Source organism: Dokdonia genika, from assembly GCF_042652845.1.
GTDB classification, from domain to species: domain Bacteria; phylum Bacteroidota; class Bacteroidia; order Flavobacteriales; family Flavobacteriaceae; genus Dokdonia; species Dokdonia donghaensis.
On sequence record NZ_JBHSHB010000008.1, the window covers coordinates 288,358 to 403,700 of the forward strand.

Genomic DNA, 115,343 nt, shown 5'->3' on the forward strand with positions numbered 1-115,343 from the left:
TAATGAGTGGGATGTGCAGGGAGGTTTAACAAAAAAACCTACATCTATGCTAACCATCACAGAAGCTACAGGTGGGGCTGTGTTTTTAGAAAACACACTGTCTACAGTGGGTGATACACCTAGTAAAGAAGATATAAAAAACCTCATAGACTGGATATACACAACGCAACTAGGTAATACATATACAACTCAAAATCTTGCTAAAGTATATGAGAAAGGTAAGGCTTTCGCCAAAATGGCTTCTGGCGTGTTATGTGTTTTTATTGCAAAAGGACAAAAGGACTGCCTTCTTTGGTTTAAACCAGAACTAAAACAAGTGATTTCTTGGGGTGGAAATCCAGAAAAGGCCGTTGCCGAAAAGAATAAGCGCTTAAGCCCTCGTAAGTCTTTTGAAAAGTGGAACAAGGAGCAAGTACTTACCTCGTTGCCTTGGAAAGATTATGAAATTGCATCTGCTCAAGCCTTAAAAACAAGTATATCTAATATCATTATAAGTAGATATCAAGAAGTAAAATTACTTAATGATAAATTAAAGGAAGCCTATAAAGAGTTAGAGTCTTTTAGTTATAGCGTTTCTCACGATCTGAGATCGCCACTAAGGGGTATAGATGGATTTGCTCAAATTATTAAAGAAGATTATTTTGACACCCTAGACGATTATGGTAAGAACGCTATACAGACTATCATAGACTCAACAAGTAAGATGAACACGCTTATAGATGACATACTTGCTTTTTCTGGAATAGGCAAGGATCAGACAGCTATGGGAGTTTTTGATATGCAAGAACTGGTGAATGAGGTGGTACAATTTTTACAACTTGAAAAAAAATATAGCAATACTACCATAGAGGTAGAAGCAGATTTGCCTAAAGCATATGGAGATAGAGGAATGATTTTTCAACTATTAATTAACCTTATAGGCAATGCCCTAAAGTATAGCCATACAGTACAAAAACCATCTGTACATATAGGTGTTTTAAAAGATAAATCACCAGCAGTTTATTACGTGCGTGATAATGGCATAGGCTTTAATGAGGCTCATAAGGAAAAAATATTCGGTGTTTTTAATAGACTCGTAAAAGACGAATTTGAGGGATCTGGTATAGGGCTTGCGATTGCACAACGTGTTATTGATAAGCATCAAGGAGTCATTTGGGCAGAGAGTAAGGAGCACCAAGGAGCAACATTTTATTTTCAACTCCCAGTTAGATAATGAAAGGATTTATAGTTTCTGTAGAAGATAACCCTAATGATTGTGCATTAATGAAGCGTATTTTTGAACGTGAGATGCCTTTAGTAAAGACACATATTATAGAAGACTCTCTTACTGCGCTAGCCTGGTTTCAGGGCTTTAAGGATATTAAAAATACTCCAGATTTAATTCTGTTAGATATAAAAATGCCTAAATTAGATAGGCTAAGCTTACTAAAAGAAATTAGAAAAATAGAGCTTTTTACAAATTCACCTATTGTTATAATGAGCTCTTCAGACCAGCTAAGTGATAGAGATAAGGCCTACGCATACGGTGCAAATAGTTATCTAGAGAAACCTAAAAGCTATACAGAATTCAAAGAACGATTACCCATAATCTCGAGCTACTGGCTTACGTTAAATAAATAGTTATGACAACAGAAGTACATATATTGCTAGTAGAAGACACGGAGTCTGATGCTGCTCTTATCACTAGACAAATACACAAATTAGATAAAAATTATAAAGTTCAAGTAGTAGATAATCTTTCAGATCTAGAGGTTGCGATAAAAACATTTAATCCTCAACTCATAATTTCGGATTATAACCTGCCTACTTGTACGGGTATGGAGGTTCTAGAGGTATCTAGAGATAAATCGCCTACAGCTATTTTTCTGTTTGTTACAGGCACCTTACAAGATGAGGAGCTGGCGGCAGAGACTATTTTAAATGGAGCAGATGGCTTCATACTCAAAAAGCATATAAACGTACTGGCCTCAAAACTATCACCATATATTGATAAAATTAAGAATAGACCAGTTATAGTTCAGAATACGAGAAATAGAATAAAACAAAGTACAGATCTCGTTAGTGATATCAAGAATTATATGGATGATATAAATAAAGAAAATATCACTCATCAAGAGCGCATTGCCAAAATAAGAGAACACCTAGAAAAAATTAAAAAATCCCTATGATATTAGAACATCTCAAAGAAAAAACTAAAGCGATACACGATGAGGTAGAAGAAGATAACCTTACGGGCTTTATAATGGATGGCAGTATAAATCAAGCGCAATACGAAGAGCTCTTGAGGCAAAACTTTTCTGTTTATAAGGCGGTCGAAGATTTTATAAACGCACGTTATGATAACTTACCAGACGAGCTTAAGCCCTTTGCTGGTTATCAAAAAACAAATGCACTGGCAAAGGATATAGCTGGTTTTTCTAACTTTCCATTACCACAACCTACAGCTATAACAGGCCCTCGTGACTTAGGTACGCTCGTAGGAGCTTTATATGTAATAGAGGGATCTATGATGGGGGGTATGATGATGAGTAAAAAACTACAATCTTGTGAGAAGTTGTCTCATATAGAAGCGCATTATTTTTATAACACAGACACAAAAGTAGCTGCTACTAGATGGAAATCATTTAAGGAAGCTGTATTGAGTTGCAAGTTTACAAGTGAGGATATAGATAGGGCTGGTGTAAGTGCCATTCATATTTTTGAACACTTTAAAAAGGCTTATAAAAAGCCCACAATGTAGTATCGCCTCATATCATTACTACGATTTACTTTTTTTATAAAGACTTATGAAATCTTACAAACTTAAAATAGAACAGGTAGATGACTTTGTACCTGAGATTGCAGGGGCCTTTGGCGTAAATTTTACAAATAGTTTTGGAGAGTTTGCAGTAAAGATACCATCGCACATAGGTACTGGAGAGATAAAGGGTATTAATTTTCCTAACGGTATAGGTTTACATATCATAAACTGTGATATGCACGATGATACGGAGTTCTATTTTGAGAATAATGGTATAAACTCTCTCAGGTTCATATACTGTATGAAAGGGGAGATTGCTCATAAGTTTTCATCTAGCGAAGAAGAGATTGCCATACGTCGCGCAGAGCATCTTATTGCCGCGCCTACGTATGAGGAAGACCAGATTTATATTATAAAAAAAGATAGCCCTGCCATTATTTGTTATTTGGAGATAAATAAAGTTAAGTTTCAAGAGCAGTTGTCGTATGACCTTAATAAGATAGATGCAGCTTATTATCCACTTTTTGCAGATGTAAATGGGCTAACTCAAATTGCTCATAAAGGTTATTACAGTCTACAAATTTCTGATATCATAGGGAGTATTCTCAGTAACGAAGATCAAGGTCTGGTTCGTACTAATTACCTAGGCGCAAAGGCGCTTGAGTGTACATCACTTATGCTTAAACTGTATAGGGAGGACTCACTAGAAGGTAATAAACGTACCACATTAAGACTATCAGATATGGATACTGTGGTAGCTGCCGTAAACTATATAGAAAATAACATTTCAAAACTTGAGACCATACCAGAAATTGCCGAAGCTGTAGGTATAGAAGCTTATAGGTTACAAGATGGTTTTAAACGCAATTATGGGATGACCGTAAATGATTATATAAAAGAGTATCGATTAAAACGTGCCTTAACAATGCTCACCTCAGAAGATAAGAATGTCTCTGAGGTTGTGTATGCACTTGGACTATCCAGTAGGAGCTACTTCTCAAAAATTTTAAAGAAAAGTATGGTATTCCTCCTTCTTCATTGCGCAATTTGCCAGAGCTCTAATCTTGTTTATCAATAGAGTTTGTACTCCAGGCTTCTGGTTTTCCAGAAAATTTTGGTTTCGTGTTTGCCCATATGCCTTTAAAGAGATCTGAGTTGCGATAACCCTGCAGAGCCTCGTTAGATTCCCAGTGACTGTGCGTAAAGAAGATAGAAGGATCTTCGGCATCTTGAAGTAGTTCTAAGTAGAGACAACCTTTAAAAGCACGTATATCACTTTTTACCTTTTCAAAATTGTTTAAAAAAGAGGGTATCTCGCTTTCGCGAAAGCGTAATTTCACTAGTCTTACAATCATTTATCTGTAAAGTTTATCATTACCGTGTCTCTATAATTGAGGCCAAAGAGGCTAGCAGCACTACCTACCGTACTAGGATTACTTTTGTAAATAGCAAGCTCTATGTAACCACCAGAGTTAAAAACGGCTAGTTTCTTTCCTTCCTCTTCTCGCTTAGATTTTTCTATGTCAAAGTTTATAGCATCGCTATACTGCTTATAGATTTTTGTGATGTCTGCACCACGTGCTTCAAGCTTAAAGCTGCGACCTTTGCCTACTTCGTCAAATAATTTTTTTGTGATGTTACTTACCACATTACCATAGTTATCTATATAAATGACGTTACCAGATATCTGGTTGCGAGCCGTGTTTATAACAGGTGCGATACCTGTAAGTTGTCTTATGTTATCTATGTTTTTTCCTATCACACCTAGCGTACCACCGCGTGCGATATGGCAGGCCGTCTTTACAAATACATCTAGTACAGTAAAGTTAGTAAGTGTACGGTCGTGTATGTTTATCTCTACTTTTTCCTCAGGTACAATATCTTTTGTGAGTAGCGATATGATACCATTATTTGCACATATAAAATAATGACCATCTAGTTTTACGGCTATGTGGTTTGTTTCTGGTGTGAGCTCGCTGTCTACACCTATAACGTGTATGGACCCTTTCGGGAAATTTTGATACGCATTTTGAATAATATAAGCTGCTTCCATAAGATGAAAAGGCGATACAGAGTGCGATATATCTACAATACGCACATCCTCTAGCTCTGAGTAAATCGCTCCTTTTACGGCTCCTGCAAAAGGATCTTTCTCGCCATAGTCTGTTGTAAGAGTGATTAATTTCATATAAAGTACTGTGCTTTGTTTTCTTAAAGAGTTACTTGTTTAAAATAGTTATAAACCATCATTGTTTATTATTTAATCGTTAACAGGGTGTTGAACTCGTGTTTTGGTGATTAAAAAATGCGTATTTTGGTAGTAAACAAAGCTAAAATATTTTACGGACGTAACTCACTAAATCCTTCTGCCTTTTGAACGAATTAATCTTAGAACTCTCAGAAATCAATCCGCGCGAATTTTTTGGACAGCGCAATGCTAATATAGAACTCCTTAAGCAGTATTTTCCTAAACTCAAGATAGTAGCTAGAGGTAATAAAATCAAAGCTTACGGAGATGAAGATCTTCTAGAAGAGTTTGATAGGCGTATGACGATGCTTATGGATCACTTTGGGAAGTATAATAAGATAGATGAAAACTCAATAGAGCGCGTACTTACAAGTGTGAGTAAAGAAGATTATGAAACGCCTGTAGAGAGTGGCGATGTGCTTGTACACGGGGTGAGTGGTAAACTTATAAAACCACAAACGGCAAACCAGCGTAAACTGGTAGAGCTTTCAAAAAAGAATGACCTAACCTTTGCTATAGGTCCTGCCGGTACTGGTAAAACATATGTAGGCGTTGCACTAGCGGTAAAAGCGCTTAAAGAGAAGCGAGTAAAACGCATTATACTCACGAGACCTGCTGTAGAGGCTGGAGAAAATTTAGGTTTTCTACCTGGTGATATGAAGGAGAAGCTGGACCCTTATATGCAACCACTTTATGATGCACTTAGGGATATGATTCCTAGTGAAAAGCTAGAGACCTTTATTGAGAAAGGAGTGATACAAATTGCACCTATGGCTTTTATGCGTGGTCGTACACTTGATAATGCTTTTGTGATACTTGATGAAGCTCAAAACACAACACACGCCCAGATGAAGATGTTCCTTACTCGTATGGGACGAAATGCAAAGTTTATGATTACTGGAGATCCAGGGCAGATAGATTTACCTAGACGTGTCACCAGTGGTCTTAAGGAAGCGTTACTTATCCTCAAAACCGTAAAAGGAGTAGGGATGATTTATCTTGATGATAAAGATGTGGTGCGCCATCCTCTAGTAAAGAAAATGATTGCGGCTTATCGCGAGATAGAAAATAGAAACGACTAACATATTTCTATACTTTTAATTCGTAATATATCATTCAGAATTTTACTTTTGAAGAATAACTAATCGTGTTGTTTTAATACCTCAAAAGGATTAATACAACCGTTCAAACCAACCTATAGTGAACACTATTACAGACACTAATTTTAACTTCCCTGGTCAGAAATCTATCTACAAGGGTAAAGTGAGAGAAGTCTACACACTCGAAGATGATTTATTACTTATGGTTGCAACAGATAGGCTAAGCGCCTTTGACGTTGTAATGCCTAAAGGAATTCCTTTTAAGGGGCAAATCTTAAATCAGATTGCTACTAAAATGATGAAGGATACAGAAGACCTTGTGCCTAACTGGCTCGTGGCTACTCCAGATCCTAATGTGGCAATAGGGAAGCGATGTGAGCCTTTTAAAGTGGAGATGGTAATACGTGGTTATATGTCTGGGCACGCGGCTAGAGAGTATAAAGTGGGTAGGAGAATACTTTGTGGTGTTGCAATGCCAGAAGGAATGAAAGAAAATGATGCCTTTCCAGAGCCTATCATCACACCAGCTACTAAGGCAGAGATGGGTGACCACGATGAGGATATCTCAAGAGAAGATATTATTAAAAAGAACATCGTTTCAGAAGAGGATTACCTCGTGCTAGAAGATTACACACGCAAGCTTTTTCAAAGAGGAAGTGAGATTGCAGCATCTAGAGGACTTATATTGGTAGATACGAAGTATGAATTTGGAAAAACCGCAGATGGTGAGATTGTTCTCATAGATGAGATACATACACCAGACTCTTCTCGTTACTTCTATGCCGAAGGTTATGAGGAACGTCAAGCAGCTGGCGAAGCTCAAAAACAACTATCTAAAGAGTTTGTGAGACAGTGGCTTATCTCAAATGACTTTCAAGGTCTAGAGGGACAAACCGTGCCTGAGATGACAGATGAGTACATAGAGACTGTATCAGAAAGATATATTGAGTTGTATGAGAATATTACAGGTGACGCTTTCGCAAAAGCGGATACTTCAAACATTCAAGACCGTATCGAGAAGAACGTGCTCGCATACCTTGCAAAATAACAGCATAGCAATTTAAAAACTAAAAGCCCTTTCGTTACCAAGGGGCTTTTTTTGTGTTACGCTTTCGCGAAAGCGTACTTATATCACTTACTAAAGTCTAATTCAAACTTTGAAATCATTTGTAGTAATACCTCCTCAGTTTCTGTAAAAAATGGTCTTGCGCCTTGATGAGCATCTACCTTTTTAAACTCAGCGACGATAGATCCAGACTCGTAGGCATCTACTATTTGAGGATGCACGTAATACTTGCGACATACATTGCGTGTATTACCTAGAGCTTCTGCAGCGGCGTCAAAAGCGGTGAGTATGTTTGCTTTATTTTCCTTTTCGTCTTCTGTGTAGCCTAGGTCGAGCACGGTTTCAAAAAAAGTTTTTGTAGCTCCCCAAGTCCTAAAATCTTTTGCCGAAAATAAGTCACCACTCAGCTCGTGTATGTAATCGTTTACCATCGTGCTATCTACGCGGTGCTTTTCGCCATTTGAATCATAAAATTGAAATAACTCCCAGCCAGGTATTTCTTCGCAACGGTTTACAAGTTTTGCGAGTTTCTTATTGCGTAGGGTGATGTTGTGCTTTTTGCCTTTTTTACCCACAAACTCAAAGCGGATTTTTTCCTTGGTAGTTGTCACGTGTCTGGTGCGTAAGGTAGAGAGGCCGTAGGTTTTATTGCGCTTTGCGTAGTAGTCGTTACCTATACGTATGTGGGTTTCTTCCATAAGCCTGAGGACAAGTGCAAGCACCTTGCGTTTTGACATCTCTGGAGCGTCAAGATCCTCATCTATACGCTCGCGTATGCTAGGCAGTGCGTTTCCAAAATTGGCTAGTTTATAAAACTTAGTTTGGTTTCTAATTTTTGACCATAGGTCGTGATAGCGGTACACTTTTCTGTTTTTAGCATCGCGACCTACCACTTGTAAATGTCCGTTAGGAGGATATGCAATGCGCACTTTCTCCCAGTTAGGCGGTATCACAAGATTATTGATGCGCTCTAATTCCTTTTTGTCCTTAAGAGGTTTATCATTAAAGTAATAGTGAAATTTTTTCTTCTTCTTTTTCCTTCTTATGTTGAGGTCTGCATCAGAGACGTAAATGAGATTTGCTGCGGCCGCAGTTTCCTCTGGGTTTCTTAGGATGTTCTCGATTTGGCTGGCGGTGAGTGTCATAACAGTAAATTTAGTGACGAAAACAAATGCCTGTTCAAAAATATATGTGAACGTTTTGGTAAACTGCTCTTAATTTTTGTTACTTCACCATATAAATAGATCTTGTATGCAAGCACAACCATCATTTTACGATCAGGCTAATGAACTTATAGCAGATTTTTCTAGCGCTATGTGGGGAATCCCGCTCGTGTGCTTACTTATAGGTGGCGGTCTGTTTTTGCTCATCTATTCGAGATTTTTGCCATTTAGATACTTAGGTCACGCTGTTGCAGTCTTGCGAGGAAAGTACGATGGAGAAAATGATGAAGGAGAGATTACACACTTTCAGGCGCTCACTACAGCGCTTAGTGCAACCGTAGGTATGGGTAACATCGCCGGTGTAGCGGTGGCAATTGCTATAGGAGGTCCAGGTGCTGTTTTCTGGATGTGGATGAGCGCCATTGTGGGTATGGCAACAAAGTTTTTTACAGGCTCGCTTGCCATAATGTATAGAGGTAAAGATAGTGAGGGCAAAACACAGGGAGGACCTATGTATTTTATCACAGAAGGAATGGGTAAGGCCTGGAAACCGCTTGCCGTAATCTTTAGTATTGCGGGACTCGTGGGAGCATTGCCGGTTTTTAATGTAAACCAACTCACACAGGCGGTAAATGATATATTACTCGTACCTCAGGGTGTTGAGGTGGGTTTTACCTCTAACTTGATTATCGGGCTCATACTTGTTGCTATCACGGCAGTTGTTATACTAGGCGGACTCGATCGTATTTCTAAAACTGCATCAAGACTAGTGCCTGCGATGGTCTTTATTTACTTTGTAGCAGTAATGGCAATACTCTTTGTAAACATAGATGTAGTTCCTAAATATTTGGGTCTCATATTTACAGATGCCTTCTCTGCCGATTTTTATACAGGAGATAAACTGCTGGGCGGTGTGGTAGGTGGATTGATTTTATTAGGTATAAAACGTGGTGCTTTTTCAAACGAAGCTGGTGTAGGTACGGCACCTATGGCGCACGGCGCTGCAAAAACTGCACAACCCATACGTGAAGGACTAGTGGCAATGCTGGGCCCTGCAATAGATACCATTGTGGTGTGTACACTTACGGCGCTTGCAATTTTGGTAACAGACGTGTGGCAAACGACAGATGCAAATGGAGTTACGCTTACGGCTTCCGCTTTCGCGAAAGCGTTATCACCTGCAGGGAAATATATCTTACTATTATGCATCGCCGTGTTTAGTATCTCATCGCTGTTCTCATATAGTTACTACGGGACTAAGTGCTTAAGCTTCCTTTTTGGAGCGCATAATAAGAAGTATTATAACATCGCTTACATCGCGAGTATTTTGATAGGAGCGACCACATCACTTAGTATGATGATTAACTTGATAGACGGATTTTTTGCCATAATGGCAATACCAACGATGATTGCAACCTTGTACCTCGCACCAAGAGTGATGAAGGAAGCGAGGAGGTATTTTAAGGAGTTGGATTAATTATCGCAATACCTTAAAGGTGCGATTTTCTGGTTTTTTAAGACGAACATCTATGGAGTCGTGCTGCCATTTTTCCTCAGCAAGATGTGCATAAATATCAATCTTGCCTGAACCTTTGTTTCCTTTAAGAGGGACAGTAATGCGTATGGTTTTTGCTTTATCATCTATGAGAACATCACCATCTATAATATTGCCTATTTGTAACGGTGATCCAAAGTAGGTCGTTACCTCCTTATTCTCTTCTGCTTCTTCTCTAGCTTTATCAATGAGTTCTGGATCTGCCATTGCAGTTCCCATTGCGTTTATAAAATCACCAGCAGCCATAATGAATAGTGTAAAACAAACAATGATAAGAGCGGTGGGTACAAACCACTTCCAGTTGCGATGTAGCCAAGGCTTTTTTGTGATAAGTTCGTTGTTATAAGACATAAAAAAAGGTTGTTCGTTTATAGAGTAAACGAACAACCTTCATATCTGTTACAGCTATTGTGATTACACTTGAATCACCCCAAGATTAAAGGGCTTCTCGATAGGAGCGTGGTCTGCGGCTTCGATACCCATTGAGATCCACTTACGCGTATCTCGTGGGTCTATAATGCCGTCTGTCCAGATTCTTGATGCTGCGTAGTATGGTGATACTTGATCATCATAACGAGACTTAATACAGTCAAAAAGTTCTTTTTCTACCTCTGGTGTGATTTCTTTTCCTTGCTTTTTGAGCGAGGCAGTTTCTATCTGTAGTAATACTTTTGCAGCACTATTACCAGACATTACCGCAAGCTCTGCACTAGGCCAGGCTACTATGAGTCTTGGGTCGTAAGCTTTACCACACATTGCATAGTTTCCTGCTCCGTAAGAGTTTCCTATAATAATAGTAAACTTAGGCACAACCGAGTTTGAAACAGCGTTTACCATTTTTGCTCCGTCTTTTATAATACCTCCGTGCTCACTTTTACTACCTACCATAAAGCCAGTTACATCTTGTAAGAATACAAGCGGTATTTTTTTCTGGTTACAGTTGGCTATAAAGCGCGTCGCCTTATCTGCACTGTCGGAGTAAATCACTCCGCCAAACTGCATTTCACCTTTTTTAGTTTTTACAAGCTTGCGCTGGTTTGCAACGATACCTACTGCCCATCCATTAATGCGAGCATAACCTGTAAGTATAGATTGCCCGTAACCTTCCTTATATTCGTCAAACTCAGAGTTGTCTACCAGTCTGTCTATAATGTCTCGCATATCATATTGATCTGCACGAGAGGCAGGCAGGATGCCAAAAAGTTCTTCTGGATCTTTTGCAGGCTTTGCAGGTTCAATACGGTTATAACCTGCTTTTGTGTAATCGCCTATTTTTCCCATCAATTTTTTAATGGTATCAAGAGCGTCCTTGTCATCTTTAGATTTATAATCTGTCACACCAGAAATCTCACAGTGTGTAGTGGCTCCTCCTAGTGTTTCATTATCTATAGATTCACCTATTGCTGCTTTTACAAGGTAGCTTCCCGCAAGAAAAATACTTCCCGTTTTATCTACTATAAGCGCTTCATCACTCATAATAGGTAAGTATGCACCACCAGCAACACAACTTCCCATTACTGCAGAAATCTGTGTAATACCCATACTACTCATCACCGCATTGTTACGGAAGATGCGTCCAAAGTGCTCCTTATCTGGAAAAATCTCATCTTGCATAGGGAGATAAACACCCGCACTATCTACTAGGTAGATAATAGGTAGTTTATTTTCCATAGCGATTTCTTGTGCTCTTAGGTTTTTCTTTCCTGTAATAGGGAACCAGGCTCCGGCCTTAACAGTAGCATCATTTGCAACGATGAGACATTGCTTACCAGATACGTATCCTATTTTTACAACCACACCACCAGAAGGGCATCCGCCGTGTTCTTCATACATCCCTTCTCCAGCAAAAGCGGCAATCTCGATACACTTTTTTGGGTTGTCTACTAGGTAATCTATGCGCTCTCGGGCAGTCATTTTACCCTTAGCTTTATGTTTATCTATACGTTTTTGCCCACCACCTAGTTTTACTTCGGCAAGGCGATTTCTCATCTCTGATAAGAGTAGCTTATTATGATCTTCGTTTTTATTGAATTTTAAATCCATAAAATGTGTGTGTGCTTGAATGTTTTTCTGTCTATAAAGGTAAGTATTGTAGCACAAGCTTGAAATGAGAATTGTAAAAATTACCTACTACCCAAATTCCAATAAATAACCGATATTTGTAGCTTGTCTTATTACATAAGATTTTCCCTAAAAATAAAACTATGGGTATGAATAAAAATACCGTTTTGGCGTGGGCCACTTTTATAATGATTTTAGTAGGTTTAGGACTTATAGGTCTTGGCGTTTTTAAATATAACGATGTTGCTGGCTGGGGATTTGCCTCTGTAGGTGTTGGTTTCTTTGCCATTGCTTGGGTATTTAATGCCCTTAAGGGTCGTGTATAATGTGTGAGGATGCTTGAGGATTTTAAGCACCATATCGCACAAGATTTACCATTTCTTCTTGATAGTAAGATACTCGTCACAGTAAGTGGTGGGCTTGATAGTATGCTCTTATTGTTACTGTGTCGTCAGGCAGGCCTTACGATACGTGTAGCACACTGCAATTTTAATTTAAGAGGAGTAGAGAGTGATGGTGATCAAGCTTTTGTGGAAAGCTATTGCAAGCTCCATAACATTCCTATTTACATAAAGAGTTTTGATACTTCCGCTTACGCGAAAATTGAAAAAAAATCAACCCAGATCGCCGCAAGAGAGCTGCGTTATCAGTGGTTTAAAGAACTTTCGGCTACCGAAGGTTTGGATTATATCTTAACTGCCCATCATCTCAATGATGAGTTAGAAACGTTTCTCATAAACTTAGGTCGCGGTACCGGCGTTAAAGGCCTTACTGGCATCCCAGAAATAAACGGACGGGTTGTGAGACCACTGTTGCCTTTTTCGGGAAAGCGTATAAAAGAATATGCATTACAAGAAAAACTAGCGTGGCGTGAGGATAGTAGTAATGCAACAGATAACTACGTGCGCAACCACTTGAGGCATCACGCTATACCGAGTATGGTGGCAGCGCAACCAGCTACTTTGCAGGGTTTACAGACCACTCAGCAACATTTACGTCAAACAGATAAGTTACTAGCAATCTACACAGCGTCTTTAAGGAAAGCGTATGTGACAACACGAGATGGACTACAAGTAATAAACGTACAAGCGCTCAAGAAACACGAGGAGCCACAGGCGGTTTTATACCAGTTATTACAACCTTACAACTTTAAAGCGTGGAGTGATGTTTATGAGCTGCTTGATGCACAATCTGGTAAGCAAATATTTTCTGAAACGCATCGTTTAGTAAAAGATAGAGACGTGCTATTACTTACTGAAAATGCCGTTGCACAACCCACAACTTATACCTGGAAATCTGGTGTGAGTAAGATAGAAGGTGACTTTGGTACATTAAGGCTTGAGACAAGTGATACATTTGAGAGCACCTCAAGAAAGGAGATAGTGGTAGATGCGACAAAGTTGACATTTCCGCTCACGATAAGGAAGTGGGAAAAAGGTGATTTTTTCTATCCTTTTGGGATGAAAGGAAAAAAGAAGTTGAGTAAGTATTTAAAAGATGAAAAGGTATCTTTGATAGCAAAGGAGCACGTATGGCTGCTTTGTAATGATAAAGATATTGTGTGGGTGATAGGTCACAGAGCAGATGACCGTTTTAAGGTAGCTGATGACGCACAAAAAATGATAAAATTTACAACTATATGACGCGTAAAGCATTCATAATATTAAGTTCGCTTATAGTACTTATGGCGACTGCTGTAAGTGCACAAGATTTTAGTTTTGGGATTTCTGAAGTTACTGTAGATCCAGTACAGTGGGCAGGTAGCGTAGAGAAAAAATCTGACACAGAATATATTTTAAACTACGAGGCCACCATAGAAGAGGGATGGTATATTTATGCTCAAAAATCGCCAGCTGGTATTCCGTTTAATTTTGAGTTTTTACAAAAGGATGCAGGAGTTACTCGCGAGAAGTTTGCACAAGAGAGTGAGACAAAGACAGCCTTTGATGAGATTTTTGAAGAAGATGTCATAAAGTATGTAGGGCAGAACCCTGTGCTCTCTATGCCTATTACACTTACAGACAAGAGTATAACCATTGTCAAGTCGGTTATAAACTATCAGGTCTGTAAAGAGGTGTGTATTCCTCAAGACTTTTACATTGCTCACAACTTAAAAACTGGAAAGGCAAAGGTCTTTACAGATTATAACGAGTTTGAAAAATATGGTGCTAGCCCAGCACAAAAGGATAAAGGCGATAGCGATGATGATTATGAAGAGGATGAAAGCACAAGCAACAAAGGGCTCTGGACGGTCTTTTTCTTATCATTTTTAGGAGGTCTGGCAGCATTATTTACACCTTGTGTGTTCCCTATGATCCCTATGACGGTGAGTTACTTTACAAAACAAAGTAAGTCTAGAGCAGCTGGTATACGTAACGCGATTATTTATGGTATCTCTATCATTATTATATATGTGGTGATAGGTCTTACGGTCACGGCAATCTTTGGCGCGACTGCAATTGTTGAGGTGTCTACGAGCGTTACTTTTAATTTAGTATTCTTTGTATTACTTGTAGTGTTTGCTATTTCATTTTTTGGAGCATTTGAGATTATGCTTCCTCAAAAATGGGCAAATAAGATAGATCGTAAAGCAGATAGAGGTGGTTACCTAGGTATCTTTTTTATGGCGCTTGCACTCGCTATTGTTTCTTTTAGCTGTACGGGACCTATAGTAGGTGTCGCTTTAGTACAGTCTATAACAGAGGGTGGTATCACACCTATCATAAGTATGCTAGGTTTCTCTAGTGCGATTGCCTTGCCATTTGCACTATTTGCAATGTTTCCAGGGTGGTTAAATAGTTTACCAAAATCTGGCGGATGGCTCAACACAGTAAAGGTGGTTTTAGGATTTTTAGAACTAGGGCTAGCACTCAAATTCTTATCAAATGCAGATCTTGTAGTAGATGGTAATTACTTGCCTAGAGAAGTATTTTTAGTACTCTTAATTGCGATAATGATAGGCCTTGCCTTGTACTTATTTGGAAAAATTAAACTAGCACACGATACAGAAGTAAAACATATCTCGGTAGGTCGCTTGCTACTAGGTATACTCACAACGGCATTTGTTCTTTATCTCATACCAGGTGTTTGGGGTGCACCACTTAAACTTATAAGCGGCTTCCCGCCACCTATGAATTATAGCGAGTCACCTTATGGTATAGGAGGACAAAACACACTGTCTAACTCTTCTGAGGAGTTTCCAGATAATGCAGAGATAGGCCCTCACGGATTATTATCCTTTACAGATTATGAAGCAGGTATGGCCTATGCACGTCAAGAAAATAAACCTGTTTTACTTGACTTTACAGGTAAGGCGTGTGTAAATTGTCGTCGTATGGAGGAGCTGGTGTGGTCTAAGCCTGAGGTACTTAACTTGCTAAAGAACGATGTTGTACTTATCTCTCTCTATGGAGACTCACAAGAGGAGTTACCAAAAGAGGAGCAAGGCGTGAGTGCTTCTGGTCGTCGTATTAAAACGGTAGGTAATAAGTGGAGCAACTTCCAGATAGAGCGTTATAACATTGTTGCGGCGCCTTATTACGTGATGCTAGATCACGACGAAACACTCCTAAATAAACCTGTTGGGTACACACCTAATGCAAAAAAATATGAAAAGTGGCTAGAAAAAGCCATCATAACTTTTAACAATCAATAAATGAATAACATCTTCAAACTACTATGTGTCGTATGCTTTTTTGCTTTCGCGAAAGCGTCATCTGCACAATCACGAGAAACTATTTTAGACACTACTTATCAGGTTTCTGAGCATTATAATAAACAAGAAGTACGCATCAAAATGAGAGATGGTGTACATCTTCATACTACTATTTACTCGCCAAAGGATACCTCAAAAACGTATCCTATTTTAATGCAGCGCACGCCTTATAGCTCTAAACCTTATGGAGAAGGAAAGATGCGTACGGCGATAGCGCCTAATGCTTATTTAATGCAAGAGGGTAATATTATTGTATATCAAGATGTACGTGGTCGCTGGATGAGTGAGGGTAAGTATGATAATATGCGTGCTTTTATACCTAATAAAACAGGTACTCAGGTAGATGAGGCAAGTGATACTTATGATACTATAGAATGGCTTGTTAATAATGTAGAAAATAATAATGGTAATGTAGGTACTTGGGGAATTTCTTACCCAGGTTTTTATGCAACCTACTCACTCTTGAGTGGACACCCTGCGCTTAAAGCAGCCTCACCACAAGCGTGTATAGGTGATTTCTTTTTTGATGATTTTCACCATAACGGAGCTTACTTGTTAAGTTACTGGAGAGCTACGGCGGTTTTTGGTTATCAAAAAGAGGGGCCTACTACAGAGTCTTGGTATGATTTTCCAAAGCTTGATAGTGATGACCAGTTTGACTTTTTCTTAAAAACAGGTCCTTTATCAAACTTAGATAAATATTATGATGAGACTAATGAGTTCTGGACGCAATTAAAAGAGCACCCTAACTATGATGAGTTCTGGCAATCTAGAGGGCTTATACAGCACCTAGAAAATATAGAGCCAGCCGTAATGGTTGTAGGAGGACTATATGATGCCGAAGATTTATACGGACCTTGGGAGACGTACAAAAACATCGAGAAACGTAGTAATAATTATAATACGGTTGTTTTTGGACCTTGGAGTCACGGAGACTGGGCACGTAACAAAAAGAGACAGGCTGTAGGTAATGTTTATTTTGGCGACAATATTTCAGACTATTTTCAAAGAGATATTGAGACAAAATTCTTTAATCACTTCTTAAAAGGAGGTAATAAAGGTGGAGCAACAGGATTACCAGAAGCACACGTTTTTGACTCAGGAAGTAAAGAATGGAAGTCTTTTGAGCAATGGCCACCTAAAAAAGCGATGAAAGCTTCTTTCTTTTTAGGAAAAGAGAATGCACTTACGGGAAGTCCTTCTACAAAATATGATGCAGAAAAGTTTGTAAGTGATCCAGCAAACCCAGTACCATATGCAGAGGGTAAAAAGATGGTATTTACACCACGTAAATATATGTCTGACGATCAAAGATTTGCTGCGGCTCGTGAGGACGTACTTGTTTATGAAACGCCTGTGCTAGAAGATGATCTTACACTTGTGGGTGATATAATGGCAAAGCTTAATGTAGCTACCACCGGAACATCTGCAGACTGGATTGTAAAAATTATAGATGTATATCCAGATGATGTCCCTAACACAGAAGAAACAGAAGAAGGAGTAGAGATGGCTGGTTACCACCAGATGGTACGTAGCGAGGTAATGCGTGGTCGTTTTAGAAAAAGCTTTGAGCGTCCTCAACCATTTGTAGCCGGAGAAAAAGATGAGGTTTTTATTAAGTTACAAGATGTGCTTCACACTTTTAAAAAGGGACACAAATTACAGGTGCAGATACAGAGTACTTGGTTTCCGCTTATTGATTTGAATCCTCAGACGTATGTAGATAATATCTTTGAAGCAAAGGAAGAAGATTTTACTAAGCAAACACACTCAGTATTCCATAATTCTAAGATTGAGTTTAGTATTTTAGTGGAATAGTATAGACGAGTTATTACATAAAAAAAGGTCTGAGATATAATATATCTCAGACCTTTTTTTATGTATTAATAATTTACTTGTAAAAAAGAAAAACACCCCTGCTAAGCAGGGATGCCTTTCACCCCTAAATTTATGATTGCTAAATAAATAGCTCCCAAACCTTAATGTCTTAAGGTGGGCCAAATATAGCTTTGTTTTTTTTAAAATAAAATGTTAATAAGTTAATTTTTAACTTGTAAAAAAGAAAAACACCCTTGCAAAGCAAGGATGCCTTTCACCCCTAAATTTGTAAGTTTAAATCTTCATTGTGACCTAAGCAATAAGACAAATGAAACGCAAACTCTAAAAAAACTTACTATAACAAATCGTAGTTTTAATTTATAGTAAATGTAATATGCTATACATTCTCAAAGTAGGGGTGTTTGCCCCTATATGTATGACTAGGCCTAAAAATTTGTTATTTTAGGAATTATAAAATAAATTTCAAGTAAAGTAAAAGCTATCCCTGTAGTATTATACTTGTATAATTTGAGTTTTATTAATGTAACGAAGAAATTTCCTTACTCGTATTGCTTCATTAGAAATACTCAGCCTTTAATGTTAAGAAGCTTGTGGATATGGATGAGAAAGACATTTCCGCAAGCAAGCAGTATTTGCTAGTTAATGGTAAGGAATAGCTGTATCCCAGATTAATATTATAATCACGATAAGGAGATAGTGCTTTAAGCTTTCAATCTACTTTCCTATATTTAAGCAAATTATAAAGCTAATGCTCACAAAAGTTTATGGAAGCGCCGTTTTTGGTGTGGATGCTACAACTATTACAATCGAAGTAAATGTAGATAAAGGTGTAGGATACCATCTAGTAGGACTTCCAGATAATGCTATAAAAGAAAGTAGCTATCGTATTGCCGCAGCACTTCAAAATAACGGCTATAAAATACCAGGAAAAAAACTTATTCTTAATATGTCACCGGCAGACCTTCGCAAAGAGGGATCTGCATATGATCTATCACTCGCAATAGGAATTCTCATCGCAACAGAGCAAATAAAAGGTGACGAGGTAGATAAGTATGTGATAATGGGAGAGCTATCTCTAGATGGCGGACTACAACCTATAAAAGGAGCATTACCTATCGCAATAAAAGCCCGTGAAGAGGGCTTTAAAGGATTTATACTTCCAGCGCAGAATGCAAAAGAAGCAGCCATAGTAGATGGTCTTGAGGTTTATGGAGTAGAGAACATAAGCGAGGTGATACAATTTTTTGATAAAGATGTACCCCTTGAAGCAACCGTAATAGATACCCGTGCCGAATTTTATAAAAGTCTAGAGCATCCAGAATTTGACTTTGCAGATGTAAAAGGCCAAGAGTCTATAAAACGTTGTATGGAAATCGCTGCTGCTGGCGGTCATAACATTATTCTTATAGGCCCTCCAGGATCTGGTAAAACAATGTTGAGTAAGCGATTACCCAGTATTTTACCGCCTATGTCATTGCGAGAAGCGCTGGAGACTACAAAAATACATTCGGTAGTAGGTAGGGTAAAAGATAATCAAGGTTTAATGAGCGAGCGACCTTTTAGAAGTCCGCATCATACTATATCTGATGTTGCGTTAGTGGGAGGCGGGGCTTACCCACAGCCTGGTGAGATATCGCTTTCTCATAATGGTGTTTTATTTTTGGATGAATTGCCAGAGTTTAAAAGGTCTGTTCTTGAAGTGATGAGACAGCCGCTAGAAGATCGTGAAGTAACGATATCAAGAGCACGATTTACGGTTACATATCCATCTAGTTTTATGCTTGTGGCAAGTATGAACCCTAGCCCAGGAGGTTATTTTAATGATCCAGACGCACCGGTAACAAGCAGTCCTGCAGAGATGCAACGATATTTGAGTAAAATATCTGGACCATTATTAGACCGTATTGATATTCATATTGAAGTGACACCAGTTCCTTTTGAAAAACTGAGTGATGAGACTAAGGCAGAGTCTAGTGCAGATATACGTAAACGTGTGACAGCTGCGAGAGAGTTGCAGGTAGACCGCTTTCGCGAAAGCGAGAAAACAAACTATAACGCACAGATGAATGTGAAGCAAATACGTAAATATTGTGCACTAGATGACGCATCTAAAGATTTACTTAAAACGGCTATGGAGCGATTAAATCTTTCTGCACGAGCATATGATCGTATTTTAAAAGTTGCAAGAACGATTGCAGATCTTGAAGCTTCAAAAGTCGTAACGGGTACTCATATATCTGAGGCAATACAATACAGAAGTTTAGATAGAGAAGGCTGGTTAGGATAGTTTTAACAAACGTTAAAATCGAAAAATAAGCTTTTTATCGATAAAATATGTAATTTTGTCGATATTTTTTTGATTTGTCTGATTTGTAAATAAATCAGATGTAAAGTCAAAATTTAAAAGTAATTTGACCTAAACTTGCCCCCTATGTTTCAAAAAATAAATAACCAGAATCTTGATAAGACCTCTAATGAGTCTCAGCAAAGTTTAGAAAAATATTTGAATCATTTAAAAGGTTTCTTTTTTGATTTAAATTATAATCACATTACTAAGGAGTTCAATTTTCCTTATGTAAGCCATAATGCTATGGAGCTTTATGACTTAAATGTTCCCGATCTTTTCAAAGATGGTAGATCTGCCTATGTAAGTATACATCCAGAAGATCAAAAATTACTTGTTTCAAAAGGAAGAAAGTCTTTTGAAGAATTAACTCCACTTAAACTTGAGTGTAGATATACTCTCAAATCTGGTAGAAGTGGCTGGGTGAAAATTCTTGCAACACCTGAGCGTTCTTCTGAGTTTAGCACAAACTGGATAGGTCACGTATCTGATATCACAGATGTAAAGGCTACAGAAGAGGAGTATGCTATAATGAAGGAGCGTTATGAGCTTGCAATCAAAGGTTCAGATTTAGGGTTATGGGATTGGGATATTGAAAAAGGGAGTGTATTTTATTCTGACAAGTCATTGAGTCTTTTAGAAAAAACTCGTGAGAGTATAGATCCTCACGAAGATACCTGGAACAATCAAGTTCACCCTGATGACAAGGAGATGTATTATAAAGATATAGAAGATCACTTTAAAGGTGAGGTTCCTTATTATTTTAATGAGCATCGAGTATTTACTACTAGTGGCAGTTATAAATGGATACAAGATAGAGGTAAGGTAGTAAAGTGGGATGATTCTGGTAACCCGATGCGAGTTATAGGAACACATACCGATGTTACAGAGTCAAAGCATAGGGAGCAACTTATTTTAGAAAAAAATAAGCTTATAGAAAGTCATAATAGTAGGCTCAAAAATTTTGCGCTTATTGTCTCTCATAACTTAATTACCCACGCCGGCAACCTTAAGAATATATTGCAGCTTATGGATATGGCAGAGTCACAAGAGGAGAAAATTGAGCTCTCTAACTATCTTAATGATGTTTCTGCTGGCTTGAGCAATACAATAAGCAATCTGAACGAGATTGCAACGTCAAATAGAAATCTTGAAGAGACTCCAAAACTTCTTTTTTTAAATGATTATGTAAACGATGCATTAAATAACCTTAAAACCCAAATTAAGGAGAAGGATGTAGTTGTTGTAAATGATATTCCAGACGATATACAGATTAATTATAATGCAGCTTATCTTGAGAGTATCTTATTTAATTTGATCTCAAATGCTATAAAGTACAGTGATAAAGAAAGACAGTCTAAAGTCTTCATATCTGCAGAGATTACCTCAGCAAGTGATATTACATTATCTGTAATGGATAATGGAGTAGGTATAGATCTAGAGAAATATGGAGACAAACTCTTCGGGATGTACAAGACTTTTCATCAGAATGAGGACGCTCAAGGTCTGGGACTTTTTATGACAAAGAATCAAATAGAAGATATGGGTGACCAGATTTCTGTAGATAGTAAAAAGGACGAGGGTACGATATTTAGAGTGCATTTTATTAATAAACTCCCATAGTTCATTATCTTGACGCAGTATATATATATACTGCAAATAATGAAAATTAAAAGAAAGACAATATCAGGCCCAGGAGTGCTTGTTGCTGCTGCATTTATTGGTCCTGGTACCGTAACCGTTTGTACCATAACTGGAGCAACATATGGATTTACACTTTTATGGGCTATGCTTCTCTCAATTATTGCTACCATCATACTACAGGAGATGGCTGCGCGTATAGGTCTTGTAACTGGTAAAGGACTAGCAGGAGTAATAAGAGAAACAATTTCTAATAAAACATTTAAAGCTTTTGCCATAGGGCTTATGTTATCTGCTATAACACTGGGTAATGCTGCTTATGAAGCAGGAAACCTTAGTGGTGGAGTTTTAGGTATTGAAGCTCTAGGAATTTCAGGAGGGTTTACTGTAGGTAACTTAACCTTTAATGCTTGGAGTATCTCACTTGGTATACTTGCTGCTATTATTTTATTTATAGGTAATTATAAGGTGCTAGAAAAAATACTCGTAACGCTTGTAATTATTATGAGTTTGGCTTTTTTAATCACAGCTGTGATGACTAAGCCAGATGTAATAGCACTTTTAAAAGGAAGTTTTACTCCTTCATTTCCAAAGGGGAGTTTATTAACTATTGTTGCTTTAATAGGTACTACTGTAGTGCCTTATAATTTATTTTTACACGCTTCTCTTGTGTCAGAAAAGTGGAGTGGTAAAGAAGCAATACCTGCTGCTCGTAGAGATACTATTGTGGCAGTAGTTTTAGGAGGGCTGGTGAGTATGGCTATTATAGTTTGTGCAGCTGCTATACAAGCAGGAGAGGTAAGAAATGCTGGTGATCTTGCAAGAAGTTTAGAGCCCCTGTTTGGCGATTATGCAAGATATTTTATAGGTTTGGGATTAGGAGCTGCAGGGTTAACCTCTGCAATTACAGCACCTCTTGCCGCAGCATATGTTGTGCAAGGTTGTATGGGGTGGGAGTCTAATCTTAAGGCTACCAGATTTAGAGTAATATGGATCTCTATATTGGTGCTGGGGGTCTTCTTTTCGTCTGTAGGCTATAGCCCAGTTGAGATTATACAATTTGCCCAAGTGGCAAATGGAGTATTATTACCAGTAATTGCTGCATATTTAATTTGGATAGTAAATAAACGTTCGGTGATGGGGCGTGATACAAATTCTCTTGTACAGAATGTTATTTCTGTCATTATCTGGTGTGTGGTTTTTATGCTAGGAGCTCGCACAATTCTGAAAGTTTTTGGTATACTATGAAAACGATAGACATAAATAGTGATGTAGGAGAGGGAGTAGGTAATGAGGCTCTTTTAATGCCCTTATTAAGCTCTTGTAATATAGCCTGCGGTGGTCACGCTGGTGATGAGGATATAATGAGAGAGGTGCTCGCTTTCGCGAAAGCGTATAATGTAAAAATAGGTGCACATCCCAGTTATCCAGACAAGGAAAATTTTGGTAGATCTATAATGGAAATCTCAGATAAGGTACTTAAAGAATCTATAATTGATCAGATTTCAAAACTCAAACATCTTGCCGAAGAAAATGGCCAGCATTTACATCACGTAAAACCGCACGGGGCATTGTATAATCAAGCAGCAATAGACAAAAGGGTAGCAATGCTCATCATTGAAGCGATACGTAGTGTAGATGAAAATCTCGCAATTTATGTGCCTTATAAATCTGTAATTGCAAAACTTGCAAAACCCTATTTAACCACCATTATTGAAGGCTTTGCAGACAGATCATACCATCAAGATTATACCCTTGTGTCACGCACACACGCAGAGGGGGTCTTAAATAATGCTCAAGATGTGGTTGCTCACGTTTTACCTATGATTATGAAAGATAATTTGATATCACTAGAGGGTCACATATTACCCTTTAAAGTTGATACAATATGTGTACACGGTGATACAGAAAATGCCATAGACATAGTGCGTGCACTTCGCTCGCAACTACACTCAGAAGGGATACAAATCGTATAAGTGATGTATAACTTTACCATATCAAGACTAGGAGAATATGCTATGTTAATACAAGTAGCAGAAAAACCTTCACAAGATTTATTACAATGGCTTGTATGTAAAAAAGAACAACTACAATCCTTACCAGCGGTTGAGGTTGTGTTTACCTATAATGAGATATTGGTAAAGTTTCTTTTACCTTTAGAAGGTCCATATGACACCGTTAGAGCTAGTGTAGAAGAAATATTAGAGTCATCTATAGAGAGTATAGGCGTTAATGGAGTATTACATAAAGTGCCGGTGTGTTACAATACTCAAGTAGCTCCAGATCTTGAAGAATATGCATCACAAGTAAACCTTAGAGTAGACCAAGTTGTAGCCTTACATACATCACCAGTATATCCAGTATATTTTATAGGTTTTTTACCAGGATTCCCATATTTAGATGGGCTTGATAGTAAACTTCATTTAGAAAGAAAGGCTACACCATCACAATTTATACAACCGGGTAGTGTGGCTATAGGTGGTGCACAAACGGGTATTTACCCTCAACGAAGTCCTGGAGGGTGGCACGTAATAGGAAGTACGCCGGTTCAATTATTTGATATTAATAAAAACCCGCAATCACTTTTTAAAGCTGGAGACTCCATAAAGTTTTATGCAATCACACTAGAAGAGTATAAAGTTTATGAACGCTAGAGTAGAGATAATTAATAAAGGTTTCTTTACGACTGTGCAAGATGGTGGTCGTACTGGCTATGCTGCTATGGGGGTGCCAGAAAGTGGAGCTATGGATAGGCACTCTTTTTTTCAGGCAAATGCACTTCTTAACAATACTAAAGATGCAGCGATGCTAGAATGCACGCTAGTAGGGCCTACTATAAAGTATTATCAAGACACATATTTTGTAATTACAGGTGCTCACGTTAAAGCTACGCTCGAAGGGAAGCCTGTAAAAATAGGTGTACCAACTCTCGCACGTGCGTCACAAACTCTCATTACCTCAAAAATAAGCCAGGGAACTAGGTGCTATATAGCCTTTGGCGGTGGTATAGAATCTGCAATCACTCTTAATAGTAAGAGTTGGTATACACCCATAACTCCTAATAATCATATTAGAAATGGGGATACATTCTCGTTGGGTATTAGTACGTATGATATTTCAAAAGGGGCGCATATAAAATATAAATATGCATATGCCAGTGCGGATAGGGTCCACACCATTAAAGCGTATAAGGGGCCAGAGTATACATTACTGGATTACAACCAGCAGCAACTCTTACACCAGCCATTTACCGTTTCAAAACTCTGGAACAGAATGGCCATCCAGCTCCAAGAGCCAGTGTATAATAAACTAGAGGGCATAATGACGAGTCCTGTAATTCCAGGAACAGTGCAACTCACTCCCTCAGGTAAAATAATAGTATTAATGCGTGATTGCCAGACTACAGGAGGGTATCCTCGTATTCTTCAGATTGCACAACCTAGCATTGATACTCTTGCACAGCTACAACAAGACGATACTGTTTTATTGTCCGTTACTTGATTGACGATGTTCCATAACGATATCGCTTAGTATTTGTACAGCATCACCTGTACCTAGCATTTCTTCTAGTTTTAAAGCTTCCTCCTTCAGCGCTTTATGCTTGAGCATTGTGGCCCATAGATTATTAATATAATCTGCATAATCCTGATCTTCGTTCCAGTGCGTGAGTTGTAATCTTCTACTACGTGCATAAAGCTTTTGTAAATTTAATTTGCAAAAGGTCAATGTTGATTGCATAATAAGAGGTCTAGCACTTTTTAAACGTTCTGTTTTTGACGGTCTACCCATAATACTGTGATTATAAGGGGGAAGTTAAACATACGTAAAGATAGCAGGAAGGGGGGCATTTCGCTAGGGGTAAATGCCCCATTTTTATAGCTTTACAGCCAGTTCATAAATTTTTTAAGAAGGCTCAATTTACCCTTATATGGAGCATATCTTATTGGCACATCGAGCCAGGTGCCTCTTTTTACCACAGACTTTGCGTGGCTAAATGTGTAGAAGCTCTTCTCACCGTGATAGCTACCTATACCAGAGTGTCCCACACCACCAAAGGCGAGCTTGTCATTTATAAAATGAATAAGTGTATCATTCATAGCACCGCCTCCATAAGAAAAAGTTGTGTTAAACCAATTCTTAAAAGAACGCTTTCGCGAAAAAACGTACGCACTCAGCGGTTTTTTCATAGCGTTGATAACTAGCGCGATATCTTCCTTTTTATCATAAGTAAGTACTGGAAGTATAGGGCCAAAGATTTCATCTTGCATTACAGTATCTGTTACAGACACATCATTAAGTACAGTAGGAGCAATATATAGGTCGTTTTTATCTGTTTGCCCACCTTTATAAATAGTTGCACTCTCAAGCATCTCAGAGAGTCTTTCAAAATTTTTCTCATTGATTATGCGAGCAAAATCTTTCGAAATCTTTGGGTCTGCTCCATAAGCCTTAGTAATTTCTATATCTATAGCCTTGAGTAAGGCATCTTTAACAGAGGAGTGCACAAGTATATAATCTGGAGCAATACAGGTTTGTCCTGCATTTACAAATTTACCCCATACAATCCGTCTTGCTGTTTGTTGTATACGTGCTGTCTCATCTACTACACAAGGACTTTTACCACCTAGTTCTAGGGTAACTGGTGTAAGATGTTCTGCGGCTGCTTTATAAATTATTTTTCCTACGGGTACACTACCAGTAAAGAATATGTAATCCCAGCGTTGTTTAAGAAGTTCTTGCGCCACTTCTTTATCACCTTGTACAATGTGTACATAAGCCGGATCAAACACTTCGGTGATTATTTTTTCTAAGAGATTTGCGGTGTTAGGGGTAAGTTCGCTAGGTTTTAAGACCACTGTATTTCCTGCAGCAATAGCGCCTATCATAGGCCCTACGGCAAGTTGAAAGGGATAGTTCCAAGGGGCAATGATTAATGCAGTACCATAGGGCTCATAATGTACGGCGGCACTAGAGGGGAAATTAAGTAAAGAAGCCTTTACTTTTTTTGGCATCTGCCATTTCCAGATTTCCTTTATGGCGAGATTTATTTCTTTAATGACAACACTTATCTCGGTAGCAACTGTTTCAAATGCTGGTTTTTTAAAATCGGCTGCCAGTGCATCTATGATATCTTGTTCGTGATTTTTTATGCTTTCGCGAAAGCGTACTAAAGCAGCTTTTCTATAAGCGATATCCTTAGTTTGACCCGTTGCAAAAAAGGCACGCTGATTTTCAAGAATGGATGGAATTTTCAAAATATGTGTGTTTTCTATAAAAATAAGCTGTTTTTACGGCATCTCTTCTTCATTGACAAAGTTTTAGGAATTTTTATGGTACGTGATAAATAAGATTACAGCACATAACTCAGATTATGAAATATTTAAAATCTCATAGTTTATGCTGTGATAATTAGTGTTATGATAAAAATGCTAAGACTAGAATTAGGGTAGGATTCCATTTTAAATTGATTTAAAAAACTGATTTACAGTATTTTAAATGTTTTAAATGCACGTTGGTTGTCGGGTGTAGTTTATACTGAGTCTGTAGGTGCCGTAAGAGAGTAATAATTTTAACCAGTCAAAACCACAAACCATTGAAAGAACTTAATAAATATAGTAAAGCGGTAACTCAAGATCCGACGCAGCCAGCTGCTCAGGCTATGTTGCACGCTATAGGACTTACAGATGAAGATTTTAAAAAACCACTTGTAGGTATTGCCAGTACAGGTTATGAGGGTAATCCTTGTAATATGCACTTAAATAATCTTGCACTAGATATTAAAAAAGGAGTACAAACCTCTGATCTGGTAGGTCTTATTTATAATACTATAGGTGTAAGTGACGGTATCTCAATGGGTACTCCTGGTATGCGGTACTCACTACCTAGTAGAGATATTATTGCAGACTCAATGGAGACTGTAGTACAAGCTATGTCTTATGATGCACTGGTTACAGTGGTAGGTTGTGATAAAAATATGCCGGGTGCCCTTATGGCACAGCTTAGGCTAGATAGACCATCTATACTCGTCTATGGAGGAACTATAGCACCAGGATGTCACGAAGATAAAAAGCTAGATGTAGTGTCTGCTTTTGAAGCTTGGGGAGAAAAAGTAGCTGGTAGTATTACAGAGCAAGAGTTTAAAACGGTGGTAAAAAAAGCCTGTCCAGGTGCTGGTGCGTGTGGTGGTATGTATACTGCAAACACGATGGCAAGCGCGATAGAGGCACTAGGGATGAGCTTACCTTATACAAGCTCTAACCCTGCAGTGTCACCAAATAAAACAGCGGAGTGTGCTAGAGTAGGAGCTGCTTTAAGAAACCTAATAGAAAAAGACATAAAACCCTCAGACATTGTTACTCGCAAATCACTAGAGAATGCGGTGAGACTTGTAACAGTACTAGGAGGATCTACTAATGCTGTGCTGCACTTTCTTGCTATAGCAAAGGCTGCACAAGTTTCATTTACACTAGAAGATTTCCAAAAAATAAGCGACACCACACCTTTTCTAGCAGATCTTAAACCATCAGGAAAATACCTTATGGAAGATTTACATAATGTAGGAGGAGTGCCAGGCGTACTAAAATATATGCTAGAGCAAGGTATGTTGCACGGGGACTGTATGACGGTAACTGGTAAAACTATTTCAGAGAATCTAGCAGTTGTAGACCATCTTCAGGCACATCAAGATGTTATTCATTCGGTTGAGAATCCTATTAAGGAGACGGGACACATCCGTATTCTTTATGGAAATATTGCAAGTGAAGGATCTGTGGCAAAAATTACCGGTAAAGAGGGATTACATTTTCGCGGAAGCGCAAGAGTTTATAACGGTGAGTATGCTGCAAACGCGGGTATAGGTGCAGGAGAGGTAAAAAAAGGTGATGTAGTCGTTATACGCTACGAAGGGCCACAAGGAGGACCAGGTATGCCAGAAATGCTCAAACCTACAGCGGCTATTATGGGTGCTGGGTTAGGTAAAGATGTAGCACTTATAACAGATGGTCGTTTTTCTGGAGGGACACACGGTTTTGTAGTAGGTCACATCACGCCAGAGGCACAAGTAGGAGGCGGTATTGCACTTATAGAAAATGGAGACACCATCGTGATTAACGCTGAGACGAATACCATTAATGTTGAGATAAGTGAGAGCGAACTAGAAGCACGTCAAAAGAACTGGGTAGCTCCAGAGCTTAAAGTAAAACGTGGGTCACTTTATAAATATGCTCGTATGGTCTCATCTGCGAGTGAGGGATGCGTGACAGACGAGTTCTAGCAAAATACAAGCACAATAAACAGACGCCTAGCGAGCGTGATAGAATAGAAATAACATTTAAAGCGTACAACTTATGGACGTGAAGACACAAAATACATCAGACACTGCGACTACCACAATGACTGGTAGTGAGGCATTGATACACTGTCTTGTAGCAGAGGGAGCAGACCTTATTTATGGGTATCCTGGCGGGGCTATAATGCCTTTTTATGATGAGCTACACAAGCATCAAGATAAAATCAAGCACGTCCTTACCAGACACGAGCAAGGAGCGACACACGCTGCACAAGGATTTGCCCGTGCCACGGGTAAAGTAGGAGTTGCCATTGCCACTTCTGGACCTGGAGCGACTAACTTAATTACGGGTATTGCAGATGCTCAAATAGACAGTACACCTATGGTATGTATCACAGGTCAAGTAGGATCTCACTTATTGGGTAGTGATGCTTTTCAAGAGACAGATATCATAGGTATCTCTACACCAGTCACAAAGTGGAATCATCAAATAACCAGGGCAGAGGAGATACCAGAGGTACTTGCAAAGGCATTTTATATAGCGAGATCTGGAAGACCAGGACCTGTACTTATTGATATCACAAAAGATGCACAGTTTGCAGAGTTTGATTTTGCTTACGCGAAATGTGAATACATACGCAGTTATACGCCCACTCCGGCAATTAATGAAACAGAAATAGCACGCGCTGCTCAACTTATAAATGAGGCCAAAAAACCAATGATAGTATGGGGGCAAGGCGTGATACTAGGTGAAGCCGAAAATGAGTTTAAAGCCTTTGTTGAGAAATCAGGTATACCAGCTGCTTGGACTATTTTAGGTGTCTCTGCAATTCCTACAGAGCATCCTCTTAACGTAGGTATGGTGGGTATGCACGGTAATTATGCACCTAACGTTTTGACAAATGATTGTGATGTTCTTATAGCTATCGGGATGCGTTTTGATGACCGTGTTACTGGTAATCTCGCGACCTATGCAAAGCAAGCTAAGGTCATACACTTTGAGATCGATCCTGCAGAGGTAAATAAAAATGTAAAGGCAGATATTGCGGTACTTGGTAACTCAAAAGAGACACTGGCAAAAATCTTACCTCATATAGAACAAAAGAGTCATAAGGCGTGGCACCAAAAGTTTAAAGATCTCTATGCTATCGAGTATGAGAAGGTCATAAAGAATGACATTTTACCTACTAAGGAAGGCCTTACAATGGGTGAGGTTGTAAACCTTATTAATAAACAAACTAACGGTGAAGCCATTATCGTAACTGATGTAGGGCAGCACCAGATGGTAGGGATACGCTATGCAGACTTTAAAAAGTCTAAAAGTAATATCACTTCTGGAGGACTAGGTACAATGGGATTTGCATTACCAGCAGCCATAGGGGCAAAAATGGGAGCACCAGAGCGAGAAGTCGTGGCCATTATAGGTGATGGTGGTTACCAGATGACTATACAAGAGCTAGGTGTCATCTTTCAGGCAGAGGTGCCGGTTAAGATAGTTGTGCTTAACAACGAATTTTTAGGAATGGTGCGCCAGTGGCAACAGCTATTTTTTGATAAGCGATACGCTAGCACCACTATGAAAAATCCTAATTTCTGTAAAATAGCAGATGCCTACGAGATAGAAAACCAGAAGGTAAGTACTAGAGAAGAACTAGGTCCAGCTATAGAGAAGATGATTGCTTCAAAGGACAGTTTCTTTCTAGAAGTAATGGTAGAGAAGGAAGATAACGTCTTCCCAATGATACCCACAGGAGCATCTGTATCAGATATAAGACTAGAATAATAACCAGTATATACAGCAGTAAAGTATACATAAACAGGTTACCTATGAGTGAAGTAAAAACATTTACCGTAAACATATATACCGAAAATAATATTGGGTTATTAAACCGTATTTCGGCAATATTTCAGCGTCGTAAGATTAATATAGAAAGCCTTTCTGCCTCAGAAAGTGAGATAGATGATGTGTTTAAATTTATCATCGTAGTAAATGTCACAGAAGAGCAAATGGCAAAAATACAAGGCCAGATAGAACGTCAAGTTGAGGTGATAAAGGCATTTTATCACACGGACGAAGAAACCATATTTACAGAGAGTGCGCTATTTAAAATTAAGTCAAATTTACTTTTTGAAGAACCACAAATTCAGAATATCATAAAAGAAAGTCAGGCGCGCATCGTGACAGTAAATAAGGACTTCTTTGTGCTAGAAAAAGCTGGTAGACGCTCAGAGATTGAGCTTGTACATAGAGAGCTTAAACCTTTTGGGATAATGCAGTTTACACGCTCTGGTAGAATAGCAGTTACAAAAACAGAGATGCCTATCTCCACACTATTACAACGTATAGAAGAGAGTAATGAGGTCGCCTTTAGCAAAGACCAATCTTAGATAACTTATATAAAAGAACTAATCCAACAACCTAGGAGGGTAAGACCGCTTTCGCGAAAGCAAAAAAAGAATTCTCCGCAATGTAATTACAATGAAAAATTATTTTAACACATTACCACTAAGGGATCAATTATCACAACTGGGAAAATGCCGCTTTATGGATGCCAGTGAGTTTGAAGATGGTATAGCTGCCATTGCAGATAAGAAAATCGTGATTGTAGGGTGCGGTGCACAAGGGCTTAACCAAGGTCTTAATATGAGAGATAGCGGCTGTGATATTTCTTATGCACTAAGAGAAGGAGCAATTACAGAAAAGCGCCAGTCTTATAAAAATGCAACCTCAAATGGTTTTACGGTAGGAACTTATGAAGAATTAATCCCTACGGCAGATCTAGTTTTAAACCTTACTCCAGACAAGCAACACACGGCCGTAGTAAAAGCAGTTATGCCTCTTATGAAGCAAGGAGCAACACTTGCTTACTCGCACGGTTTTAATATTGTAGAAGAAGGGATGCAGGTACGTGATGACCTTACGGTAATTATGGTAGCGCCTAAGTGTCCAGGGTCTGAGGTACGTGAGGAATATAAAAGAGGTTTTGGCGTACCTACACTTATCGCAGTACACCCAGATAATGATCCAGAAGGAAAGGGGCTTGCTCAAGCTAAGGCATATGCAGCGGCTACAGGTGGTCACAGAGCAGGAGTACTAGAATCTTCTTTTGTGGCAGAGGTAAAGTCTGACCTTATGGGCGAGCAAACCATCTTATGTGGTGTGTTACAAACGGGATCGATACTCTGTTTTGATAAAATGGTAGAGAAAGGTATAGACCCGGCATATGCGGGCAAACTCATACAGTATGGATGGGAGACTATTACAGAAGCACTTAAGCACGGTGGTATCACAAATATGATGGATCGTCTAGATAACCCGTCTAAGATTAAAGCATATAACCTCTCAGAAGAGCTTAAGGATATAATGAGACCCCTTTTTGAGAAGCATATGGATGATATTATCTCTGGTCACTTCTCAAAAACGATGATGGAAGACTGGGCTGCAGATGATAAAAATCTTCACACTTGGAGAGCAGCAACTGGTGAGACCAACTTTGAAAAGCAAGAAATCACATCACAAGAGATAAGTGAGCAAGAGTATTTTGACCACGGTGTGCTTATGGTAGCAATGGTAAAGGCTGGTGTAGAGCTAGCGTTTGAAACGATGACAGCCGCAGGTATTATAGAAGAAAGTGCTTATTATGAGTCACTACACGAGACACCACTTATTGCAAATACCATCGCAAGGAAGAAGCTTTTTGAGATGAATCGTATTATTTCTGACACGGCAGAGTATGGTTGTTATCTTTTTGATCACGCCTGTAAACCGCTCCTTACAGACTTTATGAAAACGGTAGATACAGATATTATAGGCGCTGCTTATGCTCACGATAATGGAGTAGATAATCAAGAGCTCATTGCTGTTAATGATGCCATACGTAACCACCCTGTAGAAGAAATAGGAGCAACCCTACGTAAGGCAATGGTTGCAATGAAAAAAGTAAAAACCGAAGAGCAAGAAGCTGTTCTAAGCTAGTACTTATTGCCACCTCGCGGTGGATACTTATGGAAGAAACGCTCAAAACATACATTCCCACACTCAAATCTGTAACAGATGCGGCAAACAGGGTACGCAAAGTGGTCTCAAAGACACCGTTTATGCGAAGTTTTACATACTCAAAAAGGTATGAGGCAGATGTTTTTTTAAAGCGAGAGGACTTACAGCAGGTACGTAGCTATAAAATACGCGGTGCGTTTAATAAAATAAGTACCCTTACAGATGAGCAGCAGCAAGCAGGTATTGTTTGTGCAAGCGCTGGTAACCACGCACAAGGTGTAGCCCTAAGTTGTGCAAAACTTCATATAAAAGGGACTATCTATATGCCTGCAACTACCCCAAAACAAAAGGTAGAGCAGGTACAAATGTTTGGTGACACTTGGGTTGAGGTTGTTCTTACTGGTGACACTTTTGACGATGCTTATGCAAAAGCAAGTGAAGCTTGCATATCTCAACAGAAAACCTTTGTACACCCCTTTGATGATGAGAAAATTATAGAAGGACAGGCAACTGTAGGTCTCGAGATGGTAACTCAGTCAGAAAAGCCTCTGGATTATGTATTTGTACCAGTAGGTGGCGGTGGCCTTATCGCGGGATTATCTAGTGTGTTTCATCATCTATCTCCAAAAACAAAAATTATAGGAGTAGAGCCTGGAGGAGCGCCTGCGATGATGAATTCTCTTTTACAAAATGAGAATACCACCTTAACAGAGATAGACAAGTTTGTAGATGGTGCAGCCGTACAACGAGTAGGGGAGCGCAACTTTAGTATTGTCCAGCAGCTTGTAGATCAAGTTGTGAGCGTGCCAGAGGGTAAAATATGCCAGACTATACTCGATCTGTACAATAGAGATGCCATTGTAGTAGAACCTGCTGGAGCACTTACTCTCGCAGTTTTAGATCAATTTAAAGAGGAGATACGTGGTAAGAATATAGCCTGTGTAGTAAGTGGGAGTAATAATGACATTACCAGAACCCCAGAGATTAAAGAACGAGCACTCTTATATCAAGGGTTAAAGCATTACTTTATTATTAAATTTCCGCAGCGAGCGGGCGCTCTTAAAGAGTTTGTGGCAGATGTGCTGAGTAGTACAGACGATATCACCTATTTTGAGTATTCAAAAAAGACCAGTAGGGAGCAAGGCCCAGCTATTGTGGGTATTGAGATAAAATCTCCAGAAGATCTGGAACCTCTAGTAGAGAGAATGCATAAGCGTAAATTCTTTGGTGAATATCTTAATGATAAACCCGAGTTGTTTCAATTATTGGTTTGAGTTACGCTTTCGCGAAAGCGTAATTATCTATAAAAATGAAAAGCCCTCATTAATAATAATGAGGGCTTTTTTTAATACATCGTACTTATGCTGCTTGTGGTAAACTACGGGTTAACCAGCCGCTTTTACCTGCGGTGGCAATGGCATATGGAGTTATCCAGAATAAACCAAAGGTATAGACAAGACTGTAAGTATATGCCCAGAATGATTCAGATGGCGTGTACTTTCTTGCATAAAATAAAACCGGAAAAGTGGTGACAATTAAAATACTTACAAGAGTTGACGTTAAAAATAAAATGGGATGTGTTGCTACAAATAGGAGCATAAATATAAGAAACGGGTAACTCATTAAAATAGTTAAAAACTGATTTACAAATAACAATCTTGCGCCTACTTTAGACTCTTTTCTAAAGTTTGTAAACACGTACTTTGCCATAGCTAGGTTTTCTCTTACGTTGCTACGTCCCCATCTTATGTACATTTTATAAAGACCTTTGTACTTTTCTGGTACATTAGTATAGGCATATGCATTTTTTTGGAAAAGCACGTGCAGTCCTTGTTTTAAGATCATATTAGTAAGCGCTCTGTCTTCTCCTATATCTGAAGATTTGCCCATAAACTTTTGATCAATCCATTCGTCTAGGCAAGCAAATACTGCATCTCTTCTGTATGCTGCCAGTGCTCCTGGTGTACATAATACTGCATTTACGTTACTCTCTGCGCTTCTCACAAACTCAAAACTAAGGGTGAAGCTCACATCTAGCATTTTTGGTAATAGAGCTCTTTCTTTATTGAGCACGCGTATGTTTCCTGCTACAGCTCCACACTTTTTATTACCTATAAAAGGGCTTACTAATAGTCTTAAGGTATTTGCATCTACTATAGAGTCACTATCTACTGTGATGAAGATGTCACCTTTGCCTTCATTAAAACCTCTGTATAAGGCGTGACGTTTCCCCATATTTTTAGGCTGCTGGCAGATAGAAACTCGATCACCTAGCTCTTTTTTTGCTTTTTGCATCCAGAACCAAGTGTCGTCTTGACTACCATCGTCTATAGAAAGTAGTTCTAGTTTGTGCATAGGGTAATCACTAGCTGCAAGACTTTTGAGGGTTGCATATACTTGTTTTCCTTCGTTGTATGCTGGAACTATTACTGTACACGTAGGTAGCTCTTGATCACTTACTGATGCTATAGGTTTGTATTTAAAATAGTGATATAAAGTATAGATAAAGAAGCCACTTTTAAAAACGAGTAGGGTAGAAGCAAAGGTCATAAAACCATAACCAAATATCGAGCTCTTACGCTCAAAGTCTAATTGTGAAAAATCATAACGAAGCATATATGCGATATATGCCGAAACGGCTAGAAGTAAAAAAGTTGCTAGAAGTACAAATACTCCCCAAGGGTTTTTTGAGTTTTTCTGTAAAGAGTTTTGTGGGTTATGTTCTTTATTATGAGATACAGTTGTGGGAATTTCTCTTGATGGATTGGTTGTTATATTCATATCTGGATTCATTCAAGTTTAACAATGGTTTGAATGGTTTTACGCCAGTTGAGAATCTTTGGACTACCGACTGAATGTTATTTAACATCTATATACTGTAATTAACTTTACCCTAAGATTTATGAGTGCTGGATGTTAAATAATGGAGAAAGCATAAAAAAAATAAAGGCTTCCAGATGGAAGCCTTTATAATACCTTGCTTATATAAGCAATGCTAGTGAATAATTAATTTTTGAGTCTCCATAGTTTGTGGCTTTTCTATATTAAGAATATATGCCCCTGGAGCAACGTCTAGAACAGGGAGTTCTATATGTGTAGCTTCATTATCTGGAGTCCAATCTTTTATAAGTTGCCCTAGAATATTGAACAACTGCAGCGATTTTATTTCGTAATCTTGAGACTTGTCAATTATGATTGCTTGTGAATCTGTATTAAAATAAACACTAATAGAGTCAGATTCAAAAGTGTCTTCTATTACGACTTCTTCTTCTACATCTGTATCTTGAGCTACTTCTTCATCATCTGTAGTTTCCTCTTCAGTTTGATCTTGCTCTTCTTCATCTGTAGTTTCTTCTTCATCTTGGTCTTCACTTTCTGCTCTTTGGAAAACGATGTAAAATCTATCTTCATAAGTACCTGCAGAGAGTGTTATGGTATACTTGTCTTGAAGATTTGTAATTTCTGTTGTAGTACCTAAAAGTTCATCAAGTACATAAACAGATACATTATCTGTATTAACATTTTCTAAGTCATCTAGTCCTATTGATATCTCCCCATCTATAGGTAAAGTAACTCTTACCGGAAATTGACGATCGTTTTCGATAGCTGGTACTCCTAGTATGATAGCCATTTCATCTTCGAGCATCCAGGTCATATCCTCAGTAGGATTTGATGTGATAACGCCATCATAAGCCCTGTCATAGTCAAAAGTTGTGTTCTCATCAATTGTCATAAGCAATTGTCTATGGAATTGACTAGGTGAATCAAATCCTATTCTAAACTTTTCTCTAAGATCTTCTTCCTGTACTACGGCATCCTCAATGTTACTGTCATCTGTATCTTCTTCTTGATCAGAATTAAAGAAGAATGTAGAAGAGGTACTCTCTTTTGCAAACGCTCTCTGTCTGTTGTTAAAAGTAGTAGTGCCAGTTGATACAGCCTCGACAAAGAATCCTTGGCCAACTGCTATAAAACGAGTTGGTGTTTTAGTTCCAGATCCAGTTTGACTCACAGCTGGATGGCTTACTGCTGGTGTACCACCACTTAAGGTATATAAAGCATACCCTGCTTGATAATCTGACAGGTAGTGACTTCCGCCTCCCCAGTGTTCCCAGAAAAGTAAGGTTCCAGTAAGATGAGGGTTATCGTTTATAAATGTATTTGCATCTATAGCGGATGGGAATGGATTACCAACAAGATATTGATTACCTGCATTAATTGTTTTGTTTATAGGCTGTGCTGTTGTTCCATTATTAGGTTTTCCTATAAATGTATAATTCTGTGGGTCTGGTACTGCTCCAGTACCTGGTCCCTTCATCGTGTATCCATCACCCGCAACTAAGTTTCCGGCGTTACCTATGTGCTCCCAAGCACTGTAGGTATTTGCAAGATTGTTTCGGTATGCAAATAACCAAAAGTCACTTATTGTTACAGGAGAGGTTGGTGCTCCGTTATATCCAGTTCCAAAAGTCATCGTTGCTGGGTTATTAGGGTCTGTGCCATCATTCATTATAGTAGAAATAGAATGACCTTGATTTATAGTGCTTGTATTTACAAGACCAACTGGCGAAGACCAAACGTTATACGAGTAGGTGTCTGATGTTCCTTGTTGATCTTTTTCTAGCCTACCAGAACTAGCTAGGTCAATATCACTATTTTCCGTTTGGATAAGTTGAGACTCGCCAACTAAATCCATTAAACCATCTAATTTTAAATAGTGAGAAACTTCAATTTTACTATCATTCTCAATACTTAATTCATTCGTTATAACATCTAGGCCTAAGACTGTGTTATTTTCATTAGTAGTTACATTATGTAAAGTTTGAACAATGTTCCAGTCTATAGTCTCATTAGAATCTACTATGGAAACAGCGCCAGGTATCTGTTGTGTACTACCATTCTCCCAAGTGTTGCTATTAGTCCAGTCCCCATTAGTTTCAGAAACATATGGTAGAGGAGCTGTTTGGAAATCTACAGTTTCTAGATTTTTTATAGCTGCCACGTGGTTATTGTCAGACTCATCTTTAACATTTGTAAACGTGTACCTATTCATAGGTAGATATAACTCTAGATTGCTCCAAGGAATAGTAGCTACTTCATTTTTAGAAATATTTTGAGGTATAATTTTTCCTACGACAGAGGCATCTGTAAACCTTTCAATTTCTTGGTTCATAATGAACTGTAATTGCTGTTGTGTAAGGTCATCATTCCATATCCTTACCTCGTCTATAGTTCCATCAAAAAAGTTTGAGGGGCTTGCGTGGTCTGTAGCTGCTATAAGGAAATGTTGATTTGAAGCAACAGGTGATGGTAAATTACGACCTGTATCTTCAACTCCATCTATATAAAATGTAACTCTAGTACCATTGTAGATTACTGCTATATGGTGCCATTCATCTTGAGGGAGTGCTGTAGAAGCATTATGCACACGAGTTGTGCCACCTGTATCTTCCCACAATATACGTGGTATGAAAGCTCCATCTAAACCTAGAGAATAACCTTCTGTTAAAGAAGTATTACTTTTTGAAATAATCTCTCTGTTACCGGAGTTGGGTCCTCTTTTTACCCAAGCAGAAATAGTAAATGGTCCGGTTAAATCTGCAACATCATCTGCATCCATATAATCTCTTACACCATCGAAGGTAATTGAACGCTCATAATAGTACTCAGGAGCGTAACCGAAAGTTATATATTTAGTGCCATCAAAATCATAGGTAGTCTCAAGGTTATCACCTATGACGTTCATAATTCTGTATTCTGAAGTTGGACTAAATGAGGGAGTGTCAGATATAAACATTAAGAAGCTACCAGGAGGTGTTATTGTTGCTGTTAAGCTCACTTCTGGAATTGAAATTTTCACTTCACCTACAGATCCAGTCTCAACTACCTTCCAAGTTCTTCTAATCGCGGTAAAATCTACCAACGTAGATAAACCAGCAATACCATTACTCATATCAACAGAAATAGGTGCTGCTGCTGCTAGTGATTCGTTATTGTTTCCCCATATAAGGAAGTTCTTATCTGTAAATGTATTTGCATTACCTGTAATGTTATCAGAATTTGTATCATAAATATCCGTAAGTCCCATAGTAATCATAGCGCCTGGATTACTTGATGTAGATTGCTTTTGGTTAAGTGTTGCATCGTCATCTCTACCTATACCAGCTATGTCATATGTATATCCTGTATGTATAGCGGTATCCCAAATAATAGAACCATCACTATCAACATAGTTTTCATCACCTTCTCTTGTTTGAGCTGTGCTGTTTGTACTATGTAAGGTTACGCCATTTTTAAGAGCAAGGTATGATTGTATTCTCCTTTGGTCATAATCAGAGTTTGGCGAAGAAAAACTAATAACTTCTGTTATTTTACCATTCATCCAAGTAGAAATATCTGTTCTGTTGAGTCCAGCCCTACTTACACCTAGTGAGTATGTTGAGTTGATAAAGTCATCATAAGGTAAAATTTCATTACTATTTGATGATCGAGCTGTAACGTTATCTACTTGGATCCCGTTCTTATATATTTCTGTAACATTACCAAGATTATTGGCTTTAATATTTACAATGATTACTTCATCAGTATATGAATCTGTAGGGCTAGAATATGCTCTTCCATAAGACTCTGTAGTAGTAGCGCTAACAGTTTGAGGCGTGGTACCTACCATATGAGATAACATATTATCACTGCCATTAAATCTTACAGAAATTTTTCCTGTCCAAAAACCACTACCATCTTCAGAAAATTGAGTATCACCAGCTCGTCCTCCAATGATTCCTTCATAAGCACTAGCTGTGGTACCGTCTATGGTTCCTTCTTGTTGCATAACTACCCAATACTCTCTACTATAAAGACCACCTTTTCCCTTTAGTTGAGTTCTATCGGCTTCGGTAAATTTAATTACGGGATTATGATTAATATTTTCATCAAATGTATCGTAATAAATAGGAGCATTTTCGTGAGTTAAGAGTGCGTCATTATCTGAAGCTTGGTCACTCCAGGTTTGCGTTGCTGCACCGCTTGTGGCAGCTATTCCATAATCTGATTTCAACCATAGTTTTAAATTCCCAGTTACATCACCAGGACCAAGAGGTGGGTTTGGTGGTATAACAATTGGGTTTCCAGATATTATTATGTTGTCAAAGTTTGCACCATCGTCAACACTTGTATCACCGTCTGAAGCAAAACGAACTCGAACTCGAACTTGATTATTATCATAAAGAGTAGCAGGTAATTCTATGAACGATTTACTAAAATCTGATTTATTAATGTTATTTCCGTCATAATTTATTCCAGACCATCCATCAATATTATTTCCTAAGCCATCAGCATCTGTTTCGGTATACCATCTCTTTTCGGCAAGTTCCGCTACAGTTCCTAGAATAACCCAATTTGTACCTCCATCTGGCGAGTACTCAATGTTCATTGCATCATCAGGATCATTATCTAGATTGTATCTTACATCAATCTGTAATCTAAGGTCAATATAACCAGAACAATCGATTATAGGACTCGTAACGTACGTATTACTATTAGGTGCATAGTTGTTATAGTTATCTGTATACCAGAAATTCCCTTCACTAGCTGGTTCATCTGGATTCATTCCATAAGCCCATACCGTTTGTCCTCCGGGATTTGTTACGGTCCATCCTCCGTTACTACTGTCAAAAGCCTCGTGGTATATTGTATACTGCGGGGTTGGATCTATGGAGGAGGTGGCTAAAAGTTCAAATGTATAAATCCCTTCATTTGTATCATTAGATCTTACTGTGATCGTTGGATTATCAGACCCTACAGCTCCAGGGAAATAGGTGATTTGAAAACTAGTTGTTCCTCCAGCAGGAATAACACTATTAGGTAATGCTGATACACTAAAGTTTCCACTCCCAGCACCAGTTATTTGAACTAAGGGTGTGCCGTTTAAAACGAGGTCACTTGTTCCAGAGTTTGTAATTAAGAAATCTCTTGTAGTAGAAGATCCTATAAAGGTGTTACCATAGTCTGTATTATCTGCTGTAGAAGGGGTAGTGTCTCCATCTACTATGGTCACGCCGTTTCCTGATATATCTATTTCTGGAGAGGTGGTAATTACACCCTGTCCAGTAATCGTAAAGTTGAAGGGGTTTTCATCACTATCATTATTTGCTATGCTCACAGTTGCTGTATGAACACCAGGTAAAATAGGAGTGTATGTAATTTCAAAAGTAGTAGATCCTCCTCCAGGGATAATATTATTGGCAGGTATCTGGCTTATTGAAAAATAACCAGAGCCTGTAATTTGAACATATGGAGAAGCTCCAGTAAGTAGTAGATTTGCAGAGCCTATATTATTTATATTAAATGTGCTCACCTTAGAGTTACCAATAAGGCTTGTGCCAAAATCTGTTGCGTTGCTTACTGAAGGGGTTGTACTTCCATCAGTCACTTGGTTTCCTAGACCATCGATTGCAATTTCTGGCTCTGGCCCTATAGATATTCCAGTAATATTAAAATTATAAGGATTTTCATTACTGTCATTGTTGGTAACAGTAAAAGTTGCGTCGTGGGTTCCTCCTAGAGTTGGATTATAAGTTATTACAAATGTTGCAGAAGCTCCAGCTGTTACGGTAGCTGGTGGAGGAGTGGTAATGGTAAATTCACCTGGGTTTGCTCCTCCTAATGTCCAGCCAGACAAGTTAAGTACCGCTGTGCCAGAATTTGTAATTGTAAATGTATGATTTAGCGTAGTTCCTGCAGTTATAGTCCCGTAGTCTGTATCGTCATTAATAGCTGGAGTTGTATCTCCATCAGGTATTACAATGCCTTGTCCAGAGATGGCTATCTCTGGCATAGGTACCGATGAAGTAACATTTATACCATAATCTTCTGTTTCTCCATAATAGGAGTCGTTTGCTAGACAAGGGGAAGGTTGACCAGCTGTACCGTCCCATTTACTTTGTACTCTCATAACGGTATAACCTAAGTTTGCTCCGGCAGGTACGGTTATACCTAATGGGGAATTTGAAGTGGCTCCATTAGTAACATTGACAGCAGTACCCGTGTTATATTCTTCTCCGGCATCGTTAAAATCACCATCTTGATTCCAGTCAATCCAAGCTCTCGTGCTAAACGCAAAATTTCCATTAGTATTTACCTGTACGGTAAGTGGATATGTAGAACCTTGTTCAAGATCTGTAGTCAAATAGCTAAAATCAGAATATCCATTATTTTGAATAGGAGTATTGTTGTCAATAGTATTTATCGCAACCCTTGTAATTGTAGATGGATTTCTAATAGCATATGGAGTGCAGTAATTTGATGTTCTTTTCACTCTTATGTTATCTATTGCCATATCACTTCGGTAGCCACCGCCTGTAGTACCTGAAATTCTTAAATTAAAAGTAGTATTAGTATAACTTGATAAATCAACCGTAGCAGTTGACCAAAAATCATCACTATTCACTTGTGATTGTCCAGATGTGGTGAAAAGAGTCGTCCAGTTTGTTCCAGAATCTGTACTGATATCTATGGTAAGTGTCCCTTGATTTGCACCATACATATGATAATCCATAGCAAAAAAAGCATCTGCCTCCCCAGCTAGGTCAAAACAAGGACTAATAAGCCTAGTGTTAGTATTAGGCCCTGGGTTCTCTCCAACACTAGCCTCAGTATAATAATATCTATTGCCTTGACTTGCAAAATTAGGACCTGTGTTAGGTGATGGCGTACCATTTGTAGATAGTGTCCAGTCACCACCATCGCTAATATCTTGAGACCATTGTCCTAATCCACTTTCAAAACTCTCTTGATATCCCATACCAACTACTGGTCCAGTACAAGCAAAGAAGTTTTCTTCATCTGCTATAGAAATAGCAAATAGTGGTTGAATAGAAAAAATAACCATAAGCACAAACGTGCAAAATAGCATAGAGGGAGTATTTTTTTTCATCGTACAATATTGTCTTTTAAAGGAGCCTTAGGGTCTTCAAAAATAGTTGGGAGCGCTAAATTACTAATTTCCACCATTAAAACAGTTAAAAATTGTTAAAATTGCGTAATTCAACTACAATTTGTGTATTTCATCGATGTTTTTAAAAAATCATCACTTAATTTATACTTGTTTATTTTAGATAAGGTGCATTTTATCATCGATGAAATACATATGTATTCCAATAAATTTTACAATTAGAGTGTTTACGCTTTCGCGAAAGCGCAAAAAAAGGAGAGGCTATATTAAAATAACCTCTCCTTTTCTAATAAGATTTAAAATTAATCTTTAAATCTTTTCCGTAAGCCTAGGAATGCTCCAGCTACAATACCTACGGTTACAAAACCGTCTATAGGTGCAACAGGTGCTTGATCATTTACATCATTTGCAAATGTTATCTGAGCAGAAGCACTTGTTGATATACAAACGATAAACAAGGTGCTTAACATATATTTTTTGAATATTGAATTTTTCATTATTGTAAATTTAAGTTGGTGTTTTTATTGAATTACAATTCTGTGCGATATAGCTGTGTCTTGACTTGTAATAGATAGGATATAAACACCCGCTTTTAGGTTATGTAAATTAGTTAAGGTAGCGGTAGCGCCAGTAAATGAAACTGGTTGTGCAATGACCTGCTGCCCTAAGAGATTTGTAATGGTAACATCTACAGTTAATCCTGCAAGTTTTGTGGCTGTAAGAGATAATGTTCCATCTGTTACTGGGTTAGGGTACATTGCAAAATCTATGACATCATTACCTTCTATAGATAGCACTTGAGCTTGATAAACTATTTTAAATCGAGTAGCGTCTATACTTGCATCTATAGTTTCATCTACAGAAAAAGTTATCGTATTAAGACCATTCTCTAGCATTGTAAGCTCCCCTGTGTAGGTATCCTCTAGATAAGGTGTAACTTCATTAAAACCGTTTACTGTAATATCTAATGTATAATTAGATACTCTGTATAAGGCATTATAGAGTTGTACTTGATCATTTTCTGTAGGCATTGCAAGTTTATCTACACTAAGTAGGGTACCTTCTTTTAAGATTCCCATATTTTCGTCGATGTTATAAAACTTTGATACATCTTCACTAGTTAACTCATTACTGTAATTGTTATCATAAAGAATTACAAAATTGTCTTGTAAACCTGCATCGGTACCGTACCTGTCAGTTCTATAAAGTTTTGCTATAAGTTGTGACGAGCTAGCAAACGTCGTTGCATTATTGTTGAAAACAGTTACATCGTTACCAACAGCCTTATCTGTCTCATTAAAAACAACAGATGTAGAGTTATCGCCTACAGTATTTTCAGTAGTTGTAAAGAATGACTGTCCTGGCTGTATGTAATGGTAGCTTTTTGAAGTAGCACCATTGCTAGAGCCAGTTCCATCTAGTAATACGGTTACATACTGTCCTCTAGCACCAAGGGTTGCGTCCCATACCCATACTTCACTTGCCTTTATGTTATTAGATCCAGCAAGTACATCGTTTACGTTTACAGATGCCTGATATGGATTACCAATAAAGTTAAAAGCTCCTGCATTATGGTTTAGGTCTGCTCCAGTGGTTTGGATAGTTGCAGTTGCCAGCGTTCCAGTACTTCTAAGTGTCGTGTTAGAAGGTGTAGCAGCATTAGTTGTTAGGTCTATACTTCTGTCACCTCGTACCATAAGTCGTAATGGAGTTCCCGCTGTAAGTGTTGTCACATCTGTATTTGTAATAGCTTCCCAAGCTTGTGCTCCATTATTAAGAGCAAAGAGTGAAGGATTACCAGAACCTGTAGCGTCAAAACCATTTTCTCCAGTGGTAGAGCCTGTGATGTGGGTACCATAACCTGGATTAGGATCTACATTATCTGCTGGGTAGTTAATACCTGTGTTGTTACCACCTTCTTGCCAGTTTGTATTAATACTTGTTGTAGATGTAACAGTACTTGATAGTAATCTAAAGCCTCTTCTTGCTGGTATATAACGTTCTGTTGTAACGTTACCTACAATGCTTCCTCCGGTAATAACATCTACCATAGCCGTACCATTTACATCACTGCCTAGCGTAAGTAGGTTACTTGTGTTAAGTTGACCATTTGTAAGTGTTAGTAGCGTTGTAAGTTTTAATGGAGTAAATAGTAAAGCACCTGCTGGATTATTTAAGGTAAGTGAACCTAGTTCAAACTCATTACCAAAAATACTTTGAGCGCTTGTACCATTTAGTTCTACAGTTGCATCGCTAGCCGTAAGCGCACCGGTATTTGTGATATTACCTGCAGTAGATAAGGTAGTAGTGCCTAGATCAAGTGTTGCACCTGGGCTTACAGTTACATTATTTATAAAAGTATTTGCCGTTAGGGCTGTGGTTCCAGATAGGACTTGAATGTTATGATCTATAGTAGATAAGCCACTTGGGTCAAAAGGAGACCAAGTACCTGCATCATAAATAAAATCATTACTCACACTAATTATAATATTATCTACAGCAATATCACTAGCAAATGAGTCTCCTGTTTCTCCTATGATACGCACTTTAATAATCTCTCCTACGTAAGCGTTTAGGCTCACATCTACTGTTGTAAACGGATCTGCATTTGCAGTTTGTTCTTGAGCTCCTGTTCTAGTTAATACTGTATTCCAATTTGCTCCTCCATCTGCACTAATGTCTATTTTCAAATTTCCTATATCTGCACCAAATCTGTGATAATCAAATGTTAAAGTCGCACTCGCTGGAGTAAGCAAGTTTATACAAGGAGACTCTAATGTTGCGGTCTTGTTATTATCACCACCAGATGCTTCTGTGTAGATATATACACTACCATCAGACGCTTGATCCGGTCCTGTAGTATCTGCAGGGTTTCCTCCAGTATTTGATGGGGTAAGTCCAGATATGCGCGTCCAGTCTATATCTATTGCAGCGTTACTTTCATTTATTTGTGTCCAGTCTCCAAAACCTGTTTCAAAACTTTCTGTATAAGGTGCAACCTCTGTAGGTGTAACTTCCGTTCCAGGACATATAGAGCTTGTAGTAAAGTTTACTATATCACTGTACGGAGAATTTCCACCCGCACAGTTTGTTCTTACCTGTACATCGTAGGTTGTAACACCGGTTAAACCTGTTAGGTCTATAGAGTTTGTTGTGACATTACTTGCTGTCCAGGTAGTTGTTCCGCTTTCGCGAAAGCGTACTCTATATGAACTACTTTCTGCTTGAAACCAGCTTATTGTTGCTGTAGTCTCAAAAATATTACTTGCAACTATATCTATAGGAGCCTCATCATTAACAACTGTTACTGTTGCTGTACAAGTATCTGTATTTCCTTTAAAATCAGTAACCGTTAGTGTGACTGTGTTAGTGCCAATATTTGAACAATCAAAAGTATCTATGTCTAAGGTATAAGTCTCAATTCCAATATTATCTGTAGAACCATTCTCAATTTGATTTGCTTGAAGCACTGCTATTCCATCATACCCTAAACCGATAGTAACATCTTGGCAAACAGCAGTGGGGCTAGTTGTGTCATTAGGGTCAATTCTCAAATTATCTATAGCAATATCACTAAGGGCACCATTTCCAGTGATAATTCTAAATCGTAATTGAAATACTTGGTTTGTGTATGCATTAAGGTTAACAGACCCGTTTTTCCAATCTGTTCCATTTGCACTTTGTGCACCATTTCTTGAGAACACAGTTGTCCAGTTATTACTAGTGCTTGGTTTTGCTTCGACTATAAGAGATCCAGTGTTTGAACCTCGCATATGATAGTCAAAATCAAATGTTCCAGTTAGACCACCATTCCAATCTATACACGGACTTGTTATAATCACCTCTGCATTAGCTCCTACACCTATCGTATTATCGGTAGCCTCAGCAAAGTAATAGTAAGTGCCTTGCGAGGCAACAGATGGTCCTGTATTATTATCTGGTGTGTTTCCAGAACCTCTTGAGAGGTTACCGTCATCTCCTACGTTTTGAGTCCACGCACCTAGACCTACTTCAAAGTCTTCGTGATTAACAGGTGAGGTACCTGCAATACAAGATCTATCATTATCTATGCTAAGTATTTTAAATTCGTCAAAAGAAAATCCAGCAAATGATGTTGTATAACCATCATCATTGTTTGAAGAGTCACTATCAAACACAAAACGTAATTGTAAATCTTGAGCTCCAGATAAAAATGTATTTGCAGCTGGGCTTATTTCTATTTCTTCAAGAACCCACTTTTCACCTTTAAATCCTTCAAAAACAGGTTCTAATCCTGGTTGGTTTTCTCTATCTGCAGTTGATTTTGTAGTTCCTCCAGAGCCGCTTGCAGGACTATACCTATTTGAACCAAGCGTGGTTCCTGGTTTTGTGTACTTACCGCTTAGAGCCATCCATTGCCCTGTATTACCGTCTCGACCTTGTAGTTGTACGTAGTCAAAACTACGTTCTAAATCCCATTTTGCATAGAATTGAATAAGCGTAGTTTTAGAAAGGTCTGATATATCAAAACCTTGATTAAGAGTTAGGTTTACATTCTTATTATTTGCATAAGGAGGCGTAGCGTCAAAGGTAATTCCTCTTGTGTTTTCAAAACCACTTGTAGATGTAGTTACCCACTCTCCCGATGTTCCAGAGCTCGTCCAGTTATTTAAATTCAATGGGTTTACATCTTCTGCAAATAGGGTAGTGGTCTGATAAGTTTTTTGAATAGTTGCTTGGTAAATGATATGAGTGTCATTACTCAAAGTAACCTCATACTCTATGGTGTCTCCACTTGCTATACTATTGTCTAAAGAGTAAGTCACGGTAACATCAGCTTGTTCTTGTTTATTGATGTTTAGAGTAGGTACTGTGCCTATTGAAGTGATATTACTTGATACTGGTGTAACTGTTAAGGTTACAGGGCTGGCTGTCATTCCTAAATACTCGATTCCAAATTTAAGGTCTCCCGTAGTGCTTGTAATATTAGAAGGCGTTTCATCGTGTAGTTGAGCTAGTTTACCTGCATATAAAGCATTTACTAAGTTCATACGTGTTGCTCTAGCTGCAATAGACACGATTTGTGAAGGTAATGGCCAGAAGCCTGTTCCATATTGTGAATCTGCCTCGGCGCCAGTAGGATCACCGTTTTCTGGAGCTAGTGCTAGTATGCCCTTACCAGATCCTACAGAGTTACTGTTAAGTGGGTCTGGTGCTCCACCCAGCATCCAGTCGCTCATATCTCCATTTGCAACTGTAAGAATATTTGGTGCTTCACCATATATGTATCTATTAAAGTGTGTTAGGTCGTGGCAAAATTTTACATAATCGTCTTCACGCCCAGAAGATGGAGATCCTGGGTAAGCATTGTAAGCGTGTGGTAATAGGTTTGAGGTCGCGTGATGGTTTAACGCTGTTTTAGTCTCGTGATTTGCTGTAAACGCTCTAACTATTTGAGTTTCTGGTTCAGAAAAAGGCGTTGCTCCTCGGTATACATTTGAAGAAGGCGTACCACTAGAACCCGCACCATTACCAGTATAAGTAGTATTTGACCCCCAGAAGTACTCATAGTTTCTATTAAGGTCTACACCTCTTGAAGAGTTATTACCTGTATTTGCAGAAGGATTGAGATTCTTACGTTGTAGACCACCACCATTAGGGTTAGTTTGCTCATTCCATAAGAGACCATCAGGATTTGCTACTGGTACAAAATACATCTCGTGATTATCTACGAGGTTTTTAATATCTGCATCAGATTCATAGTTTTCTAGTACATACCACATATAGTATATGATATTCATCATACTACTTACCTCACGAGAGTGAGTCATACCACTATAAAAAGATTCTGGCTCATTAGGTTCGTCTGTATTAGGATTATCAGAAATACGTACGTAGTAAATAGTTTGGGGTTCCCAAGTATCGTATTGCCCACCATTAGTAAACTGGTTACCGTGAGTTTTTATAGGTGTTCCTGAGCCATCTTCGGCAAGTGACGCATCTTTACGTACAGATATGAGGTGTGGGTATAGTTGTCTCATTCTGTCAAGTTCGGCAAGCATCTCATTATAAGTAAGACATCCATTCATAGAGCCTAACTCAAAATTTTGGGGCGTTTGCCAGTTTACTTCAGATTCTCCTTCGTACTGTATAATATTTGAGATAGAAGTTTCGACCGTGCTTACAGAACGCGATACCTCTTGAGACGCACCTTTTGCCTTTAAAAGTTCAAGCTCCTGCTTAGCCTTAGGGAGATCTACTTCATTAAGTTCTTGATAGTAGGCTCTTGTATCTTCTATAATGGTTGTAAATGGAACGCCTTGACTTTCTATTTCGGCAACCTCACTATTAGAAAGTTCTAAAATAAGATCGGTTCCCATAAAACTAGCGCCACATTTTAAATCAATACCAGTGGTTGCTATAGTTTGTAATTGAGTTTGGGAGGGGTTTATAATTTTAATGCGCTTACCATTATGCTCAAGAGCACTATGATTATGATTTTGTGAAGATGAATGAACTTCTTGTGCTTTACTATAAGTAGTTGTAATTATGAGTAAAGAAAAAAGGGTTAAAACCTTGAGGTAGGTTTGTTTCATAATTTAAGTAGGTTTAGTTTTTAATTTGGGTTGTTTAAAATCTTGGGAATTTTAGACGCGTAAAACTAGTTAAATATCTTAACGATACATTAAGATAAATGTTAAAATTGTGTATTTGGCGGATGCTTTGGTGTATTTCGTCGATTAGACGAGTGTTTGGATGTGTGATTTTTTTTGTTTGTAGTATAACATCAAAAAATTGTAACTATTTGATAATTAGCGTGTTGATTTTAGTGGTATTGACATAATAACGGATATATGAACTTTAATAATGTAGCCTCACAATTGTCAAATTAAAGTGAGTAAAGGACTATATTTACCTTACTTTAGAAATATAATTGGATTTTTTTATTAAAATTTAGATAGTTTTAGTCCAGCAATAAGTAAATAGAAAGTATGAAATTAAGAGTCTTTGGTGCGGTAGTTCTTGTGTTTTTGACCTTACAATCTTGTTCTGATGAGGAGGTAATATTGCCAGAGGTGCTAGAACCCTCAGACATTGCTTTTAATCAAATTACAGTAAGTAATCCTACAACACAGCTTGTTTCAGATTGGACTAACCTTTGGCTAGAGATTGATCAATATGCATACGGGATGAGACCTACAGCCACCTCTAGAGCACTCGCATATATACATCTTGCAGGCTATGAGACGGCAGTATTTAGTATGGATGGTTATATATCAAATGCTAGTAACTTAAATGGTCTCACCATAAACAATTCAGAAAGAGCTAGTAATGTATCTCTCAATGTGGCACTCAACACGTGTTACGGTCTCGTTTTTGACCATTTTATGTATAATGTACAAGCAGATTATGATGCTAAAATTACTCAGTATAGAGATGCACAAGAGGCACAGCTAGTAGTAGGTCTTAGTGCAGAGAGCATTGCAAATTCAAAAAGCTGGGGAGCCTATGTGGCACAACAAGTTATTGCATATAGTCAAACAGATACAGCTGCCGAAGCTCAAATAACAGACCCGCAGCCCTTTAGTTATGAACCTCCTGTAGGAGAAGGGTACTGGACCTATAGTGCAGATGAGGAAAGAGCTTGGTTTCCATATTGGGATCAAGCAAGAACTTTTATAATCTCTTCAGAAGAGACTACCACAGTTGCACCATCTGTAGCATATAGTACAGAAGTTGGGAGTGAGTTTTATACTCAAATGATGGATGTATACACTACCAATAATACAGCTAGAGAAGATAATAATGAAGATTTATGGATTGCAGAGTTTTGGTCTGATGATGTAGAGGGACTTATGACAAGTCCTCCCGGACACCAAGTGTCTATAGCAAACCAGCTCATAGGGCAGTATGATACTAGTCCCACGGCATCTCTCGTATTATTACTCAAATTAGGTTTTTCACTTAATGATGCCGCGGTATCTACTTGGGCAGATAAGTATGAGTATATGGTAATGCGACCTAGTGTTTATATACAAGAATATATCGACCCCACTTATGAAACTAACCTTTATAGATTTATAAACTGGCCTAATCCGTCATTTCCGGGATATCCATCGGGGCACTCAGCATTTGCATCTGCAGCGGCAGGAGTTTTTATAGATGCATTTGGTAACGATATAAACTTTACAGATAGATCTCACGAGGGGAGGACAGAGTTTAGAGGAGCACCTAGACAGTTTACATCTTTTACAGATATGGCACAAGAAAATGGCTACTCTAGAATACCGCTAGGTGTGCATATAGAGATGGACTGTACAGAAGGATTGCGACTGGGTTATGAAGTCTCAGATGCGGTTAACGCTTATAATCTGACTAACTAGGGAGAATTGTTCTAAAGGGGCTTAAGTTCGCTTTCGCGAAAGCGTAATGCCCACTCACATTATAAATTTACTTATAATATAGCTTAGACCAGTAAAAATTTTATCTCCTCAGGGCTGATTAATATCATAGTTTCAATAAAAAGTTGCCATTAGATTTGGCCTTGTAAAACGGATACTATGAAAAATATTCTCCTTCTCACAGACTTTACACCTAAGTCAGATAATGCACATCAATTTGCTTTTCAATTTTTTAAAGGTCAAGATTGTACCTTTCACTTGCTCAGTATTCAAAAAGTGTGGGATTTTACAATGGATGACCTTATGGCTGCAAATCCCAAAAGCAGTGTAGATGTAGCCTTACTTAAAGACAACCGAAGCGACCTTACAACACAACTTCAAACCTATAAAAGCATCTTTAAAGACAGTACTTTTACCTTTGAGAGTCACGTAGATTATGATGTGTTTACAGATGCTGTCACTCAGGCAGTTCAAAATTATAATATAGACATCATAGTATGTGGTACAGATGGAAACTCGGGAATTCTGGAAGCTATTTTTAGTTCACATACATTACGCATTATAAACAAGGTAAATTGTCCCGTACTGGTCATTCCAGAGCATTATAATTATCAAGAACTTGAGCATATACAATACCTGCTTGATTATGATGATACGTTTGAGAGCTGTGGCAAACAATTATTTGATGAGGTGATTACACGTTATAGCCCTAAAGTAAGTGTACATAGATTAACCTTTGCGTTAGAAATGCAGCCCGAGGCTTGTGATGCAGAGAGTGAAGTGATACAGCAATTATATCCCGAAGTATCATTACATTATCACGTAATTACTAGTGATGACCCTATAAAGGAGTTAAATGCTTTTGTAAAAGAAGAAGGCATACAGCTTCAAATACTTTCGGCAAGGAGGCAAACGTTTTTAGAGCGTTTCTTCTCACACTCTCATCTTTCTAAAATTGTAAATTCCACAGAAGTGCCTTTACTTATTTTATGCGACTGTAGTGATGAATAGGTGTTTATTTACGCTTTCGCGAAAGCGGTACACAATACATTGAAATATCATTTATATTAAGACACTGTAAAATGTTTTTCTAGAGCTTCACAAGCAGAAGCATATCCTATTTGAAAAATACGCTCAACATTGCGCATACTAAAAGTGCCAAATTTAGAGAGCTCATCTGGGCAAACAAGGATATCGCACATATCAAATTTATTTTTTACACGATGATGTAGGTTTATCTCATAAGCTCTATTAAGTACTTGGTATGAGTGCTTTAGAGCAGTGATGCTCATAGCACTGAGAGGATTTACATAACTCCCTATAATGTAATCACAATTTTGAACTAGCGGCTCTACAGGAAAATCATCTATCACCCCGCCGTCAAAGTATAAAGTCCCATCTATATCTATAGGAGTAAACACTCCAGGAAAAGATGCCGATGCGATAATAGGTTTAATGAGGCTACCACTATTAAAAATATGTTGCTCCCCAGATATGACTGTGGTTGCTGTTATAGAGAGTGGCAATTGCAAGGTTTCAAAACTATCTTCTGGAAAATATGTGGCAAGATCATTTGCAAACTTTAAGGAGTCAAGTATTCCGGGTTTACTACGAGCATAGCGGCTTAGTTTAAAAATAGAAGTTTTTCTAAAAAAGTCTAAAATGGTCTCCCAGTCATAACCTGCAGCATAAAGTCCACCCACAATGGCACCAGCACTTGTACCCGTTACAAACGCGGGTTTAATGTTATACTCATCAAAAGCTTTAAGGAGACCCACGTGAGCAACTCCTTTTATACCACCTCCAGATAATGCAAGTCCTATTTTCATAATATATGGTATTGAGTATGCAAGATAGTAGATTATGGTTGAAACTACGGGGTCACTAGGAGATCTTAACTATGATAAATATCATTTGCTTATGGCGTAACACCGTTTAGATTTGAGTATGAAAATATCACGTCATCATCTTGCTATAAAAATTGGTTTTTTAATGTTATGTAATCTTATTGCATTACAAACTTATGGGCAACAGTATAATGTAGAGTTACGTCCTACACTTCATTCTCCTACACGTACTGTACTAGATCAAAACTTACGTATAGGTAATGGTATAGAACTCACTGGTATCTATAATTTAAGTAATCGTACAGATGTATATGCAGGTTTATTATGGAGTCGTTTTGATACCGATGAGTCTCGCAATGAAGAAGATATAGAGTATACTCAAAAGGGGATTGTCTTAGGTACACTTTTCAACTTTAAAATTATAGAGAAGCAGAAGCATTTGTTTTATGTAAGAACAGGATTTACCTACTCAAATGTTGCTTCTAGTAGCGTTATTGAAACTGCAAATTTTGAATCAAAAAATGCCATAGGGACGCAATTAGGTTTAGGTATGAGTATTAAGAGTCTCGGGCATTGGTCCATACTACCAGAGTTGAGGTACAGTAGTTCTTCTCACCGCATAGATGTTACTTCTGGAAATGATTTTTTATCGTTTAATACAGTCGCCATTACAGTAGCTATACAAAGATCACTGTAGCTGATATATATCATATTATACCTTATAAATGAGCCGTACTTTTAACTCATAACCTTTTAAAATTAAGTTAATATGGATGTACAGATAGCATATGTTAAGATAGATAGAAGTGAAACACTCACGACATATATAGAAGATAAACTAGTCAAACTTTTTAAGAGATATGACTGGCTCATAAAGGCAAACGTTATTATCAAAAAAGAAACCGCACAAACGCATCATAACGCTATATGTGAGATAGAATTAAGCGTACCTGGGCCCCGCATATTTGCTCAATCACAAGAGAAAAATTTTGAGATGGCTGTAAAGGAAACCATTTCAGATCTGGATGTGCAGCTCAAAAAACGCAAAGCACAATTTACTAACCAAAATATAAGCTCATAATGAAAAAGATTTTAGTTCCAGTTGATTTTTTAACTCAGTCAGAAAATGCACTTGAGACGGCTTCCGCTTTCGCGAAAGCGTACAACGCAGAGATTTTAGTTCTTCATATGATGGGCTTATCTGATGCTGTACTCACTCACAGTGAAGGTGATAGTATTGCTCAAGGAGTGTACCATATGAAACTAGCCGAAAAGCAGTTTAAAACCTTTCTTGATAAACCTTATATGGAGGGCGTAAAGGTCACAGAAGTTGTTCAAAATTATAAGATTTTTGAAGAAATAAACAAACTTGCAAAAGAGCAGGAGATAGATCTCATCATTATGGGTTCACACGGAGCAAAGGGATTGCGAGAAGAGTTTGTAGGTTCAAACACAGAAAAAGTAGTAAGAAGCTCAGAGATACCTGTGCTGGTAATAAAAGATAGAGAAGGGGAGTACATACCACAAAATATAGTGTTTGCTTGTGATTTTAAAACAGAAAATGTGACAGCATACAGAGAAGCTATCCCATTATTTGAAAAGCTGGGAGCAAGGGTACACCTGGTGTATATAAATCTACCTGCAGATCGTTTTAGAAGCTCTAAAGAGATAGAAGAAGATATGACATCGTTTATGCGTATTGCAGAATTTGGAAAACCGTTACATCAAGAAGACCTTGTGATTATAAATGGATACTCTATAGAAAGTGGTCTTTATGAATATGCAGAAAAAGTTAATGCAGATGCGCTGGCTATACCTACTCACGGTCGTAAGGGCTTGTCTCACTTTTTTAGAGGTAGCGTTGCAGAGGCGCTAGTTAATCACTCTAAAATGCCAGTGTTTACGTTTAAAATGTAATTGTAAACTATCTATTCTAATAAAAGGCTCTCAATCGAGAGCCTTTTTTGTAGGATTTATACCGATAATGCCAGTTCCAACTTACCTAGCATTATTAATTCTGACTTATTTACGCCTGAAAATGAACGAGCAAGTTCCCATCCCGTTTGTAAAATAATGTTCTTAATCTCAATGGTAAAAAAATGAGGATGCTCATCTTTATAATCTAGAAAGTCACTGAACATTTTTTGAGGGTCTTCATTAAAAGCTTCGACTCCTTCAAATACAATCTCGATGAGATATGCCGCATCAGTCCCAAAGGCATCTTGTAAATCATCTATTTCTAGCCAATAATTTAAAACACAATATTGTAATCTAGAAAACTCCTCATCCCGCACAACCTTATCTGCAGCAGCGATGGCATAAAAAAGTTTGCCTAGGTTATGATAGAAAGTAACATCTTTATTATTAGTTGTTTCCATAATATTAGTTTTAAGAATCAAAAATAGTCTTGAGCCTGACCGCCATCTATGATATATATCATTTACAAGACTTTTTTTAAGTAATAAAATAGGAAACAGCTGATTGTTTTAATAGTTGTATTTTTAGTTTATGAAATTTTTAGAAGAGAGTATAGAAGAGGCATTTTTTATTCTATTTGAAGGCGCTTCAGAGGGTATTGTAGTGGTAGATTCCTCCCAGATTATAGTCGCTACAAATGAGTCTGCTAGAACTATTTTTGGGTATGAGTCAAATGAGCTAGAAGGTAGCAAGCTAGAGACTCTTATACCTATGCGTTATCACGGATCACACGGTGGTCATTTTAAAAAATTTATGGACCATAGTGACAAGCGGGAGATGGGTACTGGGAGAGACTTGTACGGCTTGCGTAAAGATGGGTCACAAATCCCTGTAGAGGCTGGGCTCAATCCATTTGTACTGCACGATAAGCAATATGTGATGGCGCTCGTTACAGATATTACAGTACGTAAATCACAAGAGGAGCAAATCTTAAATCTAAATAGCACTCTAGAAGAAAAAATTGCATTAAGAACAGAATCTCTTAGAGATGCTGTAAGTAAGCTTAAAGAAGAGGTGCAACTGCGAGTAGAAGCAGAGAATAATGCAAAAGAAGCACTTCAAAAAGAGAAAGAGCTCAATGAACATAAAACTAAGTTTTTATCACTAGTATCTCACGAGTTTAAAACCCCTATAAGCGGTATACTTACCTCTGCCACACTAGCCGGAAAATATACAAGAGAAGACCAGCAAGATAAGAGAGAAAAACATCTCAATATTATAAAGAGTAAGGTTAAATATCTTAATACTATAATTGATGATTTTTTATCTGTAGAGCGGTTAGATACTGGTAAAACTAACTATAAGTTTACAGAAGTTTATTTAAGTAAAGTGCTAAGTGAGGTGATTTATGATGCAAATATGCACCTTAAAGATGGACAGCAAATACATTACCCAAAAAAGGCAGATGATGTTGTGATTGAGTTTGATGAAAAAATACTAGAACTTGCTCTTACAAATCTGGTTCATAATGCTGTAAAATATTCTGGCGAAAACACAAACGTCTATATAGATATACAACAGGATGAAAAGCAGCTTTTTATAACAATAAGAGATCAAGGAATAGGAATACCAGAGCACGAACAAAAGTTTATATTCAACCGTTATTTTAGAGCAGAAAATGCGTTACTTAATGCGGGTACAGGTATAGGACTCAATATTGTAAAAAGCCATATAGAAAACCTAGGAGGTAGCCTTACCTTTAAAAGTATTTTAAATCAAGGTTCTACCTTTACCATTATGATACCTACCACTCAAAACTGATTTTATGAAAAGAGTACTTATAATAGAAGATGATGCCGCTTTACGCGAAAACACAGCAGAGCTGCTTGAGTTATCAAACTATGATGTAACCGCTGCGCCCAATGGCCGCGTAGGTATTGAGTATGCAAAGTCATCACCGCCAGATGTGATTGTCTGTGATATTATGATGCCGGAGGTAGATGGTTATGGCGTGTTAGAGGCACTCTCTAGTGATACTACTACAAGTCACATTCCATTCATATTTCTCTCTGCCAAAACTGAGCACAAAGAGATAAGAAAAGGAATGGATATGGGTGCAGATGATTATCTCACCAAACCTTTTGAGGAGGAAGAATTAATAAGCGCTATAGAGAGCCGTATAGCAAAAGCCACTTTACTTAATGCAAAAAGCCAAGAGCAATCTCAAATAGGAGATGATGAGTCACTGAGAAGCCTTAATGAGCTCAAAAACTTTTTTGATGATGAGGGTGAGGAGTTTACATTTAAGAAAGGTGAAGAAATCTATAAAGAAAGAGGACATTCTAATATGGTGTACCTCATACTTAAGGGCATAGTTAAGACTCATAAAATGGATGAGAGTGGTAAAGAGCTTATTACAGCTCTCTTTAAGGCAGATGATTTTTTAGGCTTTACTTCATTTCTAGATAACCTTGCATATCAAGAGTCTGCCACAGCAATGGAGGATGTGACAGTAGTAGGAGTGAGTAAAAAAGAACTCAAAGCCATTCTAGAAAAAAGTAAAAATGTCTCACTAGAGCTTATGGAGCTCCTCACAGATAATCTTGCAGATATTAAAGACCAGCTTTTACAAATGGCATATAGCTCTGTGCGCAAAAAAACAGCTCAAACTATTTTACAGTTTGCAGAAATTCTTAATAAAACGCCACAAGAAGGAATAAAAATAGCGAGAAATGATCTCGCAAGTGTCGCAGGTATTGCTACAGAGAGTTTAATAAGAACGCTGTCTGGATTTAAAAAAGACGGACTCATAGCTATAGAGGGGCGTAATATCAGGCTACTTGATGTAGATGGTTTACAGAGTGTAGAGTAATTTGTTCTAAAACTGATTTTTATCATTCTTTAACCACTTTTCATAAAATACATTTGTCCCACTCAATGTATTTATGATGAAGCATATTCTTATTCCTGTTGATTTTTCTGAGCAATCTTGGCAAGCAGCCTTATGCGCGCTCAATCTATATAAAAATGCGGGAGTACGATTTTATTTGTTTTTTTCTGAAGAGCACGACTATTGTAAAGGTGATAGTGATGTGATCACTCAAGCACCATTAGTAAGACTTTCTTCTTGGGTTAAGAAGTTAGAACTTAAGAAAGCTAGTGGTCAGGTATTAATACCTCTTAAATGGGAGGGTGAGTTTATAGCAGATGTACGATCTGCCGTGTCAGAAAATCAAATAGATCTTATAGTAATGAGCACAAGGTATCCTAACATATTTTGTGAGGAGTTGAGCGATAGTCACGTGCGTCACATTATTGCTCGAGTAAAATGTCCGGTACTTATCGTACCTAGGGATTTTAGTTGTTTTACTCCACAGCAAGTTGTCTTACTTACAGACTATAATTTTAAGCACCGCACAGAGGCTACAAATCATATAAAAGAATTCGTAAACCGCACAAGAGCACATCTTAATGTGCTTCAATTATCAAAAAAAGGTAATGCCCTTACAACGGCACAACAGGCTAATAAGTCTATTCTTAAAGGAGCATTAGATAGTATACAGCATAGTTTTCACTTTGTGATTCAAAAAACTATGGATGAGGCACTACAGTTTTTTATAGATGTACAGCAGGTAGATATGGTTATTTTATTTGCAAAAAATATAAACCTTTCAGAAAATATACTTTTCTCTCCCTCACTACAAACAGAAATGGACTATCATAAAAATATTCCCTTTCTCATCGTACACGAGTAGATCTGTGAGGTGACATAAATCATAGTTTAAGGCTAGTAAAGCGCATAGATTTGAGTATCAAAAAAGGATACATTATGCGAGTAATTATAGTACCAACAGATTTTTCAGAAAATGCTTTTAATGCACTTGCCTGTGCGATGGAATACTTTAAGTATGAGAGGAGCAAGTTTATTTTATTACATACGTATGCAGATGAGGTGTATGAAAATAAAGCCGTAATCTCTCGAGATATACTTGATGAGTATAAAGAGATTAAACGTAAAGAAAGCGAGGTAAAACTGAGCACTACCCTTGAAAATGGACGCCAAGTATCTCCAAACCCAAAGCACACCTTTGAGACTCTAGCACTTTTTGGGACGCTGCTAGATGAGGTTAACACACTTGTTAATAAAGAAAATGCAGACCTCGTTGTTATGGGTACACAGGGTAAAACTGCAGACAGAAACATCACCTACGGCAGTAATACATTACAAGTAATACGATATGTAAAGTGTCCAGTTTTAGGAATTCCACTTGATTATAAGTACCAGAGACCAGATCGTATATTATTCCCTTCGGCACTTATGATTCCTTATAAAAATAGAGAACTTAAGCTTGTGAGTTGCCTAGCACGTAGTTTCAGGTCAACGGTAGATTTACTTTATATCTCAAACTATGATAGACTCTCCTTACGACAAGAAGATGTAAAAACGTTGTGGGAATACCGCTTTCGCGAAAGCGTAATAAACTACACTAGAAAAGACGAGGGTAATGTCGCTTCTATTATAAATGAGTACATCAAAGACCACGGTGTAAACCTACTGGTTATGGTAAACTCAAAGCATACGTATATGGAAACCTTACTTCATACATCTGCCATAGATACAGTGGGGCTTAATACCAAAATACCCTTCCTTATTTTACAAAACTTACCTAGATAAAACGCTATGAAACATATCTTACTACCTACCGACTTTTCTGACACTTCATATGAAGCAATAACGTATGCGGTTCAATTATTTATTAATGAAGAGTGTACATTTTATGTGCTTAACACATACACACCTGTAGCACTATATACGACTACAATTTATGACCACCAGTCATCACTTAATGTAGATATAGGTGAGCTTTATAAAAATAGCTCTGAGAGTAATCTAACTCAAATTATAGAAAAAGTGACAGATGCATACCCTAATAAATTGCACACTTTTGAAGCTATCTCCAGTTATAATATCCTCAGTCAAGAAATAGCACATCTGGTAGAGAGTCGTCATATAGACTGTATAATTATGGGTACAAAAGGCGCTTCTGGTCTCAAAGAAGTATTTATAGGCTCACAAACTATGCAGGTTATAAAAAGTGCTACTGTACCCGTTATAGGTGTGCCTTCGGGATATAAGTATACTCAACTTAAAGACATACTCTTTGCAACAGATTATAGGTCTGGAGTTACACAACCAGGTCTCAAATTATTAGAAGAAATCTGCCGTAAACATATATCTCGTTTAATATTTCTTAATGCATATTATGGAGTTGAGTTAGATACTGAGCAATTAAGTAATAAAACGGCGTTAGACACCTATTTTGAAAGAGATGCTCATATCAATGAGATGGCAAATGGTATGGATGTGTTGGAAGCTATAGATGATTTTCAATCTAGGCATAAAGTAGATTTACTAGCGCTGGTTCATAACAAACATAACTTTTTTGAAAACTTATTATTTACTCCTGTAGTAAGTAAGATTGTGCACCACACCACAACACCTTTTATGATACTTCCACCTCAGAAATAATAGTTATGATACGAGTTTTAATTCCTACAGATTTTAGTGTAAACAGTCTCAATGCATTGACTTATGCACATATGCTTTTTCAAGAAGAACCTGTAACTTTTACACTATTGCACGCTTATGAACCTACTGCGCTACAAATATTAGGACACCAGACGCCTGTAAGGCTAGCATCTTTATATCATAGTCTCAAAGTACAAGCTATAGAAGAGCTTGAGTCGCTTAAAGAAGAGATATTAATTAAAAATGAAATAGCACATCACAGCTATGAGGTAGTGGCATATGGTAGTCATCTCAATGATGAAATTAAGAGTATGAGTGATCAAAAAATTGATTACATCGTTATGGGAAGTAAAGGCGCAACAGGGCTTAAGGAGATATTTATAGGGACAATAACTCATAGTGTGATAAGTTATCGCCATAACATACCATTGCTTGTTGTACCAGAGAAGGCAACATTTGTCATTCCTAAAAGTATAGGCTTTGCGACAGATTTTGAAAAACCGTATCACAAAGAAGAGTTTGAGCCTTTATTATTACTCACTCGATTATGGCAGGCTACCATAAGAATGGTTGAGGTTTATGAAGAACATAACCTTAATCAAAAGCAGAAAGAACATATACAAGATCTTGAGTCCTTATTGCAGGAAATGAAATATCGTTTTCACGTAATTCCAAAGTTTTCAACGCTCGAAAACTGCATTCATATTTTTGATGAAGAATTGCAAATAGACTTACTAGTGATGATAGATTACCCAAAATCATTTTTTGAAAAGTTAATGAGAGAGCCTGTTATTAAAAAAATGTCCTTTCATACATCTCTACCTTTTTTAGTACTTCCTGCTCATAGCTGATTAATGTCATAGAATGGGTAGATATATGAGCGTAGTTTTATCACATAAAATAAATAATAATGGCACATATACTAGTACCCACAGATTTTTCAGACTATGCTTATAATGCATTATACTATGCAACTCGATTGTATCCAAATGAGAAATGCGAGATTACATTAGTACATACGTTTGAAGATCAATTTTCTACATCTACCAGTCGTATTGATATAGGTCGTAATGAAAAACTTTATGACGAGTTAGAACATAAAGCACTGGACAAGCTTAAATCTCAGAAAGAAAAAATTAAAAGAGATCGGGATGATATAGATCTTGATGTACAAATACTAGCAAGTGCACAACCATTATTTAAAATGGTAAATAGGCTTATAACTCAATCGTCTATAGATTTTATAGTTATGGGCACAAAAGGCGCTTCTGGCCTTAAGGAAGTTTTTGTAGGAAGTCAAGCTGTAAAACTTATTAATAAAGTAAAACCTATACCATTATTTTTAGTGCCAGTAGCCTCAGAGTTGGGCGAGCCTTCAAATATTGCTTATGCCACAGATCTTAAAATAGACTATGCACAATATCCTCTAGAAATTGTAAAAGAGGTAATGCGAGCTCATAAGGCAAAACTACATATCACGCACATTTATAATCAAATAAGCCCAGGTAACACGGTAGAGAATAATTACAGAAAACTTAAAGATAAACTGGCAGATGTAGAGTATAATACACACTGGTTATCTAGTGAGACTGGTATGGAAACAGCGGTAGCAACCTTTGTTGCAGAGCATAAAATTAATCTCTTAGTACTTATGTTCCATAAAAGAGGTTTTCTTAAAAAACTATTTAAAAAGTCATTTGTAGAGACAAGCTGCTTTCATACAGATATACCACTCCTTGTATTACCAGAGAGCTACTAATAGTTATCAAAGTAGCGATATACTTCTTAAACTACATTAATCATATAATTTAATACCCATTGTGATGAAAAAGAAAATACTTATTCCAACAGATTTTTCAAAAAATGCCTGGAATGCACTTACCTATGCTTCAGATCTTTTTGAGCACGTAGAGTGTGTGTTTTATGTGCTTAATGCATATGATGCAAAACCTTACAGTATAGGAGACTTAATGGTGCCAGAGCCAGGATCTCCATCTTACGAGAGTGCAAAAGATCAAGCCGTAAATGGACTCGCAAAAATTATGGATATGCTAGACTTTAGGGAAACTAATCATAAACATACATACGAGTTTATAGCAGAGCTTAATGACCCACTTACTGCTATGAAAAACTTTATAGAGCAGCGTGATATAGAACTTGTCGTAATGGGTACAAAAGGCGCTTCAAACTCACGCGGATCATTATTTGGCAGTAATACCATAATGGCGATGGAAAAACTAAGAGCTTGCCCAGTAATGGGAGTCCCGCTAGATGCGAGAGTGGCTTATGTAAAGGAAATTGTATTACCTACCAGTTATAAAACATATTATAAAAGAAGAGAACTTACGCACCTAGTAGAGATTGCTAGATTGCACGATGCAACCATCTCTGTCATACACGTAAATACCACAGAGGTTCTGACAGAAAAACAAGAAAAAAGTAAAACATTACTAGAGGAGTGTCTTGAAGGGGCTACCTATAGCTTTCATCACGTGCACGGCATAGACGTTACTGCTGGCGTGCGTGATTTTACAGAGAGTCGTGATAGTGATATGCTTGCTATCATAAATAGAAAGCACGCATTCTTTGGAAGTGTCTTTACTACGCCTATGGTAAAAGAGCTCGGTATGTTTACTAGGGTGCCACTGCTGGTTATGCACGATATATAGGTATAGGTAGTTTTTAACTACGCTTTCGCGAAAGCGTAAAACACACACCCTAATTTTTTTTGATGTTTTAAAAATATATAGTACTGATAATTGTCATAGTCTACCATTATATCTAGGCTTACATTTATAGTGTAATTAATTAAAAATCAGTTTTATGGAAACTTCATTGCCACTCTCAATAGATCTTTATCACAATGATGTAAAGGTTTGGAAATCTAATATTTCTCTTATCAATCACGAGATAGCCTTTATTGAAAACCTAACTAATTCATACATTTTTGAGCCTCGTACACCTAACTTATTTGAAAAGTTAGAGCACTTTAAAACTCATATAAGAAAAATTAAAAATAGACTTGATACACTCGTGCAATCACTTACAAAGCACGATGCAGAACTAAGCGGAATGTTAGAATGTGATACCGTGTCTTGTGATGTGTTTTTTGAGACAAAACATCTATCTATAAAAGAAGAGTATCGCGATTTTATAGATACTTATAGTGAAATCAAAACTGAGATTTTTAACTATTGCGGCGCTATTTTGAAAAGTAATAAGTCTCAAGATAATAAGTAATGTAAGTCTTAATGAGTTTATACAGTTGGACTCATTAAGCATTTGCTGGCATTACTAATTCTTTATGTAATGTCTTATACAACTCCCATTAGAGAGGGTAATGGGAGTTGTTTTTTATATTAAATAACCTAATATGTAAGCAATGAAATACTTCTACACTTTATGCATACTGGCAACTACATTACTACTTGGGAGTTGCAATAGCTCAGAACTTATAGAAAACTGGAAAAATCCAGATATAGAGACTTTTGAAGCACAAAAAGTGCTCGTACTAGCTATGACTAGCGATGTCAAAAATAGAGAGCTCTTTGAAAAAAGGCTGGTCGAAAAACTACAAGAAAAAGGAGTAAACGCATATAACAGCGCAGCATTTTTTAACTCAGAGTTTACCTCAAGACCTAGAACAGAGGAGGAGCTCGATAACCTAGAAAGAGAGATGCTCACAGAGGGCTATGATGCTATTCTGGTATCAAAAGTGCTAGGTGCCGAAGATAAGGTGACACTCGTGCAATCCTATCGTAACTGGGATAAAAGATTTAACGGTTTTGAAGACGATTACTACACAAGTCAAAATATCTATGTAGAAGACGAGAGAGTAGAGAAGTTTACCGTCTATCACGCAGAGAGCGCACTCTATTGTATTTGCCCCACAAAGGATAGAGAGATTATCTGGAAGGGCTCTATAGATGTGACAGAACCAGATAGTGATCGCAAGGCTATAAAGGACTATATAAACCTTCTGGTGTGGGTTCTTGAGGAGCAAGATGTACTTGTGTTATCTCAAATAGATTAATTATGAAAACGCTTATATATTCTTCAAAAGATTTTGAAATACCATTTCTTGAAAATGAAAATTCAGGTTTTCACGAGCTAAAATTTATTCCTGAAAGACTAACAACTCACACGGCATATATGGCTATAGGGTTTGAAGCAGTCTCAATTTTTTCTGCAGATGATGCATCATCAAACGTTCTAGAAAAATTAAAAGATTTTGGAGTAAAGCACATTACATTACGTTCGGCAGGATATGATAACGTAAATCTTAGGGCGGCAAAACGTTTAAAAATAAAGGTAGCAAATGCTCCGGATTATTCGCCAAACGCGGTCGCCGAACACGCAGTAGCATTACTTCAGACATTAAATAGAAAAATTACGCTTTCGCGAAAGCAAACTCAAAACTACAATTTTACATTATCTAATCTCGTAGGCTTTGATCTAGTAGGTAAAACTGTAGGCATTATAGGAACGGGTAAAATAGGAAGTGTAATTGTACAAATTATGAATGGGTATGGCTGTGATGTACTGGCGACTGATCCATTCAAGAATAAAGATCTTATTGAGGCTAATAGTGTAAAGTATGTTGATGTGACTTTACTATGTGAGCAAAGTGATATCATTTTTTTAAGTGTTCCTCTTAACAAGGATACATATCAGTGCATAGATAAATCTAAGCTAGATTTGATGAAGAAAAATACTTTGCTTATAAATGTAGCTCGCGGCGCAGTAGTTCATACGCAAGATGTGGTAGATAGTGTTATTACTAACCAAATAGCAGGATATGCAACCGATGTGTATGACAAAGAAAGCGGTGTGTTTTTTTATGACAGATCTAAAGATCAACCTCAAGACGTAGCGTTAAAAATTTTACTAAATCACGATCGTATTTTGCTTACTCCACATCAAGCTTTTGCTACTCAAGAAGCTTTGCAAAACATTGCAAAGACTACTATATCTAATCTAAAGCACTGGCAAGAAGGTCAAGAACCCAAAACAACATTACATCCCTTTGAAGTAATTTTTGAATAATTACATTTTTTCAAATATGATATATGTCATAGTAAAAGCACTTACATAATCACACATTTGCTATAAGTATAATGGCTGTAAAGCCTGTATAAATTAATAGTATATATGTCAAGTTGTTATCATTGTGGCGATGTTTGTGAGACAGAAATCATACATCAAGAAAAATCTTTTTGCTGTCACGGCTGTAAGACTGTCTTTGATATCTTAAATGATAATGACCTTACCTACTATTATGATATTGAGCGTGCTCCAGGTATATCTCCATTAGATCAAGAAGCAAAGTTTGACTTTTTAGACAATAAAGATATAGTAGCAAAGCTCACAGAGTTTGATGAGCAAGATACTCAAGTTGTCTCTTTATTGATACCTTCTATACATTGCAGTTCTTGCATATGGGTTCTTGAGAATCTCAATAAACTTAATGCGGCAGTAAAGACGGCACAAGTAAATTTTCCAGAAAAGACCGTTCGTATTACATATAACTCATCAGAGATTACACTTAAAGATCTGGCTATACTTTTATCAAGAATAGGGTATGAGCCATATATCTCACTAGAGGACGCAACAGAGAAGAAGACAACGGTAGATAGAAGCCTTATCTATAAACTTGGTGTTGCTGGCTTTGCCTTTGGTAATATTATGTTCTTATCCTTTCCAGAGTATTTTGAGGTAGGTGAGTTCTGGTTAGATAAGTTTAAGTACGTTTTTAGATGGTTGATGTTTCTCTTTGCTCTGCCGGTAGTTTTTTATTCTGGTCGTGATTATTTTATATCTGCATATAAAGGATTACGATCTAAAGTTTTAAATATAGATGTACCTATAGCCATAGGTATTACGGTACTATTTGTAAGGTCAAGTGTTGAGATTATGATGGACTGGGGTACTGGCTTTTTTGACAGTATGGCCGGGCTCGTCTTCTTTTTATTATTAGGGAGGTTTTTCCAGCAGAAAACGTATGCCTTTCTATCATTTGAGAGAGATTATAAATCTTACTTTCCTATTGCTGTTACTAGACTTGTAATACAAGTTCAAGATAAAGCCGAAAATTCAGTTACTCAAGATCGTAACGAGCAAGACCAGTCTAAGGTTATAGAAGAGCAAGCACAAGTCTATGAGCTCAAGACTAAGGATCGCATACTTATAAGAAATGGAGAGCTTTTACCGGTAGATGCTATTCTTATTAAAGGAAATGCTCTTATAGACTATAGTTTCGTAACGGGTGAAGCAGCTCCGGTTACCAAGCAATCTGGTGATCAACTTTATGCTGGAGGGAGGCAGCAAGCAGGCCCTATCGAGGTTGAAGTGCTCAAGCCTGTAGAGCAGAGCTACCTTACTCAGCTATGGTCTAATGAGATCTTTAGTTCAAAAAATCAAAGTCCGTTTGAAAATCTAACAGACCGTATAAGCAGGAGGTTCACCATATCACTGCTTGCTATAGCTGTTATTGCAACCTTAGTTTGGGTTTTTATAGATATAAGTACAGCACTTAATGTATTTACAGCAGTGCTTATAGTTGCCTGTCCTTGTGCGATAGCACTTGCTGCACCCTTTACACTTGGTAATTTACTGCGCATTTTTGGTCGTCATAAGCTATATATGAAAGATAGCTCAGTCATAGAACGTATGTCACACATAGACACCGTTGTTTTTGATAAAACAGGTACGCTCACAACAAGTGTAAAGAACACAATAACTTATGAAGGTATTGCACTTACTACACAAGAAAAATCACTTCTCACCAGCACACTTAGAGCTTCAAACCACCCTTTAAGTAGATCGCTATATGAACTATTAAATACCCACAATATCCAAACGCTGGATGAATATACAGAAGATATAGGCCAGGGTATCACAGGGACTATAAACAACCATCAAATCAAGATAGGGTCTTACGGTTTTGTAAGTGATAATGCGGCTCATAAAACTGCACAACCACATACCCGTACTGCGGTTCATATAAGTACAGACAGTACGTATAAGGGGTGTTATTTATTTTATAATGACTACAGGTCTGGTGTACAAACCGTTTTTGATCAAATAGGTAAAAAAGCTCAGGTTATTATTCTCTCTGGTGATAATGATGGAGAGCGTGAGCATCTTGCAGAATTATTGCCACAAGATGCTACGTTACTATTTAATCAAAAGCCAGAAGATAAGTTACAATTCATAAAGTCCCTTCAAGATAGTAATCGCAAAGTATTGATGATAGGAGACGGTCTTAATGACGCAGGAGCTCTAGCACAAAGTGATGTGGGTATTTCTATATCAGAAAATGTAAATGTCTTTTCTCCTGCTTGTGATGGTATACTAGACGCACAAAGATTTAAAGATATACCCACTTTTATGAGCTTATCACGTAAGGGAGTAGAGGTCATTAAATATGCCTTTATTTTCTCAATATTTTATAACCTCATAGGTCTAGGTTTTGCTGTGACAGGTAATCTAGCACCAGTGGTTGCAGCTATATTAATGCCGCTTAGTTCTATAAGTATCGTTGTATTTACGACGATAGCCACCTCAATTTTGGGTAAAAAACTTAAAACAATATGATTACACATTTACACATCCCTTCGGCCGTAGGGCCGTCTCATAATATAGCAGTATTACCTGTGTATACAGAGAGACAGCTTATAACTATGTTTTACAAATCTGTGCACCACAATGAGCCACAAGAGGGTTTTGATAGCTGGTTAAGCGCTGTGCAAAATCAACTCTTAGTAGTAGAGCAATTACCATCTAGAGATCAATCTTTTTATCTAGAGGCTCACGGTGCCATTTTACAAGAGTTTAAAGCCATATTGCAAGCTATTACAAGATTTGAGCATCAGTTTATGATGAGTTGTCCTTGTGCTGTACAAGGGGCTGGAGTGCTGCTTTCATCGCTACAGAAAGTATCAAAAAGACTTCAAAAAGTGATCGTGTAAAAGGTGGGTGTAAGAGTTGTTTTACGCTTTCGCGAAAGCGCATTTAAAACTATTTAACAGTAACTGATATTTGTCATATTTCACCTTGAAGTTCACACGTAGTTTTACACCATAATCCTATCAGGTATGAGTATTATTTATATGCTTCTTGCAATAAGTGTGGTTGTCGCACTCATCTTTTTTGCAGCTTTTATACTGTCTGTAAAAAAAGGGCAATATGACGACACTTATACGCCATCTGTGCGTATGCTTTTTGAAGATGAGGTAATTACAACTAAGGCTTCTGAGAGTGATAATAAAGATCAAGCAAATTCAACCAATTTAAAACAGTAACCCATTTTTTTATGGAAATACAAAAATTCTATTACGATAATAAAATCGTACGTAAGTTTATAATCGCGACGATGTTTTGGGGCATTATAGGGATGAGTGTGGGGCTTCTTCTAGCTTTTATGTTTCTTTTTCCTAACCTTACAGACGGCATCTCTTGGTTAAGTTTTGGTCGTTTGCGTCCGCTGCATACTAATGCTGTGATTTTTGCCTTTGTAGGTAACGCTATTTTTGCTGGTGTTTATTACTCTACACAACGACTTCTCAAAGCTCGTATGTGGAAAGACTGGCTTAGTAATCTTAACTTCTGGGGATGGCAGGCTATCATTGTAGGTGCTGCAATCACGCTACCTTTAGGTTTTACTACCTCAAAGGAGTATGCAGAGCTAGAGTGGCCTTTTGACATTGCTATCGCATTAATTTGGGTTGCTTTTGGGGCAAACTTAATAGGTACTATTCTTAAAAGAAGACAGCGACACCTTTATGTGGCAATCTGGTTTTATTTAGGAACATTTGTAACTGTAGCGGTATTACATATTGTAAACAGTATGGAGCTGCCAGTAAGCGCGCTTAAGAGTTACTCTATGTATGCTGGGGTGCAAGATGCACTAGTACAGTGGTGGTATGGTCACAATGCGGTGGCTTTCTTTTTAACTACACCATTTTTAGGTCTTATGTACTACTTTGTGCCTAAGGCCGCAAATAGACCGGTATACTCATACAGATTATCTATTGTACACTTCTGGTCTCTTATTTTTATTTACATCTGGGCAGGGCCACACCACCTGTTATATTCTGCACTACCAGACTGGGCACAAAACTTAGGAGTAGCCTTCTCTATTATGCTTATTGCTCCATCTTGGGGAGGTATGATTAATGGACTACTCACACTAAGAGGGGCTTGGGATAAAGTACGTACAGATCCTGTTCTTAAATTTATGGTAGTGGCAATTACAGGCTACGGTATGGCAACCTTTGAGGGGCCTATGTTATCGCTTAAAAATGTAAACGCCATCGCTCACTTTAGTGACTGGGTTATTGCACACGTACACGTAGGAGCACTTGCTTGGAATGGTTTCTTAACATTTGGTATGGTATACTGGATGGTGCCTAGGTTATTTAAAACTACACTGTGGTCTACTAAGCTTGCAAACGTACACTTCTGGGTAGGTACATTAGGTATTATACTTTATGCTTTACCTATGTATGTTGCTGGTTTTGTACAAGCATCTATGTGGAAACAATTTAATCCAGATGGTACACTTACTTACGGTAACTTTCTTGAGACAGTGAGTGAGATCATCCCGATGTACTGGATGCGTGCTATAGGAGGAAGTATGTTTATAGTAGGAGCGCTTATAGGAGTGTATAACTTAATAATGACAGCACGCTCGGGTAATGAAGTAACAGATGAGCTCGCAGAGGCTGCGCCACTTCAAAAAGTAACTAGAAAACGTACCTCAAAAGAGGGATACCACACTTGGTTAGAAAGACGCCCGGTAAAGCTTACCATTTTTGCAACTATTGCCATCCTTATAGGTGGTATGGTACAAATTATACCGTCACTTATGGTAGATGATTATGTACCTGTAATCTCAAGTGTAAAGCCATACACACCACTAGAACTCGAGGGTAGAGATATTTATATACGAGAGAGCTGTGTATCGTGTCACTCACAAATGATACGACCTTTTAGAAGTGAGGTAGAGCGTTATGGTGAGTACTCAAAAGCAGGAGAGTATGTGTATGATCATCCATTTTTATGGGGAAGTAAACGTACGGGACCAGACCTTATGCGTGTAGGTGGTAAGTATAGTGACAACTGGCACTTAAACCACTTTTACGATCCGCAGAGTACATCGTCTGGTTCAATAATGCCATCTTATAAATGGCTTATCAAAAATGAGTTAGATAAAGATCTTACAGAAAAGAAAATGGAAGCAATGGTCACGCTAGGTGTACCCTATACTCAAGAGGAGATAGATAATGCTCAAGAGCTTATGACGGCACAAGGAACGCAAATAGAGAAAAATCTTTATGCAGATCCAGACTTTGCAAATACCTATGAAGCAGATAAAAAATATGCCGAAGAGAATGGGCTAGATTTTATCGAGATGCGCAATCGTGAAGTGGTAGCCCTTATAGCTTACATACAACGATTAGGAACAGATATAAAAGTTAAAAACACAGACGGTACAACAACCATCATAAACGACTAAGCGATGTTAAAATTTGTAAAAGGAAATCTAGAAAATATTGATGGGGTTGAAATATACCCTATCATCTCACTACTTATATTCTTTGTCTTCTTTGCAGCCCTTTTCTGGTGGGTGTTTACAGCAAAGAAGAGCCACATAGCAGAGGTGAGCAACATACCACTTAACGACAATACACTTAATTCAAATAATTAAATCTATGAGAACAGTAGCATCATTTTTAAGAATCTTAGGCTTCTCGATACTGGGTTATTTTATCATAGATATTGCAGGGTCTACTGGAGATATATCTATCTTTTTACAAGAACCTTGGATCTGGGCTGTACTAGGAGTAATCATTCTTTTTTATACCGCTGGTGAGATAAGTATAGAAGCCCTAAGAAGTATTCTATATAAAAGCCTCAAGCCAGACGCACAAAAAGTTTATGATAAAGAGGTAGCTCTTGCAAAAGAAAACCAGTTTAAGTGGTTTAAGGAGAAGTATAAAGCCTCTCTAGGAAGTAAAGCAGTAGAGGAGGAGCACGAAATCATACTTGACCATAATTATGATGGGATCAAGGAGCTTGATAATAATTTACCGCCTTGGTGGGTATATATGTTTTATGCAACGATTGTCTTTGCGGTAATATACCTAGTGCGATTTGAAGTGTTTAACGACTATGATCAAGAAGAAGAATATCAGGTTGCGGTTGCAGAGGCAAAAGCAGAAATAGAAGAATGGAAAAAAACAGCTAAGGATCTTGTAGATATTAATACAGTAACACTACTTACAGATGCTAGTGATATCAATGCTGGTAAAGCCATTTTTACAAATAACTGTATTGCCTGCCATAAAGCAGATGGTGGAGGAGGTATAGGTCCTAACCTTACAGATCAACACTGGATTCTAGGTGGTGGTATAAAAAATGTATTTAAAACCATTTCAGAAGGTGGTCGTGATGGTAAGGGTATGATCTCTTGGAAATCTGAACTTAAACCTGCAGAAATGGCTCAAGTAGCCAGCTTTGTACTCTCATTACAGGGAACTACTCCGGCAGAGCCAAAGCAAGCAGAAGGTGAGATCTGGATAGACCCAGACGCAGCACCTACACCTGTACAAGAAGTAGACTCTCTAGTGGTAGAAGAGATTACCGTAGCAGTAAGTAATTAGTAAAAACAAGCACCTTATAATACCCGGTATGGCAGAGCAAGGACAAGATAACTTTAGAGACACTATAGGTACTCTTAATGAGGAGGGTAAACGTGCTTGGGTTTTTCCTAAAAAGCCAGACGGTAAGTGGTATGAGTACCGCAAGTATGTAAGCTATGTATTGCTCTTATTTTTATTTAGTGCGCCTTTTATTAAAATAGGTGGTAACCAGTTTTTAATGTTTAACGTATTAGAGCGTCGCTTTAATATTTTTGGCTACCCATTTTGGCCACAAGATTTTCACCTGTTTGTAATAATGATGATTATTGGGGTGGTTTTTGTGATTTTGTTTACCGTTGCCTTTGGTAGATTATTTTGTGGCTGGGTATGCCCACAGACCATATTTATGGAAATGGTTTTTCGTCGTATTGAGTACTGGATAGATGGTGATAGAGGGAAAGAAATACGACTTAAAAAAATGCCGTGGACAAAGGAGAAAATAAAAAAAAGAGCCCTTAAGTGGTCTATATTTTTTATCATCTCTTTTCTTATAGCAAATGTGTTTCTTGCCTATCTCATAGGCAGTGACCAGCTTATAAGATATATCACAGATGGACCGTCTAAGCACATAAGCACACTAGTATCATTACTTATTTTTACAGGTGTATTCTACTTCATATTTGCGTGGTTTAGAGAGCAAGTATGCATTATCGCTTGTCCTTATGGTCGTCTACAAGGTGTGCTGCTAGATAATAAATCTATTGTAGTGGCTTATGATCACAAACGAGGAGAAAAGGAAGAAGGTCGCGCAAAATTTAAAAAAAATGAAGAACGCGCCACTACAGGTAAAGGTGATTGTATAGACTGTTTTGCCTGTGTGCACGTATGTCCTACAGGTATAGATATACGTAATGGCACGCAGCTAGAGTGTGTAAACTGTACTGCTTGTATAGACGCCTGTGACCATATGATGGAGGCTGTAAATCTTCCCACAGGGCTTATACGCTATGCAAGTGAAGATAATATTGAGAAAAAAGAAAAGTTCAAATTTACACCTAGACTCAAGGGCTATACAGCTGTACTAGGTATTCTCATAGCGGTACTTATAGGGATGCTCTTTTTACGTAACGATGTAGAGGCACGTATCTTAAGATTACCAGGGCAACTTTATGAGCACAAGGCAGATAATATGATAAGCAATGTGTACACCTTTAAGCTAGTTAATAAAACCATAGAAGATATAAATGATGTGTACTTTAAACTTGCTTCTCACAAAGGGACTATAGAGGTTGTCTCAGGCAATTTTTTTGATATAAGCGGTCAAGGTCTTGCAGAAGGCACACTGTTTATTGAGATAAATGCAAGCGCTATTAAGAGTGATAAAGAACAACTAGAGGTTGAGGTGTATAGCGGTGATGAGCTTATAGAGACAACGGTTACCTCATTTTTAGGACCAAGAATGTATAGATAGTATAACGCTTTCGCGAAAGCAAAAAAAGAACAATTATGAAGTGGAACTGGGGAAAAGGTATTGTAGTGGGAATGATCTCATTTATGGCTTTCATACTATATATGGTCATCACAATGAGTACAGATAAGAAGTATAGTCACGATCTGGTAACCGAAGAGTATTATGCAAAAGAAATGAAGTATCAAACCGAAATAGATGCCGAAACTAATGCAAATCTTCTTGAAGGTGAAATTAATGGAATACTTACTCCAGAGGGATGGTTACTTACATTTCCAGCATCTATAGATGCTAGTTCCATAAAGGGTACTGTCTCCTTATATAGACCGTCTAATGAGCTGTTAGATTTTGAAATACCGCTTGCCATCACAGATGGTAAACAGCTCATACCAGATCATAAACTCATTGCTGGAAGATGGAATATCACAATCACCTGGAGTGATGGTGATCAAGATTATATGTATAAAAAATCAATAAGTTATTAAATGCTTTGGTCTGCACTCATATTCGGTTTATTAGGGAGTTTTCACTGTGTAGGGATGTGTGGGCCTATTGCGTTTATGTTACCTGTAGATCGTAAAAACCCCGTAAAGCGCTTTTTTCAATTATCAAGTTATCACGCAGGAAGAATTCTTACCTACAGCGTGATAGGTCTCATTTTTGGGGTAGTGGGGAAGAGTCTTAACCTCTTTGGTTTTCAGCAAAATTTGTCTATTGCCATAGGTGTTTTAATGATTGCTGTAATACTTATTCCTTCACGATTTTTAAGTAAGTATAGCATCTCAAAACCCATATATAAACTAGTGGGGAAAGTAAAAAGTAATATGGGAGCTGCGCTTAAAAAGAAAGATCCAGCAACGTTTTTTACCATTGGGTATCTTAATGGGTTGTTGCCTTGTGGACTTGTGTATATGGCAGTTTTTGGAGCGCTGGCTTCTGGAGATGCTTTACAGGGTGGTCTTTATATGGCCATTTTTGGACTAGGGACCATACCACTTATGACAACAGCTATTTACTTAGGTAACTTTTTAAAAGGAACGATTAAACAACGCATAGTAAAAGCGATTCCTGTATTTGTAGTTATAATAGGTGTGCTGTTTATACTGCGTGGTATGGGCTTAGGGATTCCTTATATCTCTCCCTCAGAAAATGTGCGTATAGAAAAAATAGCCGCGCAGCACGCGTGTCACTAAGAGCTATTACTAAACATAGATTTTTTTACAACCTCTAAACTTTAAACTTATGAAAAATTCATTATTACTACTCGTAGACTGGGGAATGGGAGCAATGTTAATAGGCGTTTTTGCCGTGGTGTGTATTGCGATGGTACTTATCGTATATAGTATGTCTCGTAACGGTAAATCTGCTACAAACCAAGAAGAAGATGATACAAATAATGGGTAGTATATTGAGCGCTTTATGTACTCGAGTAGTCTATAAAGTGATAGATATACGCATTGCTTTAATGTTTATTAAAGTCTAAGGAGGTGCTTAGGTTTAGAACGCTTTCGCGAAAGCGTTATTAAAAACAAAAAAGGAGGAATCACCTATTAAGATGATTCCTCCTTTTTTCATTATTATGACTTATAGGTTATACGGTCATAGAGAATAATTGTGTCTCTGGTTTTTTGCGCTGCAGGCGTAGGTCAAATGGTAGACATATGTTACGTACAAATGGTCTTCCTTTTTCTGTAACTAGTATACTAGTATTATTTATGATAACTAATCCGTCATTTTCAAGTTCTTTAAGCTTTATAAGTACATCCGGTATTTCTGCGAAGTGTAGTTTTTGATCTGTCCACGAGGTTTTAAACTCACACATTAAGTTAAGAATATGCTGTCTTATAATTAGATCTTCTTCTGTAAGTAAATGCCCTCTAAAGATAGGAAGAATACCGTCTTCTACTAGCTGCTGGTACTCCTCAATATTTTTTACATTTTGAGCAAAGCTGTACCAGCTATCACTAATAGCAGATACACCTAGACCTATCATTACTTGTGTCTTACTGGAGGTGTACCCCATAAAATTGCGATGTATTTTACCTTCTTGTTGTGCAGTGTGTAAGCTGTCATTTTTTAAAGCAAAATGATCCATACCTATCTCTACATAACCTGCCTCGACTAGCATTTTTTTACCTATCTCATATTGTTTTCTCTTTTGCTCTGCAGAGGGTAAATCTTGATCAGAAAAGCCACGCTGGCCGTTACCTTTCATCCACGGTACGTGCGCATAGCTATAAAATGCGATGCGGTCTGGACGTAAGCGTGTGGTCTGTGAGATGGTAAAAATCACATCATCTTGCGTTTGAAATGGTAAGCCATATATAATATCGTGACCTACAGAGCTGTATCCTACTTCTCTTGCGGCTGTGGTTGCCGTTTTTACATTATGATATGGCTGTACTCTGTTAATAGCTTTTTGAACAGTTTCATTATAATCTTGTACACCGTAGCAAACTCTGGTAAAGCCTTGTTTATAGAGCGTTTCAAGATGTTCTTTTGTGGTATTGTTGGGGTGTCCTTCAAAACTTAGCTCAAACTCTGTGGCTTTGTTGGTGAGGCTAAAGACTCCATCTAGTAGTCTATCTAGGTGCTCTGGAGAGAAGAAAGTAGGAGTGCCACCACCTAGATGTAATTGCTTAACTAGTGGAGTACTACCTAAAAGTTTTACATAAAGCGTGAGCTCTTTGAGTACAGATTGTATGTAAGGAATCTCTACACTGTGATTTTTTGTAATGCGCTTATTACAACCACAAAAGGTGCACATACTCTCGCAAAATGGTAGGTGTATATATATGCTTATACCTTCTGTAGCGTTACTCTCATTAAAACTTTTTACTAAGGTCTCTTTCCACCCTTTGAGAGTAAATTGTTTTTTGTCCCAGTAGGGTACAGTAGGGTAACTGGTGTATCTAGGTCCTGCTACGTTATATTTTGAAATAAGAGTGCACATCTATTTTTGGTTTTTTTTCAAAAATAGGAGGAGCACAATACTTGATTTATGACAAATATCATAAACCCGTTTTTTGTGTAAAGGAAACTCTAGTAGTGATAAGCTTAGTTATGCTTTAAAGCAAAAAAAACAGCTACATAAAAATGTAACTGTTTCTTATACTTGGTAGCGAGAGGGGGGCACGATCCCCCGACCTCCGGGTTATGAATATTCATCTATATAGTTTAAATTGATTCAAAACTGTTTAAAATCAATACGTTGAGTAAATTTTATACATATTTGTACTCATCTGAATATAGGCTTAATTGCGATTTGTTGTACCTATGTTGTACCAAAAAAAATAGTACCTTAATAGTCCAATAAGACAGTTATGGCAACTATTCAGGCAGTATTACGGAACAAAGTAAACTCACGTTTGTTGTACCCAATTGCGGTACGGATGACAAAAGATAGAAAAACATCATATATATACATCGGACAGTATATTGATAAGAGGCAATGGGATGAACGAAATGGCTTGGTCAGAAAATCCCATCCGGATGCTATGTTTATAAATCAGCTCATTTTATCTAAACTAACTGAAGCGAACAAAAGACTTTTGAGTGCTGAATCCGAAAGCAAATATCAATCTGTAAAGACCATAAAAACGAATATTGTTCGAAATGAGCGTTTTGATTTCTTCAGCGCTGTAGAGATGCAAATTGAGAGAATAAAAGAGAGAGGTCAATTTCACCAAGCTGATGTTGTAAAACAACGAATGAATAGGTTTAAAGCTTTCGCGAAATCAGATAAGTTGCACTTCAATGAGATCACCGTTGACTTACTTAAAAGATTCGAAGCCTTCCTTAAAAACGATATCAAACTTGCACATAGAACTATTGTTAATTATATGATATCAATAAGAACGATATATAACATTGCGATTGGAGAGAAGTGGGCAGAACACAACTTTTATCCGTTTGGTAAAGGAGGGTACACAATAAAAATATTAGAATCTCAAAAAATAGGATTGTCAATAGAGGAAGTGCAACTTCTTGAATCTGTTGAAGATATTTCTCCTGCCCAAAGACACGCACTTAATGTATGGCTTGTAAGTTTTTATTTTGCAGGAATTAGAGTTGGAGATTTATTGCAACTAAAATGGTCTGATTTTAAAGATAATCGCTTGAGATATAGAATGGGTAAAAATCAAAAGCTTGTATCATTAAAAATTCCGCAGAAGGTAGAGCCTATTCTTCATTTATATAAGAGAGATAGTAAGAACGATTTTGTTTTTGAGGAGCTAAGTATGGTAAATCCAGAGGATCCAAGACATCTGCGTACGAGAATTAAGACAGTAACTAGAAATTTTAATAGACGTTTAAGTCTTATTGCCGATAAATTAGAAATCGAAAAAAAATTGAGTATGCACATAGCCAGACATACATTTGGTAACATTTCGGGTAGCAAAATTCCTATCCAGATGCTACAAAAGCTATATCGTCATTCATCAGTCACAACAACTATTATGTATCAGTCCAACTTTATGCAAGATGATGTGGATGATGCGCTAGATAGTGTTGTAAATTTTTAAAATTTGTAATAAATTCAAGTCGCAGCATCCCGCTTAAACAAATTCATTAAATTAAAAATCATCACACAAAAGACTACCCAAATAAATCCTGCAATAAATCCACCTGCTATATCCGAAGGGTAATGCACACCAAGGTATATTCTACTTATGCCAATGCTAAGAATGAGAACGGCTAATAATAGTATAATTAGAAATTTCCAAATCTTGCTAATATTAAACTGAGTGATTAGGTAAATCAAAATTCCATAGAAGGCCATTGCCATCATAGCGTGTCCACTTGGATAACTAAGCGTTTCAACAGTAACTAGATGTTCTGCTTCTGGCCTTGCTCTATTAATTATTTGTTTTAATATCAAGTTAGAGCTCAATGCTAATACCATTACTAGCACTATTTGTGCTACATATCGCCAGTTTTTAAAAACGAGATAAAATATCAGTGTGCATACTGAGAAAACTATCAAGTAGCCTATGGCATTACCAATATCTGTTAAGTATATGAAATATTGCGTAAGAGATGGTGTTCTGTAGCTCGCTATCGCCTCACTGATAGAAGCGTCATAGGTAACTAAGTATTCAGATTTCAAATCTTCGGTAAGTTCAAGAAATAAATTTATACCGCCTACCACAATAGGAGCTGTGATAAGAACTGTAATTAAATAAGGAATTCTATCATCGTACTTTCTGTAGTACTTCGATAATAACCTCTTGATTTGTTTAATTACTGATTTGAGCTCTTTTTGCATATTACTTATTTGTCTAAGACCACTTTGAATATAGCAGCATCACCGCCTTTTCCTTCCGTAGAAATATAAAGCGTTCCATCAGGGCTAAAAGTAATGCCTTCTGGCTGCGCAAAACTTTTCTTATCAAGTTCATAAACTTTTAAGATTGTGCCGTTTTTATCTAAAATAACCAATTTTGGGTTTATACCCTCTAGCACATAGTATTGACCCGTCTTCGGGTGTATCGCAACATCAGAAGGGCTAAAGGTTCTATATACTTTCTTTTTAAGATAACTCTTAAAAGCCACATCGTTCATATTAATCCTAATAGTGGGCTGCCTATTCATCTTTTTAGTATCTAACGGAATATGATATAGTCCTTTAAACGAGTCGTCTTCGAGATCTCTATCTTTTGGAGCAGTAATAAGATGTTGATTTTTTGCATCCAATACCAAGGTTTCCATATTGTTCTTTGCGGAGAAAGGTGTCTGAAGTTTTGATATTTTTTTATCGCTTTCGCGAAAGCGTAATATCTCGTATATCACTCCATCACTGCGCATCACATAAGCATCGTTATTATAGATGGCAATACCCTCATAATCCCCAGATCCTGCAAATGGAATTTGTTCAATGATCTTATCTGCTTTTAAATGATATATAAAAATGATCCCGTCTTCATCCTGAACACAAGCTATTTCATTTTCTGACAGCCAAGCAATACCACTCACTTCGCCAAGAATTTTTGGGAGACGCCACTTCTGGGTAATCTCGCAATCATATTTCTTATCTTTCTTGTCACTAGGAGTAAAAGTATGTTCTATAGAAAAGGCAAGTATGGCTCCCAGAGTTACTAAGGAGCATATAATTATAACAATGTATTTAATTGTTTTCACTGACATAAGTCTGTACGGTTTAAAATATTACTTCCTGCTCGGTATCTTGAGGCAGTCGTCTGAGAAGATCTTGAGATCAAAATATAATCAAAGTTCTTAAAGTTATGAACCTAATACGTATATAATTATTGCTTTAACTTATCTTTAATCTCTAAACTATTTATAGATTTAGTAATTGTGGTAGCTGTATAGCGATCTTAATTAACCTTCAACAATAAACAACCTTACTTATGAAGTATTTATACTCCCTTATTTTTGCCCTGTTATTCTTATCTTCTTGTGAAGAACCTCGTAAACTGAGTTCAACAAATGCCGATAATTGGTCAAAAAGAACTGTCAAAAGCGCTTTACCAGAATCGCTAGAAAAGGGTAGCACTTTTCTATCTATTTATTCTCAGATTTATATGCGAAGTGAAAAGGATGAAGCGGACCTTACCGCTACTGTGAGCCTGCATAACCCAAATCTTACGGAACGTATTTTCATAGATAAGGCTATTTATTATAATACGCACGGGGAGCCTATACGCACTTACTTTGATAAAACTATATATATCAACCCTATGGAAACGGTGCAGATTGTCATAGATGGCGTAGATAAAGCAGGGGGAACTGGAGCAAATTTTGTTTTCGATTGGCAAATTAATCAAAACGGTAATGAACCTATAATTGAAGCTGTGATGATAAGCACTTATGGAAATCAGAATATTTCTTTTGTGACAACAGGGAAGAAGATTAAGTAAAAGAACTAATAACTCATTGCTATTATCCTATATAAAAGTTAATAGTAGATAGAATGATTTGTATTGTAAGTTTAATTTTCAAAAAATAACTACATTTTGTTCTTTAAGTTTCTTAATAACTAACCTTGTATAACTCGTCACATTACTTCTAACTTTTGAGACATCTTGAACTTCTATTTCACCTCGCCATAGTAATTCCCGTTCCTGATTTGAGGTAAGAGAATATAGCGACGTTTCCGTAGAAATAAGTTGAAGACGCTCAGGCAATGTTACTACGTTATTAAACTGATTATTGTAGTAATAATCAATGAAAGATCGGCTTTTGCTTGCAAATCTTTTATAGGCATCTTTAACACTAAGGTGCTTTTCTCGTCCTACAATTTTTGTAATAAGTATTGCGTCAAATCCTTCTCTGACCAACTGTTCTTTTATGATTTTAAGTTCCTCTTTTTTCTTTGTATTTTTTGTAAAAGAGTTCTCAAAAAAAATCAATACTTCTTTCGGCCTCAATGCCTCTTTTTTTAAATGCACGCTTGATAGTACCCTCATAGAGATTGCGCAGGTCTGTATCTGCTACAACGCCAATAATAAGCGCTTTGTTTATCTTAATATTTATAGTATTAGGGTTTCTATACTGATGATTAAGCTTAGCGGAGCCACAGCTACTTGTTATAATAAGAAGGATGATTAAAAAAGGGAAAGATTTCATAAATTTATTTTAATTCATAAACGATATAATAGTTAATTGGCTCATTTTCAATATAAAAAAAATACAATAATGATTACCTCATTATCCGCGTAAGTCTAAAAAACTTTTTATAATCTTCTGGGGTCGTTTCGTAATTAAGCAGCGCCCCTTCTTTCATATACGGATAGATTTCATCATAGGTTTTTATATCAAATGCACCCACACGCTTACTTATGTAGCTTCTGTCCAATTCTTCAGGTCCATTAAGACCAGCGGCAGACACAAGCTCTAGAAAGCTAGTTATTGTAGCATCGTGGTATCTTCTTGCTCGCGGTGCTTTATCATCTACAACAAGCCCTTTTACAAGCGATTTGTTTTGTGTTGCTACACCTACGGGACACGTATTACTATTACATTGCAGAGCCTGTATACATCCTATAGAAAGCATCATAGCACGCGCGCTATTACATCCATCTGCTCCTAACGCGATGGCTCTTGCCATATGGAAACCAGTTATTATTTTGCCCGCTGCAATTACTTTAATGTTTTTACGCAATCCAAAGCCCACTAAAGTATCGTGCACAAACACAAGTCCTTCTCGCAATGGCATACCCATTGAGTTGGAAAATTCTACAGGAGCAGCTCCTGTACCACCTTCACCACCATCTACAGTGATGAAATCTGGTAAAATACCTGTGGCAAGCATCGCTTCGCAAAAATCCATAAACTCCTGTTTACGTCCCAAGCAGAGTTTAAATCCTACTGGTTTACCATCAGACAATTCACGTAAATTTTTTATAAAATGCATAAACTGTATAGGGTTAGAAAAAGCCGAGTGGGAGGGAGGCGAGTGTACGGCAACACCAGGTTGTACGTGTCTTATTCTTGCTATTTCTTCTGTGTTTTTAATGGCTGGCAAGATACCTCCGTGCCCTGGTTTTGCTCCTTGAGATAGCTTTATTTCTATCATTTTTACTTCTGGTTTCAAAGCATTTTCTCTAAACGTCACTTCATTGAAAGTTCCGTCGTCTTTTCTACGCCCAAAGTATCCCGTACCTATTTGCCATATCAAATCTCCGCCGTGCTTTAAGTGATAATCACTTATAGCACCTTCTCCCGTATTATGAGCAAAGTTGCCCATTTTTGCTCCTTTATTAAGAGCTTCGACAGCATTATTACTTAAAGACCCAAAACTCATAGCCGAAATATTAATGAGACTGGAAGAATACGGCTGTTTGCAGTCTTTACCACCTATTAATAAACGTGGAAATTCGCCTATCTCTTGAGGATTTTGCTTGGCATACATAGAGTGCTCTAGCCACTCATATCCTGAGTGATAGATATTTAGCTGAGTACCAAAAGGCTCTGTGTCATTTTCACCCTTTGCTCTTCGATACACTAAAGACCTTAGAATACGATTTATGGGTCTCCCTTCAGTATCTGTCTCTACAAAGTACTGCATAATCTCAGGACGTATAGATTCAAGTAGATATCTAAAGCGTCCTAGTACCGGAAAGTTACGGCGTATCGTATGTTTTTTTTGGGTGATATCTAGTAAACCCATAACGATAAGCGGACCAAATATAATAAAAAGCCATAGCGCTGGTTGCCAAAAATTAGCGGTGCCGATAGTGGCCAAGGTGATACATACAGCGATAATTATAAAATATTCTCTAACTTTCATAAGCCTATTATTTAACGAAAGTGATAATAAAATCTTTCGAAATTTTATTTGACAAAATTACCAAGAACTTAATGAAGTTCGTAACTTTATGAACTATTAAGAGCTTAATTTAAAGTTAAATAAAAATTAATGAATTCTCCAGTTTGGAATATCAAATTATACGGAGGTCGTGGGTCAATTCCTGTTTGTGAGCCTGGATTTCAAAAATACGGTGGTAATACCACGTGTATCTATGTGGATTTACTCATAAATGACCGTAGTAAGATGATCGTCATCTTTGATGCGGGAACGGGTATACGCCGACTTGCGGCCGATATTGAATCTGGTGAAATACCGCAGGCAGATTTTATACTTTTGGTTTTTACACACTTACATTGGGACCACATTCAGGGGTTTCCGTTTTTCTCTCCGGCATATAATCCTAATCAAAAAATAGGCATCGTTTACCCACAAAAAGATTTGCATATAGATGAGGTTAAAGATCTTTTTGCGCTACAGATGCAAACGCAATTTTTTCCTGTGCAATTAGAGAATATGGGTTGCGCACTTAATTTTTTGGATTATAAGGAGGCAGAGAAGTTACTTAGTGCAAACGGACTTGTAAACTTTAGCTATCGAGAGCACAAGCATCCAGGTGGAGCTTTTAGTTATCGTCTAGAAGCAGCTGGTAAATCTATCATTATTTGTACAGACCTTGAGCACGGTACATCGCTAGACCAGAAAGTGGTAGACTTTTGTAAAGGAGCAGATCTTTTAATACACGATGCACAGTACACAGATGAAGAAATCGCTTTGCACCGTGGATGGGGACATAGTAGTTTTAATCAAGCCATAGAAACAGCTGAGATTGCTAACGTTAAAAATCTCGTTTTAACCCATCACGATCCATCGCACAATGATGTGTTTCTTGAAAATATGGAAAAGCATTGCCAAGCTAGATTTCCTAATTGTGAACTTGCAAAAGAGGGTTTAGAATTTAAAATATAACAGCCATTAATGAATAGAAAGGAAATTGATTTAGTTAAAAATAAGCGCATTCAGCTAGAACCCTTAAGGCAAGCTGTTAAATACTGGTATTTACCCTCTATTGTAGGTTTTGTATTTCTCCTTGTAAATACATTTACCCTTTATAATAGAGAAGACCCACTCGCTATGCTAGTGTTATTTTTTGGCATTAGCTTTTTTTTATGTGGTATTTTAGAAATTACTTTTGCACTAATTAATAGAATTTTCATTTCTAATTGGGCATTACACTTAACTAATGGAGTAATTACTATAATTAGCGGATTGCTATTATTAATGAGCGATGATATTTCAACAACACTTTTAGTTTATGCGGTAGGTTTTATGATATTTATTCGGTCTTTTTTAGCGATAAGCTTTACTATGAACATTAAAAATCTGGGAAGTGCAAACTGGCCATTTATGTTGTTATTGAGCGTTGTAGGTCTATTTTCCTCTTCTTTCCTCCTATATAGTGTATCATCTAAATTTGAAGTTATCCTCAGTCTGATTCGGTTTAACCTATTTTTATCGGGTTTATTTTACATCTATTTTTCACTACAATTGAAGGACTTACATAAATTATCTAATGAACCTCCTATAGATTTTGACGAAGGTCTAAAAAATCTTGCAGATGAAATGTACGAAGATTTTGAGAAAAGAAAATAAGTTACGCCTAAACCGTCAAAAGATTAAATTTTCTTATACGCTTTCGCAAAAGCGCACTCCTACTATACTCACTTAAAGATATTAAATCTTCCAGCCAAATGAGGTCTGAAAAACGTAGTCATAATCCGTGTCGGTGAGCATTGCCTGATTATCATAATTAATCGTAAAGCCCAGTTTTACAAAAAAATCTAGTGGTAAGTCGTATTGTAGGTCTAAGACGGCATCCATACGAAGTCTTCCAGACTCAGTGATTCCAGGATAAGCGACTACACGAGTAAGTAAACTCAAATCCCCTATATCATAAAGGTTGAGGTCTGAGGCTATGAATCCTTCTAAACTATTTTGAGAAGTAGGGTCACCTTCTGTAAAGCGCTCATTATTATAAGATGTACCTGCCTGTACACCCCAATACATACTATTTGTGCGTTTAATATATTTTCCTATTCCTAATCTGGTAACGGTGCGTAGCGCAATATTTTGCTCGGTATTTGCTAGTATGTTTACTTCTGCAAGAGGATACCAATCCTTCCTAAGGAAATAGCGGTATGACAGGGCAGCATCTAGACGTTGCACGTCTTCCACTTCATCCCTCGTGGCCGAAATTCCGTTGAAGTTTCCATTTATCGTCCATTTTCGAGCCTTATAGCCTAAAGTACTTCGCAAGTTAAACTGGCTGAGATTATTTGATTTTGTAAAATTATAACCAAAGGCAAGTGATGCGGATAGCTTACTTAAAAAATTGGATTTCAGCGTTCGTAAAAAAACGATCTGTTCAAGTGGCAAGCTGGTAGTGATAGTATCACTATTAATAATGGACACTACTTGATTATTTTTACTGCGTAAAGAACCATTGTAAATCTCACCATCTGTAGACGATATGATATATTCTTTTATAGAAGAGATACGTTTTACCTTAGACCATTGTATTGTAAAGTCACTATCACTATAGTCTGTTTTTAATTTAAGTACACCTTTGTACATTTCTTTTATCGAGCCAATGACTACCTGACCGTTGCTGGCAACGATAGTATCATTTTGAGCAAATAGAATGTTGGGGAATACAAGTAATGAGAGTAGTAGAGAGAATGGCTTAAATTTCAAGTTTTGTAGTTTTAGTTCGCAAAAATACGAACTTTAATAATTTTACAAGATTTTATTAATTAAGTTCGCAGGTAAGCGAACTAATCTTACTTTTGTAAAAGTTAAGTAATACTATTAAAATTATGTCTCAAATAAAGGAACAGGCTCAACTCATAGAGCAAATAGGTATCGGTATAGAAGAACGTCTCAAACTCTCACCACTAGCTTCTAGAATCTATGCGCTACTTATTTTATCCTCAGTAGATGGGCTTACTTTTGAAGAGATAAGAGAAACCATTAAAGCTAGTAAAAGTTCCACCTCGGTTAATATTAATGTGCTCACTCAGCTTAACTACATTACCTTCTACACAAAACCTGGTGATAGAAAACGTTATTTTAAACTTGCCAAATACGCACAACTAACCTCCCTTGAAGCCGAGCTTCAAAAAATAGATCTGGAAATGTCTATGGTAAGTAATATAAACGGTTACAACCAGAAATATTATCCTGAGAAGTTTACAAATGAAGCTTCTGTAGGAAGTATTTTCCACACCTATTTACTTAAAAAGCAGGAACTTTTAGAAGATGTTATAAAAGAGATGCAACGCTTTCGCGAAAGCGAGAACTAAATTCTTTTAGGTATTTAATTATATAAAAAGGCGATCTTTTAAAGCCCGCCTATAACTATCAATTAAGGATGCCGATTATTAGTTCTGAAAAACGGTAACACCGTTTTTAACCAAAAGATAACTATCCCCTTTTCCTCTCAATTCATAATTCTCATTCTTGTACCAAATACCAGAGGCTGCTTTTTCCTGCTTTAAGTCAATTTGCTCACCACCATTAAGATGTGCTTTTACAGTACCTTCTGTATTATTAAAAGTTAGGTTCAGCGTATTTCCTTTTTGATCATTAGATACAACATTTACGATGTTGTCCTGGTGTATAAAGACTGTTTGACCATCCTTCTGTAATTCAAGATTGTTGCCTTTTCCCCTTAACTCGTAGGTGTCATTTTTATACCAGATGCCCGAGGCTGCTTTTTGTGCTTCTAGCTCAATAGTTACACCTTTAAAATTGAGCGTCGCTGTTCCCTTTATATTGTTATAAGTTATGTCTAGCTTGTTGCCTTCTTTATCTGTAGAAGTTATTGTTACTATGTCCTCGTTTTCGGTTTTTACGGTTTCTTGTGGTGCAGTATTGTCTCTGTCAGTCTTTTCTTGGCAGGAGTTCAAGGCTATAATTCCTAAAACTGCTACCGTTATAATTAGTCTTTTCATATATGTTTTTTTTGTCAAACTACCTTTAAAATGATTTATTGTTAAGGTCTTTCAAGATTTTATGTGGAGGTGAAGTTTTAAATTATTTGGGATCTACCGTGAGCGCATCAATATCCCAACCCGCTTTTTTGGCTCCAGCCTGGTAACTGCTTTCTAAAAAGTCGAGTATGTCCTGTTTTGGATCTGCGTTATTTCTAATGTCGTTGTACAATAACAACGCCATTGGGCTTCCGTTGGAATCCTGCCACTTTGCACTTTTGGGCTGTAATGGTTCTTTGTCTATACCCTCTGGAGAAGGGTAGGTGTAGGAGTAAAATGCAGGCTCTTTAATCGTGTCGTCACCGAACCAAAAGCCAAAACTAATTACTTCGTGAGAATACGCTTCTTTTTCAACTTGAGATACATCACCCATATCTGGTGCTTTTTTACCAGAGAAACGAGTGACCACAAGGTCTAGGTGATGCCAATAGATATGAACAGGGCAGGTCTTGCTATACGACCTACCACTAAAATCTTTAAAAACCATATCTACCTGAACCAGAATTTGCCACGCCTTATGTACCGCTTCTTTATCGTAAGAATGGTGCATCGTGCATTGATCAAAAGGAACACTATCTGATAAATCAAACGGCTTTGCTAGAATATCAAACTCGATGTGTAACTCCTCGAGCATTTTAGTCAGATTTTTATAAAAATCGGCTACGGAGAGCCCGTCTTTTAAGTCAAAAGAGCGATGATCGCCTTAATTTATGGTTTATAAAGTCAAAAGCTACCTCAAAGGTAAAGTCATTATTAGGAATAGGACCGGTAGAAACGCAATTACTCGTCACATATAATGTAATGTGCCACCAGTGATTATCTTTAGGCATTAATGATAATCGCAGCTTACCTACAATTTGTAAATAGCGGTGCAGGGTTTCTTTAGTATCTGTCCAATCCTCTAATGGAAATGTTGGGAATAGGTTTTTCGTTTTCATAAGTTTTATTTTTTTAGGACGTCTTGTATATCCTCGTTTTTCTTAAACATTGCGTTTGCAAAGGGGCACAGCGGTATAATCTTCACATCATTTTCCCGAGCCATTGCCACGATTTTGTACAATAACTGTTTCCCAACGCCCTGACCTTTAAACGTATCTTCTACCTCTGTATGATCTATGATGATGAGTTCTTTACTCGCTCTAGAATAGGTCATAGCACCCGCTTTCTTACCATCTTTACTTGCGATTGCAAAGCCTTTATTGTCTTTTTTTTTGAGTGTAATTTCCATCTGTTGTTGGTTTTAGGAATTAGATGACCCTGTTATTTGCGAGATGTTATAAAGCTACATACGCTTTCGCGAAAGCGTAAACTTAACCTCTTAAAGTATCTATAAATGTGCGCTACAATTTCTCGTACCCATCAAATTTTGGACTTACGATACGTTTCCATTCTGGATTTCTTTTAATGAATCCAAAAACATAAGGACAGTACGGATGAAGAATGATATTGTGGTCATCTAGGTAGTGTAATGTCTTCTCTACCACCGCAGCGGCAGCGCCTTTTCCAGCCAATTCTGGGTCGGTTTCTGTGTGAACGAGGGCAATATCTTTGTGCATTTCTTTATAATCTATAAAGGCAAACTGGCCATCTATCTCAATTTCAAAACGCCTTTTATCTTCGTTTCTGACTAATGGTACGTCTGTATATGCTGCATTCATAATGTATTATTTTTTTAATTGTTTCTGTTTTTAAATGCCTTCCAAGCACCAGTAGACCACAACGCCCAAATAATTAATACAGGCTGGAAAAATAATCTTATGAGTCTAGCGCGGTCAGAGTCTAGCCCAAAAGCATCTACTTCATTCATATATTGTGAGATATTCCCGGGAAATATGAGTACAAAAAAGATAGCTGTTGCCCAACCTACTAAAGCTTTCCATTTGTAGAGCATTAAAAGAGAAAGACCTAAAATTATTTCTACAATTCCAGATAGTACGACTACTAAGTCTGTAGAGAGCGGAACCCAGTTAGGGACTTGAGCTACAAACTCAAGTCGGTTAAATGTAAGGTGGCTTATACCTGCAAATAATAGATTTGCACCTAGTAAAAGTCTAAAAATGGTTTGTACCCATTTTGTATCTGTATTATAAGCCCATTTCAATTTTTCTGGTAATGACATCATAATAATTGTTTTATCTTAAAATTTACGAATAAGTAAGACACCAACCACAAGAAAGGCAACCCCGACGAGTCGTTGCCAGTTAATTTGCTTCACGGGAAGTCCCAATAAGCCAAAGTGGTCTAAAACAAGAGAAACCGTCATCTGACCCGCCACCACTAAAACAAATGTGAGCGCTGTCCCAAGTTTAGGCGCAAGCATAATTACAGCAGCGACATAAAAAGCTCCCAGTAGTCCAGCAATCCAAACCACAGGAGAGACGGTTTTTGTTAGTCCTAATGTAGAAAAGTCAAATTTTAGAACCAGCAAATACATAAATAACCCGATAGTTCCCACTAAAAATGAGGCAAATGCAGCAAAAATAGGTTGGTGCACAGACTTGCCTAATTGTACATTAAGCCCTACTTGCACAGGTAGTACTGCTCCTGCGAGTACTGCAATAATGATGAGTACAAACTGCGCTTTCATAGATTTCTTATTTTAATAAGGAAGAAAAGTGGAATCGGTCTCAATGTCACCAATTCCACTTTAAAATTATTGATAATAATTGTTATTGCTTAATAAATTGCACATCTACTACCAGTGTAATAGTATCGCTTACTACGATATTCCCAGCTTCGGTTACAGCGCTCCACGTAAGTCCAAAATCTTTACGGTTTAACTTTCCGGTGATTTCAAATCCAGCCTTAGTCTGGTCGTAAGGATCTACCGCTACGCCATTAAAATCTGTATCTAGCTTAATTTCTTTAGTAACATCTTTGATAGTCAAGTCTCCTACAATGGTGTTACCGTCAAAAGAGGTAGACTTAAACGTTAGCTCAGGGTATTCTGCAACGTTAAAGAAGTCGTCAGACTTTAAATGCGTGTCTCTATCCTTGTTTTTAGTATTTATAGAATCAACCTTTGCGCTAAAGCTAAACTGTGCATTTTTAAAATCATCATTCTCAGTCTCTACAGAAGCTGTAAAATCTTCAAAAGCTCCTTTTACGGTAGAAATCATCATATGCTTTACTTTAAAACCTATCTCAGAGTGAGATGCATCTACTTTCCAATTTGTTGTTGCCATAATAGTATTATTTTAATTATTAATTTGATTTTCTATTCATTACTCTTTAACAGGAACCTCCATCAGTAAGATTTCAGTACCACTATCTGCTTTAATATCAAGTGTTTCTACATCCCATATCCCGAAGCCATCGCGCTCATTAAGTGCCTGACCATTTATGGTCACATCTCCTTTTAAGATAAAGGCATATACACCATTGTATTTAGAATCGTTTAGCTCATATTTCACTTCTTTTCCTGCGTCCAGATTTGTCATAGTAAACCAAGTATTTTGGTGTATCCATACACCAGCATCATCTGCATTAGGTGATAGTACTTGCTGTAATTTGTTCTTGCGATCTGCGGTATCTAGCGTGATTTGATCGTAGCGAGGCTCCACATTTTGCTTGTTCGGAATTACCCAAATCTGTAAAAACTTTACAAGCTTATCTGGATTGTTGTTATACTCAGAGTGCATTACACCCGTACCAGCGCTCATCACTTGGATGTCTCCAGACTTGATAATGGTTTTATTTCCCATATTATCTTCGTGCTTGAGATCGCCTTCCAGTGGGATAGAGATAATTTCCATATCTCTGTGGGGATGTGTCCCAAAACCTCTGTTTTCTGAAACTGTATCGTCATTTAAAACTCTAAGTACCCCAAAGTTCATACGCTCTGGGTTGTGATAATTTGCAAAACTGAAGGTATGCTTAGAATGTAACCACCCGTGGTTTGCATCGCCTCTTGTATTTGCTTTGTGAAGTATAGTGTTCATCGTTTTCTTTTCTTTATTGGGTAAGTGTTTAAATCCTACATTATTATTTAGTAATGATTCGTTAGTTTTTTTTTATTCCGCTTTCATTATCTCGCTTTCGCGAAAGCGAGATAATGAAGTTTATGCCGGGCTTGACACGGTACGAAAGCAGAAACTCCAAACATCGTTGCCACATTACCTGCGACTGAAGTTTTTAAGAAGTCTTTACGATTCATATCCTTGTTATTATAGTGTTACAAAGATGCAACAGCCTAGAAGGCTGTGGAATATGAAAAAAAGAGAGAAACTTATGAAAATCCGATGTGGAGCGTTAATCAAATGTTAACTTCCCGTTTCTTAAAAGTTGTAGGAGACATTTGCGTACAATTCTTGAAGAATGCACTAAAGTTTGCTGGCTCGTTAAAACCAAATTCATACGCAATTTCCTTAGTAGTTACGTCAGTAAAGTAGAGCAATCTCTTTGCCTCGGTAATGATTCTGGCTTGTATATATTCTTTTGCTGTTTTCCCTATTTTTGATTTTATCGTGCGATTAAGATGATCTGGAGAAATGTGAAGCCTATTTGCATAATAGGTTGTAGAATGTTCTCTCCGATAATCGCTATTTACTATTTTTTTAAAGTCCCGTAAAACATTATTTACAGCAGAATCTTTATCGGTATCTACTGGGTTTAAAGAGCAAATATTATTGCACTCTATGAGTAGAAGTTTTAAGAAAGCACCAATAGATAACTGCTTCATAGACGACTCACTGTGAAATAGCTCGAGAATATTTTCGGCGTAACTAGCTATTTTTTGGTGCTGCTTTTCTTCAGGAAGCAATGGCGGACTGTGCCCATAATTTTGAAAGAGGTTTAAGCTATCTATAAAGGCTAAAGAAATAGAGTTCGCTACCAGAAATTGGTTGGAAAATGTCATCACATAGCCGAACGATTTTTCGGTTTCTATAACCTGATGTACTTGACCCGGTGCTACAAAATATACTTGATGGGCAGCGAGTGCATAGCTTTTAAAATCTATTTTGTGCTCGCCAGAGGCTTGTTTTATAATGAGTACCGTAAAATAATTATGCCTGTGAGGCTCATCTACCTTTCCGTTATGTTTATCATAAATGTCTTCCATACGGGAGATGGCAAAAGTTGCATCTTCTTTCTTGGTATTTACTCTTTGATAGGTTTTAACAGGTTTCATAGTTTCATATAGGTATATTAATTTAATGAATTGATTACAGACTCTTCTCAATTCTCCTGTCCGGCACAAGCCACATAATGGCAACAACGCTATATAAAACAATAGCAATCCAAGTATTCACGAAAGTAAACCCAATACCTAAAAAATAACACACAATAGAAATTTTTCCTTTTCTATCTGAGCCCACCACTTTGCGAAGTGGGAATTCCGTATCGTGTGATTTAATGATGACAGTTTGCAGTATAAAATATGCTATGGCGCACAAGAGTAATACTACACCATATGCTACTACGGGTAACGTTTGGTCATAATTTTCACCTATCCAGGCGGTAGTAAATGGTATGAGAGACAGCCAAAAAAGCAAATGCAAATTTGCCCACAGTACCTTACCGTTAACCCTTTGTGTAATCTGGAATAAATGATGATGGTTATTCCAGTAAATTCCTAAATATATAAAGCTAAACACATAACTTATAAATACAGGAGCTCTTTCTAGAAGCGCACCTACTGTAGCCTCCTCGGGAGCTGAAAGTTCTAAAACCATTATGGTAATGATAATGGCAAGAACGCCATCACTAAAAGCTTCTAGTCTGCTTGTTTTCATATAATTAACTGCTTTTATTTTTAGATTTTCTATCCTCAATATAATCTAAACTTGTAAAGCTCTGATTATATTTCAAGGTTTTGTACTGATAAATTTGATTTTATAAATCTTCTTCGGTATCTGCTATTCGTTTACGTTTTTCTTCATCTTCTTCAAACTGAATATTCCTTGCCGAAGACAGTGCGCTGGCAATTAAACCTGTTGGAATCGTAATAATTCCCAACCCTAATAACAAGATGACAAATGTAAATGCGCGTCCGCCCATAGTTATGGGATAAACATCTCCATAACCTACGGTGGTCAGTGTAATTATCGCCCACCATAAACTATGAAAGATAGATGCAAAGGCTTCTGGCTGTGCCTCGTTCTCAAAATAATAAATACCAGCGGCAGATAGAAATAGGAATACGCCCGTAAGAATGAAAAATAGACCTAACTCAGGTCTTATCATTTTAAGAGCCATCGCAAATCGTTCTAGCGCAGCACTGTATTTGGAAATTTTTAAAGCACTAATGATTCTAAATATACGAAGTGCCCTTATGGCTCTAAGGTCAAATTGTTTGGCAAACAAGAAAGGAAGAATAGCCAATAAATCTATAATTCCAAAAAAACTAAATATGTATTTGAACTTATGTTTGGTAATGTAAATCCGCCCAAAATATTCTATTGTAAATACAACATAACAAATATTGTTTGCAATATCGAGGTAAGAATTCCATTCTGGTGAAAGGTTAGGAAGTGTACCTAAACAATACACAAGAATGGAGACAAAAATTAATACTTGAATTGTTATATCAAAAAGCCGGCCTTGTCGCGTGTCATTATCTTCTATGATGATTCGGATACGTTCCTTGGTCGTGAGATTTAGTTCCCGAGCTGCCTTCGATGTTTTATGTATAAATCCTTTTCTTTTAGACATTTTTCACGATAAGAGGATTGTTATTTCAAGCTACAAAGTAAGAGATAAAGTAGCTCTTTGAGAAGAAACATTATGAATTACTTAAAATAAATTTCGAAAATAACAGCAAGATCATAATCTCAGTACAATACTCACTTAGTTTAATAATGAATCTCTTTTGTGCTTTCGCGAAAGCGCAATCAAAACCAACACCTGATTTTAACACACTCATAACTAATGATTAAAAATACATTACCTTATTTTAGTTCATAAAGTTACGAACTAAAATTATCTTTGTAATAGAAATCGAAACAAGCGCAATTATAAAGTATTTAAAATTATCAATTGTAGCATTATTTGCTACAGCAATAAGTTACGGACAGGATTTAAAAAAAACAGAGGTTCCTTCAAACTTTACAGCAGGGTTACTTGAAGTATATCCTAATGCGACTGACATTGAATGGGAGCGTAGCGGCACCGATTATAAAGTTGAATTTGAAGTTAATGGACTTGAACGCGAAATCTGGTTCAACAAAGAAGGAGATACCGTACGAACAGAATTAGAAATTGTTAGAACAGAATTACCAACTGAACTCGCTCAGTTTATAAAAAGAGATTATCCTGATTATTCGATAGATGAAGTCAAATCGACATTTAGAGATGGGGTGACAACTTATGAGGTAGAGCTTGAGAAAGGCTGGTTTGATGAAGTAGTAATACGCTACAGTGCAGCTGGCAAAGTACTGAGCATCTCAAAAGATTAATTAGTTTTTTTTAGTTCGACTAGTTGATTGATGAAAAGGGCTGCTTAGGCAGTCCTTTTTAATTACCTACTTTAAGGAAGTATTCTTAGGATGCAGAGATGATACAATGATTAATTAATTGCACGAGTTCAATTTTAAAACAAGTACAAATAAAATATAAAAATGACAAAACACATAATCACACTCGCAGTAATAGCACTAACAATGTTAAGTTGTAATAGCACTATGAACACCACAAGTGAAATAGATAAAAATAATATGGATGCAATGGAGGCGATGAATCAATCCACCTGGCAACTTATTAGACTGGATGGTAAAACCATTGACCAAAGTCAAATGGATAGAAAAATCCGATTCCAATTAAATCCTATCGATAAGACCATTTCAGGGTTTTCTGGATGCAACACGTTTAATGGCAGCTATACATCTGAAGAAGGAAATAGGATATCTTTTACCCAGCTAGCGAGTACTAAAATGGCTTGCCGTGATAACGCAGTAAATGAAAACAATGTTCTCAAAGTCTTTAATCTTGCAGATAATTTAACTATTCAAGGTGATAATCTTATGATAAAAAAAGGAAGACGTGCACCACTTGCCATTTTCAAAAAAGTCACAATAGAAAATCAGATTACAGAGAAGTACTGGAAGCTTAAAACATTAGAAGGTGAAAATGTAACAATGGCAGACAATCAAGAGCGCGAGATTTATTTTATGTTGAAAAATGATGGGCGAGTTACAGGGTTTGCTGGCTGTAATACTATTAATGGTGCTTATTCGCTCCAAGATGGAAATAGAATCCGCTTTACAAATATGGCGACCACTTTAAAAGCCTGTCCTGATGTAGACGTAAATGAGTCAGAATTTTTGAATGTCTTTAATACTGCAGATAATTATACCATAGTAGATGATGTACTTAGCCTTAATGTAGGAAGGAGAGCGCCACTCGCGGTTTTTGAGGCAGTATACTTTAAGTAATATAATTTATAAATTTTTAAGATTAGTATTATGAAAAATCTAGAAAATAAAGTAATCATCATAACAGGCGGAGCCGCTGGAATAGGTGGTGCAATGACCACAGAACTTACAGAAAGAGGCGCTCGCGTAGTTGCGGTAGACCTAAATGAGGAAGCTGGAAAGGAAAAATAAGCGGCTCATCCTGAGCACATTGCATTTTTGAAAGGCGATATTTCTAAGGAATCTGTGGCTAAAGAAGCTGTTGCATTGGCTATTTCAAAATTTGGCAAGCTTACGAGTTTAGTAAATAATGCCCACGCCTCCCGCCAAAAGCCATTACTAGAACTTACAGATGAGGATTGGGATTTATCTATGAATACGGGATTAAAAGGTACCTTAAACTTTATGAAAGCAGCATATCCTGAGCTTAAGAAAACAAAAGGGTCTATTGTAAACTTTGGCTCTGGCGCAGGGTTGTTAGGTCAAAAAAATCAAGGTAGCTATGCCGCTGCAAAAGAAGCTATAAGAGGACTATCTCGCGTTGCAGCAAATGAGTGGGCAGAAGACGGCATTAGAGTAAACATTGTGTGTCCGTTAGCTTTTACGGAAGGTGTTAAGCAATGGAAAGAGAACTTCCCAGAGCAATATGAGGAGATTATTAGTAAAAACCCATTGGGTCGTTTTGGAGACCCAAAAAAGGATGTTGCACCCATTGTGGCCTTTTTATTAAGTGAAGATAGTCAGTATATGACGGGACAGACGCTTATGGCAGATGGTGGAGATATTAAATTAAGATAAACAGAAAACAATGAAATAAAACAAAGCAACCAGCTGTAATAATGTTGGCTGCTTTTTAATGGTATTACAAATGAAACAATTACTCAGAAATAAATGGTTTTTACTATTCATACTAGCTATTACTTGGGGAAGCTCGTTTATATTAATTAAAAAATCACTCGTTGCTTTCTCGCCTTATGAGATAGGTGCCATACGTGTTGTGGGGTCTGGATTGATGCTAGCAGTCGTGGGAATTCCAGCATTGCTCAAGATGTCTAAGAAAACTTTGCTGTGGGTAACTATTGCTGGATTCTTTGGTAACTTTTTACCTATGTTTTTGTTTCCTATTGCACAGACCCAAGTGAGCAGTTCTTTAGCAGGAATTCTGGATGCGCTCGTGCCTATGTTTGTTTTAGGATTTGGATTTTTATTGTTTGGTATAAAGAGCCGGTTGTCTCAGGTGATAGGTGCTATTATCGGATTCTTGGGCGCAGCGAGTTTGATTTATTTTTCTGAGGGTAATACAGAGACTTCACAGTTTTGGTATGCGATGCTCATCGTTTTGGCGGGTGCAGCTTATGGAGTGAATGCTGTAGTAATAAAGGAAAAAATACCTAATGTAAATGCGTTGCAACTTACCGCTGCGGTGTACACAATATGGGCAATACCATCTATGGTGATATTATATGCCACAGGATTTGTACAAAATTTTGAGACCACACCTGCAACGATGGAGGCGATAAAATACCTCGCTTTCTTAACAACCATAGGCACATCGATCGCGATGTTGTTATACTATTATCTCATTCAGAAAACTACGGCGGTGTTTGCCAGTACGGTAAGTTATTTATTGCCGCTGGTGGCTATTGTCTGGGGTATTTTTGATGGAGAAGAATTTACAGTTTGGTTTGCTGTGGGCGGTGCCTTGATTTTATTGGGTATTTATTTGTCCCGAGAGCAAACTCAAAGGCCATCATTAAACAAAGACTATTTTAATTTTGGGGCTAGTTGTGAGGTTACGCTTTCGCGAAAGCGGAAACACTTTCAATAAACAATTTACAAGCTTTTTAAATCCCTATTGCCTAATTTTAGGGAAGCACTAAAATATTTATCACAATGTCAAATACACAATTAATTATAGAGGAACGCGCCGCAGATATTGGAAATTTTATGGTAGGGCGATTATTACCTTTTAGACAAAAAAGAGCCGTTGGTCCCTTTGTATTTATAGATCATATGGGACCGGCAGCAATGGCTAAGGGTGAAAATCTGGATGTTGGACCGCACCCACATATTGGTTTGTCCACACTTACCTACTTATTTGAAGGTTCTATACAACATAAGGATAGTTTAGGGTCAGACTTAGAGATTAAACCTGGCGCTGTAAACTGGATGACCGCGGGTAAAGGTGTGGTACATTCCGAACGAACGCCAGAGTATCTGCGTAGTACTGACAAGTCATTGCACGGACTACAAATTTGGGTAGCGTTACCGCAGCATTTAGAACAATCAGAACCTTCGTTTGCACATACGGAAGCTGGAGATATCCCACATTGGGAAGATCAGGGAGCGCAGTTTAAGCTCATTGCAGGTGAGGCTTTTAATAAAAAATCTCCTGTGCCTGTGCATAGTCAGCTCTATTTTATAGAGATTAAAGCTAAGGAGAAACAACAAATCAATATAGGAGAGCATCTCTACGGAGAGAGTGCACTCTACATTCTAGAAGGAAGCATTAATGCAGATGGTCATAATTACGGTAATAAGCAGATTCTCATTGCAAAGGACAGTACGCTTTGCGCTTTTGAGATGGAAGCACAGACGACGGTCTATATTTTCGGCGGTGAGCCCTTTGACGAGGAACGATATATTCATTGGAACTTTGTGAATTCTAGTAAAGAGGTCATAGAAGAAGCAAAGACCAACTGGAAAAATCAAAATCACGATGCCTTCCCAAAAGTGGTGGGCGATGAAGATGATTATGTGCCGTTGCTCGAGCCGCCTAGTTTTAAGAATAAGTAAATGACTTATTCTTTAGGTAATAATTAAAATAATACGCAAAGAATTTAAAATATAACCTATGAAACTTGCTGAGGGCTTACTATTAAGAGCAGACTTATTAAAGAAAATAGAACATTTACAAAACAGAATTAGACCTGTCTTGATTGTGTCCAATAAAAATAAACCGCAAGAGGATCCTGATGCGCTGCTTGCACAACTACGTCAAGCTATTGAAGATTTACAAGCTATTGTGGTGCGTATTAATAAGACAAATAATGATACTGTCGTAGAGGGAGAAGGTACTTTAATGGAAGCGCTTGCAAAGAGAGATGCATTAAAAATGCTTGCTGAGAAATTGAGAAACATACGAAGTGCTTCTCAAATACATAATAGTGGCGATTTAAATCTTAAAAGTACTATTGATATTAAAAAGTTACAGATAGAGATGGATCAGACAGGAAGAGCCTTTAGAGAATTGGATAGTAAAATTCAAGAGCTCAACTGGCTCACAGTTTTAAAAGATTAAGCCGAAAGGCGGAATGGTCGGGGCGAGTGCCAGCCCCTTTTTTTGGTATGTTTTCCGGGCAAAGTGAAAACTATACCATCCAGAGCTGCTTGGGTTGCAGCAAGATTGTACTGTTTAAGACCCATTACTGCTTACAATTCACAATTGTACACTTTACAACTTACTACCGGGTACTGACCGACCATTTTTATAAAATTAAGACTTAGGGCAAAACGATTTGAGATGTAGGATGGAAATAGTCTTAGGACGTAAATCCCTTTAGTCGTAAACCCAAATTGAAAAAGAATTGTTATGAAAAATGAAACAGCAAATAATCCGCTATTATGCGATATAGAAACAGGAATGTGTGAGATGCCCGATGAGCGTGTAGTAACGGAACCAAAAGACGATATCTCATCTACAGAAAACATCATAAAACTCATTTATTTTACAGACCCTATTTGCTCCTCGTGTTGGGGAATTGAGCCCCAATTAAGGAAATTGAAATTAGAATATGGGAATGCTATTAGGATGGAGTATAGGATGGGCGGTTTATTACCTGACTGGAGTTACAATAGTGGTGGCATAAGCGGCCCAGCAGATGTAGCAGGACATTGGGATGAGGTAAGTGCGCATTATGATATGCCTATAGATGGCGACCTTTGGCTGGAAGATCCGCTAGAATCTTCTTATCCGCCGTCCATTGCTTTTAAAGCAGCGCAACTCCAAGATGAGAAAAAAGCACAGTTATTTATGCGAGACATCCGAGAGATGGTCTTTCTCAAAAAAATAAACATTGCAAAATGGGAGCATCTAGCAAAAGCTGCTAAAAAGGTAGGACTCGATGTAGCACAGCTCAAAACCGATTTCAACGGAAAAGCAAAAGCGCTTTTTGAAGATGATCTAAAGTTAGCTAAGGAACTTGGCGTACGAGGTTTTCCAACACTCTTTTTCACAGACACCGCTGGAAATACAGAAACAGTTTACGGTACCAGACCCTATGCTTTCTATGAAATGGCGATTTTAAAACTAAATCTTGATGTTGTGAAGCGAGAATATCACAAAGATTGGCAGTCGCTTTTTCAAGTTTATAATTCGCTCACGGCGAAAGAATACTCAGAACTATCTGGAACTCCTCGAGCAGAAAGTGAAACATTACTGAACAACCTTGCGAACAACGGCACGTTGGAAAAATTTACAACGAAGAATGGCGCACTTTGGACAATTAAATAATATAAAAACATAACACAATGGGAAAATACATCACCTTATCAGAAGCGATAAATGACCTTACAGAAAAGGGTTACACCTATAACTTCAACATTAAAGATGAATTTATAGAATGTGCTGAAAATCAATGCCAGTTACAACCTGAAGAGTTTAATATAGATGAAAAACATCGCTTTCAAGAAATGTCAGACGTAGACAATGAGAGTGTCCTTTATGCAATTTCTTCAACAGACGGAAAACTCAAAGGTCTGTTAGTAAATGCCTATGGAATCTATGCAGATTATGCATCTTTCAAGTTAGTGCAAAAGTTGAATAGACCAGAGCGATAGGAAAGTGCGCCAGCTTTTAATCGTGTTACTGAAATTTAGCAACAAGCTTCAACATATCCTGACTCAAACTAAACAACCAGTAGAGTTGCTCCCACACCAAATGTGCTTCTTTGTGAGCACTTAAGTTTTCCGTTTGAGCAATAGCCTCGGCGGTGAGTTTATCTATGGAATAATCTAGAGAGGCAATTTCTAACTTAGGTTTGAGAATATTAGAATGCAAACTGGGATTTTCAAAATCAATGGTCCTTAATTGTCCACAAACGCTATCAAGATTATGCTGAATTTTTGCTGCAATAGATGTAAATGCTTGTGACGCATCAGACGTTTTATGATTTTGCACATAACTGCTCAACGAGGCAAGTGATGCTAGAAAACTCTGATTCATCTCTACAAGTTCATAAATGTGATTGATATGATTTTGTTTTGATTTAGGCTCCTGCGCCATACGCTGGAAAGCTGCGCTCAGGTTGGACATCTTCAAAAACGCTTCTTTTCTATGTACCTTTAAGCTTGTTGGGATTGTACCTTTTACTTGATAATAGGCACTTATAGATTTAAAAAAAGCAGTATTAGCCTTTAAACCGTCTTTAATACTTTCACCTATTTCCATAAATGACCAAGCGGGTAGTAGAAAACGCATCGCGAGGTAAGATAGTCCAGCACCTATGGCAGTATCTATCACTCTAAACTGAATCACTTTTAAGATATCTGGCTGAATAATGGCATAAATGAAAATCACACACAATGTCACAAATGCAGATGATGCCTTGTAATTTTTCTGAACCATCGATAGGGCAATGACTAAAGAAACCACGCCCAAAGCTCCATAAACATAAGGGTGGTCTATGAGAAAGACTAAACCACTGGCAACTACTGCTCCTATTATTGTACCTATAATACGGTCTTTAGAACGTGTTTTTGTAAGCCCATAGCTAGGTCGCATTATAATGATAATAGTAAGAATGATCCAGTACGGATTTTGTAAGTCAAATAATAAACCAATACCATATCCCAGCATCACGGTGAGTGCTAACCGTAGTGAATGTCTAAAAATGGTAGATTTAAGACTAAGGCTTCTTAAGATGAGTTTTGGGTTATAGCTCTGTGAGCCTATAAAACGTTTCAGTTTACCCTGTACGGCTATATCTTCAGGAGTTAAATCGTTATTGCCTAATAAAAGTTTAATCTTTTTTAGCTTGCCGTACTGCTCTTTTTGATAGTCGAGATAATTTTGAAGGATAAGGTAATTTTCATAATCTTCAGATGATGTTTCAGTTTTAAAATTTTCAACGTTAGCATCTATTTGTTCCAGAAGTATAGCAATTGCTTTGTTAGAAAGTTGGCGCTGTGGTTTATGATAGTCACTTGCAATAATGCGCAACTGATGCGAAAATTCTGAGAGTAGCCTTTGAAAATCCGCTTTAAATTGAGGTTGGTTTAAGAAAAGTGCATCCATTTTGTCGTAGTGTACAGGATTTGCAATGGCAGTTTCCAGTAATTCTACAAGCTGGATAAAAATTAGTAGCCGCCTACTTTGATAGTTTGACTTACCTGATGATTTTCGATAGGAGAGGAGTATCTCACGTAGGGTATCGTGTTTCTCAGTTAACTCAACTTGTAAGGATCGGAGTTGTTCTTTTAAGGCCGCCCTGTTGGGTTGCTCGCCTATAAGGTCCTTCCTTGTATCAATAAAATCTGCCGTTAAGAGCATAATTTCGGTAAGGGTATTTTCTGTGTCGGCTTTGGGGTTTATATAATAATAGAGTGTTGATAATGCTAAGTACCATAGTCCTCCCAGACCTATTAACAGCGCATATTCATATACGGCTAAGGATTGGGGCGTATTAGCAAAACTTAACACAAGGGCCAGCAGTCCAGAAAAACTAATAAGCGAAGCTCTGAAACCATAAATGGAAATAAAGGCAATGCAGAATGTTAAGAACCCAAGTAAGGGAAAGAGGAATACGTTAGGAATATGAAAATAGCCACCTATAAAACTCACCACAACAACGAGCAGGGCAGAGCACAGAATCCCAATTTGCTTATGTTTTAAACTCCCGCTTACATCACTAGGAGAGCACCAAAACGCACCAAAACAGATCGCAAGGCCTATATCTAGATTTTCTGTTACAATGCCCAAAATAACAGGTACTGTAATAGCAACACCTATTAAAATAGCTTTTGAAAAGCTAGTGTCTTTTAAGAATTCTCTAAATTCTTTAACGGTATTTACTATAAGATTTTTAATAAATTATCGGTTTTTCTTATTGTAATTAAAGGTACAATTGATTTATGGATGGGATAAATTATACAAGCGATTTTATGTACAAAATGTAGCTTTAAAAGGAAAGAAATTAATTAAATTACGCTTTCGCGAAAGCGAATAACCAGGAAGAAATATGGAAGAATTTTTAACAACCTATAAAGGTCATATCATTTGGGCAATAGGAGTCGTGGTAACAGTTATTATCCTACGCAGTCTCACAGACGCCCTCTATAAGTGGGCAATAAAAAAGAAGAAAAAGAGATTTCCAAATGAATCTTCTAGGTCATTAAACCTTGTTAGAAGAATTCTGAAGGCACTCTGGCTCGTGCTTGGTATTATCGCAATGAGCTTTGTAGTGGTAGATAGGGAGAAGGATGCTATAATCGTACGCAATTTTGAAATAGTACTTTATTTAGGTGTGGTTACAGTGCTTACTATCGTTGCCGCTACCAGCATTAGTATTTGGTTTAAAGAAAAAACGGCACGTAAAATTGCGACCAATGAAGACCCTACGGCCTACAAATTTTTCAGATATGTGGCTGTTTGCGCTATCTATTTTTTAGGTGTTGTATTTTCACTTCTCATTTTTCCATCTATGAAAGGAATTGCACATACGGCCTTAGGTGGTGCCGGTGTGATTGCGCTTATTGCAGGTGTTGCTTCGCAGGAAGCCTTGTCTAATGTCATAGGAGGTTTATTTATTATCGCCTTTAAACCTTTTAAAATAGGTGATCTTATAAAGGTCACGGACACAATGGTGGGAAGGGTGACAGATATTACATTAAGACATACGGTGATACGTAATTTTGAAAACAAAATGATAGTCATACCTAACTCGATTATCAATAAGGAACGACTTATAAATTACGATATGGGCGAGCTCAAATGTTGCGAGCGCATAGAGATACGAGTCTCCTATGATAGTGATATTGAGCTAGCCAAAAAGATAATGCAAGAGGAATGCGAGAAGCATCCACTCATTTTAGATAATCGTACAGAAGAAGATATACGAGATGGAAAGCCCATTGTAAAAACGGCGCTTACGCAGTTAAATGAATATGCCGTAATCGTAAGAGCTTGGACCTGGGAGCGCAACTATAGTGACAGTTTCCAGCTTAGAATAGACGTTTTAGACAGTATTAGAAAGCGGTTTAAGCAGGAGGGTGTTGTAATCCCTTACCCATCGCAGACGGTGGTTATTAGAAATGAAATACCAGCTGAGGTAAGTTCAGAAGTTTAATAAGCTGTTTATATTCTTTTAAGTTGCGCTTTCGCGAAAGCGTTTCCTAGGTATACTCGATGATTTTAAGAATCAGTATCATTAGAAGGGTTTGTATAACAATATTCATTTTACTTTACAAGTCAGAAATATTTATTCAGCGCGACTGCACTTTAACTCCCAACCGAGACATAATTACCCAATCGGGTATTTATGTCTCGGTTTTTCTTTTGAGTATATTTAGTAAAACAACGTAATAATCTATAAATCATTGGTTTATAGTTTTGTCGTAGTATGTTTAATCTTGGGCATAGCTATTGCCCTATTATAAACGTACAGCGTTTCAGAACAATGTATCACTCACATTTTAAACATAATATTTATGAAAAACTTAGTAGGATTAGACCACAAAAGAGCCCAAAAATTAGTTGTTGAGCTCAATATATTATTAGCAGATTATGAAATATTCTATCAGAACCTCAGAGGACTACATTGGAATATTAAAGGTAGAAAGTTCTTTGAACTGCACGACAAGTTTGAAGAATTATATATGGATGCCTTTACTAAGATAGATGAAATTGCAGAGCGTGTTTTAACCTTGGAAGGAGAACCATTACACACCTATACTGATTATCTGGAGTATACTGAGATAAAGGAAGAAAGGAACGTCACCGACGGAACCCAAGGCGTAGAAGTTGTCATTAACAATTTCAGAACCTTAGTACAAAGAGAGCGTCTCATATTATCCCTTGCATCAGATGCTGAAGATGAGGGTACGGTAAGCCTGATGAGCGATTACATCACAGAAACTGAAAAAACACTTTGGATGTTTAATTCGTATTTAAAGTAAGTTGACACACGTTTGTCTCAAGCCTTGAATTAGCCTTAGTATTAATTTTTTAAAAACATAAGAATGAAAAATATAATCATACCAGTAGATTTCTCAAAACAGTCAGAATTTGCGCTAAAAGCAGGAGCCATTATTGCCCAGCGAAATAAGGCAACCTTACACGTACTCCATATGTTAGAGCTATCTGAATCTGTTTTTACAAAAACAATATCTTCTCAAACCGAAGAAATGTTTTTTATGCTACGACTGGCAGAAAAGAAGTTAGCCGAATTCATTGAGAGAGATTATCTCAAAGGCATAGACGTGCGGCCAGTAATTAAACAACACAAAGTATATAAGGAAGTAGACCTCGTGGCAAAAGACCTCAAAGCAGATTTAATTATAATGGGCTCTCACGGCCTTACGATGCAAGATGGCCTATTTGCTGGGTCTAATGCAGAAAAGATGGTTCGTAATAGTGCCACACCTGTGCTTATTATTAAAAGAGAACCAAAGGAATTTACACTACAGAAAGTAATTCTTGCGACGTCACTTACTGAGAAGAGTATACCAGCATACCAGAAAGCGATGAATATCTTTTCAAGTCTAGGCAGTACGGTGCACCCAGTATATGTAAACCTTCCTGGGAGTGGATTTATAAGTTCGAAAGAATTTTTTGAAAAGGTTAGAAATTTTGCCGCATCAGGTGGTACAGACAAGGTTGCTTTTATTGCAGGCCATACGGTCGAAGATGGTTTGATACAGTATGCAGATGAGATAGACGCTGATCTTATTTCAGTAAGTACTCACGCAAGAAAAGGGCTTAATCATTTCTTTAACGGGAGTATTTCTGAAGATCTTGCAAATCACGCCCTAACTCCGGTGATGACATTTAAGCTCTAGTAGGTTTTGTTCGCTTTCGCGAAAGCGAGCCTGTGAGATTCACCACCATCGGGAGAGAACAATGGTAAAGGAAATCAATCCTCAATGAAGCGATTTAGTTCTAAGCACTATTACATTTTTAATGTAATGGTGCTTTTTGATTTTAGTACTAATTAGCTGAAAATTTAATAATATAGAAAGGTATTAACCGAGTAATATTTACCCATACGAGTAAAAATTACTCGATTAAAAATACGATTAATAATTACTCAGTTATTTATTTTAATGATAATCAATTAGTTGCAAACTTTTTAAATTCAAGTATAAAATTTAGGAATGTTTTTGGCAATAGTGATAGTAATAATGGCACAGCTATATAAGTGCTTTAAATTTTACCACTATGTCAAAAAAAATGAAAATATCAAACCGCCTCAACATTGTGCTGGCACTTGTTGCCGTATTTCTTTTAATATTAGGTACAAACCGAATAGACCAGCGGCACTTTGAAACGGCTCAAAATGCGGTTAAGTCTCTCCATAATGATAGGGTAGTGGCACAGGATTATATTTATAAACTGAACAACCTCATTCATAAGAAGCAACTTTTCCCACAAGACTCGGGAACTTCAAATCAAAATATCAATAAGGAAATTGAGACACTCATCACTTTGTTTTTAGAAACCAAGCTTACCACTAATGAAGCAAAAGTTTTTGATGATTTCAAAAATGACTTTTTTGATTTGAAAGCAAAGGAAGCGAGGTATTATTCCAATTCTTTAAGTCAAGTCAATAGTGATGCCCTTCAACAAACAAACACAGGACATCCTTTTGAAGATAATCTGGCCGAACTACAAACAGATTTAGACAATCTAGCCCTCATCCAAGTTTCAGAAAGTAAGACCATTACTGGAAATGCTCAAAAATCACTTGATGTGAGCAATTTAATGTCCAGTATGGAACTCTATTTTTTGCTCGCAATAGGAATCATTATTCTACTCGTGACCTTCTATAGAATAGATAAGGTCTCTAAAAAAAGTATTGCCTAATTGATACAACCTCAAAACTAAATATTATGAAAACCCAGACCCAGTTTGTCCAGATGGCGCACAGCCCCACAATGCAGGCTTATGTAGAAAAGAAATTAGAAAAACTATACAGTAAATACGACTGGATTATACGAGCAGATGTTGTTTTTAGACAGGAAAATGACCCCAAGGGAAAAGGTAAAATATGCTCGATGGAGCTTAGTGTGCCAGGCCCTAAACTGTTTGCATCTGCAAGCGAGGCTACTTATGAACTTGCAGCTGGCAAAGCCATTGATAACCTAAAAATACAGCTCGAGAAGCGTAAAGCATCTATGGCTACTAACTAAATCATTAAAAAACTGAAAACATTTTTATGAAGAATATATTCAAACATTTTAAAGGCGACCTTTTTGGTGGTATTACTGCTGGAATCGTCGCCCTTCCTTTAGCATTGGCATTTGGTGTAAGTTCTGGAATGGGACCAAGTGCAGGATTGTATGGTGCAATTTTCATTAGTTTTTTTGCTGCGCTCTTTGGCGGAACGAACACTCAGATTTCTGGCCCCACCGCACCGATGACCGCAGTAAGTATGGTGGTGATTGCAGGTATCATAGCAGTAAACGATGGAGATATTAATAAAGCATTACCTGCTATTTTACTCGTTTTCTTACTTGCAGGACTTATGCAAATAGGACTGGGGTTAATAGGTATAGGAAAATATATACGCTATATCCCATATCCCGTAGTATCTGGTTTTATGACTGCCATCGGAGTTATTATCTTAGTAACGCAAATATTGCCAGCCATAGGATACTACCCAAAAGAAGACACAGACCTAGTCGAAAATTATAAACCGCAAGCCGAGGAAATTATTTTAAGTAATATTCTTAAGGAAGAAACTGGAGAAGGTATTTTAGTTCTTGAAGACTTTAAAGAAACGATAACGCGTGCAGAACGAGTTTCTAATGAAGACATTTTGAAAGAAGCGCAAACGCTGGCAAAAAGTGAGACATCTGGCGTAGTGGGTGCTATTAAAGTGATGCCACGTGCATTACAGAATATAAATTGGCTTGAGCTTATTCTTGCATTATCTACCATATTTATTATTTACGGCTTTAAAAAGATTACAACTGCCATTCCAAGTGCTTTGGTCGCTCTAGTTGTAGTTTCTGGTGTGGCTTATGGTTTTGGACTTGATTATAGACCTATTGAGCAAATCCCAAGTGGTTTCCCCGTGCCTAATCTGGAAATCTTTACAAAGTTTGAATTAGGTTCTATCACTCCGTACATTTTTACTGCGCTCACGCTAGCTTTACTTGGCGCTATAGATTCGCTGCTTACCTCAGTTGTGGCAGATAATATGACCAAAACAAAGCACAAACCCAATAAAGAATTGGTTGGTCAAGGTATCGGTAATAGTATCGCTGCTGTTTTTGGTGGGATTCCAGGAGCGGGTGCAACGATAAGAACCGTGGTTAACATTAATGCAGGAGGAAAAACAAGGCTTTCGGGAATGATTGCGGGTATCCTTTTATTAATTATATTACTTGCTCTTGGTCCTGTTGCTTCGCAAATACCGGCAGCCGTACTTGCAGGAATATTAGTTACTGTAGGAATAGGTGTGATGGATTATAAGGGTCTTAAAGCAATCCCGTCCTTACCAAAGGATATGAAAATAGGTCCTTTCAAGTTAAGCTCAGAAGTCGTCATAATGATTGTAGTACTCATCCTTTCATCGGTATGGAACTTGGTGTATGCTGTGGGCGTAGGTCTCATTATAGCATCCCTGATGTTTATGAAAAAGATGGGAGACTTGACCGCTCAGCGTTCTGGAGTTAGTCCTTTACTTTTAGAAGAGACTTGGCCAGATGAAAAGAATTTTCCAGTTCACTTAAAGGAAGAAGTTTTTATTAAACATCTTAAAGGGCCTTTATTTTTCGGTTCTACAAGTGAGTTTCAGGCGCTTTCTACTCAGATTCCCGTTACTGCATCTACTGTTATTATTAGGATGGGAAGAATGCAATATATGGACCAATCGGGGCTTTATACGCTAGAAGATGTACTGATGCACCTTAAAAATATAAATGTGACCGTTCTCTTTGTAGATGTTTTGGAACAACCACGTTATATGATGGAGCGTGTAAATATCATTCCAGACTTGGTGCCAGAAGAGCAAATTTTTAAGACCTATAGAGAATGTGTAGATTGGGTATTGCTCAATGTTAAAGATAAATCTGCTTAATCTTAAAAGAGGAGAATAATTAGGTGCTATATCAACTACGTCAGGGTTTATAGCCCTTAAAAAGCAGGAGCAATGAATGTGTAATCATAGAAAACATACGACAAATGAATTCAAAACATAAACGTGACTTTAAGCAAAAATTTAATCTTGCCATTGCCCTGCTAGTCGTTTTTATTATTGTGATTGCGACTAACCTCGTAGACAAACGTCACTTTAATACGGCTCAAGAAACCGTTACGACCATCTATGAGGACCGCGTGGTGGCACAGCATTACCTTTTTAAAATGAACAGCATTATCTATCAGAAGGAGGAGCAATTCTTGAAAAAGAGCGCTACAAATACGGTGATTGAGGAAGATGCAACGCTGGAGGCACTTATGGATAAATTTTCGGCAACTAAGTTGACTCCCGCAGAACGGGAAAATTTTGAATCCCTGCAAGAACACATTGCCATCTTGCATCGCATTGAGGACAAATACCGTAACCAAAGTGATGCATCTGAGCAGGCCATTCCTAAGATTTTCAGTAAAATCAAAACAGATTTGAATAATCTGGCAGACATCCAGATGAAGGAAGGAGAAAACAGACTACTCAGTGCAAAAAAGTCGTTGAGCACCACAAACTTCCTCTCGCATTTAGAGATTATTATCGTAATCGTAGTCGGCATCATCGTTCAGTTCATCATTTTTCAGCGTGTAAAAACAACGTCCAGAAAGCCTGGTTTACGAGTAGAATAAGTAACAATAGTGGTATATTAGAATAGAATTATGGGGTTTACGCTTTCGCGAAATCGAACTAGTGAGATTCACGACCATCGGGAGAGCGAAGCGGTAAAGCGTACTCATTCAGTTCAGAATAATCAAGAGAATGAAGCATTGAAGTGCATTAAAACAAACCAAAAGTTATAAATGAACACCACCGAAGAAGCCTTAAAAGAACGTATCAAAGAGCTTACCTGTCTCTATGAGGTATCGTCTATCATTGCAAATGCAGACATAGACCAAATGCAGGAAACGCTCAATGCGATAGGGTATAGTGTAAAAAAAGGATTTCAATTTCCCGAGCATACAGAGGTTGCTGTAGATACGCTTATGTGTTCTTCAAAAACGGGTGTGATTAATCAAGACTTGAGTCTGAGCGCTCAAATATTGGTTTTTAATAAACCCAATGGTGCCATTATAGCTTCTTTAAAAGATGACAGAAGTACCTTTTTAAAAGAAGAAAAACAGCTGTTGGACACCGTTGCGCTCAAAATAGGAAATCTGCTAGAACGACTGGAAATACAACAGAATGAGACCTCGCTCAAACGGCAAATGGAGCGTGCTGATAGGTTAGGTATCCTGGGCGAAATTACAGCAGGAATTGCCCACGAGCTCAACACGCCACTAGCAAATATTCTGGGCTTTGCAGAACTCCTGCAAGACGACCTTTCACACAACGAGAGAGCAATAGACGATTTAGATAAAATCATTAAGAATGCCATTTTCTCGCGCGAAGTGGTAAAAAAACTTCTCTTTTTCTCCTGTGAAATGCCACAGGAAATGCAGGAAGTAAACTTGGTGCCGAGCATTAAGAATTCGCTGGGATTGTTAGACGCTTCCTTTAAAAAGGCAAACGTCAAATATGTTGTCACTATAGATGCCGAAGAGTTGCTCGTAAAAGCAGATAAAATACAGCTCACCCAAATTATATTTAACCTTATTATCAATGCCATCTACTTTACACCAGAGAACGGACTGGTCACCATCATAGCAAAAGAGTCTAAAAGCGATATCATTTTAAAAATTCAAGATGAGGGAACAGGACTTTCAGATGAAGCGCTGGACAAAGTGTTTCAACCCTTTTTCACCACAAAGCCTACAGGCGATGGAACAGGGCTGGGTCTGAGTGTCGTACACGGTATTGTGGCGAGTCACAAGGGCACGATTACAGTAGAAAATAATAGAGGTAAAGGCGCTACGTTTACCGTGAGCCTTCCTAAATCATAAAATAGAAGCGTATGAAAAAGAATGATTTCAGCGATTTAAAAGTATTATACATCAACTGTACGTTAAAAAAGTCTCCACAAAACAGTCATACTAGTAACTTGATAGCTGTTTCTAAGGCAATAATGGAAAAAGAGAATGTAGATGTTGAGGAAATTCGCTTTATAGACCATAAAATAGCCAGCGGTATCTATCCAGATATGACAGAACACGGTTGGGATGAAGATGAATGGCCACAACTTTTTGAAAAAGTACGAGCGGCAGACATATTAATTGTGGGGACACCTATTTGGTTAGGAGAAAAATCCTCTGAAGCCCAGAAGCTCATCGAGAGGTTATATGCTATGAGTGGTCAAACTAATGAAAAAGGGCAATACATCTATTACGGTAAAGTAGGTGGTTGTATTATTACTGGTAATGAAGATGGTGTAAAACATTGCGCTATGGGAATCCTATACAGCTTGCAACACATAGGTTATTCCGTGCCGCCACAAGCAGATGCTGGATGGATAGGTGCTGTGGGTCCAGGACCTAGTTATGGAGATAAAGAATGGAATGGAGAGGAATTAAAAACCCCAGTAGGTTTCGATAGTGATTTTACAAACAGGAACACCACCTTTATGACCTATAATTTACTTCATTTAGCGTCACTACTTAAGAAAAATGGAGGATTTCCTAACTACGGAAATTCTAGAGAACAATGGAATGATGGTACTCGGTGGGAATTTACTAATCCTGAATATAGATAGTTATCATATAAAAATTTAAGCCTATTTATAGATGCAACTTAAAAAAGAAAACATATTAATCGTAGATGACGACATCAATATCCTAGAGTTATTGCAACGCCACCTACAATCGTGGAATTTTCATACGTACAAAGCTGTTTCGGTAAAGGAAGCGGTTCAAATCCTGCGTGATACAAAGATAGACCTACTCATCACAGACCTTAAAATGCCAGAGGTGGACGGGTCAGAGCTCATCAAGTTTGTATCAGAGCATTATCCGAGCTTACCTAAGCTAGTTGTGACGGGTTATCCGTCTGTTCAAGATTCGCTCGCGGCTATTAAAGCCGGTGTTGCCGATTATCTGACGAAACCGTTTACCAAAGAAGAACTGGGAGACGCTATCGATAAATCGCTGGGTAATAATAACGCTACTAGTACTACTAACAGCAGAAAACAGACCGCTGGAGTACACACGGAGCGTAGTCGAAGTACAAAAGCGGAAACAAAAAAAGACAATGCCTATGGCGAAATCATAGGTGCATCAGAAAAGATAAATGATGTTATTCAAATCATAGAGCGCGTTAAGGATAACAAAGCCACCATTTTCATCAAGGGAGAAAGCGGTACGGGTAAAGAACTCGTGGCTCGCGCCATACATTATCAAGGCAAGTTCTCTCGAGCGCCATTTATCGCTGTAAACTGCGGTGGTATCCCAGAAAACTTGCTAGAAGCCGAACTGTTCGGTTACACTAAAGGAGCCTTCACCGGCGCCGAAAAAAACCGCGATGGATTCTTTCAAGCAGCAAATGGAGGTACGATATTTCTCGATGAAATAGGTAACGCATCTACAGCCGTACAATCCAGATTATTGCGTGTACTACAAGAAAAAGAAGTCGTTAAGGTAGGTGCTCAAAAAGCAGAAAAGATAGATGTACGCATCGTTGCTGCGACAAATAGCGACCTTAAGGAGATGATTAAGAAAGGAACTTTTAGGGAAGACTTGTATTACCGTCTTACTGTGGTAGAAATTGAGGTCGCACCATTGCGAGAGCGCAAAGAAGACATCCCGCTACTGGTGGATAAATTCCTTTTTAAATACGGCATCGAGTTCAAGGACCGCTTTGTAACGATTACGCCAGAAGCCTCGGCGATTTTACAGCGTTATGATTGGCCGGGGAACATACGAGAGCTGGAAAACGTGATACAGCGCTCGGTCATAATGTGTGATAGGATAATTGATGTAGCACATCTTCCAGACAGCTTAAAGCATACCATAGATTTCCCAGAGAGCGAATTAGTACCGCTCAAAGAAATAGAAAAAAAGTACATTCAGAAAGTGCTGAATGCGACCAATAACAATAAAACCAAGGCCGCCGAAATTTTAGGGATTGATAGGAAGACGTTGCGAAGTAAGTTGAATGGGTAATCCGAGAATATCAGATTTATAATTTCCTTAAGTATGTGAAAACAAAGAATGTTTTAATTTTAAATTACAGAAAAATGAAAGAACAAAATAACACGAACAGCAATATGAAAAATCTAATATTTCTATTTTTATTGGGCTTAGGCACCATAAATCTTTCGGCTCAAAATGATACGAGTACTGTAAAAGAGGGAGATTTATTTCAAATCGCATCCCCATCCAGTCAAGAATACAAGCATATAAATTTCCCTAAAGGAAACTTCATCATTAAGCGCGGAGGAATTGCGAGTCATAAACTAGTGATAGGGAAGAAGGTCGTTGTAACCCAAGTAACTGAGCGTGAAGATGGTGTTACCGAGGTTCGCGTAAAGCCAGCGAACCATTCAAGGTTTTATAATGCACTCTCCAGCGTTACTTTAGATTATGAAAAAGCACTTTCATCTAACGAAATCACGCTCCTTTAACTAAAGCAATTTCCGCATCATACATTCAGTCCTTTGTACGCTCGTACGAAGGGCTTTTTTTTATGCTATTTCCTGAGATTGTACTGGCTCATTTCTCCCCAGCTGGTCTATAATGTCCCGTTTACTTTTTCTTCATACGCTTTCGCGAAAGCGTACAAACCCTTATACAGCAAGGGTTTTTGAGTTTCTATACATTTCTGGCACATCCAGTGGCATACACATTGCCTTATATATAGAAAATAAACGAAATGTATTATGAAAGCAAACACCTTCAATATATGCCCCACCTGTATCCATAGAGATACGTGCGTGTTAACTACTCAAAAAAGCCAAGTATGGTCTTGTAGTGAGTACGATGAAAGTAGTACAAAAGTAAACCAAATAAATATCAAAAAAAACGCCCAGCCAGAAATGGCAATGGCATAACTATAAAAAAGGAAGCTATGATTATTAATTCAATTATTACCGCAATTACAAAGGCTAAAGTAGCAAATGGAAAAGTGCAGTTTGCAACTGTAAAAGCAAGTCCATTCAGATACTCAAACGGGAGCCGGTTTAGAAGAAGAGACCAAAAAATAAACCTCTTTTAAGGGGATTGAATAACAATTATAAAGAAAGTAACAATGAAAAATAATGCAAGGTTAACCGCTACGGCTACTCACAAGCCTAGCAATAAGAAAAGAAAAAGTACTTATCTCTCAGACAGATACAACGAGCGAAGTATTACAAATCGCCTTTTTAAATAATACTCAAACCTACCGCCCAGCGGTCCTATTATGACAACAGCAACACTAAATAAAAAGAGCAAAAAGATTCCTGTGAGGGGTATGATGGAGAATGTAATGGAGCAGTTTAACAGCGCTTCAGACCATATAGAACTTCACCCCAATATCAGAAAGATTCTCAGTATTACAAACAATGAGATTGTAGTGCATTTTCCCGTAAAGATGGATAACGGTGATGTGGAGATTTTTACGGGATACCGAGTGCAACATAACAACGCACTAGGACCTTATAAAGGCGGTCTGCGTTACCATCCTACGGTGGACATTGATGCCGCAAGAGCACTCGCAATGTGGATGACCTGGAAGACATCACTTGCTGGTCTTCCTTACGGAGGTGGTAAAGGTGGCATACAGTTAGACCCTTCTAAATATTCACAGTCAGAACTGGAGCGTATCACGCGTAGATTCACATTTGCCCTCGCAGATAACATAGGTCCGGAGCACGATATCCCTGCACCAGATGTAAACACAAACAGCCAGACGATGGCGTGGATGGCAGATACGTATATGAGCACGCGCCCACCAGCAGAGCGTACAGCAAATCAGCACGTGGTAACTGGGAAGCCCGATGGTAGTGGAGGTCTGGAAGGGCGCGATAGAGCTACGGGTTTTGGCGTCTATCTGACGATTAAATTTTGGGCACAGCATAACGATGAAAGCTTAGAAGGGAAGCGCTTTATCGTTCAGGGATTTGGTAATGTAGGGTATTGGGCAGCGCACTTTCTTGAGAAGGAAGGGGCAAAACTGGTTGCGGTGCAAGATGCCTTTGGCAGCATTCAGAACAAAGATGGTATCGCGGTAGAAGACCTGTTCAATTACAGTAAATCGAACAATGGTAGCATTGTGGATTTTCCAGAGTCAAAAACGTTAGATAAAGACGAGTTTTATGCTACAGATTGTGACATCTGCATCCCTGCAGCACTTGGAAATCAAATCACAAAAGAAGTTGCTCCTCTCATCAAGGCACGCCTCATCGCCGAAGGTGCAAATGGTCCCACAAACGTCGAGGGAGAAAAGATTTTGCTAGAACGCGGTGTGACCATTATACCAGACATTCTGTGTAATTCTGGTGGGGTGATAGGCAGTTATTTTGAGTGGTTACAAAACCGCAACGGAGAACTGTGGCAACTGGAAGAGGTGATGCCTAAGCTGGAAAAGAAGATGAAAGAATCGTTTGAGAAGGTGTACGCTTTCGCGAAAGCGGAATCCCTAGACCTCAGAACAGCCGCCTATTGCATTGCCATAAAACGCATCGAGAAGGCTTACATACAACGTGGGATTTTTCCTTGATTTAGTAATTAATAAAAAAAATACGAAGCTATGAAATACGGTAGTTTGATATTAGAAAAAAAGGAGTACGTGTACCTAAAACGCCTACTCAACATCTCTGGCTATGCCGAAGATTTTGAAACCCAGAAGTCGTTACAAAGATTGAATGACGAACTTAAATCAGCTCATATAGTTGATGAAAGTGAGATGCCCGACGATG

The 115,343-nt window shown here is 37.6% G+C and carries 108 protein-coding genes and 2 pseudogenes (2 of these 110 only partly in view); 77 read left to right on the forward strand and 33 right to left on the reverse strand.

The features are described 5' to 3' along the window. The 5 genes in view from ACFO5T_RS05260 to ACFO5T_RS05280 are tightly spaced (at most 46 nt apart) and all read left to right on the forward strand, a layout consistent with a single transcriptional unit that may run on beyond the window. Positions 1-1,213 carry the 3' portion of an ATP-binding protein gene (locus ACFO5T_RS05260; RefSeq protein WP_380032580.1) on the forward strand. It extends 995 nt beyond the left edge of the window, so 1,213 of the gene's 2,208 nt are visible here — the last part of the coding sequence; its start codon lies beyond the left edge, outside the window; its stop codon occupies positions 1,211-1,213. Beyond that, on the forward strand, positions 1,213-1,620 hold the full coding sequence (locus tag ACFO5T_RS05265; RefSeq protein ID WP_380032582.1) for a response regulator: 408 nt from the start codon (positions 1,213-1,215) through the stop codon (positions 1,618-1,620). The genes ACFO5T_RS05260 and ACFO5T_RS05265 overlap by 1 nt, the downstream gene beginning before the upstream one ends. 2 nt (positions 1,621-1,622) lie before the next feature. Then, positions 1,623-2,168: a response regulator gene (locus ACFO5T_RS05270; protein ID WP_380032584.1), complete on the forward strand. Its 546-nt coding sequence runs from the start codon at positions 1,623-1,625 to the stop codon at positions 2,166-2,168. Further along, on the forward strand, positions 2,165-2,740 hold the full coding sequence (locus tag ACFO5T_RS05275; RefSeq protein WP_380032586.1) for a biliverdin-producing heme oxygenase: 576 nt from the start codon (positions 2,165-2,167) through the stop codon (positions 2,738-2,740). Before ACFO5T_RS05270 ends, ACFO5T_RS05275 begins: the two co-directional genes overlap by 4 nt. Positions 2,741-2,786: 46 nt before the next feature. Then, complete coding sequence (locus tag ACFO5T_RS05280) at positions 2,787-3,818, forward strand: helix-turn-helix domain-containing protein (RefSeq protein ID WP_380032589.1); 1,032 nt, start codon at positions 2,787-2,789, stop codon at positions 3,816-3,818. On the opposite strand, the gene ACFO5T_RS05285 is transcribed toward ACFO5T_RS05280, so the two are convergent. Beyond that, a complete protein-coding gene (locus ACFO5T_RS05285) occupies positions 3,799-4,095 on the reverse strand; it encodes a putative quinol monooxygenase (RefSeq protein ID WP_380032591.1) in 297 nt (98 codons plus the stop codon). The two genes, ACFO5T_RS05280 and ACFO5T_RS05285, sit on opposite strands and share 20 nt — an antisense overlap. Next, the gene (locus ACFO5T_RS05290) at positions 4,092-4,928 is read right to left on the reverse strand and encodes an SAM hydrolase/SAM-dependent halogenase family protein (RefSeq protein WP_035325187.1); all 837 of its coding nucleotides are present in this window, start codon (positions 4,926-4,928) and stop codon (positions 4,092-4,094) included. The genes ACFO5T_RS05285 and ACFO5T_RS05290 overlap by 4 nt, the downstream gene beginning before the upstream one ends. Positions 4,929-5,113: 185 nt before the next feature. Between ACFO5T_RS05290 and ACFO5T_RS05295 the strand changes: the two genes are divergently transcribed. Together ACFO5T_RS05295 and ACFO5T_RS05300 are read left to right on the forward strand one after the other, a co-directional pair. Beyond that, complete coding sequence (locus ACFO5T_RS05295; RefSeq protein WP_035325186.1) at positions 5,114-6,070, forward strand: PhoH family protein; 957 nt, start codon at positions 5,114-5,116, stop codon at positions 6,068-6,070. 115 nt (positions 6,071-6,185) lie between these two features. After that, entirely contained in the window at positions 6,186-7,136 is a 951-nt protein-coding gene (locus ACFO5T_RS05300) for a phosphoribosylaminoimidazolesuccinocarboxamide synthase (RefSeq protein ID WP_380032976.1), read from the forward strand. Between the two features lie 83 nt (positions 7,137-7,219). Here the strand turns inward: ACFO5T_RS05300 and ACFO5T_RS05305 are convergent, their stop codons facing one another. Next, positions 7,220-8,299 (reverse strand): DNA topoisomerase IB, encoded by a 1,080-nt coding sequence (locus ACFO5T_RS05305; protein WP_380032594.1) that lies wholly within the window; start codon positions 8,297-8,299, stop codon positions 7,220-7,222. Positions 8,300-8,405: 106 nt separating this feature from the next. On the opposite strand from ACFO5T_RS05305, the gene ACFO5T_RS05310 reads away from it, so the two are divergent. Further along, the gene (locus tag ACFO5T_RS05310) at positions 8,406-9,794 is read left to right on the forward strand and encodes an alanine/glycine:cation symporter family protein (protein ID WP_380032596.1); all 1,389 of its coding nucleotides are present in this window, start codon (positions 8,406-8,408) and stop codon (positions 9,792-9,794) included. Here the strand turns inward: ACFO5T_RS05310 and ACFO5T_RS05315 are convergent, their stop codons facing one another. Continuing rightward, the gene (locus tag ACFO5T_RS05315) at positions 9,795-10,223 is read right to left on the reverse strand and encodes a hypothetical protein (RefSeq protein WP_380032598.1); all 429 of its coding nucleotides are present in this window, start codon (positions 10,221-10,223) and stop codon (positions 9,795-9,797) included. A gap of 63 nt (positions 10,224-10,286) precedes the next feature. After that, positions 10,287-11,915 (reverse strand): acyl-CoA carboxylase subunit beta, encoded by a 1,629-nt coding sequence (locus ACFO5T_RS05320; protein WP_380032600.1) that lies wholly within the window; start codon positions 11,913-11,915, stop codon positions 10,287-10,289. Positions 11,916-12,076: 161 nt separating this feature from the next. On the opposite strand from ACFO5T_RS05320, the gene ACFO5T_RS05325 reads away from it, so the two are divergent. The 10 genes from ACFO5T_RS05325 (at position 12,077) to ACFO5T_RS05370 (ending at position 24,973) form a co-directional block, all read left to right on the forward strand. Beyond that, positions 12,077-12,259, forward strand: coding sequence for a CAL67264 family membrane protein (locus tag ACFO5T_RS05325; protein WP_021778491.1), 183 nt, complete (start codon positions 12,077-12,079; stop codon positions 12,257-12,259). 9 nt (positions 12,260-12,268) lie between these two features. Continuing rightward, positions 12,269-13,576, forward strand: coding sequence for a tRNA lysidine(34) synthetase TilS (tilS, locus tag ACFO5T_RS05330; RefSeq protein WP_380032602.1), 1,308 nt, complete (start codon positions 12,269-12,271; stop codon positions 13,574-13,576). After that, positions 13,573-15,588 (forward strand): protein-disulfide reductase DsbD family protein, encoded by a 2,016-nt coding sequence (locus ACFO5T_RS05335; protein ID WP_380032604.1) that lies wholly within the window; start codon positions 13,573-13,575, stop codon positions 15,586-15,588. Before tilS ends, ACFO5T_RS05335 begins: the two co-directional genes overlap by 4 nt. Beyond that, positions 15,589-17,466 (forward strand): CocE/NonD family hydrolase, encoded by a 1,878-nt coding sequence (locus ACFO5T_RS05340; protein WP_380032606.1) that lies wholly within the window; start codon positions 15,589-15,591, stop codon positions 17,464-17,466. Between the two features lie 769 nt (positions 17,467-18,235). Next, positions 18,236-19,774 (forward strand): YifB family Mg chelatase-like AAA ATPase, encoded by a 1,539-nt coding sequence (locus ACFO5T_RS05345; RefSeq protein ID WP_375252260.1) that lies wholly within the window; start codon positions 18,236-18,238, stop codon positions 19,772-19,774. Between the two features lie 144 nt (positions 19,775-19,918). After that, positions 19,919-21,454: a PAS domain-containing protein gene (locus ACFO5T_RS05350; protein WP_380032609.1), complete on the forward strand. Its 1,536-nt coding sequence runs from the start codon at positions 19,919-19,921 to the stop codon at positions 21,452-21,454. 39 nt (positions 21,455-21,493) lie between these two features. Further along, entirely contained in the window at positions 21,494-22,720 is a 1,227-nt protein-coding gene (locus ACFO5T_RS05355) for an Nramp family divalent metal transporter (protein WP_375252263.1), read from the forward strand. Next, on the forward strand, positions 22,717-23,448 hold the full coding sequence (gene pxpA, locus ACFO5T_RS05360; protein ID WP_380032611.1) for a 5-oxoprolinase subunit PxpA: 732 nt from the start codon (positions 22,717-22,719) through the stop codon (positions 23,446-23,448). Before ACFO5T_RS05355 ends, pxpA begins: the two co-directional genes overlap by 4 nt. Positions 23,449-23,451: 3 nt before the next feature. Beyond that, positions 23,452-24,126 carry a 5-oxoprolinase subunit PxpB gene (gene pxpB, locus ACFO5T_RS05365; RefSeq protein ID WP_380032978.1) on the forward strand — a complete coding sequence of 225 codons (675 nt, stop codon included), beginning with the start codon at positions 23,452-23,454 and terminating at the stop codon, positions 24,124-24,126. Beyond that, the gene (locus tag ACFO5T_RS05370) at positions 24,116-24,973 is read left to right on the forward strand and encodes a 5-oxoprolinase subunit C family protein (RefSeq protein WP_380032613.1); all 858 of its coding nucleotides are present in this window, start codon (positions 24,116-24,118) and stop codon (positions 24,971-24,973) included. The genes pxpB and ACFO5T_RS05370 overlap by 11 nt, the downstream gene beginning before the upstream one ends. Here ACFO5T_RS05370 and ACFO5T_RS05375 read toward each other — a convergent pair. Together ACFO5T_RS05375 and ACFO5T_RS05380 are read right to left on the reverse strand one after the other, a co-directional pair. Beyond that, positions 24,956-25,210 (reverse strand): hypothetical protein, encoded by a 255-nt coding sequence (locus tag ACFO5T_RS05375; RefSeq protein WP_148305631.1) that lies wholly within the window; start codon positions 25,208-25,210, stop codon positions 24,956-24,958. The two genes, ACFO5T_RS05370 and ACFO5T_RS05375, sit on opposite strands and share 18 nt — an antisense overlap. A gap of 143 nt (positions 25,211-25,353) precedes the next feature. Beyond that, the gene (locus ACFO5T_RS05380) at positions 25,354-26,727 is read right to left on the reverse strand and encodes an aldehyde dehydrogenase (RefSeq protein WP_380032616.1); all 1,374 of its coding nucleotides are present in this window, start codon (positions 26,725-26,727) and stop codon (positions 25,354-25,356) included. 338 nt (positions 26,728-27,065) lie between these two features. Between ACFO5T_RS05380 and ilvD the strand changes: the two genes are divergently transcribed. The 5 genes from ilvD (at position 27,066) to ilvA (ending at position 34,031) form a co-directional block, all read left to right on the forward strand. After that, entirely contained in the window at positions 27,066-28,745 is a 1,680-nt protein-coding gene (ilvD, locus tag ACFO5T_RS05385) for a dihydroxy-acid dehydratase (RefSeq protein WP_380032618.1), read from the forward strand. A gap of 73 nt (positions 28,746-28,818) precedes the next feature. After that, positions 28,819-30,543 carry a biosynthetic-type acetolactate synthase large subunit gene (gene ilvB / locus ACFO5T_RS05390; protein ID WP_380032620.1) on the forward strand — a complete coding sequence of 575 codons (1,725 nt, stop codon included), beginning with the start codon at positions 28,819-28,821 and terminating at the stop codon, positions 30,541-30,543. Between the two features lie 44 nt (positions 30,544-30,587). Continuing rightward, positions 30,588-31,148: an acetolactate synthase small subunit gene (gene ilvN / locus ACFO5T_RS05395; RefSeq protein WP_380032622.1), complete on the forward strand. Its 561-nt coding sequence runs from the start codon at positions 30,588-30,590 to the stop codon at positions 31,146-31,148. A gap of 91 nt (positions 31,149-31,239) precedes the next feature. Beyond that, positions 31,240-32,736, forward strand: coding sequence for a ketol-acid reductoisomerase (gene ilvC, locus ACFO5T_RS05400; protein ID WP_380032624.1), 1,497 nt, complete (start codon positions 31,240-31,242; stop codon positions 32,734-32,736). Positions 32,737-32,765: 29 nt separating this feature from the next. Then, positions 32,766-34,031 carry a threonine ammonia-lyase IlvA gene (ilvA, locus tag ACFO5T_RS05405; protein WP_380032626.1) on the forward strand — a complete coding sequence of 422 codons (1,266 nt, stop codon included), beginning with the start codon at positions 32,766-32,768 and terminating at the stop codon, positions 34,029-34,031. A gap of 85 nt (positions 34,032-34,116) precedes the next feature. On the opposite strand, the gene ACFO5T_RS05410 is transcribed toward ilvA, so the two are convergent. The 4 genes from ACFO5T_RS05410 to ACFO5T_RS05425 all read right to left on the reverse strand — a co-directional run bounded on the left by ACFO5T_RS05410 (position 34,117) and on the right by ACFO5T_RS05425 (position 49,281). Next, positions 34,117-35,550: a glycosyltransferase family 2 protein gene (locus ACFO5T_RS05410; protein ID WP_380032628.1), complete on the reverse strand. Its 1,434-nt coding sequence runs from the start codon at positions 35,548-35,550 to the stop codon at positions 34,117-34,119. A gap of 202 nt (positions 35,551-35,752) precedes the next feature. Then, positions 35,753-42,688, reverse strand: a complete 6,936-nt coding sequence (locus tag ACFO5T_RS05415; RefSeq protein WP_380032630.1) for a choice-of-anchor D domain-containing protein — start codon at positions 42,686-42,688, stop codon at positions 35,753-35,755. 320 nt (positions 42,689-43,008) lie between these two features. Further along, the gene (locus ACFO5T_RS05420) at positions 43,009-43,203 is read right to left on the reverse strand and encodes a hypothetical protein (protein ID WP_021778510.1); all 195 of its coding nucleotides are present in this window, start codon (positions 43,201-43,203) and stop codon (positions 43,009-43,011) included. A gap of 24 nt (positions 43,204-43,227) precedes the next feature. Next, positions 43,228-49,281: a M14 family zinc carboxypeptidase gene (locus ACFO5T_RS05425; RefSeq protein ID WP_380032632.1), complete on the reverse strand. Its 6,054-nt coding sequence runs from the start codon at positions 49,279-49,281 to the stop codon at positions 43,228-43,230. A gap of 396 nt (positions 49,282-49,677) precedes the next feature. On the opposite strand from ACFO5T_RS05425, the gene ACFO5T_RS05430 reads away from it, so the two are divergent. Next, positions 49,678-51,069 (forward strand): vanadium-dependent haloperoxidase, encoded by a 1,392-nt coding sequence (locus ACFO5T_RS05430; protein ID WP_380032634.1) that lies wholly within the window; start codon positions 49,678-49,680, stop codon positions 51,067-51,069. Positions 51,070-51,246: 177 nt separating this feature from the next. After that, positions 51,247-52,098, forward strand: coding sequence for a universal stress protein (locus ACFO5T_RS05435; protein ID WP_375252910.1), 852 nt, complete (start codon positions 51,247-51,249; stop codon positions 52,096-52,098). A 56-nt stretch (positions 52,099-52,154) separates the two neighbouring features. Here ACFO5T_RS05435 and ACFO5T_RS05440 read toward each other — a convergent pair whose 3' ends face one another. Beyond that, positions 52,155-52,916, reverse strand: a complete 762-nt coding sequence (locus tag ACFO5T_RS05440) for a patatin-like phospholipase family protein (RefSeq protein ID WP_375252909.1) — start codon at positions 52,914-52,916, stop codon at positions 52,155-52,157. A gap of 118 nt (positions 52,917-53,034) precedes the next feature. Between ACFO5T_RS05440 and ACFO5T_RS05445 the strand changes: the two genes are divergently transcribed. The 3 genes from ACFO5T_RS05445 (at position 53,035) to ACFO5T_RS05455 (ending at position 54,851) form a co-directional block, all read left to right on the forward strand. Then, on the forward strand, positions 53,035-53,631 hold the full coding sequence (locus ACFO5T_RS05445; protein WP_380032637.1) for an outer membrane beta-barrel protein: 597 nt from the start codon (positions 53,035-53,037) through the stop codon (positions 53,629-53,631). A 72-nt stretch (positions 53,632-53,703) separates the two neighbouring features. Continuing rightward, positions 53,704-54,015 (forward strand): ribosome hibernation-promoting factor, HPF/YfiA family, encoded by a 312-nt coding sequence (gene hpf, locus ACFO5T_RS05450; protein WP_380032639.1) that lies wholly within the window; start codon positions 53,704-53,706, stop codon positions 54,013-54,015. Then, positions 54,015-54,851, forward strand: a complete 837-nt coding sequence (locus ACFO5T_RS05455) for a universal stress protein (protein ID WP_380032641.1) — start codon at positions 54,015-54,017, stop codon at positions 54,849-54,851. The genes hpf and ACFO5T_RS05455 overlap by 1 nt, the downstream gene beginning before the upstream one ends. A gap of 56 nt (positions 54,852-54,907) precedes the next feature. Here the strand turns inward: ACFO5T_RS05455 and ACFO5T_RS05460 are convergent, their stop codons facing one another. Beyond that, positions 54,908-55,312: a hypothetical protein gene (locus ACFO5T_RS05460; protein ID WP_380032643.1), complete on the reverse strand. Its 405-nt coding sequence runs from the start codon at positions 55,310-55,312 to the stop codon at positions 54,908-54,910. A 130-nt stretch (positions 55,313-55,442) separates the two neighbouring features. Here ACFO5T_RS05460 and ACFO5T_RS05465 point away from each other — a divergent pair, with 130 nt between their 5' ends. From ACFO5T_RS05465 to ACFO5T_RS05565, 21 genes are all read left to right on the forward strand, one after another. Next, positions 55,443-56,672: a PAS domain-containing sensor histidine kinase gene (locus ACFO5T_RS05465; protein ID WP_380032645.1), complete on the forward strand. Its 1,230-nt coding sequence runs from the start codon at positions 55,443-55,445 to the stop codon at positions 56,670-56,672. A gap of 4 nt (positions 56,673-56,676) precedes the next feature. Then, positions 56,677-57,723, forward strand: coding sequence for a response regulator (locus ACFO5T_RS05470; RefSeq protein WP_380032647.1), 1,047 nt, complete (start codon positions 56,677-56,679; stop codon positions 57,721-57,723). A gap of 73 nt (positions 57,724-57,796) precedes the next feature. After that, positions 57,797-58,606 (forward strand): universal stress protein, encoded by an 810-nt coding sequence (locus ACFO5T_RS05475; RefSeq protein ID WP_375252902.1) that lies wholly within the window; start codon positions 57,797-57,799, stop codon positions 58,604-58,606. Between the two features lie 74 nt (positions 58,607-58,680). Continuing rightward, the gene (locus ACFO5T_RS05480) at positions 58,681-59,526 is read left to right on the forward strand and encodes a universal stress protein (protein ID WP_380032650.1); all 846 of its coding nucleotides are present in this window, start codon (positions 58,681-58,683) and stop codon (positions 59,524-59,526) included. Positions 59,527-59,532: 6 nt separating this feature from the next. Further along, positions 59,533-60,381 (forward strand): universal stress protein, encoded by an 849-nt coding sequence (locus tag ACFO5T_RS05485; RefSeq protein WP_375252900.1) that lies wholly within the window; start codon positions 59,533-59,535, stop codon positions 60,379-60,381. A gap of 5 nt (positions 60,382-60,386) precedes the next feature. Further along, complete coding sequence (locus ACFO5T_RS05490) at positions 60,387-61,232, forward strand: universal stress protein (RefSeq protein ID WP_380032652.1); 846 nt, start codon at positions 60,387-60,389, stop codon at positions 61,230-61,232. A 59-nt stretch (positions 61,233-61,291) separates the two neighbouring features. Continuing rightward, the gene (locus ACFO5T_RS05495; protein WP_375252898.1) at positions 61,292-62,140 is read left to right on the forward strand and encodes a universal stress protein; all 849 of its coding nucleotides are present in this window, start codon (positions 61,292-61,294) and stop codon (positions 62,138-62,140) included. A 64-nt stretch (positions 62,141-62,204) separates the two neighbouring features. Then, on the forward strand, positions 62,205-63,050 hold the full coding sequence (locus ACFO5T_RS05500; protein ID WP_380032654.1) for a universal stress protein: 846 nt from the start codon (positions 62,205-62,207) through the stop codon (positions 63,048-63,050). Between the two features lie 154 nt (positions 63,051-63,204). Beyond that, positions 63,205-63,621: a hypothetical protein gene (locus tag ACFO5T_RS05505; protein ID WP_380032656.1), complete on the forward strand. Its 417-nt coding sequence runs from the start codon at positions 63,205-63,207 to the stop codon at positions 63,619-63,621. 142 nt (positions 63,622-63,763) lie between these two features. Then, entirely contained in the window at positions 63,764-64,414 is a 651-nt protein-coding gene (locus ACFO5T_RS05510; RefSeq protein WP_380032658.1) for a hypothetical protein, read from the forward strand. Between the two features lie 2 nt (positions 64,415-64,416). Beyond that, the gene (locus ACFO5T_RS05515) at positions 64,417-65,427 is read left to right on the forward strand and encodes a 2-hydroxyacid dehydrogenase (RefSeq protein ID WP_380032660.1); all 1,011 of its coding nucleotides are present in this window, start codon (positions 64,417-64,419) and stop codon (positions 65,425-65,427) included. A 105-nt stretch (positions 65,428-65,532) separates the two neighbouring features. Further along, on the forward strand, positions 65,533-67,977 hold the full coding sequence (locus tag ACFO5T_RS05520; RefSeq protein WP_380032662.1) for a heavy metal translocating P-type ATPase: 2,445 nt from the start codon (positions 65,533-65,535) through the stop codon (positions 67,975-67,977). Then, the gene (locus ACFO5T_RS05525) at positions 67,974-68,351 is read left to right on the forward strand and encodes a hypothetical protein (protein ID WP_380032664.1); all 378 of its coding nucleotides are present in this window, start codon (positions 67,974-67,976) and stop codon (positions 68,349-68,351) included. Before ACFO5T_RS05520 ends, ACFO5T_RS05525 begins: the two co-directional genes overlap by 4 nt. 126 nt (positions 68,352-68,477) lie before the next feature. Then, entirely contained in the window at positions 68,478-68,684 is a 207-nt protein-coding gene (gene ccoS, locus ACFO5T_RS05530; protein ID WP_021778532.1) for a cbb3-type cytochrome oxidase assembly protein CcoS, read from the forward strand. Between the two features lie 11 nt (positions 68,685-68,695). After that, the gene (gene ccoN, locus ACFO5T_RS05535; RefSeq protein WP_021778533.1) at positions 68,696-70,900 is read left to right on the forward strand and encodes a cytochrome-c oxidase, cbb3-type subunit I; all 2,205 of its coding nucleotides are present in this window, start codon (positions 68,696-68,698) and stop codon (positions 70,898-70,900) included. Positions 70,901-70,903: 3 nt separating this feature from the next. Then, positions 70,904-71,092 carry a CcoQ/FixQ family Cbb3-type cytochrome c oxidase assembly chaperone gene (locus tag ACFO5T_RS05540; RefSeq protein WP_021778534.1) on the forward strand — a complete coding sequence of 63 codons (189 nt, stop codon included), beginning with the start codon at positions 70,904-70,906 and terminating at the stop codon, positions 71,090-71,092. 4 nt (positions 71,093-71,096) lie between these two features. Next, entirely contained in the window at positions 71,097-72,047 is a 951-nt protein-coding gene (locus ACFO5T_RS05545) for a cbb3-type cytochrome c oxidase N-terminal domain-containing protein (protein WP_380032667.1), read from the forward strand. A 28-nt stretch (positions 72,048-72,075) separates the two neighbouring features. Next, positions 72,076-73,497 (forward strand): cytochrome c oxidase accessory protein CcoG, encoded by a 1,422-nt coding sequence (gene ccoG, locus ACFO5T_RS05550; RefSeq protein WP_380032669.1) that lies wholly within the window; start codon positions 72,076-72,078, stop codon positions 73,495-73,497. Positions 73,498-73,532: 35 nt separating this feature from the next. Then, positions 73,533-73,979, forward strand: a complete 447-nt coding sequence (locus ACFO5T_RS05555; RefSeq protein WP_375252355.1) for a FixH family protein — start codon at positions 73,533-73,535, stop codon at positions 73,977-73,979. Then, the gene (locus tag ACFO5T_RS05560; RefSeq protein ID WP_021778538.1) at positions 73,980-74,687 is read left to right on the forward strand and encodes a sulfite exporter TauE/SafE family protein; all 708 of its coding nucleotides are present in this window, start codon (positions 73,980-73,982) and stop codon (positions 74,685-74,687) included. 49 nt (positions 74,688-74,736) lie between these two features. Next, entirely contained in the window at positions 74,737-74,898 is a 162-nt protein-coding gene (locus ACFO5T_RS05565) for a hypothetical protein (protein ID WP_298347984.1), read from the forward strand. 187 nt (positions 74,899-75,085) lie between these two features. On the opposite strand, the gene hemN is transcribed toward ACFO5T_RS05565, so the two are convergent. Continuing rightward, positions 75,086-76,447: an oxygen-independent coproporphyrinogen III oxidase gene (gene hemN, locus ACFO5T_RS05570; protein WP_380032672.1), complete on the reverse strand. Its 1,362-nt coding sequence runs from the start codon at positions 76,445-76,447 to the stop codon at positions 75,086-75,088. A gap of 370 nt (positions 76,448-76,817) precedes the next feature. Here hemN and ACFO5T_RS05575 point away from each other — a divergent pair, with 370 nt between their 5' ends. After that, entirely contained in the window at positions 76,818-78,020 is a 1,203-nt protein-coding gene (locus ACFO5T_RS05575; protein WP_380032674.1) for a phage integrase SAM-like domain-containing protein, read from the forward strand. Positions 78,021-78,034: 14 nt separating this feature from the next. Here ACFO5T_RS05575 and ACFO5T_RS05580 read toward each other — a convergent pair whose 3' ends face one another. Both ACFO5T_RS05580 and ACFO5T_RS05585 read right to left on the reverse strand, forming a co-directional pair. Next, positions 78,035-78,763: a phosphatase PAP2 family protein gene (locus ACFO5T_RS05580; RefSeq protein WP_380032676.1), complete on the reverse strand. Its 729-nt coding sequence runs from the start codon at positions 78,761-78,763 to the stop codon at positions 78,035-78,037. Between the two features lie 5 nt (positions 78,764-78,768). Next, positions 78,769-79,641, reverse strand: a complete 873-nt coding sequence (locus tag ACFO5T_RS05585) for an SdiA-regulated domain-containing protein (RefSeq protein ID WP_380032678.1) — start codon at positions 79,639-79,641, stop codon at positions 78,769-78,771. Between the two features lie 224 nt (positions 79,642-79,865). On the opposite strand from ACFO5T_RS05585, the gene ACFO5T_RS05590 reads away from it, so the two are divergent. Next, the gene (locus ACFO5T_RS05590) at positions 79,866-80,375 is read left to right on the forward strand and encodes a DUF3124 domain-containing protein (protein WP_380032680.1); all 510 of its coding nucleotides are present in this window, start codon (positions 79,866-79,868) and stop codon (positions 80,373-80,375) included. Between the two features lie 78 nt (positions 80,376-80,453). Here ACFO5T_RS05590 and ACFO5T_RS05595 read toward each other — a convergent pair whose 3' ends face one another. The 3 genes from ACFO5T_RS05595 to ACFO5T_RS05605 all read right to left on the reverse strand — a co-directional run bounded on the left by ACFO5T_RS05595 (position 80,454) and on the right by ACFO5T_RS05605 (position 82,627). Further along, positions 80,454-80,885 (reverse strand): hypothetical protein, encoded by a 432-nt coding sequence (locus tag ACFO5T_RS05595; RefSeq protein WP_380032682.1) that lies wholly within the window; start codon positions 80,883-80,885, stop codon positions 80,454-80,456. Beyond that, entirely contained in the window at positions 80,854-81,084 is a 231-nt protein-coding gene (locus ACFO5T_RS05600; protein ID WP_380032684.1) for a hypothetical protein, read from the reverse strand. The genes ACFO5T_RS05595 and ACFO5T_RS05600 overlap by 32 nt, the downstream gene beginning before the upstream one ends. A gap of 73 nt (positions 81,085-81,157) precedes the next feature. Continuing rightward, positions 81,158-82,627: an FMN-binding glutamate synthase family protein gene (locus ACFO5T_RS05605; RefSeq protein ID WP_380032686.1), complete on the reverse strand. Its 1,470-nt coding sequence runs from the start codon at positions 82,625-82,627 to the stop codon at positions 81,158-81,160. Positions 82,628-82,876: 249 nt separating this feature from the next. On the opposite strand from ACFO5T_RS05605, the gene ACFO5T_RS05610 reads away from it, so the two are divergent. Continuing rightward, entirely contained in the window at positions 82,877-83,734 is an 858-nt protein-coding gene (locus ACFO5T_RS05610; RefSeq protein WP_380032688.1) for an MBL fold metallo-hydrolase, read from the forward strand. 9 nt (positions 83,735-83,743) lie between these two features. Beyond that, positions 83,744-84,418 carry an HdeD family acid-resistance protein gene (locus ACFO5T_RS05615; protein WP_380032690.1) on the forward strand — a complete coding sequence of 225 codons (675 nt, stop codon included), beginning with the start codon at positions 83,744-83,746 and terminating at the stop codon, positions 84,416-84,418. An 81-nt stretch (positions 84,419-84,499) separates the two neighbouring features. Here ACFO5T_RS05615 and ACFO5T_RS05620 read toward each other — a convergent pair whose 3' ends face one another. Then, positions 84,500-85,519: a DUF481 domain-containing protein gene (locus tag ACFO5T_RS05620; RefSeq protein ID WP_380032692.1), complete on the reverse strand. Its 1,020-nt coding sequence runs from the start codon at positions 85,517-85,519 to the stop codon at positions 84,500-84,502. A gap of 122 nt (positions 85,520-85,641) precedes the next feature. Between ACFO5T_RS05620 and ACFO5T_RS05625 the strand changes: the two genes are divergently transcribed. Then, positions 85,642-86,127 (forward strand): GbsR/MarR family transcriptional regulator, encoded by a 486-nt coding sequence (locus tag ACFO5T_RS05625; RefSeq protein WP_380032694.1) that lies wholly within the window; start codon positions 85,642-85,644, stop codon positions 86,125-86,127. Positions 86,128-86,205: 78 nt separating this feature from the next. Here ACFO5T_RS05625 and ACFO5T_RS05630 read toward each other — a convergent pair whose 3' ends face one another. From ACFO5T_RS05630 to ACFO5T_RS05685, 12 genes and pseudogenes are all read right to left on the reverse strand, one after another. Beyond that, complete coding sequence (locus ACFO5T_RS05630; protein ID WP_380032696.1) at positions 86,206-86,778, reverse strand: MliC family protein; 573 nt, start codon at positions 86,776-86,778, stop codon at positions 86,206-86,208. Between the two features lie 82 nt (positions 86,779-86,860). After that, positions 86,861-87,755, reverse strand: a pseudogene (locus ACFO5T_RS05635) (DUF5996 family protein). Positions 87,756-87,760: 5 nt separating this feature from the next. After that, positions 87,761-88,045, reverse strand: coding sequence for a GNAT family N-acetyltransferase (locus ACFO5T_RS05640; RefSeq protein ID WP_380032698.1), 285 nt, complete (start codon positions 88,043-88,045; stop codon positions 87,761-87,763). A gap of 112 nt (positions 88,046-88,157) precedes the next feature. Continuing rightward, on the reverse strand, positions 88,158-88,475 hold the full coding sequence (locus tag ACFO5T_RS05645) for a GNAT family N-acetyltransferase (protein WP_380032701.1): 318 nt from the start codon (positions 88,473-88,475) through the stop codon (positions 88,158-88,160). A gap of 14 nt (positions 88,476-88,489) precedes the next feature. Further along, positions 88,490-88,939 carry a DoxX family protein gene (locus tag ACFO5T_RS05650; RefSeq protein ID WP_380032706.1) on the reverse strand — a complete coding sequence of 150 codons (450 nt, stop codon included), beginning with the start codon at positions 88,937-88,939 and terminating at the stop codon, positions 88,490-88,492. 15 nt (positions 88,940-88,954) lie between these two features. After that, entirely contained in the window at positions 88,955-89,404 is a 450-nt protein-coding gene (locus ACFO5T_RS05655; protein ID WP_380032708.1) for a DMT family transporter, read from the reverse strand. Between the two features lie 82 nt (positions 89,405-89,486). Further along, a complete protein-coding gene (locus tag ACFO5T_RS05660) occupies positions 89,487-90,002 on the reverse strand; it encodes a YceI family protein (protein ID WP_380032710.1) in 516 nt (171 codons plus the stop codon). 39 nt (positions 90,003-90,041) lie between these two features. Then, complete coding sequence (locus tag ACFO5T_RS05665) at positions 90,042-90,758, reverse strand: pirin family protein (RefSeq protein ID WP_380032712.1); 717 nt, start codon at positions 90,756-90,758, stop codon at positions 90,042-90,044. Between the two features lie 86 nt (positions 90,759-90,844). Continuing rightward, complete coding sequence (locus ACFO5T_RS05670; protein ID WP_380032714.1) at positions 90,845-90,973, reverse strand: hypothetical protein; 129 nt, start codon at positions 90,971-90,973, stop codon at positions 90,845-90,847. Between the two features lie 99 nt (positions 90,974-91,072). Then, positions 91,073-91,948 carry a helix-turn-helix domain-containing protein gene (locus ACFO5T_RS05675; protein ID WP_380032716.1) on the reverse strand — a complete coding sequence of 292 codons (876 nt, stop codon included), beginning with the start codon at positions 91,946-91,948 and terminating at the stop codon, positions 91,073-91,075. Between the two features lie 34 nt (positions 91,949-91,982). Further along, positions 91,983-92,552 carry a TMEM175 family protein gene (locus ACFO5T_RS05680; RefSeq protein ID WP_380032718.1) on the reverse strand — a complete coding sequence of 190 codons (570 nt, stop codon included), beginning with the start codon at positions 92,550-92,552 and terminating at the stop codon, positions 91,983-91,985. 100 nt (positions 92,553-92,652) lie between these two features. After that, on the reverse strand, positions 92,653-93,471 hold the full coding sequence (locus ACFO5T_RS05685) for an ion transporter (RefSeq protein ID WP_380032720.1): 819 nt from the start codon (positions 93,469-93,471) through the stop codon (positions 92,653-92,655). Positions 93,472-93,905: 434 nt separating this feature from the next. On the opposite strand from ACFO5T_RS05685, the gene ACFO5T_RS05690 reads away from it, so the two are divergent. The 8 genes and pseudogenes from ACFO5T_RS05690 (at position 93,906) to ACFO5T_RS05725 (ending at position 100,007) form a co-directional block, all read left to right on the forward strand. Beyond that, positions 93,906-94,214 (forward strand): PepSY-like domain-containing protein, encoded by a 309-nt coding sequence (locus ACFO5T_RS05690; protein ID WP_380032980.1) that lies wholly within the window; start codon positions 93,906-93,908, stop codon positions 94,212-94,214. Positions 94,215-94,376: 162 nt separating this feature from the next. After that, the gene (locus ACFO5T_RS05695) at positions 94,377-95,189 is read left to right on the forward strand and encodes an META domain-containing protein (RefSeq protein WP_380032722.1); all 813 of its coding nucleotides are present in this window, start codon (positions 94,377-94,379) and stop codon (positions 95,187-95,189) included. Positions 95,190-95,219: 30 nt separating this feature from the next. Beyond that, positions 95,220-95,966: pseudogene (locus tag ACFO5T_RS05700) on the forward strand (SDR family NAD(P)-dependent oxidoreductase). Positions 95,967-96,036: 70 nt separating this feature from the next. After that, positions 96,037-96,996, forward strand: a complete 960-nt coding sequence (locus ACFO5T_RS05705; RefSeq protein ID WP_380032724.1) for a DMT family transporter — start codon at positions 96,037-96,039, stop codon at positions 96,994-96,996. A gap of 65 nt (positions 96,997-97,061) precedes the next feature. Further along, positions 97,062-97,964: a pirin family protein gene (locus tag ACFO5T_RS05710; RefSeq protein WP_380032726.1), complete on the forward strand. Its 903-nt coding sequence runs from the start codon at positions 97,062-97,064 to the stop codon at positions 97,962-97,964. Between the two features lie 58 nt (positions 97,965-98,022). Further along, positions 98,023-98,469, forward strand: a complete 447-nt coding sequence (locus ACFO5T_RS05715; protein ID WP_380032728.1) for a DIP1984 family protein — start codon at positions 98,023-98,025, stop codon at positions 98,467-98,469. A gap of 291 nt (positions 98,470-98,760) precedes the next feature. After that, positions 98,761-99,681, forward strand: coding sequence for a ClpXP adapter SpxH family protein (locus ACFO5T_RS05720; RefSeq protein ID WP_380032730.1), 921 nt, complete (start codon positions 98,761-98,763; stop codon positions 99,679-99,681). Positions 99,682-99,698: 17 nt separating this feature from the next. Next, a complete protein-coding gene (locus ACFO5T_RS05725) occupies positions 99,699-100,007 on the forward strand; it encodes a phosphoribosylpyrophosphate synthetase (RefSeq protein WP_380032732.1) in 309 nt (102 codons plus the stop codon). A gap of 25 nt (positions 100,008-100,032) precedes the next feature. Here the strand turns inward: ACFO5T_RS05725 and ACFO5T_RS05730 are convergent, their stop codons facing one another. Then, complete coding sequence (locus tag ACFO5T_RS05730) at positions 100,033-102,147, reverse strand: FUSC family protein (RefSeq protein ID WP_380032734.1); 2,115 nt, start codon at positions 102,145-102,147, stop codon at positions 100,033-100,035. A gap of 259 nt (positions 102,148-102,406) precedes the next feature. Between ACFO5T_RS05730 and ACFO5T_RS05735 the strand changes: the two genes are divergently transcribed. The 15 genes from ACFO5T_RS05735 to ACFO5T_RS05805 form a co-directional block, all read left to right on the forward strand. Then, complete coding sequence (locus ACFO5T_RS05735) at positions 102,407-103,513, forward strand: mechanosensitive ion channel family protein (RefSeq protein ID WP_380032736.1); 1,107 nt, start codon at positions 102,407-102,409, stop codon at positions 103,511-103,513. A gap of 361 nt (positions 103,514-103,874) precedes the next feature. Further along, on the forward strand, positions 103,875-104,342 hold the full coding sequence (locus ACFO5T_RS05740) for a Dps family protein (protein WP_380032738.1): 468 nt from the start codon (positions 103,875-103,877) through the stop codon (positions 104,340-104,342). Positions 104,343-104,405: 63 nt separating this feature from the next. Then, positions 104,406-105,224, forward strand: a complete 819-nt coding sequence (locus ACFO5T_RS05745) for a universal stress protein (RefSeq protein ID WP_380032740.1) — start codon at positions 104,406-104,408, stop codon at positions 105,222-105,224. A 391-nt stretch (positions 105,225-105,615) separates the two neighbouring features. Next, positions 105,616-106,248, forward strand: a complete 633-nt coding sequence (locus tag ACFO5T_RS05750) for a hypothetical protein (protein ID WP_380032742.1) — start codon at positions 105,616-105,618, stop codon at positions 106,246-106,248. A 26-nt stretch (positions 106,249-106,274) separates the two neighbouring features. Further along, positions 106,275-106,574, forward strand: a complete 300-nt coding sequence (locus tag ACFO5T_RS05755) for an HPF/RaiA family ribosome-associated protein (protein WP_380032744.1) — start codon at positions 106,275-106,277, stop codon at positions 106,572-106,574. 26 nt (positions 106,575-106,600) lie between these two features. Beyond that, positions 106,601-108,469: a SulP family inorganic anion transporter gene (locus tag ACFO5T_RS05760; protein WP_380032746.1), complete on the forward strand. Its 1,869-nt coding sequence runs from the start codon at positions 106,601-106,603 to the stop codon at positions 108,467-108,469. A 104-nt stretch (positions 108,470-108,573) separates the two neighbouring features. After that, positions 108,574-109,206, forward strand: coding sequence for an MCP four helix bundle domain-containing protein (locus ACFO5T_RS05765; RefSeq protein ID WP_380032748.1), 633 nt, complete (start codon positions 108,574-108,576; stop codon positions 109,204-109,206). A 171-nt stretch (positions 109,207-109,377) separates the two neighbouring features. After that, positions 109,378-110,457: a sensor histidine kinase gene (locus ACFO5T_RS05770; protein ID WP_380032750.1), complete on the forward strand. Its 1,080-nt coding sequence runs from the start codon at positions 109,378-109,380 to the stop codon at positions 110,455-110,457. 11 nt (positions 110,458-110,468) lie between these two features. Next, the gene (locus ACFO5T_RS05775; protein ID WP_380032752.1) at positions 110,469-111,203 is read left to right on the forward strand and encodes a flavodoxin family protein; all 735 of its coding nucleotides are present in this window, start codon (positions 110,469-110,471) and stop codon (positions 111,201-111,203) included. Between the two features lie 31 nt (positions 111,204-111,234). Beyond that, positions 111,235-112,608: a sigma-54-dependent transcriptional regulator gene (locus ACFO5T_RS05780; RefSeq protein WP_380032754.1), complete on the forward strand. Its 1,374-nt coding sequence runs from the start codon at positions 111,235-111,237 to the stop codon at positions 112,606-112,608. Positions 112,609-112,712: 104 nt separating this feature from the next. Beyond that, a complete protein-coding gene (locus ACFO5T_RS05785; RefSeq protein WP_380032756.1) occupies positions 112,713-113,069 on the forward strand; it encodes a hypothetical protein in 357 nt (118 codons plus the stop codon). Positions 113,070-113,324: 255 nt separating this feature from the next. Continuing rightward, complete coding sequence (locus ACFO5T_RS05790; RefSeq protein WP_380032758.1) at positions 113,325-113,495, forward strand: hypothetical protein; 171 nt, start codon at positions 113,325-113,327, stop codon at positions 113,493-113,495. 17 nt (positions 113,496-113,512) lie between these two features. Beyond that, positions 113,513-113,659, forward strand: a complete 147-nt coding sequence (locus ACFO5T_RS05795) for a hypothetical protein (protein WP_380032760.1) — start codon at positions 113,513-113,515, stop codon at positions 113,657-113,659. Between the two features lie 186 nt (positions 113,660-113,845). Next, positions 113,846-115,144, forward strand: coding sequence for a Glu/Leu/Phe/Val family dehydrogenase (locus ACFO5T_RS05800; protein WP_380032762.1), 1,299 nt, complete (start codon positions 113,846-113,848; stop codon positions 115,142-115,144). Positions 115,145-115,174: 30 nt separating this feature from the next. Continuing rightward, positions 115,175-115,343: the beginning of a GreA/GreB family elongation factor gene (locus ACFO5T_RS05805; protein ID WP_380032764.1), read on the forward strand. The gene runs 251 nt beyond the window's last position; the window shows 169 of its 420 coding nt (coding positions 1-169); the start codon lies at positions 115,175-115,177; its stop codon lies off the right edge, out of view.

Coding starts and splice junctions, on each gene's coding strand:
- ACFO5T_RS05265 (WP_380032582.1), top strand. CDS start 1,213: ATGAAAGGATTTATAGTTTCTGTAGAAGATAACCCTAATGATTGTGCA.
- ACFO5T_RS05270 (WP_380032584.1), top strand. CDS start 1,623: ATGACAACAGAAGTACATATATTGCTAGTAGAAGACACGGAGTCTGAT.
- ACFO5T_RS05275 (WP_380032586.1), top strand. CDS start 2,165: ATGATATTAGAACATCTCAAAGAAAAAACTAAAGCGATACACGATGAG.
- ACFO5T_RS05280 (WP_380032589.1), top strand. CDS start 2,787: ATGAAATCTTACAAACTTAAAATAGAACAGGTAGATGACTTTGTACCT.
- ACFO5T_RS05285 (WP_380032591.1), bottom strand. CDS start 4,095: ATGATTGTAAGACTAGTGAAATTACGCTTTCGCGAAAGCGAGATACCC.
- ACFO5T_RS05290 (WP_035325187.1), bottom strand. CDS start 4,928: ATGAAATTAATCACTCTTACAACAGACTATGGCGAGAAAGATCCTTTT.
- ACFO5T_RS05305 (WP_380032594.1), bottom strand. CDS start 8,299: ATGACACTCACCGCCAGCCAAATCGAGAACATCCTAAGAAACCCAGAG.
- ACFO5T_RS05310 (WP_380032596.1), top strand. CDS start 8,406: ATGCAAGCACAACCATCATTTTACGATCAGGCTAATGAACTTATAGCA.
- ACFO5T_RS05315 (WP_380032598.1), bottom strand. CDS start 10,223: ATGTCTTATAACAACGAACTTATCACAAAAAAGCCTTGGCTACATCGC.
- ACFO5T_RS05320 (WP_380032600.1), bottom strand. CDS start 11,915: ATGGATTTAAAATTCAATAAAAACGAAGATCATAATAAGCTACTCTTA.
- ACFO5T_RS05325 (WP_021778491.1), top strand. CDS start 12,077: ATGGGTATGAATAAAAATACCGTTTTGGCGTGGGCCACTTTTATAATG.
- tilS (WP_380032602.1), top strand. CDS start 12,269: ATGCTTGAGGATTTTAAGCACCATATCGCACAAGATTTACCATTTCTT.
- ACFO5T_RS05335 (WP_380032604.1), top strand. CDS start 13,573: ATGACGCGTAAAGCATTCATAATATTAAGTTCGCTTATAGTACTTATG.
- ACFO5T_RS05340 (WP_380032606.1), top strand. CDS start 15,589: ATGAATAACATCTTCAAACTACTATGTGTCGTATGCTTTTTTGCTTTC.
- ACFO5T_RS05345 (WP_375252260.1), top strand. CDS start 18,236: ATGCTCACAAAAGTTTATGGAAGCGCCGTTTTTGGTGTGGATGCTACA.
- ACFO5T_RS05350 (WP_380032609.1), top strand. CDS start 19,919: ATGTTTCAAAAAATAAATAACCAGAATCTTGATAAGACCTCTAATGAG.
- ACFO5T_RS05355 (WP_375252263.1), top strand. CDS start 21,494: ATGAAAATTAAAAGAAAGACAATATCAGGCCCAGGAGTGCTTGTTGCT.
- pxpA (WP_380032611.1), top strand. CDS start 22,717: ATGAAAACGATAGACATAAATAGTGATGTAGGAGAGGGAGTAGGTAAT.
- pxpB (WP_380032978.1), top strand. CDS start 23,452: ATGTATAACTTTACCATATCAAGACTAGGAGAATATGCTATGTTAATA.
- ACFO5T_RS05370 (WP_380032613.1), top strand. CDS start 24,116: ATGAACGCTAGAGTAGAGATAATTAATAAAGGTTTCTTTACGACTGTG.
- ACFO5T_RS05375 (WP_148305631.1), bottom strand. CDS start 25,210: ATGCAATCAACATTGACCTTTTGCAAATTAAATTTACAAAAGCTTTAT.
- ilvB (WP_380032620.1), top strand. CDS start 28,819: ATGGACGTGAAGACACAAAATACATCAGACACTGCGACTACCACAATG.
- ilvN (WP_380032622.1), top strand. CDS start 30,588: ATGAGTGAAGTAAAAACATTTACCGTAAACATATATACCGAAAATAAT.
- ilvC (WP_380032624.1), top strand. CDS start 31,240: ATGAAAAATTATTTTAACACATTACCACTAAGGGATCAATTATCACAA.
- ilvA (WP_380032626.1), top strand. CDS start 32,766: ATGGAAGAAACGCTCAAAACATACATTCCCACACTCAAATCTGTAACA.
- ACFO5T_RS05410 (WP_380032628.1), bottom strand. CDS start 35,550: ATGAATCCAGATATGAATATAACAACCAATCCATCAAGAGAAATTCCC.
- ACFO5T_RS05415 (WP_380032630.1), bottom strand. CDS start 42,688: ATGAAAAAAAATACTCCCTCTATGCTATTTTGCACGTTTGTGCTTATG.
- ACFO5T_RS05420 (WP_021778510.1), bottom strand. CDS start 43,203: ATGAAAAATTCAATATTCAAAAAATATATGTTAAGCACCTTGTTTATC.
- ACFO5T_RS05425 (WP_380032632.1), bottom strand. CDS start 49,281: ATGAAACAAACCTACCTCAAGGTTTTAACCCTTTTTTCTTTACTCATA.
- ACFO5T_RS05430 (WP_380032634.1), top strand. CDS start 49,678: ATGAAATTAAGAGTCTTTGGTGCGGTAGTTCTTGTGTTTTTGACCTTA.
- ACFO5T_RS05435 (WP_375252910.1), top strand. CDS start 51,247: ATGAAAAATATTCTCCTTCTCACAGACTTTACACCTAAGTCAGATAAT.
- ACFO5T_RS05440 (WP_375252909.1), bottom strand. CDS start 52,916: ATGAAAATAGGACTTGCATTATCTGGAGGTGGTATAAAAGGAGTTGCT.
- ACFO5T_RS05445 (WP_380032637.1), top strand. CDS start 53,035: ATGAAAATATCACGTCATCATCTTGCTATAAAAATTGGTTTTTTAATG.
- hpf (WP_380032639.1), top strand. CDS start 53,704: ATGGATGTACAGATAGCATATGTTAAGATAGATAGAAGTGAAACACTC.
- ACFO5T_RS05455 (WP_380032641.1), top strand. CDS start 54,015: ATGAAAAAGATTTTAGTTCCAGTTGATTTTTTAACTCAGTCAGAAAAT.
- ACFO5T_RS05460 (WP_380032643.1), bottom strand. CDS start 55,312: ATGGAAACAACTAATAATAAAGATGTTACTTTCTATCATAACCTAGGC.
- ACFO5T_RS05465 (WP_380032645.1), top strand. CDS start 55,443: ATGAAATTTTTAGAAGAGAGTATAGAAGAGGCATTTTTTATTCTATTT.
- ACFO5T_RS05470 (WP_380032647.1), top strand. CDS start 56,677: ATGAAAAGAGTACTTATAATAGAAGATGATGCCGCTTTACGCGAAAAC.
- ACFO5T_RS05475 (WP_375252902.1), top strand. CDS start 57,797: ATGATGAAGCATATTCTTATTCCTGTTGATTTTTCTGAGCAATCTTGG.
- ACFO5T_RS05480 (WP_380032650.1), top strand. CDS start 58,681: ATGCGAGTAATTATAGTACCAACAGATTTTTCAGAAAATGCTTTTAAT.
- ACFO5T_RS05485 (WP_375252900.1), top strand. CDS start 59,533: ATGAAACATATCTTACTACCTACCGACTTTTCTGACACTTCATATGAA.
- ACFO5T_RS05490 (WP_380032652.1), top strand. CDS start 60,387: ATGATACGAGTTTTAATTCCTACAGATTTTAGTGTAAACAGTCTCAAT.
- ACFO5T_RS05495 (WP_375252898.1), top strand. CDS start 61,292: ATGGCACATATACTAGTACCCACAGATTTTTCAGACTATGCTTATAAT.
- ACFO5T_RS05500 (WP_380032654.1), top strand. CDS start 62,205: ATGAAAAAGAAAATACTTATTCCAACAGATTTTTCAAAAAATGCCTGG.
- ACFO5T_RS05505 (WP_380032656.1), top strand. CDS start 63,205: ATGGAAACTTCATTGCCACTCTCAATAGATCTTTATCACAATGATGTA.
- ACFO5T_RS05510 (WP_380032658.1), top strand. CDS start 63,764: ATGAAATACTTCTACACTTTATGCATACTGGCAACTACATTACTACTT.
- ACFO5T_RS05515 (WP_380032660.1), top strand. CDS start 64,417: ATGAAAACGCTTATATATTCTTCAAAAGATTTTGAAATACCATTTCTT.
- ACFO5T_RS05520 (WP_380032662.1), top strand. CDS start 65,533: ATGTCAAGTTGTTATCATTGTGGCGATGTTTGTGAGACAGAAATCATA.
- ACFO5T_RS05525 (WP_380032664.1), top strand. CDS start 67,974: ATGATTACACATTTACACATCCCTTCGGCCGTAGGGCCGTCTCATAAT.
- ccoS (WP_021778532.1), top strand. CDS start 68,478: ATGAGTATTATTTATATGCTTCTTGCAATAAGTGTGGTTGTCGCACTC.
- ccoN (WP_021778533.1), top strand. CDS start 68,696: ATGGAAATACAAAAATTCTATTACGATAATAAAATCGTACGTAAGTTT.
- ACFO5T_RS05540 (WP_021778534.1), top strand. CDS start 70,904: ATGTTAAAATTTGTAAAAGGAAATCTAGAAAATATTGATGGGGTTGAA.
- ACFO5T_RS05545 (WP_380032667.1), top strand. CDS start 71,097: ATGAGAACAGTAGCATCATTTTTAAGAATCTTAGGCTTCTCGATACTG.
- ccoG (WP_380032669.1), top strand. CDS start 72,076: ATGGCAGAGCAAGGACAAGATAACTTTAGAGACACTATAGGTACTCTT.
- ACFO5T_RS05555 (WP_375252355.1), top strand. CDS start 73,533: ATGAAGTGGAACTGGGGAAAAGGTATTGTAGTGGGAATGATCTCATTT.
- ACFO5T_RS05560 (WP_021778538.1), top strand. CDS start 73,980: ATGCTTTGGTCTGCACTCATATTCGGTTTATTAGGGAGTTTTCACTGT.
- ACFO5T_RS05565 (WP_298347984.1), top strand. CDS start 74,737: ATGAAAAATTCATTATTACTACTCGTAGACTGGGGAATGGGAGCAATG.
- hemN (WP_380032672.1), bottom strand. CDS start 76,447: ATGTGCACTCTTATTTCAAAATATAACGTAGCAGGACCTAGATACACC.
- ACFO5T_RS05575 (WP_380032674.1), top strand. CDS start 76,818: ATGGCAACTATTCAGGCAGTATTACGGAACAAAGTAAACTCACGTTTG.
- ACFO5T_RS05580 (WP_380032676.1), bottom strand. CDS start 78,763: ATGCAAAAAGAGCTCAAATCAGTAATTAAACAAATCAAGAGGTTATTA.
- ACFO5T_RS05585 (WP_380032678.1), bottom strand. CDS start 79,641: ATGTCAGTGAAAACAATTAAATACATTGTTATAATTATATGCTCCTTA.
- ACFO5T_RS05590 (WP_380032680.1), top strand. CDS start 79,866: ATGAAGTATTTATACTCCCTTATTTTTGCCCTGTTATTCTTATCTTCT.
- ACFO5T_RS05600 (WP_380032684.1), bottom strand. CDS start 81,084: ATGAAATCTTTCCCTTTTTTAATCATCCTTCTTATTATAACAAGTAGC.
- ACFO5T_RS05605 (WP_380032686.1), bottom strand. CDS start 82,627: ATGGGTTTACTAGATATCACCCAAAAAAAACATACGATACGCCGTAAC.
- ACFO5T_RS05610 (WP_380032688.1), top strand. CDS start 82,877: ATGAATTCTCCAGTTTGGAATATCAAATTATACGGAGGTCGTGGGTCA.
- ACFO5T_RS05615 (WP_380032690.1), top strand. CDS start 83,744: ATGAATAGAAAGGAAATTGATTTAGTTAAAAATAAGCGCATTCAGCTA.
- ACFO5T_RS05625 (WP_380032694.1), top strand. CDS start 85,642: ATGTCTCAAATAAAGGAACAGGCTCAACTCATAGAGCAAATAGGTATC.
- ACFO5T_RS05630 (WP_380032696.1), bottom strand. CDS start 86,778: ATGAAAAGACTAATTATAACGGTAGCAGTTTTAGGAATTATAGCCTTG.
- ACFO5T_RS05640 (WP_380032698.1), bottom strand. CDS start 88,045: ATGGAAATTACACTCAAAAAAAAAGACAATAAAGGCTTTGCAATCGCA.
- ACFO5T_RS05645 (WP_380032701.1), bottom strand. CDS start 88,475: ATGAATGCAGCATATACAGACGTACCATTAGTCAGAAACGAAGATAAA.
- ACFO5T_RS05650 (WP_380032706.1), bottom strand. CDS start 88,939: ATGATGTCATTACCAGAAAAATTGAAATGGGCTTATAATACAGATACA.
- ACFO5T_RS05655 (WP_380032708.1), bottom strand. CDS start 89,404: ATGAAAGCGCAGTTTGTACTCATCATTATTGCAGTACTCGCAGGAGCA.
- ACFO5T_RS05660 (WP_380032710.1), bottom strand. CDS start 90,002: ATGGCAACAACAAATTGGAAAGTAGATGCATCTCACTCTGAGATAGGT.
- ACFO5T_RS05665 (WP_380032712.1), bottom strand. CDS start 90,758: ATGAACACTATACTTCACAAAGCAAATACAAGAGGCGATGCAAACCAC.
- ACFO5T_RS05670 (WP_380032714.1), bottom strand. CDS start 90,973: ATGAATCGTAAAGACTTCTTAAAAACTTCAGTCGCAGGTAATGTGGCA.
- ACFO5T_RS05675 (WP_380032716.1), bottom strand. CDS start 91,948: ATGAAACCTGTTAAAACCTATCAAAGAGTAAATACCAAGAAAGAAGAT.
- ACFO5T_RS05680 (WP_380032718.1), bottom strand. CDS start 92,552: ATGAAAACAAGCAGACTAGAAGCTTTTAGTGATGGCGTTCTTGCCATT.
- ACFO5T_RS05685 (WP_380032720.1), bottom strand. CDS start 93,471: ATGTCTAAAAGAAAAGGATTTATACATAAAACATCGAAGGCAGCTCGG.
- ACFO5T_RS05695 (WP_380032722.1), top strand. CDS start 94,377: ATGACAAAACACATAATCACACTCGCAGTAATAGCACTAACAATGTTA.
- ACFO5T_RS05705 (WP_380032724.1), top strand. CDS start 96,037: ATGAAACAATTACTCAGAAATAAATGGTTTTTACTATTCATACTAGCT.
- ACFO5T_RS05710 (WP_380032726.1), top strand. CDS start 97,062: ATGTCAAATACACAATTAATTATAGAGGAACGCGCCGCAGATATTGGA.
- ACFO5T_RS05715 (WP_380032728.1), top strand. CDS start 98,023: ATGAAACTTGCTGAGGGCTTACTATTAAGAGCAGACTTATTAAAGAAA.
- ACFO5T_RS05720 (WP_380032730.1), top strand. CDS start 98,761: ATGAAAAATGAAACAGCAAATAATCCGCTATTATGCGATATAGAAACA.
- ACFO5T_RS05725 (WP_380032732.1), top strand. CDS start 99,699: ATGGGAAAATACATCACCTTATCAGAAGCGATAAATGACCTTACAGAA.
- ACFO5T_RS05735 (WP_380032736.1), top strand. CDS start 102,407: ATGGAAGAATTTTTAACAACCTATAAAGGTCATATCATTTGGGCAATA.
- ACFO5T_RS05740 (WP_380032738.1), top strand. CDS start 103,875: ATGAAAAACTTAGTAGGATTAGACCACAAAAGAGCCCAAAAATTAGTT.
- ACFO5T_RS05745 (WP_380032740.1), top strand. CDS start 104,406: ATGAAAAATATAATCATACCAGTAGATTTCTCAAAACAGTCAGAATTT.
- ACFO5T_RS05750 (WP_380032742.1), top strand. CDS start 105,616: ATGAAAATATCAAACCGCCTCAACATTGTGCTGGCACTTGTTGCCGTA.
- ACFO5T_RS05755 (WP_380032744.1), top strand. CDS start 106,275: ATGAAAACCCAGACCCAGTTTGTCCAGATGGCGCACAGCCCCACAATG.
- ACFO5T_RS05760 (WP_380032746.1), top strand. CDS start 106,601: ATGAAGAATATATTCAAACATTTTAAAGGCGACCTTTTTGGTGGTATT.
- ACFO5T_RS05765 (WP_380032748.1), top strand. CDS start 108,574: ATGAATTCAAAACATAAACGTGACTTTAAGCAAAAATTTAATCTTGCC.
- ACFO5T_RS05770 (WP_380032750.1), top strand. CDS start 109,378: ATGAACACCACCGAAGAAGCCTTAAAAGAACGTATCAAAGAGCTTACC.
- ACFO5T_RS05775 (WP_380032752.1), top strand. CDS start 110,469: ATGAAAAAGAATGATTTCAGCGATTTAAAAGTATTATACATCAACTGT.
- ACFO5T_RS05780 (WP_380032754.1), top strand. CDS start 111,235: ATGCAACTTAAAAAAGAAAACATATTAATCGTAGATGACGACATCAAT.
- ACFO5T_RS05785 (WP_380032756.1), top strand. CDS start 112,713: ATGAAAAATCTAATATTTCTATTTTTATTGGGCTTAGGCACCATAAAT.
- ACFO5T_RS05790 (WP_380032758.1), top strand. CDS start 113,325: ATGAAAGCAAACACCTTCAATATATGCCCCACCTGTATCCATAGAGAT.
- ACFO5T_RS05795 (WP_380032760.1), top strand. CDS start 113,513: ATGATTATTAATTCAATTATTACCGCAATTACAAAGGCTAAAGTAGCA.
- ACFO5T_RS05800 (WP_380032762.1), top strand. CDS start 113,846: ATGACAACAGCAACACTAAATAAAAAGAGCAAAAAGATTCCTGTGAGG.